The sequence below is a fragment of the Kitasatospora sp. NPDC089509 genome, assembly GCF_044749365.1.
GTDB lineage: Bacteria > Actinomycetota > Actinomycetes > Streptomycetales > Streptomycetaceae > Kitasatospora.
This window is the reverse complement of the sequence record NZ_JBIVHS010000008.1, coordinates 56,647-171,989: the sequence shown is the minus strand read 5'-3', so window position 1 is coordinate 171,989 and position 115,343 is coordinate 56,647. Positions and strand designations below refer to the sequence as shown.

The 115,343-nt window shown below is 73.0% G+C and carries 77 protein-coding genes, 1 tRNA gene and 2 pseudogenes (2 of these 80 only partly in view); 42 read left to right on the top strand and 38 right to left on the bottom strand.

What is annotated here, in order from left to right:
* Window positions 1-1,746 carry the 5' portion of an excinuclease ABC subunit UvrA gene (gene uvrA / locus ACIP4P_RS19435; protein WP_350511691.1) on the bottom strand. 1,170 nt of this gene lie to the left of the window's left edge, so the window shows 1,746 of its 2,916 coding nt (coding positions 1-1,746); its start codon is at window positions 1,744-1,746; its stop codon lies off the left edge, out of view.
* A gap of 269 nt (window positions 1,747-2,015) precedes the next feature.
* On the opposite strand from uvrA, the gene ACIP4P_RS19430 reads away from it, so the two are divergent.
* Window positions 2,016-2,723 carry a maleylpyruvate isomerase family mycothiol-dependent enzyme gene (locus tag ACIP4P_RS19430; RefSeq protein ID WP_400920018.1) on the top strand — a complete coding sequence of 236 codons (708 nt, stop codon included), beginning with the start codon at window positions 2,016-2,018 and terminating at the stop codon, window positions 2,721-2,723.
* A 45-nt stretch (window positions 2,724-2,768) separates the two neighbouring features.
* Complete coding sequence (locus ACIP4P_RS19425; protein ID WP_350511693.1) at window positions 2,769-3,422, top strand: MBL fold metallo-hydrolase; 654 nt, start codon at window positions 2,769-2,771, stop codon at window positions 3,420-3,422.
* A gap of 60 nt (window positions 3,423-3,482) precedes the next feature.
* Here the strand turns inward: ACIP4P_RS19425 and ACIP4P_RS19420 are convergent, their stop codons facing one another.
* The 4 genes from ACIP4P_RS19420 to zapE form a co-directional block, all read right to left on the bottom strand.
* Window positions 3,483-4,466 (bottom strand): TerC family protein, encoded by a 984-nt coding sequence (locus ACIP4P_RS19420; RefSeq protein WP_350511694.1) that lies wholly within the window; start codon window positions 4,464-4,466, stop codon window positions 3,483-3,485.
* Between the two features lie 192 nt (window positions 4,467-4,658).
* Window positions 4,659-5,234, bottom strand: a complete 576-nt coding sequence (locus tag ACIP4P_RS19415) for a TerD family protein (RefSeq protein WP_400920015.1) — start codon at window positions 5,232-5,234, stop codon at window positions 4,659-4,661.
* Between the two features lie 247 nt (window positions 5,235-5,481).
* On the bottom strand, window positions 5,482-7,572 hold the full coding sequence (gene uvrB / locus ACIP4P_RS19410; RefSeq protein WP_400920013.1) for an excinuclease ABC subunit UvrB: 2,091 nt from the start codon (window positions 7,570-7,572) through the stop codon (window positions 5,482-5,484).
* A 78-nt stretch (window positions 7,573-7,650) separates the two neighbouring features.
* Complete coding sequence (gene zapE, locus ACIP4P_RS19405; RefSeq protein WP_400920296.1) at window positions 7,651-8,700, bottom strand: cell division protein ZapE; 1,050 nt, start codon at window positions 8,698-8,700, stop codon at window positions 7,651-7,653.
* A gap of 124 nt (window positions 8,701-8,824) precedes the next feature.
* Between zapE and ACIP4P_RS19400 the strand changes: the two genes are divergently transcribed.
* From ACIP4P_RS19400 to msrB, 4 genes are all read left to right on the top strand, one after another.
* Window positions 8,825-9,616, top strand: coding sequence for a pyrimidine reductase family protein (locus ACIP4P_RS19400; RefSeq protein ID WP_400920011.1), 792 nt, complete (start codon window positions 8,825-8,827; stop codon window positions 9,614-9,616).
* A gap of 51 nt (window positions 9,617-9,667) precedes the next feature.
* A complete protein-coding gene (locus tag ACIP4P_RS19395) occupies window positions 9,668-10,129 on the top strand; it encodes an indole-3-glycerol phosphate synthase (protein ID WP_350511700.1) in 462 nt (153 codons plus the stop codon).
* A gap of 153 nt (window positions 10,130-10,282) precedes the next feature.
* The gene (gene murC / locus ACIP4P_RS19390) at window positions 10,283-11,713 is read left to right on the top strand and encodes a UDP-N-acetylmuramate--L-alanine ligase (protein WP_400920008.1); all 1,431 of its coding nucleotides are present in this window, start codon (window positions 10,283-10,285) and stop codon (window positions 11,711-11,713) included.
* 28 nt (window positions 11,714-11,741) lie between these two features.
* A complete protein-coding gene (gene msrB, locus ACIP4P_RS19385; protein ID WP_400920006.1) occupies window positions 11,742-12,146 on the top strand; it encodes a peptide-methionine (R)-S-oxide reductase MsrB in 405 nt (134 codons plus the stop codon).
* Window positions 12,147-12,246: 100 nt separating this feature from the next.
* On the opposite strand, the gene ACIP4P_RS19380 is transcribed toward msrB, so the two are convergent.
* The 8 genes and pseudogenes from ACIP4P_RS19380 to ACIP4P_RS19345 form a co-directional block, all read right to left on the bottom strand.
* Window positions 12,247-13,440, bottom strand: coding sequence for a cytochrome P450 (locus ACIP4P_RS19380; protein ID WP_350511703.1), 1,194 nt, complete (start codon window positions 13,438-13,440; stop codon window positions 12,247-12,249).
* A complete protein-coding gene (locus ACIP4P_RS19375; protein WP_400920004.1) occupies window positions 13,437-14,072 on the bottom strand; it encodes a GTP-binding protein in 636 nt (211 codons plus the stop codon). The genes ACIP4P_RS19380 and ACIP4P_RS19375 overlap by 4 nt, the downstream gene beginning before the upstream one ends.
* Window positions 14,050-14,412 carry a DUF742 domain-containing protein gene (locus ACIP4P_RS19370; RefSeq protein WP_350511704.1) on the bottom strand — a complete coding sequence of 121 codons (363 nt, stop codon included), beginning with the start codon at window positions 14,410-14,412 and terminating at the stop codon, window positions 14,050-14,052. Before ACIP4P_RS19370 ends, ACIP4P_RS19375 begins: the two co-directional genes overlap by 23 nt.
* 77 nt (window positions 14,413-14,489) lie before the next feature.
* Window positions 14,490-14,912: pseudogene (locus ACIP4P_RS19365) on the bottom strand (roadblock/LC7 domain-containing protein); the annotation flags it as partial.
* Window positions 14,909-16,696 (bottom strand): ATP-binding protein, encoded by a 1,788-nt coding sequence (locus ACIP4P_RS19360; RefSeq protein WP_400920002.1) that lies wholly within the window; start codon window positions 16,694-16,696, stop codon window positions 14,909-14,911. The pseudogene ACIP4P_RS19365 and the gene ACIP4P_RS19360, both read right to left, overlap by 4 nt.
* 152 nt (window positions 16,697-16,848) lie before the next feature.
* A complete protein-coding gene (locus ACIP4P_RS19355) occupies window positions 16,849-17,859 on the bottom strand; it encodes an MBL fold metallo-hydrolase (protein WP_350511706.1) in 1,011 nt (336 codons plus the stop codon).
* 121 nt (window positions 17,860-17,980) lie between these two features.
* On the bottom strand, window positions 17,981-18,784 hold the full coding sequence (locus ACIP4P_RS19350) for a hypothetical protein (RefSeq protein ID WP_350511707.1): 804 nt from the start codon (window positions 18,782-18,784) through the stop codon (window positions 17,981-17,983).
* Window positions 18,785-18,900: 116 nt separating this feature from the next.
* Entirely contained in the window at window positions 18,901-19,842 is a 942-nt protein-coding gene (locus ACIP4P_RS19345) for a GNAT family N-acetyltransferase (RefSeq protein WP_400920294.1), read from the bottom strand.
* 250 nt (window positions 19,843-20,092) lie between these two features.
* Between ACIP4P_RS19345 and ACIP4P_RS19340 the strand changes: the two are divergent.
* The 3 genes and pseudogenes from ACIP4P_RS19340 to ACIP4P_RS19330 all read left to right on the top strand — a co-directional run bounded on the left by ACIP4P_RS19340 (window position 20,093) and on the right by ACIP4P_RS19330 (window position 23,306).
* Window positions 20,093-21,390: pseudogene (locus ACIP4P_RS19340) on the top strand (DUF692 family multinuclear iron-containing protein).
* Window positions 21,391-21,416: 26 nt separating this feature from the next.
* The gene (locus tag ACIP4P_RS19335) at window positions 21,417-22,454 is read left to right on the top strand and encodes a TIGR04222 domain-containing membrane protein (RefSeq protein ID WP_400919999.1); all 1,038 of its coding nucleotides are present in this window, start codon (window positions 21,417-21,419) and stop codon (window positions 22,452-22,454) included.
* Between the two features lie 69 nt (window positions 22,455-22,523).
* Window positions 22,524-23,306, top strand: a complete 783-nt coding sequence (locus ACIP4P_RS19330; RefSeq protein ID WP_400919997.1) for a TIGR04222 domain-containing membrane protein — start codon at window positions 22,524-22,526, stop codon at window positions 23,304-23,306.
* Between the two features lie 78 nt (window positions 23,307-23,384).
* On the opposite strand, the gene hemQ is transcribed toward ACIP4P_RS19330, so the two are convergent.
* The 3 genes from hemQ to ACIP4P_RS19315 are packed head-to-tail and all read right to left on the bottom strand — an operon-like array spanning window position 23,385 to window position 26,141.
* On the bottom strand, window positions 23,385-24,110 hold the full coding sequence (gene hemQ / locus ACIP4P_RS19325) for a hydrogen peroxide-dependent heme synthase (RefSeq protein WP_350511711.1): 726 nt from the start codon (window positions 24,108-24,110) through the stop codon (window positions 23,385-23,387).
* Complete coding sequence (gene hemG / locus ACIP4P_RS19320; RefSeq protein ID WP_400919994.1) at window positions 24,107-25,537, bottom strand: protoporphyrinogen oxidase; 1,431 nt, start codon at window positions 25,535-25,537, stop codon at window positions 24,107-24,109. The genes hemQ and hemG overlap by 4 nt, the downstream gene beginning before the upstream one ends.
* Window positions 25,538-25,571: 34 nt before the next feature.
* Window positions 25,572-26,141, bottom strand: coding sequence for a Uma2 family endonuclease (locus ACIP4P_RS19315; RefSeq protein WP_400919992.1), 570 nt, complete (start codon window positions 26,139-26,141; stop codon window positions 25,572-25,574).
* 44 nt (window positions 26,142-26,185) lie between these two features.
* Here ACIP4P_RS19315 and ACIP4P_RS19310 point away from each other — a divergent pair, with 44 nt between their 5' ends.
* Window positions 26,186-26,626 (top strand): DUF523 domain-containing protein, encoded by a 441-nt coding sequence (locus ACIP4P_RS19310; protein ID WP_350511714.1) that lies wholly within the window; start codon window positions 26,186-26,188, stop codon window positions 26,624-26,626.
* 117 nt (window positions 26,627-26,743) lie between these two features.
* Entirely contained in the window at window positions 26,744-27,733 is a 990-nt protein-coding gene (locus tag ACIP4P_RS19305) for a DUF4349 domain-containing protein (RefSeq protein ID WP_400919990.1), read from the top strand.
* Between the two features lie 54 nt (window positions 27,734-27,787).
* On the opposite strand, the gene hemE is transcribed toward ACIP4P_RS19305, so the two are convergent.
* Window positions 27,788-28,891, bottom strand: a complete 1,104-nt coding sequence (gene hemE / locus ACIP4P_RS19300) for a uroporphyrinogen decarboxylase (RefSeq protein ID WP_400919988.1) — start codon at window positions 28,889-28,891, stop codon at window positions 27,788-27,790.
* Between the two features lie 146 nt (window positions 28,892-29,037).
* On the opposite strand from hemE, the gene ACIP4P_RS19295 reads away from it, so the two are divergent.
* From ACIP4P_RS19295 to ACIP4P_RS19275, 5 genes are all read left to right on the top strand, one after another.
* Window positions 29,038-29,700, top strand: a complete 663-nt coding sequence (locus ACIP4P_RS19295) for a DUF3000 domain-containing protein (RefSeq protein ID WP_400919986.1) — start codon at window positions 29,038-29,040, stop codon at window positions 29,698-29,700.
* 319 nt (window positions 29,701-30,019) lie between these two features.
* A complete protein-coding gene (locus ACIP4P_RS19290) occupies window positions 30,020-30,736 on the top strand; it encodes a response regulator transcription factor (RefSeq protein WP_350511717.1) in 717 nt (238 codons plus the stop codon).
* Window positions 30,737-30,983: 247 nt separating this feature from the next.
* On the top strand, window positions 30,984-32,228 hold the full coding sequence (locus ACIP4P_RS19285) for an HRDC domain-containing protein (RefSeq protein WP_400919984.1): 1,245 nt from the start codon (window positions 30,984-30,986) through the stop codon (window positions 32,226-32,228).
* Window positions 32,229-32,477: 249 nt separating this feature from the next.
* Window positions 32,478-33,722 carry an acetyl-CoA C-acyltransferase gene (locus ACIP4P_RS19280; protein ID WP_350511719.1) on the top strand — a complete coding sequence of 415 codons (1,245 nt, stop codon included), beginning with the start codon at window positions 32,478-32,480 and terminating at the stop codon, window positions 33,720-33,722.
* A 2-nt stretch (window positions 33,723-33,724) separates the two neighbouring features.
* A complete protein-coding gene (locus tag ACIP4P_RS19275) occupies window positions 33,725-35,872 on the top strand; it encodes a 3-hydroxyacyl-CoA dehydrogenase NAD-binding domain-containing protein (RefSeq protein ID WP_400919981.1) in 2,148 nt (715 codons plus the stop codon).
* An 86-nt stretch (window positions 35,873-35,958) separates the two neighbouring features.
* Here ACIP4P_RS19275 and ACIP4P_RS19270 read toward each other — a convergent pair whose 3' ends face one another.
* The 3 genes from ACIP4P_RS19270 to ACIP4P_RS19260 form a co-directional block, all read right to left on the bottom strand.
* The gene (locus ACIP4P_RS19270; protein ID WP_350511721.1) at window positions 35,959-37,485 is read right to left on the bottom strand and encodes a glycosyltransferase family 39 protein; all 1,527 of its coding nucleotides are present in this window, start codon (window positions 37,483-37,485) and stop codon (window positions 35,959-35,961) included.
* Window positions 37,486-37,671: 186 nt separating this feature from the next.
* Window positions 37,672-39,576 carry a 1-deoxy-D-xylulose-5-phosphate synthase gene (dxs, locus tag ACIP4P_RS19265; RefSeq protein ID WP_400919978.1) on the bottom strand — a complete coding sequence of 635 codons (1,905 nt, stop codon included), beginning with the start codon at window positions 39,574-39,576 and terminating at the stop codon, window positions 37,672-37,674.
* A 269-nt stretch (window positions 39,577-39,845) separates the two neighbouring features.
* Window positions 39,846-41,024, bottom strand: coding sequence for an ROK family protein (locus ACIP4P_RS19260; RefSeq protein ID WP_400919976.1), 1,179 nt, complete (start codon window positions 41,022-41,024; stop codon window positions 39,846-39,848).
* Window positions 41,025-41,484: 460 nt separating this feature from the next.
* Here ACIP4P_RS19260 and ACIP4P_RS19255 point away from each other — a divergent pair, with 460 nt between their 5' ends.
* Window positions 41,485-43,188 carry a PQQ-binding-like beta-propeller repeat protein gene (locus ACIP4P_RS19255; RefSeq protein ID WP_400919974.1) on the top strand — a complete coding sequence of 568 codons (1,704 nt, stop codon included), beginning with the start codon at window positions 41,485-41,487 and terminating at the stop codon, window positions 43,186-43,188.
* A gap of 201 nt (window positions 43,189-43,389) precedes the next feature.
* Window positions 43,390-45,969 (top strand): aminopeptidase N, encoded by a 2,580-nt coding sequence (pepN, locus tag ACIP4P_RS19250; RefSeq protein WP_400919972.1) that lies wholly within the window; start codon window positions 43,390-43,392, stop codon window positions 45,967-45,969.
* Between the two features lie 98 nt (window positions 45,970-46,067).
* Here the strand turns inward: pepN and ACIP4P_RS19245 are convergent, their stop codons facing one another.
* From ACIP4P_RS19245 to ACIP4P_RS19230, 4 genes are all read right to left on the bottom strand, one after another.
* Window positions 46,068-46,292, bottom strand: a complete 225-nt coding sequence (locus ACIP4P_RS19245) for a hypothetical protein (RefSeq protein WP_350511726.1) — start codon at window positions 46,290-46,292, stop codon at window positions 46,068-46,070.
* 86 nt (window positions 46,293-46,378) lie between these two features.
* Window positions 46,379-48,490, bottom strand: coding sequence for a 4-alpha-glucanotransferase (gene malQ, locus ACIP4P_RS19240; RefSeq protein WP_400919970.1), 2,112 nt, complete (start codon window positions 48,488-48,490; stop codon window positions 46,379-46,381).
* 175 nt (window positions 48,491-48,665) lie between these two features.
* Window positions 48,666-49,070: a DUF6896 domain-containing protein gene (locus ACIP4P_RS19235; protein WP_400919968.1), complete on the bottom strand. Its 405-nt coding sequence runs from the start codon at window positions 49,068-49,070 to the stop codon at window positions 48,666-48,668.
* A 5-nt stretch (window positions 49,071-49,075) separates the two neighbouring features.
* Window positions 49,076-56,116, bottom strand: coding sequence for an RHS repeat-associated core domain-containing protein (locus ACIP4P_RS19230; RefSeq protein WP_400919965.1), 7,041 nt, complete (start codon window positions 56,114-56,116; stop codon window positions 49,076-49,078).
* 664 nt (window positions 56,117-56,780) lie between these two features.
* Here ACIP4P_RS19230 and ACIP4P_RS19225 point away from each other — a divergent pair.
* On the top strand, window positions 56,781-61,046 hold the full coding sequence (locus ACIP4P_RS19225) for a ricin-type beta-trefoil lectin domain protein (RefSeq protein WP_400920292.1): 4,266 nt from the start codon (window positions 56,781-56,783) through the stop codon (window positions 61,044-61,046).
* Window positions 61,047-61,238: 192 nt separating this feature from the next.
* Window positions 61,239-65,210, top strand: coding sequence for a beta-N-acetylglucosaminidase domain-containing protein (locus ACIP4P_RS19220; protein ID WP_400919962.1), 3,972 nt, complete (start codon window positions 61,239-61,241; stop codon window positions 65,208-65,210).
* A gap of 270 nt (window positions 65,211-65,480) precedes the next feature.
* On the opposite strand, the gene ACIP4P_RS19215 is transcribed toward ACIP4P_RS19220, so the two are convergent.
* Complete coding sequence (locus ACIP4P_RS19215) at window positions 65,481-66,125, bottom strand: HNH endonuclease (protein WP_350511731.1); 645 nt, start codon at window positions 66,123-66,125, stop codon at window positions 65,481-65,483.
* A 493-nt stretch (window positions 66,126-66,618) separates the two neighbouring features.
* Here ACIP4P_RS19215 and ACIP4P_RS19210 point away from each other — a divergent pair, with 493 nt between their 5' ends.
* Window positions 66,619-67,776, top strand: a complete 1,158-nt coding sequence (locus ACIP4P_RS19210) for a mechanosensitive ion channel family protein (protein ID WP_350511732.1) — start codon at window positions 66,619-66,621, stop codon at window positions 67,774-67,776.
* Window positions 67,777-67,857: 81 nt separating this feature from the next.
* Here the strand turns inward: ACIP4P_RS19210 and ACIP4P_RS19205 are convergent, their stop codons facing one another.
* Window positions 67,858-68,745, bottom strand: coding sequence for an LLM class flavin-dependent oxidoreductase (locus ACIP4P_RS19205; RefSeq protein WP_400919959.1), 888 nt, complete (start codon window positions 68,743-68,745; stop codon window positions 67,858-67,860).
* A 205-nt stretch (window positions 68,746-68,950) separates the two neighbouring features.
* Here ACIP4P_RS19205 and ACIP4P_RS19200 point away from each other — a divergent pair, with 205 nt between their 5' ends.
* The 8 genes from ACIP4P_RS19200 (at window position 68,951) to ACIP4P_RS19165 (ending at window position 78,377) form a co-directional block, all read left to right on the top strand.
* Window positions 68,951-70,141, top strand: coding sequence for an ROK family protein (locus ACIP4P_RS19200; RefSeq protein WP_400919957.1), 1,191 nt, complete (start codon window positions 68,951-68,953; stop codon window positions 70,139-70,141).
* A gap of 204 nt (window positions 70,142-70,345) precedes the next feature.
* The gene (locus tag ACIP4P_RS19195; protein WP_350511816.1) at window positions 70,346-71,692 is read left to right on the top strand and encodes an ABC transporter substrate-binding protein; all 1,347 of its coding nucleotides are present in this window, start codon (window positions 70,346-70,348) and stop codon (window positions 71,690-71,692) included.
* Between the two features lie 23 nt (window positions 71,693-71,715).
* A complete protein-coding gene (locus ACIP4P_RS19190) occupies window positions 71,716-72,714 on the top strand; it encodes a sugar ABC transporter permease (RefSeq protein ID WP_350511735.1) in 999 nt (332 codons plus the stop codon).
* A 21-nt stretch (window positions 72,715-72,735) separates the two neighbouring features.
* Window positions 72,736-73,653 (top strand): carbohydrate ABC transporter permease, encoded by a 918-nt coding sequence (locus ACIP4P_RS19185; RefSeq protein WP_400919955.1) that lies wholly within the window; start codon window positions 72,736-72,738, stop codon window positions 73,651-73,653.
* Complete coding sequence (locus ACIP4P_RS19180; RefSeq protein ID WP_400919953.1) at window positions 73,653-74,954, top strand: 6-phospho-beta-glucosidase; 1,302 nt, start codon at window positions 73,653-73,655, stop codon at window positions 74,952-74,954. The genes ACIP4P_RS19185 and ACIP4P_RS19180 overlap by 1 nt, the downstream gene beginning before the upstream one ends.
* Window positions 74,955-75,061: 107 nt before the next feature.
* Window positions 75,062-76,081: a BadF/BadG/BcrA/BcrD ATPase family protein gene (locus ACIP4P_RS19175; protein WP_350511738.1), complete on the top strand. Its 1,020-nt coding sequence runs from the start codon at window positions 75,062-75,064 to the stop codon at window positions 76,079-76,081.
* Between the two features lie 207 nt (window positions 76,082-76,288).
* Complete coding sequence (locus ACIP4P_RS19170) at window positions 76,289-76,885, top strand: hypothetical protein (protein WP_400919951.1); 597 nt, start codon at window positions 76,289-76,291, stop codon at window positions 76,883-76,885.
* Between the two features lie 382 nt (window positions 76,886-77,267).
* Window positions 77,268-78,377: a hypothetical protein gene (locus tag ACIP4P_RS19165; RefSeq protein WP_400919949.1), complete on the top strand. Its 1,110-nt coding sequence runs from the start codon at window positions 77,268-77,270 to the stop codon at window positions 78,375-78,377.
* Window positions 78,378-78,544: 167 nt separating this feature from the next.
* Here the strand turns inward: ACIP4P_RS19165 and ACIP4P_RS19160 are convergent, their stop codons facing one another.
* Together ACIP4P_RS19160 and ACIP4P_RS19155 are read right to left on the bottom strand one after the other, a co-directional pair.
* Window positions 78,545-79,201, bottom strand: a complete 657-nt coding sequence (locus ACIP4P_RS19160) for a response regulator (protein WP_400919947.1) — start codon at window positions 79,199-79,201, stop codon at window positions 78,545-78,547.
* Window positions 79,198-80,457: a sensor histidine kinase gene (locus ACIP4P_RS19155; protein ID WP_400919945.1), complete on the bottom strand. Its 1,260-nt coding sequence runs from the start codon at window positions 80,455-80,457 to the stop codon at window positions 79,198-79,200. Before ACIP4P_RS19155 ends, ACIP4P_RS19160 begins: the two co-directional genes overlap by 4 nt.
* 134 nt (window positions 80,458-80,591) lie before the next feature.
* Between ACIP4P_RS19155 and ACIP4P_RS19150 the strand changes: the two genes are divergently transcribed.
* Together ACIP4P_RS19150 and ACIP4P_RS19145 are read left to right on the top strand one after the other, a co-directional pair.
* Window positions 80,592-81,503, top strand: coding sequence for an ABC transporter ATP-binding protein (locus tag ACIP4P_RS19150; protein WP_400919943.1), 912 nt, complete (start codon window positions 80,592-80,594; stop codon window positions 81,501-81,503).
* On the top strand, window positions 81,500-82,363 hold the full coding sequence (locus ACIP4P_RS19145; protein ID WP_400919941.1) for an ABC transporter permease: 864 nt from the start codon (window positions 81,500-81,502) through the stop codon (window positions 82,361-82,363). The genes ACIP4P_RS19150 and ACIP4P_RS19145 overlap by 4 nt, the downstream gene beginning before the upstream one ends.
* A gap of 85 nt (window positions 82,364-82,448) precedes the next feature.
* On the opposite strand, the gene ACIP4P_RS19140 is transcribed toward ACIP4P_RS19145, so the two are convergent.
* Window positions 82,449-83,210 carry a tyrosine-protein phosphatase gene (locus ACIP4P_RS19140; protein ID WP_400919939.1) on the bottom strand — a complete coding sequence of 254 codons (762 nt, stop codon included), beginning with the start codon at window positions 83,208-83,210 and terminating at the stop codon, window positions 82,449-82,451.
* Window positions 83,211-83,382: 172 nt separating this feature from the next.
* On the opposite strand from ACIP4P_RS19140, the gene ACIP4P_RS19135 reads away from it, so the two are divergent.
* The 9 genes from ACIP4P_RS19135 (at window position 83,383) to ACIP4P_RS19095 (ending at window position 98,707) form a co-directional block, all read left to right on the top strand.
* Complete coding sequence (locus ACIP4P_RS19135) at window positions 83,383-84,153, top strand: GntR family transcriptional regulator (protein ID WP_400919937.1); 771 nt, start codon at window positions 83,383-83,385, stop codon at window positions 84,151-84,153.
* 87 nt (window positions 84,154-84,240) lie between these two features.
* Entirely contained in the window at window positions 84,241-85,356 is a 1,116-nt protein-coding gene (locus tag ACIP4P_RS19130; RefSeq protein WP_400919935.1) for a PucR family transcriptional regulator, read from the top strand.
* A 216-nt stretch (window positions 85,357-85,572) separates the two neighbouring features.
* A complete protein-coding gene (locus ACIP4P_RS19125) occupies window positions 85,573-86,361 on the top strand; it encodes a hypothetical protein (RefSeq protein WP_400919933.1) in 789 nt (262 codons plus the stop codon).
* 64 nt (window positions 86,362-86,425) lie between these two features.
* Window positions 86,426-88,447, top strand: a complete 2,022-nt coding sequence (locus ACIP4P_RS19120) for a flotillin family protein (RefSeq protein WP_400919931.1) — start codon at window positions 86,426-86,428, stop codon at window positions 88,445-88,447.
* 19 nt (window positions 88,448-88,466) lie between these two features.
* On the top strand, window positions 88,467-93,188 hold the full coding sequence (locus ACIP4P_RS19115) for a DNA repair ATPase (RefSeq protein ID WP_400919929.1): 4,722 nt from the start codon (window positions 88,467-88,469) through the stop codon (window positions 93,186-93,188).
* A 98-nt stretch (window positions 93,189-93,286) separates the two neighbouring features.
* Window positions 93,287-94,105, top strand: coding sequence for an ABC transporter ATP-binding protein (locus ACIP4P_RS19110; protein WP_400919927.1), 819 nt, complete (start codon window positions 93,287-93,289; stop codon window positions 94,103-94,105).
* Window positions 94,099-96,663 (top strand): FtsX-like permease family protein, encoded by a 2,565-nt coding sequence (locus tag ACIP4P_RS19105; RefSeq protein WP_400919925.1) that lies wholly within the window; start codon window positions 94,099-94,101, stop codon window positions 96,661-96,663. Before ACIP4P_RS19110 ends, ACIP4P_RS19105 begins: the two co-directional genes overlap by 7 nt.
* A 140-nt stretch (window positions 96,664-96,803) precedes the next feature.
* Window positions 96,804-97,658, top strand: a complete 855-nt coding sequence (locus ACIP4P_RS19100; protein ID WP_400919923.1) for a methyltransferase domain-containing protein — start codon at window positions 96,804-96,806, stop codon at window positions 97,656-97,658.
* A gap of 5 nt (window positions 97,659-97,663) precedes the next feature.
* The gene (locus tag ACIP4P_RS19095) at window positions 97,664-98,707 is read left to right on the top strand and encodes an aromatic ring-hydroxylating dioxygenase subunit alpha (RefSeq protein WP_400919921.1); all 1,044 of its coding nucleotides are present in this window, start codon (window positions 97,664-97,666) and stop codon (window positions 98,705-98,707) included.
* Window positions 98,708-98,827: 120 nt separating this feature from the next.
* Here the strand turns inward: ACIP4P_RS19095 and ACIP4P_RS19090 are convergent, their stop codons facing one another.
* From ACIP4P_RS19090 to ACIP4P_RS19055, 8 genes are all read right to left on the bottom strand, one after another.
* Window positions 98,828-100,489, bottom strand: coding sequence for a 4Fe-4S binding protein (locus ACIP4P_RS19090; RefSeq protein ID WP_400919919.1), 1,662 nt, complete (start codon window positions 100,487-100,489; stop codon window positions 98,828-98,830).
* Window positions 100,490-100,546: 57 nt separating this feature from the next.
* Window positions 100,547-101,461, bottom strand: a complete 915-nt coding sequence (locus tag ACIP4P_RS19085) for a diiron oxygenase (protein ID WP_400919917.1) — start codon at window positions 101,459-101,461, stop codon at window positions 100,547-100,549.
* Window positions 101,462-101,661: 200 nt separating this feature from the next.
* The gene (locus ACIP4P_RS19080) at window positions 101,662-102,711 is read right to left on the bottom strand and encodes an alpha/beta hydrolase (protein WP_400919916.1); all 1,050 of its coding nucleotides are present in this window, start codon (window positions 102,709-102,711) and stop codon (window positions 101,662-101,664) included.
* Between the two features lie 214 nt (window positions 102,712-102,925).
* Window positions 102,926-103,954: an RNA ligase family protein gene (locus ACIP4P_RS19075; RefSeq protein ID WP_400919914.1), complete on the bottom strand. Its 1,029-nt coding sequence runs from the start codon at window positions 103,952-103,954 to the stop codon at window positions 102,926-102,928.
* Window positions 103,955-104,119: 165 nt separating this feature from the next.
* Window positions 104,120-104,317: a hypothetical protein gene (locus ACIP4P_RS19070; protein ID WP_400919912.1), complete on the bottom strand. Its 198-nt coding sequence runs from the start codon at window positions 104,315-104,317 to the stop codon at window positions 104,120-104,122.
* Window positions 104,318-104,387: 70 nt separating this feature from the next.
* Entirely contained in the window at window positions 104,388-110,729 is a 6,342-nt protein-coding gene (locus tag ACIP4P_RS19065; RefSeq protein WP_400919910.1) for a DNRLRE domain-containing protein, read from the bottom strand.
* Between the two features lie 288 nt (window positions 110,730-111,017).
* Window positions 111,018-111,788 (bottom strand): response regulator, encoded by a 771-nt coding sequence (locus ACIP4P_RS19060; RefSeq protein WP_400919908.1) that lies wholly within the window; start codon window positions 111,786-111,788, stop codon window positions 111,018-111,020.
* On the bottom strand, window positions 111,785-113,008 hold the full coding sequence (locus ACIP4P_RS19055) for a sensor histidine kinase (protein ID WP_400919906.1): 1,224 nt from the start codon (window positions 113,006-113,008) through the stop codon (window positions 111,785-111,787). The genes ACIP4P_RS19060 and ACIP4P_RS19055 overlap by 4 nt, the downstream gene beginning before the upstream one ends.
* Window positions 113,009-113,152: 144 nt before the next feature.
* On the opposite strand from ACIP4P_RS19055, the gene ACIP4P_RS19050 reads away from it, so the two are divergent.
* Entirely contained in the window at window positions 113,153-114,304 is a 1,152-nt protein-coding gene (locus ACIP4P_RS19050) for a serine hydrolase domain-containing protein (RefSeq protein WP_400919904.1), read from the top strand.
* A gap of 77 nt (window positions 114,305-114,381) precedes the next feature.
* On the opposite strand, the gene ACIP4P_RS19045 is transcribed toward ACIP4P_RS19050, so the two are convergent.
* A tRNA-Leu gene (locus ACIP4P_RS19045) sits at window positions 114,382-114,465 on the bottom strand.
* 215 nt (window positions 114,466-114,680) lie between these two features.
* On the opposite strand from ACIP4P_RS19045, the gene ACIP4P_RS19040 reads away from it, so the two are divergent.
* Window positions 114,681-115,343: the 5' portion of a LysR family transcriptional regulator gene (locus ACIP4P_RS19040; RefSeq protein ID WP_400919902.1), read on the top strand. Its footprint extends 234 nt past the window's final position; the window shows 663 of its 897 coding nt (coding positions 1-663); the start codon lies at window positions 114,681-114,683; its stop codon lies off the right edge, out of view.

Sequence of the window (115,343 nt, the reverse complement as noted above, 5' to 3'; positions counted from 1 at the left end):
CAGCGAACCGGAGTGCACCACCTTGCCGCCGTGCTCGCCGGCGCCCGGGCCGATGTCCACCACCCAGTCCGCGGTCTTGATGGTGTCCTCGTCGTGCTCGACCACGATCAGGGTGTTGCCGATGTCGCGCAGCCGCACCAGCGTCTCGATCAGCCGGTGGTTGTCCCGCTGGTGCAGGCCGATGGACGGCTCGTCCAGCACGTACAGCACGCCGACCAGGCCGGAACCGATCTGGGTGGCCAGCCGGATGCGCTGGGCCTCGCCGCCGGAGAGGGTGCCGGCCGCGCGGTCCAGCGAGAGGTAGTCCAGGCCGACGTCGACCAGGAAGCGCAGCCGCTCGTTGACCTCCTTGAGGACCCGCTCGGCGATCTGCTTGTCCCGGTCGTTGAGCTTCATCGCGCCCAGGAACTCGGCGCAGTCGCTGATCGACATCGACGAGACGTCGGCGATCGACTTCTCCTCGACGGTGACCGCGAGCACCACCGGCTTGAGCCGGGTGCCCTGGCAGGTCGGGCAGGGCACCTCGCGCATGTAGCCCTCGAAGCGCTCCCGGCTGCTGTCGCTCTCCGCCTCGGTGTGCCGACGCTGGATGAACGGGACGGCGCCCTCGAAGCCGGTGCTGTACGAGCGCTCGCGGCCGAAGCGGTTGCGGTAGCGGACCTCGACCTGGTGCTTGTGCCCGTACAGCAGCGCCTTCTTGGCGCGGGCCGGCAGCCCGGCCCAGGGGATGTCGGTGCGGAAGCCCAGCTCCTGGGCGAGCGCGTCGATCAGCCGCTGGAAGTAGTCCTTGGCGTGCCCGGCGGACCACGGGTGGATCGCGCCCTCGTCCAGCGAGCGCTCCTGGTCCGGCACGACCAGCTCCGGGTCGACCTCCATCCGGTTGCCCAGGCCCGAGCAGTCCGGGCAGGCGCCGAACGGCGAGTTGAAGGAGAACGAGCGGGGCTCCAGCTCCTCGAACGACACGTCGTCGTACGGGCAGTAGAGGTGCTCGGAGTACATCCGCTCGCGCTCCGGGTCGTCCTCCGGGAGGTCGACGAAGTCGAGCACGACCATGCCGCCGGACAGCCGCAGGGCCGTCTCCACCGAGTCGGTGAGCCGCCGCTTGGCGCTCTCCTTGACGGTCAGGCGGTCGATGACCACCTCGACGGTGTGCTTCTCCTGCTTCTTGAGCTTCGGCGGCTCGGCGAGCTGGATCGTCTCGCCGTCCACCCGGGCGCGGGAGTAGCCCTTGGACTGGAGGTCGGCGAAGAGGTCGACGAACTCGCCCTTGCGCTCGCGCACCACCGGGCTGAGCACCTGGAACCGGGTGCCCTCGGCGAGCTCCAGCACCTTGTCGACGATCGCCTGCGGCGACTGCTTGGCGATCGGGCGCCCGCAGTGCGGGCAGTGCGGCTTGCCGATCCGGGCGAACAGCAGGCGCAGGTAGTCGTAGACCTCGGTGATGGTGCCGACGGTCGAACGGGGGTTGCGGTTGGTGGACTTCTGGTCGATCGAGACGGCCGGGGAGAGGCCTTCGATGAAGTCCACATCGGGCTTGTCCATCTGGCCCAGGAACTGGCGGGCGTACGAGGACAACGACTCGACGTAGCGGCGCTGGCCCTCGGCGAAGATCGTGTCGAAGGCGAGCGAGGACTTGCCGGAGCCGGAGAGGCCCGTGAAGACGATGAGGGAGTCGCGGGGCAGGTCGAGCGAGACGTTCTTGAGATTGTGCTCGCGAGCACCGCGGACGATGAGGCGGTCGGCCACTGCTTCTGGCGCCTTTCTCCGGGGCAGGACGGCTTGCGGTGAGTTCGGGTTGCTTCTTCCAGGATGCGGCAGCCAGCCTATAGCTCAGACGTTCGAATCTCGACTCTGTCCAGCGGAGACCACCCGAACGAGTGAGGACCGCCCCCGGGCCGTGCGTACCCGGACCGAAAACCCCCTGCTCAGGGGCCCGATTCGGCGATAGCGTCGGCTGGTCAACGAGCGAGGCCCGCTCCGGGCAACGCCCCGATCCGTCACAGAAGGCAGATTCGATGACCGACCCGCAGTCCGCCGCCGCCTCCTGGCTGAACCAGGTCGAGGAGGCCACCGCACGCCTACTGACCGCCGTCGCCGGGCTCGCACCCGAGGACGTCGCCCGGCCCTCCGCCCTCCCCGGCTGGACCCGCGGCCACGTGCTGGCCCACCTCGCCCGCAACGCCGACTCCCTGGTCAACCTGCTCAACGGCCTCCCGCAGTACGCCAGCAACGAGGTCCGCGACGCCGACATCGAGCGCGACGCGCCCCGCCCGCTCGACGTCCACCTCGCCGACCTGCGCGACTCCCACGCGCGTTTCGCCGCCGCGGCCGCCGCGACGACGGCCGAATACTGGGGCACCGAGGTCAAGCACCGCTCCGGCTACCTCTTCCCGGCCCACGAGATCCCGATGAAGCGCCTGCTGGAGGTCGAGTACCACCACGTCGACCTCGCCGGCGGCTACACCCCGGCGCGCTGGCCGGAGGAGTTCGCCGTCACCGAGTTCCACAAGCTCGCGACGAAGCTGCACGGCGCCGAGCTGCCCCGGGTCGAGCTGACCGCCGAGGACACCGACGACACCGGCGTGATCGGCTCCGGCCCGGACCCGCTCGCCGTCCGGGGCCCGGTCCGCGCCCTGCTCGCCTGGCTCTCCGGCCGCTCGACCGGCGCCGACCTGCACCGCACCCCCGACACCGCCCTCCCCCGGCTTCCCCCCATGGGCTGAGGGCGCGAGGATGATCCCAGAACCCCGACGACGAGGAGCGGACGGATGACGTACCACGGAGCGGTCAAGGTCGGCGGGCCGCCGGACGTGCGCGAGCTGGCCCACCTGATCATCACCAAGGTGGCCGTGGGCCCGTACGACAACAACGCCTACCTGCTGCGCTGCCGGGCCACCGACGAGCAGCTGCTGATCGACGCGGCCGCCGACGCCCCGGTGCTGCTGGAGACCGTCGGGGACGACCTGGCCACGGTGGTCACCACCCACCGGCACCAGGACCACTGGGGGGCGCTGGCCGAGGTGGTGGCCACCACCGGAGCCCGGACGGCCGCCGGTGAGCACGACGCCGAGGGCATCGAGGTGCCCACCGAGCTGACGCTCGCGGACGGCGACACGCTGCGGGTCGGCGAGGTCGAGCTGACCGTCCGGCACCTGGTCGGACACACCCCCGGCGCGATCGTGCTGGTCTACGACGACCCGCAGGGCCACCAGCACGTCTTCACCGGCGACTGCCTCTTCCCGGGCGGCGTCGGCAACACCTGGGGCGACCCGGAGGCCTTCCGGACCCTCTTCCGGGACGTCAACGAGAAGATCTTCGACGTGCTGCCCGACGAGGCCTGGGTCTACCCCGGCCACGGCAGCGACACCACCCTCGGCGCGGAGCGCCCGCACCTCGACGAGTGGCGCGAGCGCGGCTGGTGACGGCCGCGACAACGCGAAGGGCCCCGCGACCCTTGCGGTCGCGGGGCCCCTTCGCGGGCGTCAGGCGTCGAGCTTCTGCGACTCCCGGAGTTCGCGCTGCTCGGCCTTCTTCGAGGCCATCAGGCTGGTCACGGTCGTCACGGCCAGCACCACCACGATGAAGCCGAGCGAGAACGGGATGCCGATCTCCGGGACGTGCGCGCCGGCCTCGTGGGCGGCGTGCAGCACCAGCTTCACGCCGATGAAGCCGAGGATCACCGACAGGCCGTAGCTCAGGTGGACCAGCTTCTTCAGCAGGCCGCCGATCAGGAAGTACAGCTGGCGCAGGCCCATCAGGGCGAAGGCGTTGGCGGTGAAGACGATGTACGGGTCCTGGGTGAGGCCGAAGATCGCCGGGATCGAGTCCAGGGCGAACAGCACGTCCGTGGTGCCGATCGCCAGCATCACGATCAGCATCGGGGTGATCAGCCGGCGGCCGTTCTCCACGATGAACAGCTTGGTGCCGTGGTAGGTGTCGGTCGACGGGAAGCGCCGGGTGATCGACTTGAGCAGGCGGTTCTCCTCGAACTCCTCCTCTTCCTCGTCGGCCCGGGCCTCCTTGATCAGCTTCCAGGCCGTCCAGATCAGGAAGGCGCCGAAGATGAAGAACACCCAGGAGAACTGGGTGACCAGCGCGGCACCGCCGGCGATGAACACCGCCCGGAGCACCAGCGCGATGATCACGCCGAACATCAGCACGCGCTGCTGGTAGATCCGGGGCACCGCGAACTTGCCCATGATCAGGATGAACACGAAGAGGTTGTCGACACTGAGCGACTTCTCGGTGATGTAGCCGGCGAAGAACTCACCCGCCGGCCGGGCGCCGGAGTGCCACCAGAGGAACCCGCCGAAGAGCAGCGCCAGGACGATCCAGACGACCGTCCAGATCCCGGCCTCCTTGATCGAGACCTCGTGCGGCTTGCGCCCTCCGATGAAGAAGTCCGCCACGATCAGTGCGATCAGCACACCGATCGTGGTGGCCCACATGGTTACGGAAACGTCCACTACTGCTCCTCCGGCAGGTAGGCGAGACAGTCATCGTCACTGCCGGAGGTCTCTTCCGCCCGTCGGGCCAGCGCCCCGGGGTGCCACGACGGGCACCCGTGATGACGGGGTCGGCTGTCGAGGAATACTCCCCTCCGCTGCCATCGAGAGTAACAGGGAAGGCAAAGGAAGGTAAAGAAGGTAAAGGACTGGTCAGAGGAACGGCTCGATGGCCGGCAGCAGGTCCTGGAAGGTCCGCCCCTTGGCCGGGGCGCCGATCGCCTGCATCTCCCAGCCGCCGTTGCCGTCCCGCACCACCTTGGCCATGATCTGCCCGGTGTGCGGCCCGCCGCCGGCCAGCTCGTACCGGGCCAGCTCCACCCCGGTGGCCTCGTCCACCAGCCGGCAGTGCGCCTGCCGCACCTCGGCGAAGGTCTGCCCGGTGTACGAGCTGACCGTGAACACCACCTGGGTGATGTGCGGCGGCACGTGCAGCAGGTCGACCAGGATCGCCTCGTCGTCCGCCTCGCCCGAGCCGCCCTCCAGGTTGTCCCCGGTGTGCCGGACCGAGCCGTCGGTGGACTCCAGGTGCTGGAAGAACACCACGTCGGACGGGGTGCGCTCGGCGTACAGCAGCGCCGAGGCGTCCAGGTCGATCTTCCGGGTCCGGCTGCCGAACAGACCCCGCTTGGGGGCGGCCTGCCAGCCCAGCCCCATCCGGACCAGGGTCAGGGCGCCGCCCCCCTTCTGGAGGCTGACCCGCTGCCCCTTGGCCAGGTTCACCGACACGACGTTGTCCTCTCTGCCGGCCGCGCGGTCGCTGCCGCACGGCTCCACGGTGGAACACCCCGTCGCCGTCCCCCGGCTGAGGCCCCCTCTGCTGACGGCCCGCAACCCCGTCCCGAGGGCACGATGCCGCAGGCCAGCCTAGGGCCTGCGGCACCCGCGACTCCTCCGAGTTACCCGGTTTGTGGCAAGGCTGAGACACCGCCGGACTTGACCGGTGTCGAACCGGCCAAGCCAGACGCCCCGGCGGTCAGGCCACACCGGCCTCGCGCATCTGGCGCAGCTCCTTCTTCAACTCCTTCACCTCGTCGCGCAGCCGGGCCGCCACCTCGAACTGGAGGTCGGCGGCGGCCGTGTGCATCCGGTCCGTCATCTCCTGGATCAGCTCGGCCAGCTCGGCGGCCGGCAGCGACTTGGCGGGCTTGCGCTCCGCGCCCAGGCTCGGCACCGGGGCCTTGGCCTTGCCGGAACCGCGGTACCCCGTGGAGAGCAGTTCGTCGGTGTCCACGTCCTCGCGGGCGAGGGTGTCCAGGATGTCGCCGATCTTCTTCCGCAGCGGCTGCGGGTCGATCCCGTGCTCCTGGTTGTAGGCCTGCTGGACGGCCCGGCGGCGGTTGGTCTCGTCGATCGCCTTCTCCATCGACGGGGTGATCCGGTCCGCGTACATGTGCACCTGGCCGGAGACGTTGCGGGCGGCACGGCCGATCGTCTGGATCAGGGAGGTGCCGGAGCGCAGGAAGCCCTCCTTGTCCGCGTCCAGGATCGCCACCAGCGACACCTCGGGCAGGTCCAGGCCCTCGCGCAGCAGGTTGATGCCGACCAGCACGTCGTACCGGCCCGCCCGCAGCTCGCGCAGCAGCTCCACCCGGCGCAGGGTGTCCACGTCGCTGTGCAGGTACCGGACCCGGATGTCCAGGCCCAGCATGTAGTCGGTGAGGTCCTCGGCCATCTTCTTGGTCAGCGTGGTGACCAGGACCCGCTCGTCCCGCTCGACCCGCTTGCGGACCTCGTGCACCAGGTCGTCGATCTGGCCCTCGGTCGGCTTGACGATCACCTCGGGGTCGATCAGACCGGTCGGGCGGATGATCTGCTCGACCTGCCCGTCGCCGCGCGACAGCTCGTACGGGCCCGGCGTCGCCGACAGGTACACCGTCTGACCGATCCGCCCCAGGAACTCCTCCCACTTCAGCGGGCGGTTGTCCATCGCGGAGGGCAGCCGGAAGCCGTGCTCGACCAGCGTCCGCTTGCGCGAGGCGTCGCCCTCGTACATCGCGCCGATCTGCGGCACGGTGACGTGCGACTCGTCGATGACCAGGAGGAAGTCCTCCGGGAAGTAGTCCAGCAGGGTGTTCGGCGGGGAACCGGGCTCGCGGCCGTCGAAGTGCATCGAGTAGTTCTCGACGCCGGAGCAGGTGCCGATCTGGCGCAGCATCTCGATGTCGTAGGTGGTGCGCATGCGCAGCCGCTGGGCCTCCAGCAGCTTGCCCTGCTTCTCCTGCTTGGCGAGCGTCTGCTCCAGCTCCTGCTCGATGCCGGTGATCGCCCGCTCCATGCGCTCGGGGCCGGCCACGTAGTGCGAGGCGGGGAAGACGTAGATCTGCTCGTCCTGGCTGATGATCTCGCCGGTGAGCGGGTGCAGGGTGTACAGCGACTCGATCTCGTCGCCGAACATCTCGATCCGGACCGCGAGCTCCTCGTAGACCGGGAAGATCTCGATGGTGTCGCCGCGGACCCGGAAGGTGCCGCGGGTGAAGGCCACGTCGTTGCGGGCGTACTGGATGTCGACGAAGCGGCGCAGCAGGACGTCGCGGTCGATCTCCTGGCCCACCTTGAGCGGGACCATCCGGTCCACGTACTCCTGCGGGGTGCCGAGGCCGTAGATGCAGGACACCGAGGCGACCACGATCACGTCGCGGCGGGTGAGCAGCGAGTTGGTCGCCGAGTGCCGCAGCCGCTCGACCTCCTCGTTGATCGAGGAGTCCTTCTCGATGTAGGTGTCCGTCTGCGGGACGTAGGCCTCCGGCTGGTAGTAGTCGTAGTACGAGACGAAGTACTCGACCGCGTTGTTGGGCAGCAGCTCGCGGAACTCGTTCGCCAGCTGGGCGGCCAGCGTCTTGTTCGGCGCCATCACCAGGGTGGGGCGCTGCAGCTTCTCGATCATCCAGGCCGTGGTGGCCGACTTGCCGGTACCGGTGGCACCGAGCAGCACGACGTCCTTCTCCCCCGCCCTGATCCGCCGCTCCAACTCGGCGATCGCCGCCGGCTGGTCGCCGTTCGGCTGGAAGGGACTGACGACCTCGAAGGGCGCCACGGACCGCTCAATACTCGTGATGGGACGCACGACTCCACCGTACGGCCCCGCACTGACAACCGGTGCCGCTCCGGTCCCCCGGGGGCGGGCCCCGCCCCCGGGCGGCGGTCAGGCCGGCTTCGCGCTGTCGCGGGCGAGTGCGACCAGGCGGGAGACGGCGCGCAGGTACTTCTTGCGGTAGCCGCCGCGCAGCATGTCCTCCGGGAAGACCTGGTCGAAGGGCAGGCCGGAGGAGGTGATGGGCAGCTCGCGGTCGTACATCCGGTCGGCCAGGACGACCAGGCGCAGCGCGGTGGACTGGTCGTCGACCTGGCGCACGCCGCGCAGGCAGACCGCCGTGACGTCGTCCAGCAGGGCGCCGTAGCGGCTGGGGTGGACGGCGGAGAGGTGGGCGAGCAGGGCGTCGAAGTCGTCCAGCGAGGCGCCGGGGGTGCGGGCGGCGACGGCCTCGACGACGTCGTCGGCGTACGGCGGCGGGGCGTCCGGCAGGCCGCGGTGGCGGTAGTCCTGGCCGTCGATCCGCATCGGGCGGAAGTGCGCGGACAGGCCCTGGATCTCGCGCAGGAAGTCGGCGGCGGCGAAGCGGCCCTCGCCGAGCTTCTCCGGCAGGGTGTTCGAGGTGGCGCACAGCTTGACGCCGTTCTCGACCAGCCGGCCGAGCAGGGTGGAGACCAGCACGGTGTCGCCCGGGTCGTCCAGTTCGAACTCGTCGATGCACAGCAGGGTGTGCCCGGAGAGGGTCCGGACGGCCTGCTGGAAGCCGAGCGCGCCGACCAGGTTGGTCAGCTCGACGAAGGTGCCGAAGGCCTTGGGGCCGGGGGCGGAGTGCCAGAGCGAGGCGAGCAGGTGGGTCTTGCCGACGCCGTAGCCGCCGTCGAGGTAGACCCCGGCCGGGCCGGTGGGCGCGGGGGCGGAGCGGCGGAACCAGCTGCGCTTGGGCGCGGAACCGTTTCCTCCCCCGAGCGTGGCCGCGAACTGCTCCAGGACCTGGACGGCCTCGTACTGGCTCGGCTGGGTCTGGTCCGGGATGTACGTCCCGAAGCTCACGTCGGCGAAGCGGGGCGGCGGGACCATCTCGGCGACCAGCCGCTCGGCGGGCACGACGGGGCGGCGTTCGGTGAGCGCGATCGGGGCGCCGGCCGGGCTCGCGGCGGCTATCGGGTCGGTCGCGGTGGCGGGGCGGGAGGCTGCGGGCACGGTAGTAGAGGGTACGCCTGGTCCCGGCCCCCTCCGAAACGCCTCCGGACCTCCTCCGGAGCGGCTCCGGTGGAAGACTGATCCCATGCAACAGTTGATCAGCCCGCTGGACGCCCCGGTCGCCGATCCGTCCGACCTGGAATCGCTCGCCGCCGTCTACGCGTACCCCGACCAGGTGAATCGGGGGCGTGCCTGGCTGCGCGCCAACATGGTGGCCGGGCTCGACGGCGGGGCGAAGCTCGACGGGCTGTCCGAGGGGCTGTCCGGCGACGCCGACAAGCGGATCTTCGGTGTGCTGCGGGCGCTGTCGGACGTGGTGCTGGTGGGCGCCGAGACGGTCCGGGCGGAGGGCTACCGGCCGGCCCGGGCCCGCCGGGAGTTCGCGGCCGCGCGGGCGGCGGCGGGGCAGGCGCCGGCCCCGGCGATCGCGATCGTGAGCCGCTCGCTGAACCTCGACCTGACCGCGCCGCTGTTCACGGAACCGCTGGTCAGGACGGTGGTGATCACCGTGGCGGACGCCCCCGAGGAGCGCCGCCGGGAGGTCGCCGGGGTGGCCGACCTGGTGCTCGCGGGGCGCGGCTCGGTGGATCTGCGGGCGGCCGTGGCGGCCCTGGTGGAGCGGGGCTGGACCCGGCTGCTGTCCGAGGGCGGGCCCCGTCTGCTGGGTCAGCTGGCGGCGGCCGGCCTGCTGGACGAGCTGTGCCTGTCGCTGGCTCCGCTGATCGCCGGGGGCGACGCGCCGCGCATAGTCCACGATGCGGAAATGCCTGACGTGCAGCGGATGCGGCTGGTCTCATTGATCGAGCAGAAAGGATTCCTCTTCACCCGCTACCTGCGTCACCTGGGTTCGGATGACCCCGTGACCCCCCGATCGTGATCCCGTTATGCGATGCCGGGGCCCGGGGGCCGGCCACTGGAAGGGACTCACGTGTTCAAGACGGTACTGATGATCGAAAAGGCGCTCTCGGACGCGGACGTGGAGCTGGTCACCACGCTCCACAGCGACGAGAAGGTGTCCTTCGTCGTCCTGATGCAGCCGCGCGGCAAGCAGGACGAACTGCTGCGGGCGCTCGACGACGTCGCCCTCGGCCACCTCGACAAGGTGGTGCACGAGCACGACGAGTCCGGGGGCGGCCCGACCGTGGCCGGCGAATCGCTGGAGCACAGCCTGCGCCACCTGCGCCGGGCCGGGGCCGAGGCGGTCGGCGAGCTGGTCGAGGAGAAGCCGCTGGACCGGCTGCGCGAGGTGGTCCGGCAGCAGGAGGCGGACGAGGTGGTGGTGCTCACCTCCCCGCACTTCGTGGAGGAGTTCTTCCACCGCGACTGGGCCTCCCAGGCCCGCCACAAGGTGGGGGTGCCGGTGCTGAGGCTGTTCGCCAGCGACTCGTAGCACCCCGGCTCCGCGCGCCGGTGGTGCAGAATCGTCCTTGCGGTCCGTCCGCGAGGACGATTCGCGCGTCTCGTGCGCGTCGCGCCCCGCGCAGGCCCCGTGCCTCGCCGGACCCACCTGCCCAGCCAGCCATCGCCCGTACGGAGCCACGCCTTGAACGACGCCGCGCACGACCTGCACGCCCCGCACTTCATCGGCATCGGCGGCGCCGGGATGTCCGGCCTGGCGAAGATCCTCGCAGTGCGCGGTGCCAGCGTCTCCGGCAGCGACTCCAAGGAGTCCGAGACCGTCCTCGCGCTGCGCGCCCTCGGCGCGACCGTGCACGTCGGCCACGCGGCCGAGCACGTGCCGGACGGCGCCAGCAGCATCGTGGTCTCCAGCGCGATCCGCGCCGACAACCCGGAGCTGGTCGCCGCCCACGAGCGCGGCATCCCGGTGGTGCACCGCTCCGACGCGCTGGCCGCGCTGATGGGCGGCCGCCGGGCGCTGGCGGTGGCCGGCACCCACGGCAAGACCACCACCACCAGCATGCTCGCCGTCGCCCTCGGCGAGCTCGGCCTGGAGCCGTCCTACGCGATCGGCGGCGACCTCGACGCGCCCGGCTCCAACGCCCACCACGGCAGCGGCGAGATCTTCGTCGCCGAGGCCGACGAGAGCGACCGCAGCTTCCACAAGTACGCGCCCGAGGTGGCGATCGTGCTCAACGTGGAGCTGGACCACCACGCCAACTACGCCTCGATCGACGAGATCTACGAGTCCTTCGAGACCTTCGTCGGCCGGATCACCCCCGGCGGCACCCTGGTGATCTCCGCCGACCACGACGGCGCCCGCGAGCTGACCGCCCGGGTGGCCGGGCGCGAGGGCCTCCGCGTGGTCACCGTCGGTGCCGCCGAGGACGCCGACCTGCGCGTCCTCTCCGTCGTCGCCCACGGCATGACCAGCGAGGTCACCGTCCTGCTGGACGGCGCCGAGCTGACCTTCACCGTCTCGGTGCCCGGTCGGCACTACGCCCACAACGCGGTGGCCGCGCTGGCCGCCGGCGTCGCGCTGGGCGTCCCCGCCGCCGACCTGGCCAAGGCGCTCGGCGCCTACACCGGCGTGCGCCGCCGCCTCCAGCTCAAGGGCGAGGCGGCCGGCGTCCAGGTAATCGACTCCTACGCCCACCACCCGACCGAGATGACCGCCGACCTGGAGGCCATCCGCGAGGGCCTGGAGGGCGAGGGCCGGGTGCTGGTGGTCTTCCAGCCGCACCTGTTCAGCCGCACCCAGCAGCTCGCCGAGGAGATGGGCGCGGCCCTGGCGCTGGCCGACGCCTCGGTGGTGCTGGACATCTACCCGGCCCGCGAGGACCCGATCCCCGGCGTCACCAGCGAGCTGATCATCGACGCCGCCCGCCGGGCCGGCGCCGACGTCACCCCCGAGCACGACTTCGCCGCCGCCCCCGCCCTGCTGGCCGGCCTGACCCGCCCGGGCGACCTGCTGCTCACCATGGGTGCCGGCGACGTCACCAACCTGGGGCCCGCCATCCTGGACAAGTTGCGGGGAAGCCTGGAGCACCTCGCGAACGTTGCCTCCAACGTCTGACCTACGTACGCCGCGAGCGGGAGTCGTGATGAGCTACGAGATCGAGAAGACCGAGGCCGAGTGGCGCGCCCAGCTCAGCCCCGAGGAGTACCACGTGCTCCGCGAGGCCGGCACCGAGCGCCCCTTCGTCGGCGAGTACACCGACACCAAGACGGTCGGCGTGTACGGCTGCCGGGCCTGCGGGGCGGAACTGTTCAGCTCCGAGACCAAGTTCGACAGCCACTGCGGCTGGCCCTCGTACTACGCGCCGCTGGCCCAGGACCGGGTCGAGTACATCGAGGACACCTCGCTCGGGATGCGCCGGGTCGAGGTGCGCTGTGCCAAGTGCGGCGGGCACCTGGGGCACGTCTTCGAGGGCGAGGGCTACGGGACGCCGACCGACCAGCGCTACTGCATCAACAGCATCTCGCTGACGCTGCGGCCGGCCGAGTAGGCCCGTAGGACCTGGCAGGACCTGAGCGCGAAGGCCCGGACGGTCGCCGTCCGGGCCTTCCGGCTGTCCGGTTGTCCGACCGCCGGGCGCGGTCCGGCCGCTATCCGGCGAGCGGGGCGAAGCGGACCGGCAGGTGCACCAGGGCGCGGTGGAAGGGGCCCGGGCGCCAGAGCAGGTCCTCCGCCGGGGTGGCGAGTTCGAGGTCGCTGAGCCGACTGGTCAGCTGCTCGATGGCGGTGATCGCGATCAGCAGGGCCGGGTCCCGGGCCGGGCAGGCGTGCGGGCCGGCCGCCCAGGCCAGGTGGGCGCTCTCGCCGCTGCGCAGCTCGTTGCCGTCGGTGGGCGGCGCGGCCTGGGAGTTGGCGGCCGCGTACGAGACCAGCACCAGCGAGCCGGCCTTGATCTCGCGGCCGTGGAAGGTGATGTCGTACCGCGGGTAGTGGGCCGAGAGGTTGGCCAACGGCGGCTCGTGCCACAGCACTTCGTCGATCGCCTGGTACGCGGTCATCGCGCCGCCGAACAGCGAGCCGGCGTAGCGGGCGTCGGTGAGCAGGCGCAGCAGGGCGTTGCCGATCAGGTTGGTGGTCGGCTCGTGCCCAGCGATCATGGTGAGGGTGATCTGCCGGATCACCTCGTCGTCGTCCAGCCCGACCGGGTGGGTGACGAACCAGGAGGCGAGGTCGTGCCGGGGGCGCGCGCGGCGCTCGGCGACCATCGCGGTGACCACCGCGACGAGCTTGCCGTACGCGGCGCCGGCCCGGGCGGTGGACTCGATCAGCCCGGTGATCGCCGCCACCACCTCGGCGTGCTCCTCCTCGGGCACGCCGAACCAAGTGGTGAGCACGAAGGCGGGCAGCTGGCGGGCGTACTCGGCGATCAGGTCGGCGTGCCCGACCGCCGCGAAGCGGTCGATCAGCTGGTGGGCGGCCGTGGCGACCTGGCGCTGGAGGCGGTGCGGCTCGAACAGGGCCAGACCGTCGGTGATCACCGCGCGGTAGCGGGCGTGCGTCGGGCCGTCGCTGAACAGCGCGGTCGGACGGTAGCCGAGCACCGGCAGCAGCGGGGAGTCCGGCGGGACGGTCGCCTGCCAGGCCCGGGAGTCCTTGGAGAAGGTGTCGCTGTCGCGCAGCAGGTCCAGGGCGGCCTGGTAGTCGGTGACCAGCAGCGCCTCGACGCCGGGGGCGATCTCCACCGGGGCGACCGCGCCGTGCCGGCGCAGCCGCTCGTACACCAGCTGCGGGTCGGCGGCGAAGACCGGGCCGTGGATGGGGGTCGGTCGGGTTTCGGTGGTCACTGTCCCTCGTGGGTGTCGAGGCCGACGGGCAGGGTGTCCAGGACGTGCTCGGCCAGCGCGATCAGCGCGTCGAGGCTGCTCCCGCGCTCGCGCGCGTCGCACAGCAGCAGCGGGGTGGCGGAGTGCAGGTCCAGGTGGGCGCGCAGCACCTCGGGCGGGTGGTCCGGCGAGCCCGGGAAGCGGTTGACGGCGACGGCGTACGGCAGGCCCTGCTCCTCGACCATGTCCATGATCTCGAAGGAGTCGGCCAGCCGGCGGGTGTCGGCCAGCACCAGGGCGCCCAGGGCGCCGCGGGCGATGTCCTGCCAGAGCGGGAAGAAGCGGCGCTGGCCGGGGGTGCCGAACATGTAGAGCACCGTGTTGCCGGGCAGGGTGAGCCGGCCGAAGTCCACCGCGACGGTGGTGGTGGACTTCTCGGGCAGGTCGGCCAGGTCGTCCACCGGGCGCCCGGTCTCGGTCATCGCCTCCTCGGTGTGCAGGGTGGCGATCTCGGACAGGGTGCGGATGAGCGTGGTCTTGCCGACCCCGAACGGGCCGGCGACCACCAGTTTCATCAGCGTTTGGTCCCGGTCGGGGAGGTAGCCCACCCGGTTCGGCCCCCCGGCCCGGTCAGCGGAGCGCACGGAGTCCAACGAGGAGCCTCTCGACGATGGAGCGGTCGGTCTGCTGGGCGCGCGGGATCGGCGCGCGGGCGTGCAGGCAGCCCGCCTCGACCAGGTCGGCGGCCAGGAAGACCGTGGCGCTGACCGGCAGGCGCAGGTGCGCGGCGGCCTCCACCACGGTCAGCGCGCCGGGGCGCAGCAGTTCCCAGAGCCTACGGTGTTCGGGTTCGAGGTCGCTCGGCGGTTCGGCCCGGTCGGCCCGGTCCGCGAACAGGACGGTGAGCCGCTCGAAGCCCTCGGTGCCGGGGCGGCTGCGGCCGCCGGTGGCGAGGTAGGCGGGCACCATCCGCCTGCGGGGGACGGCGTTCATGAGCCCGAGGCACCTGATTCCGCGGCGGCCGCTCCCTCGGTGGCCGGTGCCGCGGCTGGGGATCCCGCGGTGGCCGGTGCCACGGCCCCCTGCTGCCGGGAGGGGCTCGCCAGCGCGCGGCCGAGGGCGGCCACCTGGAGCTGCATCTGGTAGGCCACGTTGCCGAGTTGGGCGTCCGGGGCGGCGAACACGGCGAGCGAGGTGTTCTCCCCGGCGGGGACGACGATGGCGTAGCCGAGGTCGGACTCCACCACGGTCTGGGCCAGCCGCGGCCGCTCGTTGTCGGTGAAGGCGGTGGTGAAGGCCCGGGCGGCGGCGTGCACCGTGGCGGTCATCGCGGCGGTCCGCTCGGCGGAGGCCCGGCCGAGGCCCTCGGAGGCCCCCTCGACGAGGCCGTCACCGGTGGCGACCACCGCGTGCAGCACCCCCGGCAGCTCCAGCAGCGGGTTCAGCACCCAGGAGATCTCGTCGGTCGCGGTCGGGCTGGGCGAGCTGCTCACTGCTCGGCTCCTTCTAAGGTCGGTCCGGTGGTGTGGTCGCCGGTGGCGGGGGCGTCGCCGGGGCTGGTGGTGCGGTCGGGCAGGTCGGGCAGGTCGGCCCGGGCGGCGGCCCGGCCGGAGCCGGTGCCCTGCTGCAGCGCCTGCCAGCGGGCGGCGGCCTGCTCGGGGCTGCGCAGGTACGGCGCGGGCTGCTCCCCGGGGCTGCTCGCCCGCCCCGGCTCCTCGGCGGTGAGCGGACGGCGGCGGCGCCGGCTGGGCAGGCCGCTGCCGTCCCGGTCCGGAGCGGCGTCCGGAGCGGTGTCCGGGGTCGCGCCCGGGGCGACGTCCGGGGTCGCGGCCGAAGCGGCTTCGGCGGCGGGCTCGGGCACCGGGTCCGGCACCACGTGGATGGTCGGCGCCGGGTGCGGGCCGGGCTGGTGGTGGCGGTCGGCGAGCACCGGCCCGTCCTGCTCGTCGGCGTCGCGCATCGGCGGGACGGCCGCGACCGCGGGCGCCTGCGCCGGGCCGCTGCCGGCCCGCAGCGGCAGCGGGGTGAGCACCGACAGCTGCTGCTCGTCGTCCACCGTCGTCACCAGCGCGGCCGGGATGCGCAGGATGGTCCGCATGCCGCCGTACGGCGAGGGCTCGATGTGGCAGGTGAAGCCGTACTGGCGGACCAGCTTGCCGACCACCGCGAAGCCGGTCTTGGGCGGGTTGCCCAGTTCGGTGAGCAGCAGGTCCGACGGGCCGGCCAGCAGTCGGCGGGCCCGGCGCAGCTGGTCCTCGTCCATGCCGATGCCGCTGTCGTCGACGATCACCAGCGCGCCGCGGCCGCCCTGCTGCACGGTGACCGGGACGTCGGTCTCCGGGTGGGAGTACGCGGTGGCGTTGGCGAGCAGCTCGGCGATCGCGATGGCGATCGGCTCGGCGGCCCGGGCGACCACGGCCAGCCGCTGTTCCCGCAGGTGGTTGGCGACCTTGATCCGGGCGTAGCCGGGCACCCGGGAGAGCGCGCCGACCACCACCTCGGCGAGCGGGGAGTCGGTCCGGGCCAGGCCCGGCCAGGCCTCGCAGAGCACCGCGACGGTCTGGATCCGGCGCAGCGCGACCTCGTTGCGGAAGTCGAGCTCCAGCAGCCGGGGGTCGTCGTTCTCGTGCTGGAGCTGCTGGACCAGGCTCTGGATCTGGTACAGCAGGGTCTGGATCCGGGAGGTGGCGCCGCGCATGGCGGCCCGGGCGGCGGCGTCGACGCGCTCGCGCTCGTCGGCGAGGGCCGCGGTGGTGGCGTCCAGGACGGACTGCAGCGCCCGGACCGCCTCGACCCCGACGGTCTGCGCGTCCAGCGGGCCGACCTGCGGGGCGTTGGCGTGGGTGAGCCGGACGGCGGTGGCGGCGACGCGTTCCTGGGCGAGGTGGCGGATCTCGGCGAGCAGTGCGGCGGCGCGCCGGTCGGCGGCGGCGAGTCGGGCCTCGGCCTCCTCGGCCCGGGTGTTCGCCTCCCCGACGCCGGCGTTCGCCTCCTTGGCCCGGGCGTTGGCGGCGGCACCGCGCTGGTCGGCGGACCGGGCGTGCTCCTCGGCCCGCCGGGCCTGCTCGGCGGAGTTCCGTACGGCCTCCTGGGCCTCGTGCAACTGGCGGGCGGCGCGGGCGAGTTTGGCCTCCGCGGCACGGGCCTGCTGCTCGCCGTGGCCGAGCGCGGCCTCGGCGGCCACCGCCCGGCCGACGGCCGCGGCCCGGCTGCGGGAGAGCACGACCGTGGCCGCGGCGGCGACCAGCGCCAGGGCGATCAGCGCGATCAGCGTCATCGGGGTCCTCAGGTGTCCTTGCTGCTCGGTCTGGGGCGTCGCCCGGTGTCCGTCCGGGGCGCGCCCGGTGTCCGCACCCGGCGGTCTCCGGGCCCGTCTCCGTCAACGGCCGCGGGGCCGGGCCGGGTTCGCGTCCGGGCGGCGGGCCGGCGTCAGTTCCGGCCGGCGCGCGGGCGCGGGATGCGGGCGGCGTCCTCGGCCAGTTCGCGGGCCACCAGGGCGACCTGGCCCATGGCGTCCAGGATGCCGGGGAGCGCGGAGCCGTCCAGGTGCCGGTACTCGGCCCCGACGGTGATCACCAGCCGCTCGGGCAGGCCGAGTTCGGGGTGGCGCTGCTCGGCGATCACCCGCCGGGCGGCGTCCAGCGCGGGGATCCCGGCGGCGTGCAGGGCGTGGGCGCGCTCGCGGACGTACGCCAGGTAGCCGATGTGCTCCTGGACGCCGTCGCGGTCGAGCACCGGGCCGTGGCCGGGGACGAAGATCTCGGCGCCGGTGGCGAGCGCCCGCTCGCAGGCGCCGATGACGTTCTCCAGCGGGCCGGCCCAGTGCGAGGGGTGGTCGCCGGGCTGCTCGGGGGTCGAGGAGAAGATCACGTCGCCGGTGAACACCGCGCGCTGGTGCGGGAGGTGGACCATCAGGTCACCGCCGGTGTGGGCGGCGGGCAGGCTGGTGATCTGCACCGGGTAGCGGCCGACCTTCAGCTCCAGCTCACCGGTGAAGACGGTGTCCGGGTGCACCGGCTCGGTGGTGGACCAGTCGAAGCGGCCGAAGTGCTCGCGGAGGTAGCCGCCGAGCGGGGAGTCCGGGTCGCTGTCGGTGAGCAGGGCGTGCTGCTGCTGGGGGGTGGGCTCCCAGTGGATGTGCTCCAGCGCCTCGCGGGTGGCTATCACCTCGGCGTCCGGGAGCACCCCGGCGCCCCACAGGTGGTCGCCGTTGGCATGGGTGACGACCACCCGGTCGACGTCGACCCCGGTCGGCAGCAGGCGCCGGCTGGCGGCCAGGAACTCGCCGGCCAGCGAGGGGTCGTACGGGGTGTCGATCCAGAGCGCGGTGGTCTCCGAGGCCAGCAGGCCGCAGTTGGCCAGGCCCCAGCCCCGCTTCGGGGGGAGCCACACATACAGGTCCTCGGCAATCGCGCTCACGTTCGCCCGGTTGATCGTCATGCGCGCGATTATGCCCATGATGTGTCAGGGATGGGGCAAAACCTGTACGAACGGCTGGAGTTCATGCCCCGGTCTCTCCCGCACTGTCCGGTTTCGCACCGCATGGTCGAGACCAATTGTCTCACTGCTCGGGACGACTGATGGACACCTCACCGCGGAACCCGGACGGGACGTCGGACCGCGGCGCGGGGAGGACCCGGCAGACCTCGACCGTGACGTCCACCGTGTCCAGCCCGATCACCCGCCCCTCCACCGCGACGAATCCTTTCTCCCCCGAGCGGAACAGCGCCGCCAGCGGCGAGCTCCGGTTCGCCGAGGTCAGCGCCTCCACCGCCATCGCCGAGCCGAAGGCGAACACCCCGCACAGCACGACGCAGGGCGCGTGCCGGGGCGTACGGGTGACGAAGATGAAGCCGTGGTCGCGGATCAGCTCCCCGGCCGGGTTGTACAGCGCCTCGAAGGTCATGCCGCCCCAGCGGGCCCGGGCCTCCTCGGGGAACTCGACCGCGAAGTCCGGGAACACCGCGTCCAGCACCCCGCCGGAGTAGGAGTTGACGCCCGGACCGCCGATCGAGAAGGTCGGCATCCGCGGGTCCTGCGCGCCCGCCACCACCAGTTCGATCGTCGCCTTCCGGTTGACCTTCCGCAGCAGGTCGGTCAGCTCCGCTATCGCCCTGGCCTCGGCCATCGGCACGAACAGCACGTTCTTCGGCCCGCGGCTGGTCAGCTGACAGCCGTCCGAGGTGAAGGCGAACTCCGCCACCTCCAGGCTCGGGATGACGATCTGCACCCGCCCGTACGGCGCCAGCAGCGCCCGCAGGAAGCCGTAGCGCAGGAACAGCCTGGTACGGGCGAGGGAGCGGGCCGCGAGGAAGCCGATCACGGCCGGAACGGATGCGATCAGCACCTGGAGCAGGATCTCCATATGATCCCCCCGGAGGAAGACTCGACCACGAACTGTGCGCTCTGGTCATGTCCCCGCCCGTGGCCGAAATTACCCCCTTCGGCGGCCACTTGACGTCACGGCCGTCGCACCGGGGGTCACGCCAGGCGCTTGATCCCCTTGCGCTCCCCCGCGCATCGCTCGTACCCCAGCCACGCGTTGATCGCCAGCATCGGCGCATTGGTGGTGTCGTTGCTGGTGTACGCGCGCCGGCACCCCGCCTCCGCCGCCAGCCGCAGCGACTCCCGCTTGGCCAGCTTCGTCAGACCACGGCCGCGGAAGTCCCGTCGGCAGGCGGTGAACGCGGACCAGTAGCGGTCCACCCCGTCGGTCTGCGCCAGGCTGAGCGCGGCCGGTTCGCCGTCCACCACGGCCACCACGGTCAGCGCCCGGTCCAGGTCCGGCCGCTCCCAGGTGCTCCGGAGCCAGTCCTCGTACTCCAGGGCGTCCATCGGCACCTCACCGGGCTCGTCCCGAGAGGCGTCCGCGTCGACCAGGAACAGGGGCTGCGGGTCGTCCGCCCAGTCGGTCGCCGGACGCAGCTCGACGCCGGCCGGGCGCTCCGGTGCCTGCGGCAGCGGCAGCGTCAGGTCCCGTGCACTGAAATGCGCGGCACGCCCCTGCTCGTAGCCCCGAGCGGCGGCGAAGGCCAGTGCGGCGGGCTCCTCGTCCAGCCAGGAGTGCAACTCGGCCACCCCGAGGGCGATCAGGTGCCGTTCGGCCGCGGCCAGCAACGCCGTGCCCGCGCCGCGCCGCCGGAACTCCGGCAGCACGCTGCCGTTGGCGTAGCCGACGCCGGCGGTCGTCGTCCCCGTCACCACCCCGCAGCGCACCCCGCCGACCACCCGGCCGTCCAGTTCGGCGACGAAGGTGCGGAAGTGCTCGTCGGAACCCGGCCGGGCGTTCAGCCAGAGCACGACCTCGGCGCTCATCACCAGGTGCTCGCGCCCGGCGCGGTGGGCGGCCGCCACCGCCTCGGCGTCCTCGGGGCGGAAGTCACGGATCGTCAAGGAAGTCTCGGTCATGGATTCGCACGCTATCCGCGCCCTCCGTCCGACGCCTCCGATTTTCGCCCCGCCGCGGCGGCCACCTGCGCGGACGGCCGCGCCCCGGGACCGAAGCCCCTCTTCACCGGGGCGGCAAGCTCAAATAATGCTCTGAGAAGACCGGGTGAGGCTTGGCAGCCACCCCACCCGGGGACATCCTCAGCAACACGGCCGCGCAGTCCTGGCGACGACGCCCGCACCGCCCGACGGCCTCCCCACCCAGCCCTCCGAAGGGGGCGAACCGATGACCTCCCCCGCCCCGCACCTGCCCGGCTCCGCCACCACCGACCGCCCCGCCGGCACGGGCTCCGCGCCCCGGCTCGGCGTCGGCCTCGGCTGGCGCAGCGAGATCGACACCGTGGTCGAGCGCCAACCCGGCCTGGACTGGGTCGAGGTGGTCGCCGAGAACATCTGCGCCGACCACCTGCCCGCCTCGCTCACCGTGCTGCGCGAACGCGGCGTCACCGTCGTCCCGCACGGCGTCGGCCTCGGCCTCGGCGGCGCCGACCGGCCCGACCCCGACCGGCTCGGCCGGCTCGCCGGGACGGCCCTGGCGCTCGGCTCCCCGCTGGTCACCGAGCACCTGGCCTTCGTCCGGGCCGGCGGCCTGGAGGCCGGCCACCTGCTGCCCGTCCCGCGCACCCGGGACTCGCTGCGGGTGATCGCGGAGAACATCCGGATCGCCCGGGACCAGCTCCCGGTGCCGCTCGCCCTGGAGAACATCGCCGCCCAACTCGCCTGGCCGGACGACGAGTTCACCGAGGGCGAGTTCCTCGCCGAACTGGTCGACCGGACCGGCGTCCGACTGTTGATCGACGTCGCCAACCTGCACACCAACCGGGTCAACCTCGGCACCGACCCGGCCGCCGAACTCGACCGCCTGCCACTGGAGGCACTCGCCTACGTGCACGTCGCCGGCGGTGCCCTGGTCGACGGCGTGTGGCACGACACCCACGCCCACCCCGTCACCGCACCGGTGCTGGAGGTGCTGGCCGAACTCTGCGCGCGGGTCGAACCGCCCGGCGTCCTGCTGGAACGGGACGCCGCCTTCCCGCCGCCCTCCGAACTGGCCGGTGAACTGGACGCCATCCGCAGGGTGCTGGAGGGGAGCACCCCGCGATGCCGGACCTGACCGCCGCCCGGGAGCGCCTGGCCCGGCGCCAGGCGGAGCTGCTGGCCGCCCTGGTGGCCGGCGGACCCGTCCCGCCCGGCTTCGACCCGGACCAGGTCCGCGCCCAGTCCACCGGCCTCGCCGCCAAACGGCGCGACACCACCGCGAAGACCGCCCCCGACCTGCCCCGCCTGCTCGGCGCGCAGTACGGGCCGCTCTTCCTGGAGTACGCCCGCACCCACCCGCAGACCGGCGGCTACCGCGCCGACGCCCGGGCCTTCGCCGAGTGGGTGCTCACCGACGGCGGCCCGCCCGCCGCCGACCACCGCCGCGCCCTGGAGCAGTGGCTCCAGCCGGATTCCGAACCGGTGCGGGTGCGACGACCGCCCGGCCCGCTCACCCGGCTCCGCCGGGCCCTGCGCGGCCACTGATCCGACGCCTTATCGGGGGACCGCCCATGTGGCACAACAGCTACTTCCTGATCCCGGCCGTCCTGCTGTTCGCGGCCGCCCTGTACGCCGCCCGGACCCGGCAGCGGGTCCGGCACGTCCCGGACCCGCAGGGCCTGCCCGGCCGCGGCCTGCCGCTGCTGGACACCGCCTTCCTGGCCGGCGGGCCCGGCCGGGTCTTCGACACCGCGCTGGTCCGGATGCACCTCTCCGAGCAGGCCGTGATCAGCCGCGCCGGCCTGGTCACCCTCACCGGCGCCCGGCCGTACGACGCCGTCGACCAGGCCGTCCAGGACGCCGTCGGCAGGACCGGCAGCCGTGAACTCGCCCCGCTGCGCCGCACGGTGATGCGCTCCGCCGCCGTGCAGGAGATCGGCGACCGGCTCGCCGACCGCGGCCTGATGCGCCGCCCCGAACTGCTGCGCCGGGCGCTGATCGCCCGTCGACTGCTCTGGCTCGCGCTGCTCGACGTCGTGCTCTTCGCCGGGATCGCCCTGCTGCTCGACGGCAACGACGCCCTCTACGACCGCCCCGACCTCCGGTACCCGGCCCTCCTGCTGCTCGTCGGCGCCGTCGCCCTCGCCATCGGTGCCCGGGCCGACGGCCGGATCACCCCGGCCGGGCAGCGCCAGCTCGCCCTGATGCAGGGCAGCACCCCGTGGCAGCCGAGCCACGGCATCTCGCCCAAGCTCGCGGGCGGCGCGATGCTGGGCGCCCTCGCGCTCGGCGGGTTGGCCGCCGCCGGGCTCGGGAACCCGGAGCTGGAGGCGGCCATGGTGGCCGCGACCGTCCAGGAGGAGGCGATCCGGCAGGCCTCCGGGGGCGGCTGGTCCTCGTCGTTCTTCTCCTCCTCCTCGTCCTCCTCGTCGTCCTCCTCGTCCTCGTCCTCGTCGAGCTGCGGCTCCTCCTGGTCGAGTTGCGGCTCCTCGCACCACCACTCCTCGTGCGGCTCCTCGCACTCCAGCAGCTGCGGTTCGCACTCCGGCTGCGGGTCCTCCTCGTCCAGCTGCGGGTCGAGTTGCGGGAGCAGCTGCGGTGGCTCCTGACGTCACAGTTCGGTATCGCGCTCCGGGAAGCCGTTCCGCACGGCCCGGCCCCAGGCATAGAACAAGCCCATGTGGTTGCTGTTCCTGATACCGGCCTGCGTCGCGGCAGTGCTCTCCTGCCTCCGGCTGGTGCGGATGACCGCCACCGCCGACGCCCTCGCCGACCAGGACCGGTCGCGCCCGCCGGAGGCCGTCGGGATCGGGCTCTACGAGACCGCGTACCTGGCCGGCGGCCCGGACCGGGTGGTGGAGCTGGCCCTCGTCCTGATGGCCGGCCGCGGCCGCCTCCACCTGGCCCACACCGGCTGGACCACCGTGGTCGACCCCAAGGGCCGCAGCCGCCTGGAACGCGCGATCATCGCCACCGTCGGCCCGGACGGCCAGTGCCGCACCGACGAACTGCGCCGGGCGATGGGCGAGCACCCCACCGTGCTGGAGATCGGAGCCCGGCTCTCGCTGGCCGGCCTGGCCACCCCGGCACTGATCCAGCGCAACACCGTGGTGGTGGTCCGCCAGGTCCGGCACGCGATGCTGCTGACCGTGGTGCTGCTCGCCGCCGCGATCTCGCTCAGCGGCTTCACCGGCGGCGACACCCTCGCCCCGCTCGCCTGGTTCTCCCTGCCCCTGATCCTGACCTCGGGCACCCTGCTGATGGCCCGGGTCGACGTCTACCCGTACACCCGCTGGGCCTCCCCCATCGGGCAGGAGGTGCTGCGCGAGGTCCGCCCGACCCGCCAGCGCGGCCTCGCCGACGACGAGGAGCGCGAACTCCTCACCGCCGTCGCCATGAACGGCCCCGCCGTCCTCCCCGACCCCCGCCTCCGCGCCGCCCTCCGCCCCCACCGGACCTAACGGCCCCAGCGGACCCGACGGACACCCCGGAAACGGCACGGGGCCCGCCGAAGCGGGCCCCGTGCACTGCGTCGCGGGTCAGACCAGGCCGTTCAGCAGCTCGCTCACCGGCTTGCGGCGGCCGGTGTAGAACGGCACCTCCTCGCGGACGTGCAGCCGGGCCCGGGAGGGGCGCAGGTCGCGCATCAGGTCGACGATGCGGTGCAGTTCGTCCGCCTCGAAGGCGAGCAGCCACTCGTAGTCGCCGAGCGCGAACGAGGCGACCGTGTTGGCCCGCACGTCCGGGTAGCCACGGGCCATCTGCCCGTGCTCGGCGAGCATCGCGCGCCGCTCGGCGTCCGGCAGCAGGTACCACTCGTAGGAGCGGACGAACGGGTAGACGCAGACGTAGTCGCGCGGGCGCTCGTCGGCCAGGAAGGCCGGGATGTGCGACTTGTTGAACTCGGCCGGGCGGTGCAGGGCCATGTTCGACCAGACCGGCTCCAGCTGGCGGCCGAGGCCGGTGCGGCGGAAGCGGTTGTACGCCTCCTGGAGGTCGTCCGAGTCCTCGGCGTGCCACCAGATCATGAGGTCGGCGTCCGCGCGCAGCCCGGACACGTCGTACGTGCCGCGGACGGTCACGTCCTTGGCGTCGAGCTGGGCGAACAGCTCGTCCACCTCGGCGGCCAGGGCGGTGCGGTCCTCGGGCAGGGCGCCCTTGAGCTTGAACACCGACCACATGGTGTAGCGGATGACCTGGTTCAGGTCGCGCGCCTTCTTCTTCTCGGGCCGCTGCTCGGGCTCCCGCTCAACGCTCTCAGTCATGCGCCCATTGTCCTCTCCGTGGAACCGTCCCCGGTCGCCGGGGTCAACAGATTGTCGATGGCCGCCACCGCGGCGGCCGCCGAGCCGATGCAGGCCGGGATCCCCACCCCGTCGTACGCGGCGCCGCACAGCGCCAGCCCGCCCACCGCCCGCGCCGCCGCCCGCACCCGGGCCACCCGGTCGGCGTGGCCCACCGGGTACTGCGGCAGGCCGGCCGTGAAGCGCGACACGAAGGTGTCGTACGGCCGGGCGGTCAGTCCGATCGCCTCCGCCAGGTCCGCCAGCGAGCGGGCCACCAGCTCCTCGTCCGGCAGCTCCAGCGCCTGCTCCTCGCGGTGGCGGCCGAGCGAGGTGCGCAGCAGGAAGGCGTCCGGCGCGGAGCGCGCCAGCCAGCCCCACTTGTTGGAGGAGAAGGTCGAGGCCTTGATCCGGCGGCCGTCCACCGGCGGCACCAGGAAGCCGCTGCCGCCGGGCGCCTCGGCCAGGTCGGCGCGGCGGAACGCCAGGGTCACCAGCGCCATGCCCGCGTACTCGACGGAGTCCAGTTCGACGGCGGCCGCCGGGGCGTCCGCGCGCAGCAGCCGGGCCGCGGCCGGTGCCGGGACGGCCAGCACCACGGCGTCCGCGGTCAGCACCTCGCCGCCGGCCATCACCCGCCAGCCCTCGGGGGTGCGGCGCAGTTCGTCGACCGGGGTGTCGGTGCGCAGGTCCACGCCCGCCTCGACGCAGGCCTTGGCGACCGCCTCCGGCAGGGTGCCGAGGCCGCCGCGCAGGCCGCTGAACACCGGGGTGCCGACCACCTGCGGCCGGGATGCCAACGCGTGCACCCCGGCGACCAGCGAGCCGCCGCCCTGAGCGATCGGCAGCAGCTGCGGTACGGCGGCGCGCAGCGAGATCTCCTCGGCGCGGCCCGCGTAGACGCCGCCCAGCAGCGGCTCGACCAGCCGGTCCACCACCTCCTGGCCCAGCCGGTCGGCGACGTAGCGGCCGATCGCGACGTCCGCCCCGACCTCGGTGGGCCGCTCGTGCCGGGCCCGCTCCAGCCCCTCGGCGCTCAGCACCCCGGAGGCGGCCAGCGCCTCCAGGTCACCCGGGACGCCCATCACCTGCCCGCCGGGCAGCGGCCGCAGCGCGCCCCTGGTCCAGATCGCCGCCTTCGCGGTGGTCGGCGGCTCCAGCTCCGTGCCCAGCCCGACGGCCCGCGCCAGCTCCACCGCCTCCGGCCGCCGCGCCAGCACCGACTCGGCCCCGAGGTCCACCCGGACCCCGCCGACCTCGCCGCCCCACAGCTTCCCGCCGACCCGCCCGGACGCCTCCAGCACCGTCACCCGCGCCCGCGCGGGCCCCCCGGCCGCCCCGCTCAGGAAGGCGGCCGCAGCCAGCCCCGCGATCCCACCACCGACGACGACGACCTGTGCTTCCGACATGCCCCGCAGTCTCGCAGGTCTTTACACCGAAGCCTCAATCCGCTGCACGCGCCAGGTCGATGGAGATCGGAAACGGCACCGGCCGCTCCAGCACGCCGCGGAAGATCCCGACGGGGGCGTACGAGGAGGTCGCCTGCTCCAGCTCGTAGACGTGCGCCACTGGAGCACCGTCCTCCTCGTCCACGATCCAGTAGTGCGGGATCCCGGCCTCGGCGTACTTGTGGAACTTCACCCCGCGGTCACGGCACTCCGACTCCGGTGAGACCACCTCGACCACGAGCACCACCTCGCGCGGGCGGTACCCGGTGCAGGATGGATCATCAGTCACCGCGGACACCAGCACGTCCGGTTCCAGGCGGTTCCACTCGTCCAGCGTGACCGACCTCCGGGTCTGGGCAAGGACCCCGTCCGGGGCGAGCTCGGCCAGGGCCGACGTCAGCCGTGTCGCGAGCCCGTTGTGCCGGGGGTGCTGAGGCGCCAGTCGGAAGACCAGGGCGCCGTGCAGCAGTTCGGTGTGCGGCGGTGCCTGCGGCAGGTGATCGAGGTCGTCGGCGAACCAGCCCTCGGCGCGCGGCGGGTACATCCAGTCCGGCAGCTCGTCCATGACCCCAAAGTAGTGGGTGCGCCACGCTTCGTAGACTCGCTCCCATGGAACCGATCGTGGTGAGTGCCTGTCTCGCGGGGATCCCCTGCCGGTACGACGGGCGGGCGAAGACCTCCGCCGACGCCGTGCGGCTGGTCGAGGAGGGGCGGGCCGTGGTGGTGTGCCCGGAGGGGGCGGGCGGGCTGCCGACGCCGCGGGCGGCGGCGGAGATCGTGGGCGGGGACGGCGCGGACGTGCTGGACGGGCGGGCGCGGGTGGTGGACGCGACCGGGGCGGACCGCACCGAGGAGTTCGTGACCGGGGCGCGGGCGGCGTTGGCGGCGGCCGAGGCGGCGGGGGCGCGGCGGGCGGTGCTGATGGCGCGCAGTCCGTCCTGCGGGTGCGGGCAGCTGTACGACGGGACGTTCTCCGGGGAGCTGCGGCCCGGGGACGGGGTGACGGCGGCGCTGCTGCGGCGGGCGGGGATCGAGGTGCGCGCCGGGTAGGTCGTGTCCGTCCCGCCACCGAGCTGTGATGGACCCGCGATCCACCGGGCGGGTCCTTCGGGCAGGCTCTTGCGTCCAATGGCGAGAACCGTCAACGGACTTGGGGAGGGCCCGGGAATGGGAAGACAGGCGAGAGCCGGCGCACTGGGGGCGGCGGTGGCCGCGGCGGTGCTGCTGGTGGGGGGCTGCAGTGCGAGCAGCAGCGGGGACTCGGGGCGGAGCGACTCGGCCGGGGTGCCGGCGAAGGCGGCGGGACCGGGGGCGCCTCCGCCGGCGAACGGGAGCGCGAACGGGGCCGCGAGCGCCCAGCCGTCCGGCGCCCCGGCGGCGGCCGGGGTCACTCCGGCCGCCGACACCCGGCTGATCTCGTACACCGCGCAGCTCGCCCTGCGCGCCAAGGACGTCGGGCAACTCCTCACGAAGGCGCGGGAGTTGACCACCGCCTCGGGCGGCTACGTGGACGGTGAGGCGGTCGGCGGCGGTGGTGCGGACGAGGTCGGGCAGCTGACGCTGAAGATCCCCTCGGCCGCCTACCAGCAGACCGTGGACCAGCTGGCGGCGCTGGGCGAGGTGGTGTCCCGGAAGAGCCAGGCGGACGATCTGACCCAACAGGTCGCGGACGTGGCGAGCCGGGTGCAGACCCAGCAGGCGAGCGTGGACCGGGTGCGGGCGCTGATGCAGCAGGCCAAGTCGTTGAGCGACATCACCTCGTTGGAGAGCGAGTTGAGCCGCCGGGAGGCGGATCTGGAGTCGCTGCAGAAGCAGCAGAAGGAGCTGTCCGCCCGGACGTCGTACTCGACCGTCACCCTGGACGTCCGCCACGAGGTCGCGGCCCCGACTCCGACGCCGGCGCCGAAGGCCGAGGAGAAGGGCTTCGGTGACTCGGTCGGTTCGGCGCTCGGCGGCGGCTGGCACGTGCTGGTGACGATCGTCTCCGCACTGGTGGTGGCGCTGGCCGCGGCGGCGCCGTTCCTGCTGGTCCTGGCGGTCCCGGGGGCGCTGCTGTTCCGCTACTGGCGCCGCACCCGGCCCCGGCCCTTCACTTCCAAGGAGAACGAGGAGAACCAGGAGAACGAGCAGGCAGGGCCCACCGGGCCGACGGGCTGACCCGCGTCGATGGCGGGCCCCCGGAAGCCGGACGGGCCCGCCACCACGGCGGCGTCAGCGCGCGCTGGCCTCGTGCACGAAGGCGACCAGACGGCTGAGCGCGTCCGGGTCCATCGACGGCATCACGCCGTGGCCGAGGTTGAAGATGTGGCCGCTGCTGCCGAGCGCCTGGGCGGCGTGCAGCACCTCACGGGCCTTGGTCTCGACGACCTTGGTGGGCGCGAACAGCACCGCCGGGTCGAGGTTGCCCTGGAGGCCCTTGCCGGGGCCGACCCGCTCGGCGGCGACGTTCAGCGGCACCCGCCAGTCGACGCCGACGATGTCCGCGCCGGCCTGGCCCATCAGGCCGAGCAGCTCACCGGTGCCGACGCCGAAGTGGATCCGCGGCACCCCGTAGGAGGCGACGGCGTCGAAGACCTTGGCGCTGGACGGCATGACCGAGCGGCGGTAGTCGTCCGGCGCGAGCGCGCCGACCCAGGAGTCGAACAACTGGATCGCGGAGGCGCCGGCCTCGATCTGCACCTTCAGGAAGGCGGAGGTGATGTCGGCGAGCCGGTCCAGCAGGGCGGCCCACAGCTCGGGCTGCCCGTACATCATGGCCTTGGTGTTCTCGTGGTTCTTGGACGGCCCGCCCTCGATCAGGTAGCTGGCGAGCGTGTACGGCGCGCCCGCGAAGCCGATCAGCGGGGTGCCGCCGAGCTCGTCGACCAGCAGGCCGACGGCCTCGGTGACGTAGGGGACGTCGTCGGGCTCCAGCGGGCGCAGCCGCTTGAGGTCCTCGAAGGTGCGGATCGGGTCGGCGATGACCGGGCCGATGCCGGGCTTGATGTCCACGTCGATGCCGACGGCCTTGAGCGGGACCACGATGTCGCTGAAGAAGATCGCCGCGTCCACCTTGTGCCGGCGCACCGGCTGCAGGGTGATCTCCTTGACCAGCTCGGGCCGCATGCAGGAGTCCAGCATGGGGACGCCCTCGCGGACCTTCAGGTACTCGGGCAGCGAGCGACCGGCCTGGCGCATGAACCAGACCGGGGTGTGCGGCACCGGCTCGTGCCGACAGGCGCGCAGGAACGCGGAGTCGTACGCGGCGCCGCGGCGCGCGGGGGTGGTCCGGCCGTCGAGGGTGGCCGCCGTCTGGTCTGCCGTAGTCTCGCTCACGGGTCAAATCTTCGCACGCGCCCGGGGGCGCCCTTCCCGGGCGGTCTCGTCGGTTCCTCCAAGATCTGGCCGGGTTTGCCGTTCCGGCACGCCGCTCGGACGGAAGTTGCGGCGATAACCCGGGTTTTCGACCTAGTCTTCGGGTCATGGCAGCGGTCGGCGGGCACCCCACGCAGGGTGGCGGAACAGGTGGCGGAACGGGTCGGGAGGGGGCGCCGAGCGAGTTCCGGGCCGCCGTGGAGGCCCTCGACGGGGCGCGGCTGCGGCCCGAGGTCCAGCTCTCCCCCGCGCCGGCCCCGCGCCGGCTCGCCCCGTACGCGTTCGCGCTGACCGCCACCGTGGAGGTGGACGGCGACGAGCTGGCCGACGGCCGGCTGGTGCTGCTGCACGACCCGGCCGGGCAGGAGTCCTGGAACGGGGAGTTCCGGGTGGTCACCATGACCCGGGCCGAGCTGGAGCCGGAGATGGCCGGCGACCCGCTGCTCTCCGAGGTCGGCTGGGCCTGGCTGCTGGACGCGCTGCAGGCGCACGGCGCCGGGTACGCGGAGCCCTCCGGCACGGTGACCCGCTGCATGTCGCAGTACTTCGGCGGCCTGGCGGACCGCCCGTCCTCGACCGAGATCGAGATCCGGGCCTCCTGGACGCCGGCCGACGGCCGGTTCGAGCGGCACCTGGCGGCCTGGGGGGACCTGCTCTGCATCAGCGCCGGGCTGCCGCCGGCCACCCCGGCCCCGCCGACCCCGGCCGAGGTCACGTCACTCGGTGGGGTGGTCCCGATGCCCGCCCGGCGACGCCCCCGGTCGCACTGACGGGTGGCGTCCGGGCCGGACGGCACCTCCCGCCCCGATGCCACCCCCAGGGCTGACGGAGTGTGACTTCGGCCCTGCTCTGCGTCAATTAACCGGTCAGATCCGACCGATCTGCGACGAATCTGATCGATTTTGTACGAATTCCGGGCATGTCCCATCAGTCATATGCGCGATTTGTCCGTATTGTTACTCACTAGATCGTGATCTTTCGCTAAAGCCGGGCACGGTAGCTGCCGAAGCAGACTGTGACCCTTTCCGAACGCGGAACACTCCGACCGCCCCCTCGGGGTTCCGTCCGCCACTCCCCGCAGGAGGCCTGGTGTCGGTCCTTCTTGAGCACCCCGCAAACGTGGTCGCCTACCGCCCGACCAAGCCCACCGCCATGGTGGTCATCGCCGATCCCCGCGTCCGAAACACCGTCACCCGCCACCTGTGGGCGCTCGGCGTCCGCGACGTGATCGAGGTGTCCTCGATCGCCGAGGCCCGTCCCCGGGTCTCCACCCCGCGTGACATCTGCGTCGCCGACGTCCACCTGCCGGACGGCTCCGGGCTGACCATCCTCGCCGAGACCCGCGCCGCGGGCTGGCCCAACGGCCTGGCCCTGTCGGCCGCCGACGACATCGGCGCCGTCCGCAGCGCGCTGGCCGGCGGCGTCAAGGGTTACGTGGTCACCGGCACCCGCACCAACGTCGCGATGCCCGGCCGCCCGGGCCTGCCGCTCGGTGCCGCCGGACTGGCCGGCCGGATGCGCCGCCCCGGGATGCCGGGCATGCCGGGCGCCGCCGGTGCGCCGGGCGCCCCCGGGGCCCCCGGTGCGCCGGGCCCGCAGCAGACCGCCTACCGCGAGCTGTCCGGCCGCGAGGTCGAGGTGCTGCGACTGGTCGCCGAGGGCCAGTCGAACAAGGCGATCGGCGTGGCGATGGGCCTGTCGGCACTGACCGTGAAGAGCCACCTGGCCCGGATCGCCCGCAAGCTCGGCACCGGCGACCGCGCCGGGATGGTCGCGGTCGCGCTGCGCACCGGCATCATCCACTGAGCCGGTCGGCCCGGGCCGCTGCGGCGGCACAGGAGGAACGTTCCTTCTGAGCCGCCGCAGCGACGTGCTGCGGCGAGCGGGCGATCCCACCCCGAGCGTTCCTTCTGCGAGCGGGCGAATCCCCCGCCCCGAGAGGGAGCGCCGACCGTCGGCACCGGGTCACAGCGGCCCGGAGGCGAGCGGGCGATCAACAGTCTGACCAGTCCGACAACACTCCCAGTTCCGGTGACCGTCGTACCCTTGGTGAGTGACCGACGCCGTAGCAGCCATCCCAGAAGAAGCAGCCCCGGTCCCGCTCCTCGAACCGAAGGAGGGGATCCCACCCGTCGTGGCGGACGAGCAGGCGCTGGCCGCAACGGTCGCCGCCTTCGCCGCGGGCACCGGACCGGTCGCCGTCGACGCCGAGCGGGCCTCCGGCTACCGCTACGGACAACGGGCGTACCTCATCCAGCTGCGCCGTTCGGGCGCGGGCTCCGCCCTGATCGACCCGATCGCCTGCCCGGACCTGAGCGGGCTGGGCGCCGCCATCGCGGACGCCGAATGGGTGGTGCACGCCGCCACCCAGGACCTGCCCTGCCTGGCCGAGGTCGGCATGAGACCGGCCCGCCTGTTCGACACCGAGCTGGCCGGGCGGATCGCCGGCTTCGCCCGGGTAGGCCTCGGACCGATGACCGAGAACGTGCTCGGGCTGAGCCTGGCCAAGGAGCACTCGGCGGTCGACTGGTCCACCCGTCCGTTGCCCGAGCCCTGGCTGCGCTACGCGGCTCTGGACGTCGAGGTGCTGGTCGAGCTGCGTGACGCACTCGAACGGGAGCTGGACGCCCAGGGCAAGCTCGACTGGGCCCTGGAGGAGTTCGCCTCGATCGCGGCCGCGCCCCGCCCGGCCCCGCGCACCGACCCGTGGCGGCGCACCTCGCAGCTGCACAAGGTCCGCCGGCGCCGCCAGCTGGCCGTGGTGCGCGAACTGTGGCTGGCCCGTGACCGGATGGCGCAGGAGCGCGACGTCTCCCCCGGCCGGGTGCTCTCGGACGCCGCGATCGTCAACGCCGCGCTGGCCATGCCGCTGAACATCGCCGCCCTGCAGGCCGTGCAGGGCTTCGGCCCGCGACTGCACCGGCGTCAGCTGGACCAGTGGCTGGCGGCCGTGCAGCGCGGCCGGGAGGTCCCGGAGAACCAGCTGCCGCCGGCCGCGGCGCCGCACGACGGACCGCCGCCGCCGCGGGCCTGGGCCGAGAAGGACCCGGTCGCGGCCGCCCGGCTCTCCGGCGCCCGGGCCGCGGTCAGTGAGCTGGCCGAGCGCCACCACCTCCCGGCCGAGAACCTGATCACCCCGGACCTGGTGCGCCGGGTCTCCTGGGAGCCGCCGGCCGAGCCGGGCACCGACGGCGTGGCCGCCGCGCTGCGCCGACTCGGCGCCCGGCAGTGGCAGGTCGACCTGGTGGCGCCCGCGGTGGCCGCCGCCTTCGTCACCGCCGCGACCGCCCAGGACTGAGCAGGTCCCGACCCACGGCTCCGAAAAGGGGATGTCGTCCGCCCGGACGGCATCCCCTTCGGCGTCCCCGGGAAGCCTTGCTGGTCGGAGGCGCCACCGGACGTGTCGCGGGACACATGGTCAGAACCCTCCGAGGGGCCTGGGCAGGTTGGTTACCGACCGGTAGCATGGCGGTGACGCGGCGCCGCTCGGGTTCTTCCGGCGGCAGCCTGCCCACTTCAAATGTTGGTCCCTGGGAGGAGAGCCCCCGTGCCTCGTACCGCGAGGGACGTCGTCTTCGTCGATGGCGTCCGCACCCCGTTCGGCAAGGCCGGCCCGAAGGGCATCTACCACGAGACGCGCGCCGACGACCTCGTCGTCAAGTGCATCCGGGAGCTCGTGCGCCGTAACCCGAACCTGCCCGTCGAGCGCATCGACGAGGTCGCCATCGCGGCCACCACGCAGATCGGCGACCAGGGTCTGACCATCGGGCGCACCGCCGCCCTGCTGTCCGGCCTGCCGAAGTCCGTCCCCGGTTACGCGATCGACCGCATGTGCGCCGGTGCCCTGACCGCCGTGACCACCACCGCCGGCGGCATCGCCTTCGGCGCGTACGACGTGGTCGTGGCCGGCGGTGTCGAGCACATGGGCCGCCACCCGATGGGCGAGGGCGTGGACCCGAACCCGCGCTTCGTCTCCGAGAAGCTGGTCGACGAGTCCGCCCTGTTCATGGGCATGACCGCGGAGAACCTGCACGACCGCTTCCCGCACATCACCAAGGAGCGCTGCGACGCCTTCGCCGTGCGCTCCCAGGAGAAGGCCGCCAAGGCGTACGCCAACGGCGACATCCAGCCCGACCTGGTGCCGATCACGATCCGCAACACCAACCCCGAGGTCGGCGAGACCGGCTGGGGCCTGGCCACCGTGGACGAGCCGATGCGCCCGGGCACCACGATGGAGTCGCTGGCCGGTCTGAAGACCCCGTTCCGTCCGCACGGCAACATCACCGCGGGCAACTCGGCCGGTCTGAACGACGGTGCCACCGCCTCGCTGCTGGCCGCCGAGGACGTCGCCGAGGAGCTCGGCCTCCCGGTCAAGATGCGCCTGGTCTCCTTCGCCTTCGCGGGCGTCGAGCCCGAGGTCATGGGCATCGGCCCGGTGCCGGCCACCGAGAAGGCGCTGGCCAAGGCCGGTCTGACCATCGACGACATCCAGGCCTTCGAGGTCAACGAGGCCTTCGCCGTCCAGGTGCTGTCCTTCCTGGACCACTACGGCATCGCGGACGACGACGAGCGGGTCAACCCGTTCGGCGGCGCGATCGCGTTCGGTCACCCGCTGGCCTCCTCGGGCGTGCGCCTGATGAACCAGCTGGCCCGCCGCTTCGAGCAGCGCCCGGACGTCCGCTACGGCCTCACCACGATGTGCATCGGCTTCGGCATGGGCGGCACCATCATCTGGGAGAACCCGCACTGGAGCGGAGCGGAAGAGTCTGCCGAGTTCGAGGGTGGTAAGTGATCATGACGAGCACCACTGAGCTGCTCCAGCACGGCGCCGAGCTGTTCCCGGGCGAGGTCGTCACGACCGCGCACGTGCGCCACCTGGACCTGCCGCTGCAGGCCGGCAAGCTGGCCCTGATCACCCTGGACAACGGCTTCGACCACACCAAGCCGACCACCTTCGGCCCGGGCTCGCTGCTCAAGCTGTCCGAGGCGCTGGACCAGGTCGAGGCCGAGGCCGCCGAGGGCACGATCGTCGGCGCCGCGATCACCGGCAAGCCGTTCATCTTCGCGGTCGGCGCCGACCTCAAGGGCGTCGAGCTGCTCAAGCAGCACGCGGACGCGCTGGCCATCGGCAAGGGCGGCCACGAGGTCTTCAAGCGGATCGCCGCGCTGCCCGTCCCGACCTTCGCCTTCTACAACGGCGCGGCCATGGGCGGCGGCGTCGAGGTCGGCCTGCACTGCGACTACCGCACGGTGTCCGCGGGCGTCCCGGCCTTCTCGCTGCCCGAGGTCTTCCTCGGTCTGGTCCCCGGCTGGGGCGGCTGCACCATCCTGCCGAACCTGATCGGTGCCGGTAAGGCCGTCAAGGTCATCGTCGAGAACTCGATGAACCAGAACAAGCAGCTCAAGGGCAAGGACGTGTTCGAGCTGGGGATCGCCGACGCGATCTTCGAGCCGGCCGACTTCCTGGAGCAGTCGCTGCTGTGGGCCGCCAAGGTCCTCAAGGGTGACGTCGCCGTCGAGCGCGAGGCGATCGACCGCGGCAAGGCCTGGGACGACGCCGTCCTCTGGGGCCGCATGGTCGCCGACGCCAAGGTGCACGGCGCCGCTCCGGCCGCCTACCGGGCGCTGGACATCATCGCCGCCGTCAAGGACGCCGACCTCGCCGACAAGGCCAGCCTGCAGGCCGGCTTCGACGCCGAGGACGCGGCCCTGGCCGACCTCATCATGGGCGGCGAGCTGCGCAGCGGCATCTACGCCTTCAACCTGGTGCAGCGTCGGGCCAAGCGTCCGTTCGGTGCCCCGGACAAGTCGCTGGCCCGCCCGGTCTCCAAGGTCGGCGTCGTCGGTGCCGGTCTGATGGCCTCGCAGCTGGCGCTGCTGTTCGCCCGCCGACTGGAGGTGCCGGTGGTCCTCACCGACATCGACCAGGAGCGCGTCGACAAGGGCGTCGGCTACGTCCACGCCGAGATCGACAAGCTGCTCGGCAAGGGCCGGATCGGCCAGGACAAGGCCAACCGTCTCAAGGGCCTGGTCAGCGGCTCGCTGGACAAGGCCGCCGCCTTCGGCGACGCGGACTTCGTCATCGAGGCCGTGTTCGAGGAGATGGGCGTCAAGCAGACCGTCTTCGCGGACCTGGAGAAGGTGGTCTCGCCGACCTGCGTGCTGGCGACCAACACCTCCTCGCTGTCGGTCACCGAGATGGCCTCGAAGCTGCAGCACCCCGAGCGGGTCGTCGGCTTCCACTTCTTCAACCCGGTCGCGATCCTGCCGCTGCTGGAGATCGTCCGCGGCGAGCAGACCGACGACGCCTCGCTGGCCACCGCCTTCGCGGTGTCGAAGAAGCTGAAGAAGACCTCGGTCCTGTGCAAGGACCGCCCGGCGTTCGTGGTGAACCGGATCCTGACCCGCTTCATGGGCGAGATCCAGAACATCATCGACGAGGGCACCCCGATCGCCGAGGTCGAGAAGGCCGTCGAGCCGCTCGGCCTGCCGATGTCCCCGATCGTGCTGCTGGAGCTGGTCGGTCCGGCCATCGCCCTGCACGTCTCGGAGACCCTGGCCGGCGCCTTCCCGGAGCGGTTCACCGTCTCCGAGAACCTCGGCAAGGTGGTCAAGGCCGGCAAGCGCGGCTTCTACACCTGGGTGGACGGCCAGCAGGTCCTCGACCCCGAGGTGCTGGAGCTGCTGTCCTTCGGCGACTCGGTGCTCACCCAGGAGCAGGTCCGCGCCCGCGCCCTGGACGCCGTGGCGCAGGAGATCGGCCTGATGCTGGAGGAGGGTGTCGTCGGCGAGGCCCAGGACATCGACCTCTGCATGATCACCGGTGCCGGCTGGCCCTTCCACCTGGGCGGGATCACCCCGTACCTGGACCGTGAGGGCGTCTCGGAGCGGGTGAACGGCAAGAAGTTCCTCGCCCCCGGCGTGGCCTCGGTGCCCGCGTAAGGCGTAGCAGCACGAAGGAGCCCCGGTGACCACTCGGTCACCGGGGCTCCTTCGTACGGGCGGGGTGGCTGCGGCCGTCGCCGCCGTCAGTGCTTGAGGCGGTACACCACGGTGTCGCCGATGACGCCGATCATCTCGTAGTGGGTGTCCAGCAGGTTCTCGATCCGGGGCACCAGCAGCGGCTGGTACGGGGCGACGCCGGAGTCGTCCACGAAGATCTCAGGCAGGCCGTTGGCGAGCTCCTTGTCGAAGGTCTGCCAGGCGTTGTTGACGCTGAACTGCTCGCCGACGTTGGCGCTGCCGTCCTTGCCGCCGCTGTAGTTGGTGAGGAAGCCGGCGGTCAGGTAGCGGCTGGCCGGCTTGCGGTCGGCCAGCCAGTACAGCTCGGGGTGCATGCCCCAGACCAGCATGGTGTCCTTGGGGGTGGTCTGGGCGGCGACCGCGGTGGCGACCTCGGTGTTGCGGCTCATCTGCTCCCCCGGCCAGGCCAGCGCCAGGCCCCAGAACACGGTGGCGGCGACCGTGGTGTACACCAGGACGGGCTTCCAGCGGACCGCCGAGGTGGCGACCGCGCCGGTGCCCAGCAGCACCAGCGGGGGGATCAGCTGCAGGTAGTAGTGGCCGAAGAAGTGGAAGCCGACGCTGACCGCGACGACCGAGGAGAGCAGCCACACCCACAGGTCGGTGGTCGAGCCGTGCTCCTCGCCGGCCACCGGCAGCGGGCGGTGACGGTACTTGAACCAGATCCGGCGGCCGACCGGGTACAGGAAGCCGAGGCCCGCCGCGGCCAGGATGCCGAGGTTGCCGAAGGCCCGGCCGAGCATCTGCAGCCAGGCGCCGCCGAACGAGGCGTAGTCGCCGCTGCCGGTGACCACCCAGAAGAGGAAGCCCTTGGGCTTGGTCAGGATGACCGCGACCAGCGCTATCGGGACGGCGAAGCCGAAGCCGATCTTGAACAGCGCGGGCGGCCAGCGCACCCCCCGGCGGCGGGCGTCCTGCAGCAGCATCCAGAGCACCGGCAGCAGCACCGCCCCGCCGGTCTGCTTGGTCAGCGAGCAGAGCGCGACCGCGATGCCCGCGGCCAGCCAGCGGCGGCGTTCGGCGTACCGGAAGGCGGCCACCATCGCGGGCAGCATGAAGACCTCGAAGGTCGCCGCCTGGGTGTCCTCCGGGGACAGCCCGATGGAGACCAGCAGGTAGAGCAGTCCGGCGCCGGCCCCGGCCCGGTTGCCCCAGCGGCCGCGGGCGATCGAGGCCAGCAGGATCGCGGTGACCAGGTGGGCGACCACGGCGAGGGTGCGCAGCGGCCACAGCGAGGCGGAGCCGAAGACGGCGAAGCAGGCCTGGTAGAGCCAGGGGAGCAACGGCGGCTTGCGGTCCACCACGGTGTCGTAGAGGACGCCGCCGTCCGCGAGCATCCGGGCCTGGGTGGCCAGGAAGCCCTCGTCCGGGCTCCAGACGGGCCGGGCGAAGGACGGGATGTGGGTGACCACCGCGACCAGCGTCAGCAGCGGCACCAGCCTCGTCCAGTACCCCTGGCGGATGTGGGTACGGGCACGCGCGGGCAGGCGGTCGGCCAGTCCGGCGAGGCGGAGGCGGGTGGGGGTGGGCACGGTTGACAACCTACCGGGCGGAATCGGCGCGGACGGCGCCGGTCCCGCCATTCAGTGCGATTGTCGGCTTGTCCCCTGGCCAACTGTTACGGACTCACGACAATCGGTCGTCGGTGCCGGTGGTGCCACCGGCAGCGGCGGTACGGGACGGCGGTCGGCCGCCGTCCCGTACCGCCGACCGCCGACTCAGGCCTCGACCGGCGTCGCGTCCAGCTTGGCGACCAGGGCGGTCACCTTCCGGGCGATGTCGGGGGCGTTCAGACCGATCTCGGCCAGGATCTCGTTCCGGCTGGCGTGGTCCAGGAACTCCTGCGGGATGCCGAAGTCGCGCACCGGCAGGTCCACCTCGGCGTCGCGCAGCGCCTGCGCCACGGCCGCGCCGACGCCGCCCACCCGGCCGTTGTCCTCGATCGTGACGACCACCCGGTGCTCGGCCGCCAGGCCCGGCAGGGCCTCGTCGACCGGCTTGACCCAGCGCGGGTCCACCACGGTGGCGGTGACGCCCTCGGCGGCCAGCAGGTCGGCGACCTCCAGGCTGGTGGGGGCCATCGCGCCGACCGAGACGATCAGCACGTCGGCGCGGTGGGCGCCGGAGGGCTCCCCGGCGGCGCGCAGCACGTCCATGCCGCCGACCCGGCCGACCGCCGGGACGGCCGGACCGACCGAGCCCTTGGAGTAGCGGACCACCGTCGGGGCGTCCTTCACCAGGACGGCCTCGCGCAGCTGGGCGCGGACCTGGTCGGCGTCGCGCGGGGCGGCCAGCCGCAGGCCGGGGACGACCTGGAGGATCGACATGTCCCACATGCCGTTGTGCGAGGCGCCGTCCGTCCCGGTGACCCCGGCCCGGTCGAGCACGAAGGTGACGCCCAGCTTGTGCAGGGCGACGTCCATCAGGACCTGGTCGAAGGCCCGGTTGAGGAAGGTCGCGTAGACCGCGAACACCGGGTGCAGGCCGTTGGTGGCCAGGCCGGCGGCGCTGGTGACGGCGTGCTGCTCGGCGATGCCGACGTCGAAGATGCGGTCCGGGAACTCCTTGGCGAACGGGGCCAGGCCGACCGGGTGGAGCATCGCGGCGGTGATCGCGACGATGTCCTCGCGCTCGTGGCCGAGCGCCACCATCTCCTCGCCGAAGACCGAGGTCCAGTCCTTGCCCGAGTTCTTGACCGGCAGGCCGGTGTCCGGGTGGATCACGCCGACGGCGTGGAAGCGGTCCTCGTCGTTGTTCTCGGCGGCGTGGTAGCCGCGGCCCTTCTCGGTGAGGCAGTGCACGATCACCGGGCCGCCGAAGCCGCGCGCCTTGGTCAGCGCGGACTCCAGGGCGGTCTGGTCGTGGCCGTCGATCGGGCCGATGTACTTGAGGCCGAGGTCCTCGAACATGCCCTGCGGGGCGATGAAGTCCTTGAGGCCCTTCTTGGCGCCGTGCAGCGTCTCGAACAGCTGCTGGCCGACCACCGGGGTGCGCTGGAGGGCGTCCTTGCCCCAGGACAGGAAGCGCTCGTAGCCCTGGGTGGTGCGCAGGGTGGCGAGGTGGTTGGCCAGGCCGCCGATGGTCGGCGAGTAGGAGCGCTCGTTGTCGTTGACGACGATGACGACCGGCAGGTCCTTGGCGTCCGCGATGTTGTTGAGCGCCTCCCAGGCCATGCCGCCGGTGAGCGCGCCGTCGCCGATGACGGCGACGACCGGGTCCGACTTGCCCTGGATCTTGTTCGCCTTGGCCAGGCCGTCGGCGTACGAGAGGACCGTGGAGGCGTGCGAGTTCTCGATCACGTCGTGCTCGGACTCGGTGCGCGAGGGGTAGCCGGACAGGCCGCCGCTCATCTTCAGCCGGGAGAAGTCCTGGCGGCCGGTGAGCAGCTTGTGGACGTAGCTCTGGTGGCCGGTGTCGAAGAGGATGCGGTCGCGCGGCGAGTCGAAGACCCGGTGCAGCGCGATGGTGAGCTCCACGACGCCGAGGTTGGGGCCGAGGTGGCCGCCCGTCTTGGAGACCTCGGTCACCAGGAAGGTCCGGATCTCCTGGGCCAGTGCGGCCAGCTGTCCGGGCGTGAGCCGGTCGAGATCGCGCGGTCCCCGAATGCGGGTCAGCAGGGCCACCCGTTCCTCCTCGTTCAGTGTTCGCGGACCACGGACGGTCCGACCGGCGTCGCTGCCCGGTCCGGCGGCGGGCCGGTGGTCACGGCCGGTGCCGACCGGTCGAGTCTAATGTCCGCTTGGCGGACACCGAGCGGCACGCCCGGTGCCGCCGACCGGTTACCGCCATTCCCGGAGGTCGGTCGGGGAATGGCGGTCAATCCTCGTTGACGTACGGACGTTCGGTCCCGGGTGCGGCCGCACCGCGGACCGCACTGCGGGCCGGGCCCCGGTCAGGGCCGGCCGAGGGCCCCAGACTCACCCATCTCGCTCATCACCAGGGCCAGTGCGCCGAGCACCTCGGCGCGGCCGCCCAGGGTGCCGGGGACCACCGAGAGCTGGCGGGCGGCGCTGGGGATCGCGTAGCGGGCCACCGAGTCGCGGATCGGGGAGAGCACCAGCTCACCGGCCTCGGCGAGGTCCCCGCCGAGGATCACCCGGCGGGGGTTGAGCAGGTTGCACAGGGTCGCCACGCCCGTACCGATCTGGCGGCCGGCGTCGGCGATCACCCGGCGGCAGCCCAGGTCGCCCTGCTGGGCCAGCTCGACCACCCGGGGCAGGGTGAGGTCCGGGCCGAGGGTGGAGCTGAGCAGCGACAGCAGGTAGCGGGAGCCGACGAAGGTCTCCAGGCAGCCGCGGTTGCCGCAGCGGCAGACCGGGCCGGCCTCGTCCAGGGTGATGTGCCCGATCTCACCCGCGGTGCCGCCCGGGCCGCGGTAGATCTGGCCGTTCACCACCAGGCCGGCGCCGACCCCGCTGGCGACCTTGATGTACGCGAGGTCGCTCAGCCCGCGGCCGGCGCCCCAGACCAGCTCGCCGAGCGCGCCCAGGTTGGCGTCGTTGTCCACGTGCACCGGCATGCCGAGCCGCTCCGCCAGCTCCCGGCCCGGGGCGATGCCCGTCCAGCCGGGCAGGATCGCGGTCGAGCCGAGCGCGCCGGTCTCCACGTCGATCGGGCCGGGCACGCCGAGGCCGACCCCGATCACCTTCTCCGGGCGGAAGCCGGCCTGCTCCAGCAGCCGCTCGACCATCGCCTCGGCCCGGTCGAAGCCCTGCGCGGCGGAGACGTCCACGTCGATCGGGGCGCTCTCCTCGGCCAGCACCCGGTGCGCGAGGTTGCCGACGGCCACCCGGAGGTGGGTGTGGCCGAAGTCGATGCCCACCACGATGCCGGCGTCGCCGCTGAGCGAGACGCTGCGGGCGCGGCGGCCGCCGGAGGAGGTGTCGGCGACCACGACGGTGCCGCTCTCCTTCAACTCCCGCACGATGTTGGAGACGGTGGCCGCGGACAGGCCGGTGCCCCGGGCGATCTCGGCCTGGGTGAGCGAACCGGCCATCCGTACGGCCCGGAGCACGCGCTCCAGGTTCGCCCGGTGCAGGGACGACTGCGAGCCCGGTGTGTCCGTCGACATGATCCACCCTCCCAGGGGCGGGGAACCCTCCGCCGGGCTTCCCCTTCAACTCCTGAAGCCTAAGGCTCGGGGGCGGGCCGGGGATCCGTGCTGCGCGGGGCCGTGCTCCGGGGCGGGTGCGGGACGGCCGGGGGCGGGCGGACCCCGGGCGACCGTGGCGGTGGGGTGCCGGGGCGGTGAAGGTGTTGCGTGGTCGGGGGTGCCGGGGGCCGGGGTGGGCGGTCCTGGCAACGGCCGAAAACCACCCGCCACTAGCATGGTGCCGAATCTCACCCGTCCCACCGGACCGTGGACGGTACCGGGCAGGGGGACGGATCCAGACATGACGGGGAATCAGATGGCAGGGGATCACCCTACGCCGGGGGCAGGCGAAGCATCGGGCAGCGGCCCGCAGGAGAAGCGGGGCGTCTCGTTCGGGCGTCCGGCGGGCGGGGTTGACCCGGCCGCCGTCGCCGACCAGATGACACAGCTCGACGGTTCGGCGGTCCCGGGGCAGGCCGGGCCGGTGGGCCCGCCGCCGATGAGCCCGCCGCCGCCCGCCCAGCCGCCGGCACCGCCGGCCCAGCCGCCCGCCCAGCCGCCGGTCGGCGGCGACTACGCGGCGTACGCGCCGACCGCGGCCGGCTTCCCCAGCCAGGCCCCGCCGCCGCCCGGTGCGCCGGTCGGCCCGTACGACCCGGTACCCGGGGGCGGCTACCCCGCGCCGGACGCCCAGGGCTACAACACCGGCGGGTACAACTACCAGCAGCAGCCCGGGTACTACCCGGGTGCGCCGGTGCCGGTGCCGCCCAAGCAGCGCAACCCGGTGATGCTCTGGGGCGGGATCATCGGCGGCGTGCTGGCGATCGCCATCGTGATCGGGCTGGTCGTCCTGCTCAAGCCGTCCCCGAAGCCCGCCCCGAGCCCGGGCCCCGGCCCGGTGGCGAACTCCAGCGGCTCCACGAGCGTCGGCGGCGACAACGGCGGGAACAACGTCGCCCCGACCCCGGACGGCAACAACTCCAAGGCCACCTTCAACGTCGCCTGGAGCGCCACGACGTCGGGCAACACGGACCCCGGCAACCAGCTGCTCGGCATCTGGGGCACCGACAAGTACGCCGTGCGCGTCGACGGTGACGGCATCAAGGCCTACAACCTGGTCGACGGCAAGCAGGCCTGGAACATCCCGGTGCCGTCCGGCAGCAAGGAGGTGTGCAGCGCCTCGTACACCTCCAACTCCAAGAACATCGCCGCCGTCGCCTTCAACACCGGTGACTACGACTGCTCCACCGTCGGCGCGATCGACCTCAGCCAGGGCAAGCTGCTGTGGACCGTCAAGGCCACCGCCGACCGGCTGTCCCAGCCGACCCTGAGCGTCACCGACAACGTCGTCGTGGTCGGCGGCAACGCGGTGGCCGGGCTGAACGTCTCCAACGGCCAGCCGGCCTGGCAGTACCAGCCGCGCGACAAGGACTGCACGATGCGCGCCCGCGCCGCGGGCAGCCAGATCGCGATCAGCGACCGCTGCTACATGACCAGCGGCCCGAAGTCGCAGCTGGTCATCGTGAACGCCGACTCCGGCAAGCCGGTGAGCACGCCGATCACCCTGACCGGCACCATCGAGCAGGTCGACTCGGTCATCCAGGACAAGCCGCTGGTGCTGCTGATCACCAACGGCCCGAACGGCGACTACGTCCTGCCGTTCGACAAGGACAACAAGCCGGGCACCCAGATGTCCGTCAAGGAGCCCGGCTCGGACAGCCTGCGCCTGTCCGGCCAGGACACCGCGCAGACCAAGAACGTGGTGAGCGGCTCCACCCTGTACGTCCAGGTCAACCCGACCAAGCCGGCCATCAACGCCTACGACCTGAACACCGGCAAGCGCCTGTGGTCGGCCAGCCCGGGCACGGACAGCGGCTCCGACATCCGGATCGTCACCGGCACCGACAAGGACGGCAAGGTCCGGGCCGTGGTGTCCCAGGGCTACAACAAGCCGGCCCGGCTGGTGACGCTCTCGCCGACCGACGGCTCGATGACCGACATCGGCACCCTGGCGAACCCGAACGGCAAGTACGACCTGGAGACCAGCACCTCGGCGTACTTCATCTCGGACGACGGCAACGCGGTGTACGCGTTCCGCCGCTACACCAGCACCGACGGTCCGCTGACCAAGTGGCGGAAGTGACGCGGTAGCGCGGTGCCGGCAGTGACGCGGTAGCGCGGTGCCGGCCCGACCGTGAGGTCGGGAGGCCGACGGGGGCGGGGCGGGTACGGACCGATCGGTCCGGGCCCGCCCCGCCTTCGATTACCGGGTCGGATACCGGGTCGGAGCACCGGTCGGGCATGCGAGGATTCGATTCATCAGCCTGACGAAGGAGTGCAGCGAGTGCCCGGCACCAACCTGACCCGCGAAGAGGCCCGCACCCGGGCCGAACTCATCCGGGTGGACGCGTACGACATCGAGCTCGACCTCGGCTCGGCCCGCGAGGGTGGCACCTACCGGTCCACGACCGTGGTCCGGTTCACCGCCACCACCCCCGGCGCCGACAGCTTCATCGACCTCGTCGCCCCGAGCGTCGAGTCGATCACCCTCAACGGCACCGAACTCGACCCCGCGAGCTTCGCCGACAGCCGCATCCCGCTCCCCGGCCTGGCGGCCGAGAACGAACTGCGGGTGGTCGCCGAGTGCTCCTACACCAACACCGGTGAGGGCCTGCACCGGTTCGTCGACCCGGTCGACGGCGAGACCTACCTGTACACCCAGTTCGAGGTGCCGGACGCCCGGCAGGTCTTCGCGAACTTCGAACAGCCCGACCTGAAGGCCACGTTCGCGTTCACCGTGACCGCCCCCGCCGGCTGGGTCGTGGTCTCCAACTCGCCCACCCCCGAGCCGGTCGGCGAAGGCCCCACCCGGGTCTGGAAGTTCGAGCCCACCGGCCGGATCTCCAGCTACATCACCGCGCTGGTGGCCGGCCCGTACGTGGGGGTCTTCGACACCTACGAGAACGGCGAGCAGCGCGTGCCGCTGGCCGTCTACTGCCGCCCCTCGCTGCGCGAGTTCCTGGACGCCGAGGCGATCTTCGAGGTCACCAAGCTGGGCTTCGACTACTTCCAGGAGAAGTTCGACTACCCGTACCCGTTCGCCAAGTACGACCAGCTCTTCGTCCCGGAGTTCAACGCCGGCGCGATGGAGAACGCGGGCGCCGTCACCCTGCGCGACCAGTACGTGTTCCGCTCCAAGGTCACCGACGCCGCGTACGAGTCGCGCGCCGCGACCATCCTGCACGAGCTGGCCCACATGTGGTTCGGCGACCTCGTCACCATGGAGTGGTGGAACGACCTCTGGCTGAACGAGTCCTTCGCGACCTTCGCCGAGGCCGTCTGCCAGGCCGAGGCCCCCGGCTCCAAGTGGCCGCACTCCTGGACCACCTTCGCCAACCAGATGAAGACCTGGGCCTACCGGCAGGACCAACTGCCGTCCACCCACCCGATCATGGCGGAGATCAACGACCTGGAGGACGTCCAGGTCAACTTCGACGGCATCACCTACGCCAAGGGCGCCTCGGTGCTCAAGCAGCTGGTGGCGTACGTCGGCCAGGACGCCTTCTTCGAGGGCGTGCGGGCCTACTTCAAGCGCCACGCCTGGGGCAACACCCGGCTCAGCGACCTGCTCGGCGCCCTGGAGGAGGCCAGCGGCCGCGACCTCAAGGCCTGGTCCAAGGCCTGGCTGGAGACGGCCGGCATCAACGTGCTGCGGCCGTCGATCGTGCTGAACACGGACGGTGAGATCGAGTCCTTCGCCGTACTGCAGGACGCCCCCGCACTGCCGGCCGGCGCCAAGGGCGAGGCCGTGCTGCGCCCGCACCGCATCGCCATCGGCCTGTACGAGCTGGTGGACGGCTCGCTGGTGCGGACCGACCGGATCGAGCTGGACGTCGACGGCCCGCGCACCGAGGTGCCGGAGCTGGTCGGACGGCACCGGCCTGCCGTCGTGCTGCTCAACGACGACGACCTGACGTACACCAAGATCCGCCTGGACGAGGACTCGATGGCCGTGGTCACCGAGCACCTCGGCGGCTTCACCGACTCGCTGCCGCGCGCGCTCTGCTGGGCCTCCGCCTGGGACATGACCCGGGACGGCGAGCTGGCCGCCCGCGACTACCTGGCGCTGGCGCTGTCCGGCCTCGGCCGGGAGAGCGACATCGGCGTGGTGCAGTCCGTGCAGCGCCAGGTCAAGCTGGCCCTGGACGCCTACGCCGACCCGGACTGGAGCGAGGAGGGCCTCGGCCGCTGGGCCGCCGCCGCCGAGGAGTTCCTGCGCGCCGCCGAGCCCGGCAGCGACCACCAGCTGGCCTGGGCCCGGGCCCTCGCCTCGGTCGCCCGTACGGACGGCCAGCTGGGCCTGCTGGCCGGGCTGCTCGACGGCTCGGTGGAGCTCAAGGGCCTGGCCGTGGACACCGAGCTGCGCTGGGCGCTGCTGCACCGGCTGTCCGCCACCGGCCGGGCCGACGAGGCCGCCGTCCTCGCGGAGCTGGAGCGGGACAACACCGCGGCCGGCCAGGAGCACGCGGCCACCTGCCGCGCCGCCCGTCCGACCGCGGAGGCGAAGGCCGCGGTCTGGGCCGCGGTGGTGGAGTCGGACAACCTGACCAACTATGTGCAGGAGGCCATGATCGCCGGCTTCCAGCAGTCGGACCAGCGGGAGCTGCTGGCGCCGTACGCGGAGAAGTACTTCGCCGTGGTCAAGAGCGTCTGGGAGGACCGCAGCCACGAGATCGCGCAGCAGATCATCGTCGGGCTGTACCCGGCGCTGCAGGTCTCCGAGGCGACGCTGACGGCGACCGACGCCTGGCTGGCCTCGGCCGAGCCGGCACCGTCGCTGCGGCGCCAGGTGATCGAGTCGCGGGCCGGCATCGAGCGGGCGCTCAAGGCGCAGGCCGTCGACCGGGCGGCCGGGGCGCGCTGACCGCTGACCGCTGACCGCTCACGGGTAATGCCCGAAGGGGCGCCGGACGGATCGTCCGGCGCCCCTTCGGCGTTGTGCGTGTCCTGGAGTGGACGCGGTTACTTCTTCTTCTTGCCGTACGGCAGACCGGCGAGGGCCGCGATGATCGCGAACGCCACGAGCGGGATCAGCACGTACAGGCCGATGGTCTGGCCGACGCTCAGGCCGGGACCCGGGTCGTCGCCGTCATCCCTGGTGAGGGCCATGGCGGGCGACGACAGCAGCATCATCAGCGTGACCGTTGCGGAGACCGCGCCGGCTCGCAAAGCGTTCCTCTTGTCCACGTTTCCAACTTACCCGCCACTTATGGGACGGCGCGCGTCGGGGTGGGGGTGCGGGTTCCGCTTCGGTCAGTCGGCCACGTCTTCGGTCAGTCGGCCACGTCGAGGAGCCGGGCGAGCAGGCGGGCGGCGGGGGTGACGGCGAGGCGGTCCAGGGTGACCGGGGTGCCCGCGCCGTCCGCGACCGGCAGGCGCCAGTTCGGGTACTGGTCCCAGGTGCCGGGCAGGTTCTGCGGGCGCGGGTCGCCGACCAGGTCCGGCAGCCAGACGCCGACCAGCTCGGCCGGGGTGCCGTGGAGGAAGCGGTAGAGGGCGGGCATGGAGAGGGGCTCGCCGGGGGCGAGCAGGCCGAGGGTCTCCAGCTCGGCCCGCCAAGCGGCCAGCTCGGCGGCGGCCTCCTGCTGCTCCTCCGGGAGCGGGCGGGCCAGCAGGCCGAGCCGGTGGCGCAGCTCGACGTGCTCGCCGGAGAGCCGGGCGGCGGTGCTCGGCAGGTCATGGGTGGTGAGGGTGGCCAGGCAGCCCGGGCGCCAGCGGTCGGGGGGCAGGATGCCGCCCTCCGCCTGCCAGTCCCGTTCGAACCAGAGGACGGAGGTGCCGAGGATGCCGCGGGCCGCGAGCTCCTCGCGCACCCCCGGCTCGACCGTGCCCAGGTCCTCGCCGATCACGGCCGTGCCCGCCCGGTGCGCCTCCAGCGCGAGGACGCCGAGCATCGCCTCGGCGTCGTAGCGGACGTACGCGCCCTCGGTGGGCGGGTGGCCGTTCGGGACCCACCAGAGGCGGAAGAGGCCCATCACGTGGTCGATTCGGATCGCGCCGGCGTGCCGGGCGGCGGCCCGCAGGAGCTCCGCGTACGGGGCGTAGCCGACCTTCGCCAGGGCGTCCGGGCGCCAGGGCGGCAGGCCCCAGTCCTGGCCGTGGGCGTTGAAGGCGTCCGGCGGGGCACCGGTCGAGATGCCGCCGGCCAGCACGTCCTGGAGCGCCCAGGCGTCCGCGCCGTCCGGGTGGACGCCGACGGCCAGGTCGTGGATCAGGCCGACCGGCATGCCGGCGTCGCGGGCGGCGCGCTGGGCGGCGGCGAGCTGCTGGTCGAGCTGCCAGGCGAGCCAGCGGTGGAACTCGACGCCCTCCTGGAGTTCTTTCTCCGCCTGGTCGATGTGTGGGCCGTTCGGGTGACGCAGGCCCTTCGGCCAGTGGTGCCAGTCGGCGCCGTGCACCTCGGCGATCGCGTTCCAGAGGGCGTGGCGGCGCAGCCACTCCCCCTCGCGGCGCCGGTACGCCTCGTACGCGGCCTGGCGGCCGGGGCCGCGCGGGACCTCGTGGAGGAGCTGGAGGGCCTCGCGCTTGAGCGTCCAGACGGCGTCCCGGTCGACCAGGCCGTCGTGGGCGAGCACCTCCTCGCGCAGCCGGGTCGCGCGGTGGGTCAGCTCGTCGGCCTGCCGGCGCTGGTCGGCGGTGAGGTAGGCGTACTCGGGGACCGCCTCGATCCGCAGGTGCACCGGGTCGGCGAAGCGGCGGGAGGACGGGCGGTAGGGGGACGGGTCGGAGGGGGTGCCGGGGAGCGCCTGGTGCAGCGGGTTGATCTGCACGAAGCCGGCGCCGAGTTCGGCACCCGCCCACTGGGCCAGGTCCGCGAGGTCGCCGAGGTCACCCATGCCCCAGGAGCGGTCGGACAGGACGGAGTACAGCTGGGCGAGGAAACCCCAGCTGCGGCCGGGGAGTTGGGGGAGCTTCTCGGGGGCGACGACGAGCGGGGCCCGTTGCCGCCGGTCGCCGCACTCCGCCGTGAGGGTGTGCCGGCCGAGCGGGAGGTCGGCGGGCAGCCAGTGCGAGTGGCCCCGGGGCAGCTCCCAACTGCCGCCGTCCTCCAGCTCGATGTGCAGCCGGGCGTCGGCGGGAACGTCCAGCGCAGTGCGGCGGCCCTGCCGGGTGACGACGCACGGCGGCAGCAACCGGCCCTGCTGCTCGACCCGGTGACGCTCCAGCGCCTCCCGCACCTCCTCCGGCGTACCCGCCGCCACCCCCAGCGCCGCCAGCACGGCCACCAGCGTCCGCGCCCCCACCGTCTGCCCGCCCGCCCCGGGATACCGGGTGTCCACCCCGTACGCCTGCGCCAGCGCCAGCAGTTCGGCGGGTGGCGGCGGCGCGTCCTGCGCGGGGACCTTCAGCCCGTCGGCTCCGTCACTGTCGTGGTAAGCGGCCACTCGCGGCTCCTGCGATGTCTCGGCAACGCCCGGGTAGGACCCCCAAGTCCTACCCGGGTGACGAGGTGATGACGCTGTGCGACACGACGACACCCTGAGCCAACCGAGTCAAGCCGACAAACCCTATCAGGCGCTCGGCCGGAAAATTCGCCGCCGATCCGCCGGAACCATAGGCTCACGAGAGCCGGAACCAATGGCGATCCACTTTACTCAAAATCCCCTCTGAAACTAGCTCCAGACAAGATTCCTGGATATCCCCCTGAGAAATCTCACTCGATCCAGCCAAACTGCGAATGAATATGATCACTCGCCATGCATCGAACTTCACTGCACCATCATTCGCAAAGTCGAACTCCACTACACGACCGTCGAAGGAAATCAATCGACACCCATTGCCATGAGCTTCGTATGTGCGTCCACTTGCGGTCCGACCATGCTTAGGCAACTCCCCTGACCAAACAAGGCCTCGCATGTCACCGGGATTTCGAATCTTCGGACTAATCGACAGGACATCCTCTCCTGCCGCTTTCAACTCCAACAGGAATCGCGAGACAAATCCTCGCGAAGAAGTCTCCATCATCTCGACTACCTCCTCCCCCGCCGGCCACCTTGACTACTGGGGAAATCCCTCCCCACTTCCACAGCACGCCAAATCACTTCATCCAAGCTCTTGTACCCCCACGCGAGAACCCCTTCCTCAGAGAGCACCTCATAGCGGACATCAACACCGGCTTCCTTGGCAGCCTTAACACGATGATGGCCGTCTATGACGTAGGTCCGACCGTATTGCTGGTGAACCTGGATCGGATCCCAGTCCTTCGGGTAGGACCCCTCCTCTCGCATGGTGGCCGCATATGAGTCGACCCTTTCCCGAGACTCTGGTGTGGTAAGGGCTTCCGTGCGCTCGAGCTCGTGCGGGCTGATGGTGTCGCAGTTGTGGGCCAGGACCGGCGTAGCGCCCGCGAGCACATAGTACGTGTGGAGCAGGCTGACGGTGAGGTTGTGGGTGGTGACGGCGTAGGGGTAGTTGCGGACGGACTGGATGGTGACGGTGGTGCCGTCGGGCTGGCGGAGCTGTTCGCCGGGGGTGAGATCACCAGCGTCGACCCACTGCTTGCGGGTCTCGCTCCAGTAGGGGTGGTGGTGGGTGGAGGTGATCTTCAACTGGCCGGCGGCCGGGGGGCCGCGGGGGCTGGCGTCCTCGCTGAAGGTGAGGTCGGTGAAGTCCTTGTCGTCGGGGGTGGTGATGGTGGCGGTGACGGTTTCGGGACGGGTTTCACCGGTCTGCGGGTCGGTTGCCATGACGACGTCGCCGTCGTGCACGTCACCGATGGCCTTCGAGGTGCCGTCCGCCATCAGCACCAGGGTTGCCGCCGGGAAGCTGTTGCACTTCTCAGGACTCGGCGATGCGTCTGCCTCAGCCTTGCTTGGCTTGGCTTCGGTCCCTGCCGCGTCGCCTGCTGTTTCCTTTGCTGCTTTTTCTTCGGCTGCCTTGGCTGCCGCTGCTTCGGCTGCGCGGGCTTCGGAGGCGGCTGTCTTGGCGGTGACGTAGGCGGCTTCGGCTTCCCTCGCCGCGCGTTCGCCGCCCCTGATCGCGTCGTAGACCCTGGTGATCTCCTTGTAGATCTTCAAAGCCTGGATGCCGACCTTGATGGCCTTGAAGATCTTGCCCCAGGGCAGGGTGTTGAGGGCGGTGTTGATGCAGGCCATCACGTCGCCCTTGGTGAAGCAGTCGCGGGCGTCGTTGAAGCCGATCAGATCGCCGACGATGTCGACCACCTTGTGCACGAGTTCATCGCGCTTGCGCTTGTTCTCGTTGACGGCCTTGTTCGCGTCGTCAGCGGCGGCCTTCGCCTTCTGCACCTCCGGCGTGGGCGCCGGCTCGGGCTTGAACGGGCGCTTGGGAGCCACCTGGTCGATGTCGGTGACATTGCCGTGGGAGTCCCCGTACCAGCCGGTGCACTCGGTTTCCTGGTTGCAGTCGACGCGCAGGCCGTTGGCGTCGGACTTGTTGATCGGGCTGTTGTTGGCGTACGCGTAGGCGTTCCACTGCTGGGGATCGCCGGGGTCCGTGATCGGGTCGGGGCTGATGAAGCGGCCCGTGCCGGGGTCGTACTCGCGGGCGCCGAGCAGGGTGAAGCCGGTGGACTTCTCCTTGGTGCCGCCGACGAAGCCCTTGTCGCCGGCCCAGACACCGGCCGCGGGCTGGGTACCGCGGTCGTTGCCGAAGGGGTCGGTGGGACGGCGGACGTGGGCGAGGGTTCCTGCGTCGAACTGGACGCCGTTGGTGCCGTGCGGGTCCGCGCTCTGGTAAGCGAGCGTGGACGAACCGCTGCTGGTGGTGCGGGTGATGGAGAGGCCGTCGGAGGCCGCGTAGCTACGGACGTCGGTGACCACGCCGCTATTGGTGTCCAGGGTGATCTGGTCCGCGCCGAGGTTGAGCGTGGTCTTGCCGAGGTCACGGCGGATCAGCTGGTTGCCCGACACGTCGTACAGGTAGCTGGTGGCGCCGTTCTCGCCGGTGCCGGTGATCTGGTCGAGCTTGCCCAGGGCGTTCCAGGTCAGCGTCCTGGTGCCCGGCGTGTCGGTGATCGCGGTGGTGTTGCCGGCCGCGTCGTAGGTGTACGAGGTCACCGCGGTGCCGGCCGGACCGGTCCGGGTGGACTTCATCAGCGCGTGCGGGCCGCCCGTGCCGCCGCCCGTCTTCGGGTCGCCGGACGGGGTGTTGGGGCCGGTGCCGAAGGTCTGGGTGGTGGTGACGTCCTTGTCGGCGTTGCCGGTGACGTCCTTCTGGACCAGCTTGGTGCGGTTGCCGATGAGGTCGTACTCGTACTGCTGCCAGTACGGGGCCGGACCGCCTACGCTCGGCGCGCCGCCGATGGACGGGCCGTCGGAGTTGGTGCAGGCGCCGATGCCGGGCACGCTCGGCTGCGGCTTGGTGCTCTGGGTCCCCGTGTCGGTCCAGGCCTGGGTGAGGCGGCCGAGGTAATCGTGGGTGAAGCACTGCAGGTCGGCGACTTCGCCGTCCTGGGCGTTGCGGGCCGAGGTGACCTGGCCCAGCGGGTTGTAGGTGAAGTCGACCGAGTCGACGTGGGCGGTGGTGGCGGTCTGCTTGTCGAGGATCGAGCGCATGACCCGACCGGTGGCGTCGTCGATCACCATCGTGGCGACGACCTGAGTGCCGGCGCCGCCGACGGTGGTGCGGTACGGCCGACCGTAGGGGTCGTAGCGGACGTCGGCCATGTACGTGGTCGACGGGTCGAAGCCGAAGGCGCTACTCAGTCCGACCAGTTGTCCACCGGTGTCGATGGTGAAGTTGAGCGTCTCACGGCCGAGGTTCGCCGCCGGGACGCCCGGCATCACCGTGCTCGCGAGGCGGCCGGCCGCGTCGTAGGTGTTGTCGCTCTGGTAGACCCCGGCGAGCTTGCCCTCGGTGGCCGGGATGGTGGTCTTGCTGCCCTTCTCGCGGTAGCCGACGTCGTAGCCCGTGATCTCGGACCGGTAGGCGGATCCGCTTGCCCCGCCGACGTACCGGGTCGAGGAGGTCGGCTTCCCCAGGGCCAGGCTGTCGTACGTCCAGTCGGCGACCTGCTTGCCCGGGTCGACCGCCGTTCCCTCGTAGGCCGCGACGGTGCGGCCGAGCAGGTCGGTGACGGTGGTCGCGCTCTTGCCGCGCGAGTCCGTGGCGGTGGTCAGATTCTTGCTGTCGTCGTACGAGGTGGTCCCGGTGCCCGAGTCGGGGTCGGTGGTCTTCACCGGCCGACCGAGCAGGTCGTACTCATAGGACCAGGTGTTGCCTGCCGCGTCCTTGCGCCAGAGCTCCTTGCCCTCCGGCGAGTAGCCGTAGGTGGTCTCGTCGTATGCGCCGGTCGGGGTGTTGGACTTGTACTGGCGCAGCGCGACGGTGTTGCCGCGGGCGTCCTTGACGGTCGCCGAGGCGTAGCCGCCGGCCGGCGGGGTGACGCGGACCTCGTCGGCGCCGACGAAGTCGGTGTGGGTGCGCCACTGCTCAATGCCGTAGGACTGGAAGATCGAGTCGACGGTGCGGCCCATGCCGTCGAACTTCTGGACGGTCTGAGCAGGGATCTTGCTGTCCGGCTGTACCCCGCCGTTGGGGAGGAAGAGTTGGCCGCCGGGTTGGGCCTGGTCGTTGTAGTAGGCGGCGCTGGTCTTGGTCTGCCAGCCGTGCGAGTCGAACAGCGCGTCGGTGATCATGCGGCCGGTGGCACCCGAAGGGGTGCTGGCCTGGGTCTGCCGAACGCGGCCGAGACCGTCGTAGATGGTGAAGCTGGAGGTGTAGGTCTTCAGGTCACCCATGAGCGCTTGGCTGAGCACCTGGGACGGCGCGTTGGTGCCGTTGACCGAGTACGAGATCTTGCGGTTGGGACGGTTCGGGTTCTTGGCCCGGTCGTTGCCGGGGCTCCAAGCGGCCACGGCGCGGCCGAGGGAGTCGAAGTCCTGCTCGCTGATCCGGCCGTTCTCGTCCTTGATCTTGAGCGGCGAGCCGCGGCCGACGTCCAGGGTGCTGACCGTCTGCCAGCCCATCGGGTTGGTGTGGGTGACCTGTGTCGGCAGCTGGCCGGTGGCCGGGGAGTAGGCGGTCCTGGTCTCGGCGCCGGTCTGGTGGGTGGCGTCGGTGCGGGTCGGGTCGACCGTACTGGTGACGCGGCCGTAGGCGTCGAAGGTGGCCCGACCGGTCGTCCGGTAGACCGGCCGCCCGTTGCCGTCGTAGCGCTCCAGGACCTCGGTCGAGGACTGCTCCGACATGGCACCGGCCTTGCCGAGCGGCAGGCCGTCGAAGTACGCCCGGGTGTCGGCGACCGTGTTGTCCTTGGTCGGGGTCTGCCCGCAGGCGCCCCTGAGGACCAGAGTGTGCGAGGCCAGCTGGGTCGGCGCGCCTCCGGGGCCGGTGGCGTACTCGAAGGAGGTGCAGAGCAGTTGTTCGGGGTGGGCGAGGTCGCCGTTGTCGTAGACCGTCAGCGGACGGGCGAAGGGCGTCGAGTCGTAGGTGGTGGAGCGCTCGCGGGTGCGCCAGCCGTTGGCCAGCTTCTCCCGGTTGGTCACCTTGAGGGAGTTGACCGCCCGGGCGGTGATCGCGGGCATCCCGCCGGACTGGGCACGGGTGGCGGTGATCGGCCCGATCCACGGGTCGGAGACCGTGGTGGCGAGGAGTTCGCCGTTCTCACCGTTGTACTCGGCGGAGTCGCGGATGTAGCCGGCCAGGACGTTCTCGTCCTTGATGCTGCCGCCGTTGACGTCCTTGACGCTCACCTGGCGGGTGGACCCGTTGGCGAGGACGTCGCCGTCCATGCCGCGCAGGAAGGTGGCCACCGACTTGGTGCGTGGTGCCTCGACGTCGCTGCCACTACCGGTGAGGGTGGTGACCGTCGCGTAGCCGCGGAACTGGTCCCAGGTGCGGGCCTTGGGGTTGGGCATCTCGGAGTCGTTGCGGTGCCAGGCGGCGCCGCCGCCGTAGACGTAGGTGGTGACGACCACGGGGTTGCCGCCCGCGACCTTGTCCTCCTGGGTCACGGACTGCACGAGGATCTTGTTGAACCAGTCGTTGACCGGGTCCGGGTCGCTCTGTCCGGGCAGGTACCACTTGACCGGCATGCAGGCCTTCGTGTTGCCGTCCTCGGACGCCGGCATCGTGCCACCGGGCTCCCGGGAGCACTCCGCCGGAGCGTAGACCACGTTGATCAGGCCGCCGGTCTCGGTGGTGATCGTCTGGATGCGCGGGCGGTTGTACGGCTCGATCGAGGCCGAGGTGCCGTCCGGGCGGACGATCCTGCCCTTGACCCGGTTGGCGATCTGCAGGGGCTGGAAGGAGACCGCCGGCAGGGTGATCGGCGTACGCCCGTTGCTGCCGGTGCGCTGGACCGAGTCGAGCCACAGCGACGGGGAGGTGCCGTCACCCGGGTCCTGGAAGGACTGGTTGAGGGCGAAGGAGTCGACCGGGCGGTACGAACTGCCGGTCCAGACCTCGGTGTCGATCTTCGTGAGCCGCTTGGTGGTCCAGAAGGTGGGCGAGGAGACCGTGCAGTCGCCGGTCGCGTCGCAGCTCTGGTCGATCGGGGTGTCCGGCCAGCGCTTGGCGTTGTCCTTGGTGCGCTGGGACGGGTCGCAGGTGAAGGTGCTGTCCGGCAGGCAGCGCTCCGCAGTGCGGAACCAGACCTGGGCGGCCGGGTTGGCCTTGCCCTTGGCCGCGATCTGGTCGGGCAGGCGCTGACCGTAGCCGACCCAGGTCGGGTAACTGGCGCGCTGGTACTGGGTCCGGGGGCCGTTGCCGTTGTTCTGGCCGCCGCCCTGGACGTAGTAGTTCTGCTCCTGCTCGTACCGGTAGGTGATCAGGTTCTGGTGCGGGTCGACGACGTAGTCCAGCGACCACTGCCAGCCCATCTGGTTCCAGGTCTTGGTGGCCGGGGAACCGTCCTTGAGGCACGGGTCCTGACCGCCGGGCCAGTAGATCGGCACCGTGGAGACCGAGTTGCTGGCCTGGTCACTGCCGTCGCCGCCGGGCAGGTGGTTGGCACCGAAGTAGTACTGGGTGCCGTCGCTGGTGGTGATCCGCCAGGCCTCGCCGTTCCAGGCGCCGTTGCTCTGACCGGTCAGCCGCTCGACCTTGGTGCCGTCCTCACCCTGGAGGTGCCACTCGCAGGACTTGTCGTCCTTGACCAGCTGGCCCGCGTGGCCCGCGAGCGAGAGCTGGAGCAGGTCGCCACCCCAGCACTGGTCACCGGAGCCTTCGACCCCCGCGTCCTTGCAGCTCTTGTAGCCGCGGACGATGGACCCCGGGTGCCACTCCCAGCCGTCGCCGATCCAGGACGACTGGGCGTTGGTGGAGGCGGTCTTGCCGTCCACCGCGGAGGAGTCGTAGCCGAGCGAGACGGCGGGCGCCGCACCGGCCAGCGCAGAGGGCAGCTCGACGGTGTAGCCGTAGGTGAAGTTGCCCGCGTTGGCGCCGGCCTGCCAGGAGGCGGACGGGGTGATCGGCGAGGCGGTGAAGTCACCGCCGCTGCCCTTGGCCTCCGCCTCGACGGCGAGCGCGACGCTCGCGGAGGAGCCGGCTGCCGGGCTGTCGAACGCCCCGGCGGAGAAGGACTTGGCGGCGGAGGGCTTGGCGGCGGCCGGCTGCGGAACGTCGACCTCGACCGTCAGCCGGCCGGTGGCCCCGTCACGCTGGGACCGGACCGGGGTGCGGGTCGTGCAGCCGGCGGCGCCGGGGGTGGTCAGCGCACACCCGGGCAGCTGGACGATCCTGGCGCGGGAGCCCCAGTCGGCGCCCGCGTTCTTCCCCCAGGCCTGGATGTCGATCCCGATCTGCACCCGGTCGGCCCGACCGCCCTCGCCGGTGTCGGTGAGGGCGAGCAGAGCGCCGTTGACACCCGCCGCCTTGGTCCGGCCCTGATCGGCCAGGTCGACCTGGAGGGTGGGCGCGGTGGCGGGGGCGTCGTTCGCCGGAGCCGACGATGCGGACTTGGCGGCGGTCCCGGCACCCGCGACGGGCGCGATCCAGACCGGCAGCGAGCCCGCCTGGACCGGCGGGGAGGGCAGGGCGGTCGGCGACGCATCGGCGGCCGCCGGTGCCATGGCGGCCTTCCCGGCGACCGCAGCGCCGCCGAGCACGGCGGTCGCTCTCCCCGATGGTGGAACGGAGTCGGCTGGTGGCGACCACTTCTTGCCCGGGTCGGGCGTGTGCCCCGCGGGCTTGCCGTTCGTGCCCTTCACCGGATGAACGTCGGGCACCGGCGTGTTCGGTGGCACCCAGACCTCGGGCGGAGTGGCGGCCTTTGCGACCGCTTGAACCGACGGGAGCGTGACCACCGACATGCACACAGCCAGAGCGGCGGCCGTGGCCAACCGGGAACTGCGTGTTCGGGTGAACAGACGAAAGCGACGGGACACCTGACTCCCCCACAGATTGCCAAGCCTTTAAGCGGACCGACCCCAACGGCCCAAGCCCCCGGCACATTAGGCGCACACGACCGACTCAAGGTAGAGAAAGCTTAAAATCTCATCGCGTGACGAGGGTCACACGGCGAGCAATGTGGAATCAGTCCGACAACTCGGACGACCTGTCGACAAAATGCTTTGACGGTGGAGCAACCGTGAAGGCAGCGTGCGGCTGACCTCTGCTCACACCTTCCTCTACGACGGGTTCTTCATGTCGAGGCCACAACCTCTCTCTTCTGCAATTCGCCGACGGACAGCGAGAAAACGGATATTCGGCGCCACCCTGCTTCCGCTCGCCTGCACCGCCGCACTTTCCCTCGGCGCAGGCCTGTTGGCCGTGCCGACCGTCGCGGCCGCGGCCCCGGCCGACCGCAACCACGGCCCCGCCGACCCCTCCTGGCCGGTGACGCCGACCCAGCCCGCCAAGAACGGGTCCGACCCCCGGGCCGCTCAGGTCTCCGCGATCCGTGCGGCCCAGGCGACGGCGAGGAGCACCGGAAAGCCCGTCGTCGTCGATGCGTTGACCACGGGCAGCAGCCGGACCACCGCCAACCCGGACGGCACCGTGGCCACCGACTCCACCCCGGTGGTGGAGCGGGTCAAGAACGCCGAGGGCAGCTGGCGACCGGTGGACGCGACGCTCCGGGCCAACCCGGACGGGACGCTCGCCCCAGCCGCCGTCCCTTCCTCGCTGACCTTCTCCGGCGGTGGCAGCGGCCCGCTGGCGACCATGGCGACGGCCGACGGCCGGAAGCTGTCGGTCAAGGCGCCCTTCGACCTGCCGAAACCCGAACTCAGCGGCGACAGCGCGCTCTACCGCTCCGTCCTGCCGGACGTCGACCTGGAACTGAGCGCCACTCCCGCCGGCGGCTGGCGCCAGGTCCTGATCGTGCGCAGCGCCAAGGCGGCGGCCGACCCGAAGATCAAGAAGCTGCACCTCGACACCGCCACCGACGGCCTGACCGTCAAGGCGGACGCCAACGGCAGCCTGACGGCCGAGGACGCATCGGGCAAGGCCCGCTTCACCGCGCCCGTGCCGGTCATGTGGGACTCCACGACGGCCGCCACCGCACCCGTCACGGCAGCCCAGCCCAAGGCCCAGAGCAAGCTCGCGGCCGCTCCCCCGGTCGGCGACACACCGGCGGTAGCCGGATCCAGCAGCAAGGCGCCCGGCCCCGACGCGAGGACCGCGCCGATCGCCGCCACCGTCAGCGGCGGCGGCATCGACCTGGTGCCGGACGCTTCGGTGCTCGGGCAGGGCACCGGCCCCTGGTACATCGACCCGGGCTGGAACCCCAGCGTCGACAACGGCAACCAGGCCTGGGCCCAGGTGCAGTCGGCCTACCCCGACAACCCCGAGTACAACGGCACCCAGTACGGCCAGGACAAGCCGGCCGCGGGTTACTGCGGCTACATCGACAGCAACCACCGCTGCGAGAAGGAGGGCAAGGAGCGGGCCTACTTCCAGGTCGGTCTGAACTCGGCCTTCTGGGACTCGACGGTGTTGGGCGCCAAGCTCTACGCCACCGTCGCGGCCTCGTCCAGCCCGTCGACCTCCACGCCGATGGGCCTCTACTCGACCGGCTCGGGCACCAGCAATCCGATCAACCAGTGGACCACCTGGAACGCCCAGCCCTGCAAGGAACTCGGGAAATGCGCCAAGGTCCTGACCAACTGGATCAAGGGCGAGGGCGGCGTCGAGTACGACGTCACCGGTCAGATGGGCCAGGCCGCGCGCGAGCACTGGGGCGGCTGGACATTCCTGTTCACGCCCGACGACGAGGGCAACAAGTACTTCCGTCAGCGGTTCGCCAACAACCCGCACATCGTCGTCACCTATGACTTCGCGCCCCACATCGGCAGCCCCGGCGCCAGCCCCACCCCGGGCTTCGCCCGTGACGCGGCCTTCGACCGGTGCCAGACCCCCGGCACCGCGCACCCCTGGGACAACCCGGGCTGGATCGGCGTCAACACCGACGTGACCCTGAGCGCCGACACCTGGTCACCGACCGGCGAGCAGCTCTGGACCACCTTCAAGATCTGGGACGACGACGACAACGGCTCGTCGAAGACCTACGAGACCGACTGGGCCGCCAGTTCGGGCCGTCGGAACGTGAGCGTCGGCTCGCTGATCGACGGCCACCAGTACGGCTGGCTCGCCCACACCGGCGACGGTACGCTCGACAGCGACAACTCCCAGATGTGCTTCCTGCGCATCGACCGCACCCCGCCGACCGCCCGGATCACCTCGACCGACTTCCCGGAGTCCGGCACCCTGGGCGGGCACCCCAAGTCGGTCGGCCAGGAGGGTGTCTTCACCCTGACCGGCACCGACCCGGCCCCTGCCACCGGCGGCCGTTCATCCGGCCTGGCCTGCGCCCGCTGGACCACGGACCCGATCCAGGCCGCGGCCACCGGGTGGAACTGCAACGACGGCGGCAACGTCGTGAAGATGGACGGCGACGGCAGCTTCCAGCTGAAGTACACCCCCTGGCACTGGGGGACCAACTTCCTGTACCTGCAGACCCAGGACAACGCCGGCAACATGTCGCAGCCGGTCGCCTACACCTACTTCGTGCCGAGCAACCCGGCCGCCGGCGACCCGGTCATGGGTGACGTCGACGGCGACCGCAAGGCGGACGTCCTACTGCCGGACGGCACCGGCTCCCTGCGACTGGTCGGCGCCAACGCCGACCCGTACGCGGCCCCGAACACCAAGCCGGCCTCGGCGCCGGGGGCTGCCGACAACCAGGACTGGAGCACCGTCCAGACCACCCACCGGGGCTCGTTCACCGAGCGGAACGTCGACGACCTGATCGCTCACGCGCCCGGCGCCGCCGAGTTGTACCTCTACGCCAACGACGACATCGCCGCCCACCTCGACGGTCAGGCGCCCGTCTCCCTCGCCAAGTCCAGCCGCTGCGTGCTCCCTGACGGGAGTCCGGTCACGTGCTCGGACTACGGCAACGGCGGGGACTGGGCCTCGGTGACCCAGATCGCGGCCTTCGGCTCCCCTACGGGAGACACTCCGAAGAATCCGGGCACGGTCACGGCCGGCCTGCCGCGTTCGTCCCTGCTCTACGTCGAGAAGAGCCGGCTCTGGCTCGCGCTGTCGTCGAGCGTCGGCAAGCTCGACGGTCCGAACATACTGCTCTCCCAGAGCCAGGCCTGGGACTCCTACGACCTGATCACCCCCGGCCCGACCAAGGGCACCAACATCCCGACCGTCTGGGGCCGTTCGAAGTGGGACGGCACCATCCACGCCTACCAGTTGGCGAAGGGCAGCACCCAGGGCACCTTCGACGCCTCCGCGTTCACCGAGCCCACCAAGGGCTGGCTGGCCAACGGCGTGGACGCCAAGCTGTACCCGAAGGTCGGCTCCAACGGCGACGTCACCGGTGACGGCGTCCCGGACCTCTGGGCCGTCGACACCAACAATCAACTGGTGGCCTGGGCCGGTATCGGCACCAAGGCACCCGACGTCAACAGCGGCCCGACGGTGACCGGCCTGGAGACGAAGCCGGTCGTGCTCGGCAACCTCAACCGCCCGATCGGCAACTGGCTGGCCGCGCCCGACGGCGGCAACACCGTCAAGGACGGCCAGAAGAGGACCGACGGCACCGCCTCGGGCGTGAGCTGGGTCGGCGACACCGTGGACGGTCGGGCCACCACTGTGGGCGCCTTCAGCCCCGACGCCGGATCGAACATCACGATGTCCCGCCCGGTAGTGGACTCCCGGAAGAGCTTCACGGTCTCCACCTGGGCCAAAGCCGGCCCGAAGGGCGGCATCATCGCCAGCCAGGACACCGTTCACAGCAGCAACTTCATCCTGTACGCCGACGGCAGGACCGGCCTCTGGACCCTCGCCCTCTCCTACGCCGACGACGACAACTGGTCATACGACTACACGTCCACCGTGAACGCCGGCGCCAACTTCCGGCCCGGCGTGTGGACCCGGCTGTCCGCGTCCTACAACGCGGACACCGGGGCGATGTCGCTGTACGTGGACGGTGTCCTCGCCGCGACCGGTGTCCACCGGGCGAGCACCAGCCCGCCGTCCGCCGGACCGTTCGAGCTGGGCCGGTACAAGTACCAGTCCAAGCAGAGCGAGAGCTTCGACGGGAGCATCGGCAGCACCGCCGTCTACCCGTTCGCCGTGGCGCCCAGCGCGCCGTCGGCGACCAGCGTCATCCGCTCGCACGTCGACACCAACAAGTGCCTGGACCTCAACGGCGCCGTAGCCGGCAACGGCACCGCGATCCAGCTCTACGACTGCAACGGGAGCACCGCCCAGCAGATCTCGCTGGGCAACGACGGGACCGTCCGGGTCCTGAACGGGTGCATGGCGCCGGTGAACTCCGGTACCGACAACGGCACGCAGTTGGAGTACCGAACCTGTGACGGCACCGCCGCGCAGAAGTGGATCCCGCTGGCGAACGACGCGCTGTACCACCCGGCCTCGGGGCGCTGCCTGGACCTGCCGGGCTGGCAGACGAACAACGGCAACCGGCTGCAGCTGTGGGACTGCCACTTCCGGGGGTCCCAGCAGTGGACCGTCCCGAACCTGCGGACGGCCGCGCCACCCGCTCCGCCGCGCTCCTGACGTCCGCGTCCTGAGCACGTGCCAGGGCCCGTCCCGCCACCCGGCGGGGCGGGCCCTTCGTGCGCTCCGACGCACGGTCGGAACAGAGGACGAACCAGGCAAAACCGGCATCGCTGTCCGTCACGTTGACACCGGTTCAGGGAGCTGGTGGGGTTGCGACCGTTGTGGTCCAGGCCTGGCGAGGAGGCCCCTGTGCAAGCCCGTGTGTCCGTTGCGGCCGGGCGGCGGCTGCGACAGCAGTTGGAGCAGAGTCCGGCACTGCGTGAAGTGCTGCACCACCCGGCGGCGCTGGCGGCGCGGCGGGCCACCGCCCGGACCTGCCGTCAGCTCGTGCCGCGGGCGGCGGACCGGCTGATCGCCGATCTCAAGGGGACGGAGCCGCTGTTGGCGTCGGTGCGGGCGGAGCGGGGACCCGGGCGGCCGGGGCGGCCGGGGCGGCGGGCGGTGCGGATCGCGGCCGGGGTGGTGACCGCGGCGGTGGTCGGCGGGCTGCTGGCCGGGCCGCTGCCCTCGACGGCGTACGCGGCGGTGCCCGGGTCGGACGTGGTGAGCAGCGCTCCGCAGACGCCGTTGGGCAGCGTGACGAACCCCCAGGTGTTCCCGCACCCGCAGGAGCAGACCGTCGCCGGGCGGGCGGTCACCGTGCCCGCCGCCGTGACGCTGGTGACCGCGCCCAAGGCGGACCGGGGCGCGGTGGACGCCGTCCGCGACGTGCTGACGATCGCCGGGGCCACCGCGGTGACCTCGCAGCCGGACGGTGGGACACCGGCCGCCGGCTCGCTGGTGGTGTACGTCGGCGGGCCCGCCGAGGGCGCCGAGGGCGAGACGGACCGGACACTGCGCCAGTTGACCGCCGCGGCCGGCGGCAAGGACGGCTCCGCGCCGTCGACCGCGGGCATGCCGCCCGGCGGCTACGTGCTGTCCGTCGGCCAACTGCCCGCCCAGGGCGGCGGGACGTACGGCGCGGTGGTGCTGGCGGGCGCGGACGCGGCCGGCACCTTCTACGCCGCGCAGAGCCTGCGCCAGCTGCTCGCCGCCGTACCGGCCGGTCAGGGCCAGGGGCCGGGCGCGGCCGGGCTCGGGCTGCCCGGGATCACCCTGCGGGACTGGCCCAGCGGGGCGCCGGTGCGCGGCACCGCGGAGGCGTTCTACGGCACCCCGTGGACCGCCCAGCAGCGGCTCGACCAGGTGGACTTCCTGGGCCGCTCCAAGCAGAACTTCTACCTCTACGCCCCGGGTGACGACCCGTTCCGGCTCAGCCGCTGGCGCGACGCCTACCCCGTCCCCCAGCAGTCCGAGCTGCGCGAGCTCGGCGACCGGGCCCGGCAGAACCACGTCACCCTCGGCTACGCGATCGACCCCGGGCAGTCGCTCTGCTTCAGCTCCGGCAAGGACGTCGACGCGCTGGTCGCCAAGCTGGACGGGCTGCGCAAGCTCGGCTTCACCGCGTTCCAGCTGCAGTTCCTGGACGTCAGCTACGACGAGTGGCACTGCGGCGACGACCGGGACGAGTACGGCACCGGCCCGGCCGCGGCCGCCAAGGCGCAGGCCGAGCTGGCCAAGAAGGTGCAGGACCGGCTGATCGCGGAGAACCCGGGCCTGGCGCCGCTGTCGGTCGTCCCGACCGAGTACCACAAGCAGGGCACGACGCCGTACCGCAAGGCGCTGGCCGACGCGCTGCCGGCCGGGGTGCAGGTGGCCTGGAGCGGCGGCGGGGTGATCCCGGAGAAGATCACCGGCGCCGAGACCTCGGACACCGGCAGCCTGTACGGGCACCCGCTGGTCACCATGGACAACTACCCGGTCAACGACGCCAGCCCGGACCGGCTGTTCCTCGGCGCCTACACCGGCCGCGAGCCCGAGGTGGCGACCCGCTCGGCGGTGCTGCTGACCGGCGCCATGCAGCAGCCGGTGGCCTCCCGGATAGCGCTCGCCACCGCCGGCGACTTCGCCTGGAACCCGACCGGCTACAAGCCCGACGACTCCTGGAACGCGGCGGTGCGCTCGCTGGCCGGGCCGACCGGCTCCGCCGCCACCCCCGCCGGGTCGGCGCTGTCCGCCGTCACCGCGCTGGCCGGCAACAGCACCTCCTCGCCGCTGGCCAAGCAGGAGTCCGGCTACCTCCAGCCGCTGCTGGACCAGTTCTGGGCCAACGCCGAACCGACCTCCGGCGCGGCGCCGGACCTGACCAAACTGATCGCGGCCGCCGCCCCGCTGCGGGACGCCTTCACCGCGATGGCGGGCGCCCAGCAGACCCTGGCCGGCACCGACGCCACCGCCCAGCTGGCCGCCGAGGCCGGCCCCTGGCTCGGCCCGCTGCGCGACTACGGGCTGGCCGGGCAGGCCGCACTGGACATGCTGCTCGCCCAGCACGGCGGCGACGGCGCGGCGGCCTGGAAGGCCCGGGTGCAGCTCAACCGGCTGCGCGCCCAGCTCGCCCAGGCCCCGGCGACCATCGGCGCGGGCGTGCTCGGCCCGTTCCTGGACCGGGCCGTGCGGGCCGCCGACAACTGGTCCGGCGTGGTCAGCGGCGGGGTCACCCCCACCACCTCGATGGGCACCGCCCACGACCACCTGCCCGCGCTGATGACCGACGGCCAGGCCGACACCTTCTACTGGAGCTCCACTCCCCCGCAGCCCGGCGACTCGGTCGGCGTGGACCTCGGCGCCGGCCGGCCGATCAGCGGCGTCACCGTGCTGATGGGCGGCTGGGGCGACGGGCCGGACGCCCGGACCGCCGTCGACGACTACATCCGGGACGGCGTGCTGGAGTACAGCACCGGCGAGGGCGGCTGGAAGCAGCTCGCCGTGGTGAAGAACCAGAAGACGGTCGGCGCCCAGCTGCCGCCTGGCACCGTGGTGCGGGCGGTGCGGCTGCGGGCCACCGCGGCGCAGAAGACCGCCGTCGCGGTGCGCGAGTTCACCGTCACCGCCCCGGACGAGTCCCCGGCCAGCGTCTCCGGCGGGCCCGCCGCGCTGCCCGGTTCCTCGCCCGCCGCCGTCCTGGACGGCAACCCGGACACCGCGTACCGGGCCGCCAAGCCGCCCACCGCGCAGGACGCGCCGCTCGTGGTCGAGCTCGGCGCCGCCCGCCCGCTGGACCGGCTGACCGTGCTCACCGACCCCAACGTGCACGCCACCGCCACCGTCGCGGTGCGCCGCTCCGACGGCGGCTGGACCGACATCGGCACCGTGCAGCCCGGCTACAACGAGCTGCCGGCCGGCGGGCTGCCCGCCGACGCGTTCCGGCTGACCTGGAAGCCCGGCGGCGACCCGCCGGTCGTCAACCAGGTGATCCCCTGGTACGCGGACGCCCCGGCGGCCCGGATGAACCTCGCCGACCCGGCCCTGGACGTGGTCACCGGCGCCGCCGCGCCCGCGAAGACCCAGGCCACCGTGGAGGCCGGCCGCCCGGAGGGGACCACCGGCGACCTGCGGGTCGACGTGCCGCCCGCCGCCAAGGGACTGACCGTGACCCCGGCCGGCCCGGTGACGGTGCCGCGCGGCGGCCGGGTCGGCGTGCCGCTGCTGGTCGCCGCGGCGGCGGGAACGCCGTCCGGGACGTACCAGGTGCCGGTGTCGTACGTGGCCGGCGGCACCACCGTCAAGCAGGTGCTGCAGGTGCACGTGGTGCCGCCCACCGGCGGGCCGGACCTGGCGATCGGCGCGCAGGCGTCGTCCTCGGGCGACGAGACGCCGAACTTCCCGGCCGCGGCGATCGCCGACGGCGACCCGAAGACCCGCTGGTCCTCGCCGGCCAAGGACGACGCCTGGGTGCAGCTGCAATTGCCGCAGGCCACCCACCTGGGCGCGGCGGTGCTGCACTGGCAGTCCGCGTACGCCTCGGCGTACCGGATCCAGGTCTCGGCGGACGGCAGCACCTGGACGGACGCCGCGACGGTGGACAACGGCAAGGGCGGGGACGAGACGGTGCGCTTCGACGCGCCGAACGCCCGGTACCTGCGGATGCAGGGCGTGGCGCGGGCCACCAAGTTCGGCTACTCGCTGTACGGCATCGAGCTGTACGCCGTCACCCCGCCGGCCGTCCCGGGCACCCCGCCCACCCCGGGCACCCCGGGCACCCCGGGCACCCCGCCGCAGCAGCCGGCCAACCCGGCCGGCCAGCCGGGGGCACCGGCGACTCCGCCGGCCACCAAGCCGTAGGGGGCTCCCAAAAGCCGGTGAGCCGTAACCCGGAGGCGAACCGGCTCCCAAGAGCCGGTGAGCCGAAGGGGCGCGCCGGTGTCGAAAGGGAGAAGCGAGGGAGCGACGAAGGAGCGAGGGAGCGCCGACCGTCGGCACCGGATCAGAAGCGCCCCGGAGGCGAACCGGCTCCAGAAAAGCGGCGGGCCGCCGGGCTCCCCTTCGTGGGGGGGCGCGGCGGCCCATGAGGCGCGTACCGACGTGTGACGGGCGGGCCCTGTGGTGCTGTGGTCAGGCGGAGAGCGGTTCGGGCTGCTCGCCGCGGCGGACGGGGGCGGCGTGGGCGACGTGCGCCCGGCCGATCGGGACCGAATGGGTCGGCTCGGTATGGTCGTGGTGCTCGTACTCGCCCCACTGTGGGGCGCGCAACTGGTCACCACCGCCGTACGGCTCCAGGTAGGGCCGCCAGCGCGGGTCCTTGATCCCGGTGCCGATGATCCGCCAGGCGAGGCCGCTGGGCGGTGCGGGCGGGCGCTTCATCCGCCAGCCGAGTTCGGTCAGGTGGCGGTCGGCCTTGGTGTGGTTGCAGCGGCGGCAGGCCGCCACCACGTTGTCCCACCGGTGCTGGCCGCCCCGGCTGCGCGGGATGACGTGGTCGACGCTGGTGGCGGCGGCCCCGCAGTAGACGCAGCGGCCGTGGTCGCGGGCGAACAGCGCCCGGCGGGTGAGCGGGACGGGCCCGCAGAACGGGACCCGCACGAAGCGGGTCAGTCGGACGACGGACGGCGCCGGAAGGGCGCTGGTGGCGCTGTGCAGAGTGACTCCCGTGTCCTCCAGGCTGACCGCCTTGTGGTTGAGGACCAGGATGAGTGCGCGGCGCATCGATACGACGCCGAGTGGCTCGTAGGACGCGTTGAGGACCAGGACATGCGGCACGGATGCCTCCTTGGACGCCTGCGGCGCGTGGCTCGCGCCGGGACGAGCGGTTGGATCGCGCAACGAGTGCGTGATCTCCCCCAGTGTCGCCTTACGCCTTCGTACGGCGCCACCACTCCTGTGTAACGGACCTGACGCGAACTTCGGGTGTGGTCTCGGTCATACCCGGTATGCCCTGGGGAGGGTCCGGTTGCACGCGGGCCCCGGCCCGGCCGGGGCGGTGGTCCGGGCGGGATCGGGGCTCGGCCGGTCGGCGCAGCGCCGTGGGCCGTACGGCGCAGGGGCTGCGGCCGTTCGGGGGAGGTGGGGCCGGTGGTGCGGGGGTGGCGCCCCGGGGGAGCGCACCGGGGCGTTGACGGGGCGTCCGGGGTGTCCCGCACGCCGGTCGGCGGGTCCGGGCCGGTGTTCGGCGCCGGATAGGCTAGCGCGCACGGTCCGCGGGCCGCTTGCGCGGCACGGACCGGTCACGTCCCCAGCAAGGAAGGTCCCGCTCGTGTTCCGCTCCGGCGCCACCGGTCCGACCGACGCGTCCTCGACGCTCACCCACCCGACGCCGGCCCCCTCCCCCACCGCGCCGGACCTGCCACAGCTGCGCATCCCCACCAGCGCGCAGGAGGTCACCGACACCACCAAGCAGGCGGCCAGCTGGTTCGACACCCACTGGCAGAACTGGCTGACGCACGGCCTGCAGATCATCCTGATCATCCTGCTGGCGCTGGTGCTGCGGACCGTGGTGAACAAGCTGATCACCCAGCTGATAACCCGGATGGCCCGCAGTCACGACCACCGGGAGGAGAGCCGGCTGGGCGGCCTGCTGGCCAACCACGGGGTGGTGAACCCGGAGCGGCGCCAGCAGCGCTCGGAGGCGATCGGCTCGGTGCTGCGCAGCATGGCCTCCTTCACCATCCTGGGCACGGCGGCCCTGATGGTGCTCTCCGCGCTCGGGATGAACCTGGCACCGCTGCTGGCGAGCGCCGGTGTGGCCGGTGTGGCGATCGGTTTCGGCGCCCGCAACCTGGTGACGGACTTCCTCTCCGGGGTCTTCATGATCATGGAGGACCAGTACGGCGTCGGCGACGACATCGACACCGGGGTGGCCAGCGGCACGGTGCTGGAGGTCGGCCTGCGGGTCACCAAGCTGCGCGGGGCCAACGGCGAGATCTGGTACATCCGCAACGGCGAGGTGAAGCGGATCGCCAACATGAGCCAGGGCTGGGCGACCGCCTCGGTGGACGTGCAGGTCGGGTACAAGGAGGACCTCCAGCGGGTCGAGGACCTGATCCAGGAGACCGCCGAGGGGCTCTCCAAGGAGGCGCCGTACGACGAGCTGGTCTGGGCGCCGGTGTCGATCCTGGGCGTGGAGTCGGTGGCGGCGGACTCGGTGATGGTGCGGATCGAGGCCCGGACGGCTCCGGGCAAGGCACCGACGGTCTCCCGGGCCCTGCGCCAGCGGCTCAAGACGGCCTTCGACCTGGCCGGGATCAAGGTCAAGGAGGAGGCCGCGGCGGTGGCCACCGGGGTGTCGATCACCTCGGTCGACCCCTCGCCGCCGTCCGCGCTGTCGGACCCGACCTCGCCGCGCTACCGGGCGGCGGAGCCGATCCCGGTGCCGAAGCCGCCGATGGACGACCCGGCGCTGCAGAAGCCGTAACGGTTCTTCGGCGTCCCGGCGCTGCGAAGCCCCGCTCCCACTCCGGTGGGGGCGGGGCTTCGTGCTGCGGGGCCAGTCCGGTCAGCCCAGCTGGGCGAGACCCTCGGCGGCGATCCGCTCGAAGACGGCGAGGTCGGCGGCGAAGACCGAGTCCGGGATCGGCCAGTGGAGCACCAGCTCGGTGATGCCCGCCTCCCGGTGGGCGCCGGCCCAGTCGACGAAGGCGTCCAGCGACTGCAGCGGCTTCTCCTGGGTGGAGCCGTGCAGCAGCAGCTTCTCCAGCGTCGCGACGTCGCGGCCGGTGGCCTCGCAGGCGGCGGTCAGCTGGTCGATCTGCCGCGCGATCACGGCGGGGGCCTGGTCCGCCGGCATCGCCGCGGGGCCCTTCGGGTCGCCGTAGGTCACCCAGCCCTGCCCGTACTCGGCGGTGAGCCGGAATCCGCGTGGGCCGGTCGCGGCCACGTAGAACGGCACCCGGGGGGTCTGGAGGCAGCCGGGGATGTTCCGTGCCTCGACCGCGGAGTAGTAGGTGCCCTCGCGGGTGGTGGCGTCGTTGGTCAGCAGCTCGTCCAGCAGGGGCAGGAACTCGCCGAAGCGGTCCGCGCGCTCCTTGGGCGACCACGCCTGCTGCCCCAGCGCCGTCGCGTCGAAGCCGATCCCGCCGGCCCCGATCCCCAGGGTGACCCGCCCGCCGGACACGTCGTCCAGCGCGATCAGGTCCTTGGCGAGGGTCACCGGGTGCCGGAAGTTTGGCGAGGTCACCAGCGTGCCCAGCCGCATCCGTTCGGTCGCGCAGGCCGCCGCCGTCAGGGTCGGGACCGCGCCGAACCAGGGCCCGTCCCGGAAGGACTGCCAGGACAGGTGGTCACAGGTGTACGCGGCGTGGAACCCGAGCTCCTCGGCCCGCCGCCAGATCTTCTGGCCCTCACTCCACCGGTGGATGGGGAGGATCATCGCACTCAGACGCATGCCCCCGACCCTAGGGAGTGTCGTCGCCGAACGACAGGGCCTCCCGGGCCCGGTCTCGGGGGTCTCGCGGAGCGGTAACGCTTCGGCATCCTCCGGGGCACCGGCCATTGACACCCCGCTGACGCGGACCGTACGGTCCTGTCCAAGCGACTGGAAAGTTTCCTAACAGTTCCGGTCCACCAGCCGAAAGGGGAGGATTCCGGGCATGACCAAGAGCACCGCCAAGGCTCCCCTCGCCGGCACCCCCAGCCTGCTGCGCGCCATCAACGACCGCGCCGCCCTCGAACTGCTGCTGGAGAACGGCCCGCTCTCCCGCACCCAGATCGGCTCCCTGACCGGGCTGTCCAAGCCCACCGCCTCGCAGCTGCTGTCCCGGCTGGAGGTCGCCGGGCTGGTGCTGCCGGTCGGCACCACCGAGGGCGGGCCCGGCCCCAACGCGCAGCTGTACCAGGTGAATCCGGCCGCCGGGTACGTCGCCGGACTGGACGTCACCAACAGCGGGATCCGGGTCGCCGTCGCCGACATCACCGGCAGCACGCTGGCCGAGCACAGCGTGTCCACCAGAGGCGTCCCGGCCGCCGAGACCGTGCCGAGAGTGGCCGCCGCCGTCGCCGAGGCGGTGCGCGCCGCCGGGCTGCCCGCGGGCTGCCTGCGCACCGTGGCGATCGGCGTCGGCGGCGCCCCCGACCCGGTCACCGGCAAGCTGCGCTACGCCTCCCACCTGCCCGGCTGGCACTCCCCGCGGCTGGTCGAGGAGTTGACCGCGGCGATCGGCGCGCCGGTGTCGATCGAGAACGACGTGAACCTGGCCGCGGTCGCCGAGCAGGCCTCCGGCGCGGCGGCCGGCTTCGAGGACTTCGTGCTGCTCTGGGCCGGGGCCGGCGTCGGCGCGGCGGTCGTGCTCGCCGGGCGGCTACACCGCGGCTTCACCGGCGGCGCCGGCGAGGTCGGCTACATGCCGGTCCCCGGCTCGCCGGTCCAGTGGGACGCCCGGCGCCGCAAGTTCGGCGGGTTCCAGGACCAGGTCGGCGCACCCGCCGTACGGATCCTGGCCCGCGAGCACGGGCTCGGCGCGCCCAGCGCGGAGGAGTCGATCGCCAAGGCCCTGGAGACCCCGGGCGCCGGCGACACCTTCCTGTCCGAACTGGCCGGACGGCTCGCCGTCGGGCTGTCCGTGATCGTCGCCGTGGTCGACCCCCGGCTGGTGGTCCTCTCCGGCGCGGTGCCGAGTGCGGGCGGCGAACGCCTGCGCGCGCTCGTCGAGGACGAACTGGCCCGGGTCTGCCTCGCCCGTCCGGAGATCCGCAGCAGTGCCCTGCCCGGCTCGCCGGTCCTGATCGGCGCCCTGCAACGCGCCCTCTCGGACGCCCGTGAGGCGGTCTTCTCCACCCACTGAGCCGCCCACCGATCCGCCCGCCCAACCACCTGCCGAACCACCTGCCGATCCACCCCGCCGATCCACCCGCAGCACGACCCGATCGACCCACGGATCGACCCACAGACGCTCCCCCTGCACCCACCTCTCCCCCAACCCCCTACGCGGGACCCGAGGCAACGACGCCTGCCCGCGCACCCCCAGGAGGACCTCGAAGTGCACGCCATCACCTCCCGCAGAGGCCGCCGCACCATCGCCGCCGTCGCCGGCAGCGCCGTCCTGGCCCTGCTCGCCTCCGCCTGCACCGGTTCCAGCGAGTCGGGCGGCAGCGACGACTCCGCCAGCGGCAAGGACGTCACCATCACCTTCTGGCACGGCTGGAGCCAGGACAACGAGGTGAAGGCGATCAACGACACCATCGCCGCCTTCGAGAAGGCCCACCCCAACATCCACGTCAAGCCGGTCGGCAACGTCGCGGACGACAAGGTCAACCAGGCCCTGCGGGCCGGCGGCGACGGCGCCCCGGACGTGGTGTCCTCCTTCACCACCAACAACGTCGGCATGTTCTGCTCGACCAAGGCCTTCATCGACCTCAAGCCCCAGCTGCAGAAGAGCGGCATCGACCCGGCCAAGACCTTCCCGGCCGCGATGCTCAACTACACCCAGTTCCAGGGCAACCAGTGCTCGCTGCCGCTGCTCGGCGACGCGTACGGGCTGTACTACAACAAGAAGGCCTTCGCCGCCGCCGGCATCACCGCCCCGCCGAAGACCTTCAGCGAGTTCGCCGACGACGCCAAGAAGCTCACCGTCGCCGACGGCGACTCGTACAAGCAGCTCGGCTTCATGCCGCTGTACCACGGCTACGAGTCCACCACCGAGCACTTCCTCGGCCAGTACGGCGCCACCTACTTCGACGCCGACGGCAAGTCGAACCTCGCCGCCGACCCGAAGGTCGCCGCGATGCTCGACTGGCAGAAGGGCATGGTCGACCAGCTCGGCGGCTACGCCAAGCTGGACAAGTACCGGGCCACCTTCGGCGAGGAGTTCAGCGCCAAGAACCCCTTCCACACCGGCCAGGTCGCGATGGCCATCGACGGCGAGTGGCGCACCGCCTCGCTCGCCGAGAGCAAGCCCGACTTCGACTGGGCCACCGCGCCCTTCCCGGTGCCGGACGACCAGGCCGCCACCTACGGCCGCGGCTACCAGACCGGCACCATCGTCGGCATCGCCAGCACCAGCAAGAAGCAGGCCGCGGCCTGGGAGTTCGTCAAGTTCCTGACCACCGACACCGACGCGGTGGTGAACTTCGCCAACGCGATCCACAACGTGCCCAGCACCTTCGACGCGCTCAACTCGCCGAAGCTGGTCAGCGACCCGAACTTCAAGACCTTCCTGGACGTCGCCAAGAACCCCAACTCGGGCACCACCCCGGCCAGCGTCAACGGCGGCGGCTACATCGTCTCGCTGCAGAACCTCGGCTACGACTACGAGTCCGGCAAGCAGACCGACCTCAAGGCCGGACTCGCCGCGACCGCCAAGCAGATCGACACCGACATCGCCCAGGCGAAGTAGCGGGAACGGTCCACGGAGCTCCCATGTCACTCGCGTTCGGCACCCGCAAGGACGCCGGGACGACCGACCCGGCGGCGCCCTCCACGCAGCACCTGCTGCGCCGGAAGCGCCGCCGGGAGGCGGCCCGCACCCTCGCCTTCCTCTCCCCCTGGCTCATCGGGTTCAGCGTCTTCTTCGTCTACCCGCTGATCTCCACCGCCTACTTCTCCTTCACCCAGTACAACGGCTTCGGCGCGCCGACCTTCAACGGCCTGAAGAACTGGGACTACGTCTTCAACCACCTGCCGACCTTCTGGCAGGGCCTGCGCAACACCCTGTGGCTGGTGCTGGTGATGGTGACCCTGCGGGTCGCCTTCGGCCTCGGCATCGGGCTGCTGATCACCAAGGTCAAGACCGGCGCGGGCTTCTTCCGCACCGTCTTCTACCTGCCGTACCTGGCCCCGCCGGTGGCCGCCACCGTCGCCTTCGCCTTCCTGCTCAACCCGGGCACCGGCCCGCTCAACCACCTGCTCGGCGAGCTCGGCCTGCCGCAGCCCGGCTGGTTCGCCGACCCGAACTGGTCCAAGCCCGCGCTCACCCTGCTCGCCATGTGGGGCATCGGCGACCTGATGGTCATCTTCATGGCCTCGCTGCTGGACGTCCCCAAGGAGCAGTACGAGGCGGCCGAACTGGACGGCGCCGGAGCGTTCCAGCGGTTCCGGTACGTCACGCTGCCGAACATCTCCCCGATCATCATGTTCGCGGTGGTCACCGGGGTCATCCAGACCATGCAGTACTACACCCAGGCGTACGTCGCCGGGAAGGTCGCCAGCGGCATCGCCGGCAATTCCGGGCAGCAGTTCGAGCCCGGGTTCCCGCAGGGCTCCACCTGGACCCTGCCGCAGATGGTCTACAACCTCGGCTTCCAGCGCTTCAACTACGGCGCGGCCTGCGTCGTCGCCCTGGTGCTGTTCGCCATCTCGATGGCCGTCACCTCGCTCCTGCTCCGCCGCCGGTCCGGCTTCATGGCGAGCGACGACTAGCGGACGGATGAGGACTCCGACATGACTCTCAGCTCCACCCCCACGCCCACGATCAGGCCTGGTGAGCCGCCGGTCCGCACCGCCACCGGCACCGCCGCCGCCCGGGTCGCCCGGCGCCGCGCCCTGCTCAACTGGGTCGCCGTGCACTCGCTGGCGATCGCCGCCGCGCTGTTCTTCCTGCTGCCCTTCGTCTTCGTCTTCCTGACCTCAGTGATGAACGACCAGCAGGCGCTCACCACCGACTACTGGCCGACCTCCTGGAACTGGGGCAACTACACCCAGGTGTGGGACACCCCCGGCTTCCTCACCTGGTGGCGCAACACCCTGGTGTACGCCGGCGCCGGCACCCTGCTCACCATCGTCTCCAGCCTGCCGGTCGCCTACGCGCTCGCCAAGTTCCGCTTCCGCGGCCGCAACCTGGCGCTGATGGCGGTCATCGCGATGATGATGCTGCCCCCGCAGGTCACCGTCATCCCGATGTACCTGTTCTGGGCCAAGCAGCTGGGCATGGACGGCTCGCTGTGGCCGCTGATCATCCCGATGGCCTTCGGCGACGCGTTCTCGATCTTCCTGCTGCGCCAGTTCCTGATGACCATCCCCAAGGAGTACATCGAGGCCGCCCGGATCGACGGCTGCGGCGACCTGCGCACCCTGCTGCGCGTCGTCCTGCCGATGGCCAAGCCGGCCATCGCCGCCGTCGCCCTGTTCCAGTTCTTCTACTGCTGGAACGACTACTTCGGCCCGCAGATCTACGCCAGCAACAACCACGATGCCTGGACGCTGAGTTACGGCCTGGAGTCGTTCAAGGCCGCCCACCACACCAACTGGAACCTCACCATGGCCGCCACCCTGCTGGTGATGGCCCCGGTGATCATCCTCTTCTTCTTCGCACAGAAGGCCTTCATCGAAGGCGTGACACTGACAGGGGTCAAGGGCTGATGTCCGCTGTTGTTTCCGGTCTCAAGCTGGCCATCGTCGGCGGCGGTTCGACGTACACCCCGGAGCTGATCGACGGCTTCGCCCGGCTGCGCGACACCCTGCCGATCGGCGAACTGGTGCTGATCGACCCGGCCGCCGAGCGGCTGGAGCTGATCGGCGGCCTCGCCCGGCGGATCTTCGCCAAGCAGGGGCACCCGGCCGCGGTGACCACCACCACCGACCTGGTGGCGGGCGTCGCCGACGCCGACGCCGTGCTGCTCCAACTGCGGGTCGGCGGCCAGGCCGCGCGCAACCAGGACGAGACCTGGCCGCTGGAGTGCGGCTGCGTCGGCCAGGAGACCACCGGCGCCGGCGGGCTCGCCAAGGCGCTGCGCACCGTCCCGGTGGTGCTGGACATCGCCGAACAGGTCCGCCGCACCAACCCGGACGCCTGGATCGTCGACTTCACCAACCCGGTCGGCATCGTCACCCGGGCCCTGCAGACCGCCGGCCACAAGGCCGTCGGGCTGTGCAACGTCGCGATCGGCTTCCAGCGCAAGTTCGCGGCCCACCTCGGGGTCGACCCGGAGCTGGTGCGACTCGACCACGTCGGGCTCAACCACCTGACCTGGGAACGCGGGGTGACCCTGCTGGACGCGCCCGGCGCCACCGGCGGACGGGAGGTGCTGCCGGAACTGCTCGCCTCGCACGGCAAGGAGATCGCCGACGACCTCCACCTGCCGCAGGCCTTCGTGCAGCGGCTCGGCGTGGTGCCCTCGTACTACCTGCGGTACTTCTACCAGCACGACGCGGTGGTCGAGGAGCTCAAGGTCCAGGGCTCGCGGGCCGCCCAGGTCGCCGAGATCGAGCGCCAGCTGCTGGAGCTGTACGCCGACCCCACCCTGGACACCAAGCCCGAGCTGCTGGGCAAGCGCGGCGGGGCCTTCTACTCGGAGGCCGCCGTCCAGCTGATCGCCTCCCTGCTCGGGACCGACGGCCGGACCACCGTCCAGGTGGTCAACACCCGCAACGACGGGGTGCTGCCCTTCCTGCCGGACGACGCCGTCATCGAGGTGCCCGCCGAGGTCGACGCCGCCGGCGTGCGGCCGCTGCCGCAGCAGCCGGTCGAGCCGCTGTTCGCCGGCCTGATCGCCGCCGTCACCTCGTACGAGCACCTCGCGCTCGACGCCGCCCTGCGCGGCGGACGCGACCGGGTCTTCGACGCCCTGCTCGCCCACCCGCTGGTCGGCCAGCTCGACACCGCCGACCGGCTCACCGACCGGCTGCTCGCCCACAACCGCGAGCACCTCGCCTGGGCCTGAGCGCCCACCGCGCCGGACCCCCGCCCGAGCGGGGGTCCGGCGGCGAGGAGACACCGATCACCCCGGCCGGGGCTACGGCCGGGCCACGTACGAGCCGCGGGGACCTGATGACCCACCAGCCCGAACCACTCCTGCCCGGCGTCCTCGCCATCGACGCGGGCAACTCCAAGACCGACGTCGCCCTGATCGGCGCCGACGGCACCGTCCTCGGCACCGCCCGCGGCGGCGGCTTCGCACCCCAGCGGATCGGCGGCGCCGCCGCCGTGGCCGGCCTCGCCCCGCTGGTCGAACAGGCCGCCGCGGCCGCCGGCCACCCCGGCTGGACCGGGGTGCTCACCGACCACGTCAGCGCCTGCCTGGCCAACGCCGACCTCCCGGTGGAGGAGGAGGCGCTGCGCACCGCCCTCGAATCGCACCCGTGGGGCGTCAGCAACACCGTCGTCAACGACACCTTCGGCCTGCTGCGGGCCGGCACCGACGGGCCGCGCGGGGTCGCGGTGGTCTGCGGCGCCGGCATCAACTGCGTCGGACTGCTGCCCGACGGGCGCACCGCCCGCTTCCCGGCGCTCGGCGAACTCACCGGCGACTGGGGCGGCGGCTCCGGGCTCGCCATCACCAGCATGTGGCACGCCGTGCGCGCCGAGGACGGCCGGGGCGGGCCGACCCGGCTCGCCCGGGCCATCGCCGAACACTTCGGGCTGCCCAGCGCCGGGGCGGTCGCCGAGGCCGTCCACCTCGGGCACCTGCCGAACACCCGGCTGCACGAGATCGTCCGGGTGCTGTTCGCGGCCGCGAACCAGGGGGACGCGACCGCCCTGGAGCTGATCGACCGGCAGGCCGACGAGATCGTCCGGCTCGCCGTGGTCGCGCTCGGCCGGCTGGACCTGCTGGACGCGCCGACCCCGGTGGTGCTCGGCGGCGGGGTGCTCGCCTCCCGGCAGCCGCTGCTGCTCGACAACGTGACGGCGCGGCTGGCGAAGGCCGCCCCGCTGGCCGAACCGCGGGTGGTCGTCGCACCGCCGGTGCTGGGCGCGGCGCTGCTCGGGCTCGACCACCTGGGCGTGGACGCCGTGGTGCAGGCCCGGGTGCGCGAGGCGTACGAGGCGCAGCGGCCGGTCGCGGTCTGACGCCCCGGTTCCGGACCGCTCCCGGCTCCGGACCGCTCCCGGCTCCGGACCGCCCCTGGTTCCGGACCGCCTCCGACTCCGGACCACTCCCCGAGACCTCCCGCCCCCGCCGGATCCGCACATCCGGCGGGGGCGGGAACCGTTGTGCGCCCGGCGGACGTGTACCCGGGTGCCGACCACCAGTGCAACCCGGGGGAGACTTGTGCCATGGCCGTGCCCCGTATCCTCCTCGCCGCCGTCCTGCTGACCGGAACGGCCGCCGCCGCACTCACCGGCTGCACCCCGGCGGACTCCCGCCCGACGGTGGCCGCCGCCTCCTCGGCCGCGGCCCTCGCCGACGAGGGCGCGGACGACCCGCTGCTGGACGACGACGACTTCGTCGACGACGACGGGACCTACCCCGCGGCCGGCACCATCGCCGCCCCGGAGTCGCCCACCCCGGAGTGCACCGCGCCGGAACCGCTCCCCGGCCACCAGGTGATGATCGTGGTCTCGGCCGGCCCCGCCGAACTCACCGCCCAGCCCGCCCGGCACAGTTGCACCCCGCCGCACTACGAGGCCACCGGCACGCCCGTCCACTACGCCTTCGCCGCCGCCGGGGTCGACGCCACCCTGGTCGACCGGCCGAACGCGGATCCGGCCAAGCCCGTCCAGCTGGACGAACTGGTCACCCACCTCAACGACTGCCTCGCGGAACGCGATCCGGCCGACCCGTACGCCTGCTTCGGCAACGCCTACGACGTGGTGCTGGACTCGCACGGGAGGATCATCCGGATCGCGGAGATCTCGGAGCCGGCGGCCTGAGCGGGCGGCCGATGGCCCCGGGGGGCGGCCGAGCGGCCCGACATACGGTGTAGAAGCCGCTTTCAACTGTTGAGGTTCCGCTTCGCTACGCGCATCAACGGCCCGTCAGCTGCGGGTTTTTGACTTTCGATACGTTATCCGGGGCCGCTCTTGGGGCGGGTCTTACTCGTGGCCTCGTTGACCCGGTTTCAGCCGCGGTGCTTTGCTTCCGGCTCGACGGTGAAACCGGTCCCCCATCCCCGCTTCCCTGACCGTTCATGACGAGCGGTCGGTGAAGCTCGGCTTGCCGTCGTCGTTTTCTCCGCGTTTCTCCATGTTCGTCCCCCACGGTGTCGCCGCGCCCCACCCGGTGCGCGGTCGGCATGAGAGAGGAACCCTCACGATGGGCATGTCCCCCACCTCCCGCCGGGCGCGAGTCCGGGCCCTGACCGGGCTGAGCGCGCTGGCACTGGCCGCCACCGGGTTCGCCGCCGCCCCGTCCGCCCAGGCGGTCCAGCCGGGCAGCGAGTTCGCCGGGAACTCCCACCCGTACCGGCACGGCACCGTCCCCACCCGGGAAGGCGCCGAGCACGCCAACGCCGCCTCCACGGCCGCGACCCGCACCAGCAACCTGAAGTACGGCGGCGCCGTCGACGGCATCGGCGTCACCACCGGCGCACCGAAGGTCTACGTGGTGATCTGGGGCTCCCAGTGGGGCACCGCGGGCACCGACGCCAACGGCTACACCACGCTGTCCGGCGACCCGTCCGGCGAGGCCGTCCGGGCGCAGCAGCTGTACAAGGGCCTCGGCACCAACAACGAGACCTGGTCCGGCGTCATGACCCAGTACTGCGAGGGCGTCGCCAAGGGCGCCACCAGCTGCGGCTCCACCACCGCGCACGTCGGCTACCCGACCGGCGGCGCGTTGGCCGGGGTCTGGGTGGACACCTCGGCCGCCGCCCCGGCCCAGGCCACCGGCAACCAGATCGCCAACGAGGCGATCAAGGCCGCCGGGCACTTCGGCAACACCACCGCGGCCGCCAACCGCAACGTCCAGTACGTGGTGCTCTCCCCGACCGGGACCCACCCGGACGGCTTCAACACCACCGGCGGCAACTTCTGCGCCTGGCACGACTGGAACGGCGACACCACGCTGAGCGGCGGCGCGGCCAGCTCGCCGTACGGCGACGTGGCGTTCAGCAACGACCCGTACGTGACCGACATGGGCTCCTCCTGCGGCCAGAACTACGTCAACAGCGGCACCGCGGGTCTGCTGGACGGCGTGACCATGGTGTTCGGCCACGAGTACGCGGAGACCGTCACCGACCAGAACCCGGCCGGCGGTTGGACCGACTCGACCGGCGCCGAGAACGCCGACAAGTGCGCCTGGAAGGGCGTCGGCGGCACCGGCGGCTCGCAGAACGTGGCCTTCGCGACCGGCTCGTTCGCGATGCAGGGCACCTGGTCGAACGCGGTCAGCGGATGCCAGATCTCGCACGCGATCGTTCCCTGAGCGGCGTGGGGCGGTTGAGGGGCTGAACGATCCGGCGGATCCGAGGGGACAGAGGGGTCTCGTGCCCCGAGGATCCGGTGCGGGAACAGGCGCCGGGGCGGGCTGTGCGGGCCCGCCCCGGCGCTTCGCGCTGTCCCGCTCCGGCACTTCGCGCTGTCCCGGGTTCCTCAGGACGGGGCGACCAGGCCGAACCCGTAGGCGTGGATGACCAGGTGGACCCGGTCGCGGGCGTCCAGCTTGGTGAACAGCCGGGCCACGTGCGCCTTGGCGGTGGCCACGCTGATGGTGAGCTGCTCGGCGATCTCGGCGTTGGACAGGCCGCGGCCGACCAGGGTGAGCACCTCGCGCTCGCGCTCGGTGATGCCCTCGGCGGACCTGCGCGGCCGGGCGGCGGCGTCCGGCCGGGCGGCGAACTCGCCGATCAGCCGGCGGGTGATGCCGGGGGCGAGCAGGGCGTCCCCGGCGGCGACCACCCGGACGCCGTCCAGGATGGTCTCCAGGGCGAGGTCCTTGACCAGGAAGCCGCTCGCCCCGGCGCGCAGCGCGCCGTACACGTAGTCGTCGTCGTCGAAGGTGGTGAGGACGAGCACGTGGGTGGGCAGGTCCGGGTCGGCGAGGATCCGGCGGGTCGCCTCGATGCCGTCCATGCCGGGCATCCGGATGTCCATCACGGCGACGTCCGGGCGCAGCCGGGTGACCAGGTCGACGGCCTCGGCGCCGTTGCCTGCCTCGCCGACCACCTCCAGGTCGGGGGCGTCGGCGATGAGCACCCGCAGACCGGTGCGGATGAGCGGCTGGTCGTCGACCAGGACGACGCGGATCACGGTCCCACCTCCAGGGGGGTCTGGTCGGCCGGCGCGGCGGTTTCCGCGACGGCCGGTGCGGTCGGTGCCGCATCCTGTGCCGCATCCGGTGACGCCGGGATCGGCAGCAGGGCGGCGACCCGGAAGCCGCCACCCGGGCGCGGGCCGGCGCTGAACTCGCCGTGCAGCAGGGCGACCCGCTCGCGCATCCCGGCCAGGCCGTAGCCGGTGCCGGGGGTGGCGTTCGGAGTACCGGCGCCCAGGTCCACGACGGTGACGGCGAGTCGCTCGGCACCGTACTCGACGGTGACGCGGCAGTCGCGGGTGCCGGAGTGCTTGACCACGTTGGTGACGGACTCCTGGACGATCCGGTAGGCGGCGAGGTCCACCTCGGCCGGCAGCGGCCGGACCTCGCCGCCGCGGGTCAGCGCGACCCGCACCCCGGCACCGGCCGTCCGCTCCACCAGCCGGTCCAACTCCTCGACCCCGGGCGCGACTTCGAGCGGGGCGGACTCCCCCTCGCCCTGCCGCAGCGCGCCGAGCATCCGGCGCAGCCCGGCCAGGGTCTCCCGGCTGGTGGCCTCGATGGCGTCCAGCGCGTTGCGGGTCTCGGCGGGCTGGGTGGCCATGACCCGGCTGCCCATGCCCGCCTGGATCGCGATGATGCCGATGTTGTGCGCCACCATGTCGTGCAACTCGCGGGCGATGCGCAGCCGTTCGGCGGTGACCGCCTGCTCGGCGGCGCGGCCGTGCAGGGCCTCGGCGTGGGCCCGGCCCTGGCGGACGGTGTTGCCGATCAGCCAGGCGATCAGCACGGTGGCGGCGAGGCCCAGGTAGGCGTACGGGCTCACCGGGTAGCCGTTGACGGCGCCCCAGGCGTACAGGGTGGCGAGCACGGCCAGCGGCATCGCCACCGCGAGCGTGGAGAGCAGCCGGGAGCGGGTGGCCACGCAGTGGCCGACCACCGCCTCGGCGATCAGGAACTGCACCGGCGCGGTGGCCGGTTGGGTCCACATCCCGAGCGAGAAGACGCCGCCCGCGAGCGCCACCGCGACGGCCGCCAGCGGCAGCCGGACCAGCAGGAAGGCGACCAGGGTGGTGACCAGGGCGGTGACCACCAGGGGCATGTCCTCGGTGTTGCCCTGGTAGTCGAGGAGGTGGTGCAACTCGTTCACGCGGGTGAAGAACCGGAACACCACGATGGCCGTCCAGAACGCCGCCACCCACACGCCCGCGGGCAGGCGCCTGAGCAGGGGCGGGCGGGGTTCGGTGATCATGACGCGATGGTAGCGGCGGCCGGTCGGACGGAGCATCGGCCCGCGGGCGTAATCCCGGGGGCGGGGGTGGCGGCCCCCGGTTGTGGCCCGGCGCCCGATGCCCGCGCACGGCCCCGACCGGCACCGTTGTCCCCGTGATCGAGATCGAGCGACTGACCAAGCGGTACGGCGCCACCACGGCCGTCGACCAGTTGACCTGCACCGTCCGGCCGGGCACCGTCACCGGCTTCCTCGGCCCCAACGGCGCCGGCAAGTCCACCACCCTGCGGATGATCCTGGGCCTCAACACCCCCACCGAGGGCGGCGTCACCGTCGACGGGGTGCCCTTCGCCGGCCGGCCGCGCGGCCTGCGGCACGTCGGCGCCCTGCTGGACGCGGGCGACGTGCACGGCGGGCGCAGCGCCCGGGCCCATCTGTCGGCGCTGGCCCGGAGCAACCGGATCCCGCTCTCCCGGGTGGACGAGGTGCTCGCCGAGGTCGGCCTCGGCAAGGCCGCCGGGCGGCGGATCGGCGGCTACTCGCTGGGCATGAAGCAGCGCCTCGGCATCGCCGGCGCCCTGCTCGGCGACCCGCCCGTACTGCTCTTCGACGAACCGCTGAACGGGCTCGACCCGGAGGGCGTGCTCTGGGTCCGCGGACTGTTCCGCCGCCTCGCCGACGAGGGACGGACGGTCTTCGTCTCCAGCCACATGATGGCCGAGATGGAGCACACCGCCGACCGGCTGATCGTGATCGGCCGCGGCCGGCTGATCGCCGACGAGAGCCTGGCCGCCTTCTCGGCCCGGCACGCGGAGTCGGCAGTGGCCGTACGGACACCCGAACTGGCTCCTCTGGCCGAGGTGTTGCGGGGCGAGGGCGCCGAAGTCGAGGTGGTCGAGCCGCAGTTCGGCGTCGTCACCGGGCTGCCTGCCGCACGGATCGGCGAACTCGCCCTGCGGCACGGCGTGGTGCTGCACGAGCTGGCCACCCGGACCTCCTCCCTGGAGTCCGCGTTCATGTCCCTGACCGCCGACAGCGTCGAGTACGCGGCTGGAGAAGCCCGATGAGCACCATGACCCTGGTCCGCCCCGAGGCCGCCCGGGCGGCCGTCGAACCGGCGCCCCGGTTCACCGACCTGCTGGCCGCCGAGTGGATCAAACTGCGCTCGCTGCGCTCGACCTACTGGGTGCTGGCACTGGCCTCGCTGGTGGCGATCGCCGTCAACATCAACGCCGTGCACAGCGACCTGACGTACATCGACCATCCGCCCGCGCGGCTGCCCGGCTTCCCGCCGTTCCGGTACGACCCGCTGTACCACGGCCTCAGCGACATCGCCTGCTACCTGACGGCGATCGCGGCCGGCAGCCTCGGGGCGATCACCGTGTTCGGCGAGTACACCACCGGCCTGATCCGCACCACCTTCGCCGCGGTGCCCGACCGGCGCGGGGTGATCGCCGCCAAGGTGCTGCTGATCGGCGGGATCACCGCGCTGGCCGGAGCCGTGGTGTCGGCGGTGTCCTTCTTCGCCACCAACGCGATGCTGGCCTCCCGGCACGTCGGGCTCTCCATCACCGAGGGGGTCAGCCTGCGGGCCGTCCTGGCCTACGCGGCGATCGTGCCGGTCTGCGCGCTGATCGGGATGGCCCTGGGCGCGCTGCTGCGGCACGCCACCGCCTCGATCGTGTCCCTGGTGCTGCTGTTCTTCATCCTGCCGCTGATGTTCGGCGGCGACCGCTACCGCTGGCTGCACGAGATCGGCAGCCACCTGCCGCTGTCCACCGTCGGCCGGCTCACCTACAACCCCGATTCCTCGACCACCACGAGCAAGTGGGCGCCGAGCGTGCTGGACTCCTGGATCACCATGGGGGTGTGGGCGGCCGTCGCGGTCGCGGTGACGGTGGTCGTGGTCCGCCGCCGGGACGTCTGAGGCCCACCGGGGCGGACGCCCGGCCCTGCCGTCGGGGCCCGAACCGGGATGGGCTCAGTCCCGGGAACCAGCCGGGGCGCGCCGCTCAGGCGGCCGGGACGGCGGCCTTGGCGCGGAAGGCGCCGAGGGTGGTGGCGGGGACGCCGCAGGTGGGGAGGAAGGCGGCGGCGCCGCCGTGGCGGGTGCGGATGTGGGTGAGGAAGACGGACATGGCCTCGCCGGGGGCCTGGAGCAGCGGGGCGGGGATGGTGAGCCGGCGGCCGTCGGAGTCGGTGACGCGGGTTTCGCCCTGGTCGTTGAGGGCGGTGCGGTGGCGTTCGGCGAGGTTGGCGAAGATCTGCGGGAGGGCGTCGGCGGTGCGGGCGTAGTCGGCCACGATGGCCTCGGTGGGGACGCCGAGCAGGTCGAGCAGCAGGGCGGTGAGCAGGCCGGTGCGGTCCTTGCCGGCGGCGCAGTGGAGCAGGACGGCGCCGGGGCGGGCGGCGGCCGCCACGGCGGCGGCGACGGCCTCGGGGGCGGATTCGGCCAGCAGCAGGTAGAACTCGCCGAGGTCGGCGGCGGTGGTCATGGTCGCCATGTGGGCGGTGAGGGCGTCGGTGGCCGGGTTCACCGGGGCGGCGACCACGGCTATCCCGGCGGCCTCGGCGGCGGCCCAGTCGGTGGGCCGGGTCTCACGGGGGTCGCGCAGGTCGACGACGGTGCGGATGTCGCAGGCGCGCAGCTGGGCGACGACGGCCTCGTCGGCGGCCGGGTAGGGCTGGGCGGAGCGGTACAGCACGCCGGGGCGGATCCGCAGGCCCTCGGGGTCGCTGAGGACGGCGGCGTCGCGGAAGTTGACCAGGGACATGGGGAGGCCTTTCGGGTGGAGCCGCACGCGGGGCGAGCAGGACGTCCAGTAGGACATCTAGACGTCTAGATGTCCAATCCCCCGCCGGGATCGGGACGCCCTTCCATCCCACCGCCCTCGGCCCGCCACGGCGAGCCGGAGAAGCGGCCGTCCGGTTCGTAGGATCGGGTGCGTGGCAACGAACCCCCCGGGCACTCCCCCGAACGTCCCGCTGTACCGGCGGCTGGCCCGGCAGCTCCAGGAGCGGATCGACGCCGGCGGCTACCCGGCGGGCGCCCGGCTGCCGAGCGAGCCGGAGCTGAGCGCCGAGTTCGGCGTGAACCGGCTCACCGTGCGGCAGGCGGTCGCCGAGCTGGAGCGGGCGGCGGCGGTGGAGATCCGCCGGGGCGTGGGCACCTTCGTGCGCCCGCCCGCCGTCCGGGTCTCGATCGCGGTGGACCCGCGCAGTCAGCGCTTCGACCTCGGCAGCGTGCACACCGCGCTGCCGGAGGGCGGGCGGGGCGACGGCGAGTTCGTGGTGGCCGCCCCACCGGTGACCGGCTCGGCGGAGGACGAGGAGGCGGCCCGCCAGCTCGACCGGGCGCCGGACGAGCTGTTCCGGCTGGACTCGGTGCTCCGGCTCGGCGGGCGGGCCCGGGCGGCGTGCAGCTACTGGGTGCCGTTCGGCCCGCTGCCCCCCGAGCTGGTGCGGCCCGGCCACGCCGGGAACCTGGTGCGGGAGCTGGCCCGGGCGGGCGGGGTGGAGCTGGAGTACGACTGGCGGGCCTTCGGCGCGATCGGCGCGGACCTGGCGGACGCCGAACTGCTGGGCGTCCCGCCGGGCACCCCGCTGCTGGTCCGCGAGGGGGTCAGCTGCACCCCGGACGGCAGCCCGGCGCTGTACGTCCGGCGGCGGATCGACGGCAGCAGCGCGCGCTTCGTCCTGAACTTCCGCGAGCGGTAGCGCGCGCCGCGCGCAAGGCCCCGGTCGTCAGGATCCTGATAAGGTTCACCGCCGAAATTCCAGGCCGCACGGGGGACGTAGGACACGGTGAACGAGACGGACGAGTGCGACATACCCACTGAACTGGCGGAGGCGTACCTCACCCTGCTCGCCGACGTCTCCCGCACCGGGCGCCTGCTGCGCCGGGACGAGCTGGAGGCGCTGCGCCGGCTCGGTGAACAGTGCGCCGAGGCCGGTTACGGGCTGCGCGAGGTGGTCTCGCACTGCCTGACCGCGGCCCGGCGGGCCTGGCAGACGCTGCCCGGGGCGACCGCCGCCGGCAGCGTCGGCGAGCTGCGCCGGATGGGCGACGCGGTGCTGGCCGCCACCGACGCCGCGCTGGCCGCGCTGGGCGAGGGGCACGAGCGCTCGCAGCGCCTGGCGGTCCGTCACGAGGAGGCGGCCAGGCGGGAGTTCATCGACGACCTGCTGCACGGCCGCGCCGACCTCGGCCTGCTGGCGGAGCGCGCGGAGCGGTTCGGACTGCGCCTGGCGGGCGCGTACACGGTGGCGGTCGCGGTGGGCGACGAGCCGTTCGCCGACGTCCATCCGCTGGTGCACCGGGTGGAGCGGGAGCTGGCCGGGCGGTTCGGCGAGCGGGACGTCCTGCTGGCCAGCAAGGACGGCCGGCTGGTGTGCATCGCACCGGACTCCGAGCGCGCCGTGCTGGAGGCCTTCGCCGACCTGACGCTGCGCCCCGGCCCCGGCTACCGCCCGGTGCTGCGGGTGTCCACCGGGCGCCGGCACTCGGGGGCGAGCGGGGTGCTGCGCAGCTACGACGAGGCGCTGGACGCGCTGGACTACGCCCAGCGGCTGGGCCTGTCGGCCCGCCAGCTGAAGGCCGAGGAACTGCTGGTGTTCCCGGTGCTGATGCGCGACCGGGCGGCGATGGCGGACCTGGTGCGCAGCGTGCTGGGCCCGTTGACGGAGGCGCGCGGCGGGGCCCGTCCGCTGCTGGACACCATCGCGGTGCAGGCCGAGGCGGCGTACGTGAACGCGGAGGCGGCCCGCCGGCTGGGGCTGAGCGTGCGCACCCTGGGCTACCGGCTGGAGCGGATCAAGGCGCTCACGGGCTACGACCCGGCGGACGCCCTGCAGCGCTTCACCCTGGAGACCGCGGCCATGGGCGCGCGGCTGCTGAACTGGCCCGAGCAGCCGCTGTAGGACCCGCCCCGGCGGGCTGCCCCGACGGGCCGAAACCCCGGGTGACCTGCCCGGGGCCGTCCTGTTGCCCGGCTGTTGCAGTGTCACCGCGGACGTGCGTACCAGGGTGTCAAAAGGCCGTAAAGATTGCCGGATCCTGGCAATGTGCGGAGCCCGCCCGCGCTGCCATGATCTCCCCGGCGCCGATGTCCGGTGCCGTGGGAAAGGCGGGGGAGCATGGCCGGGACGGGGGACTTCTTCGCGGCCGCGCTGGCCTTTCCGACGGCGCTGTTCAGTTTCGCGCTGGTGGTGGTCGTCGGGTACTGGCTGCTGATGCTGATCGGCGGCCTGGGGTTCGACGCCGTGCACGGGGGGCACGGCGTCGGACACCACCTGGGTGCCGGACACGCCGGGCATGTGGGCCCGGTGGGTCACGTCGGACACGGTGTCGGGGGGCACGGTGTCGGGGGGAGCGTGGCCCACGGGGCGTCCGGCGCGGGGAGCGCCCACGGCGCCCCGGACGGTGCCCACGGTGTCCAGGGGGGACACACGGGACACGGCACCGGCCACCACGGGGGCGTGCTGGACGCGCTGGGGCTGGGCGGGGTACCCGCGACGGTGGCGGTCTCGCTGCTGGTCGCGCTCGCCTGGTTCGTCAGCCTGGCCGGCACCGTCCTCACCACGGGGGCACCGGCGCGCGGCGGCGTGTTCGCCGTCGCGCTGGTCGCCGCCTGGGCGGGCACCCGACTGCTCGTCCGGCCGCTGCGGCGGCTGTTCCCGGAGGACCGGCCGATCACCCGGGGGGACTTCGTCGGCCGGGTCTGCGTGATCCGCACCGGCCGGGTGACGGCCGACTTCGGGCAGGCCGAGGTGACCGCCGAGGACGGCTCCACCGCGACCGTGCAGGTCCGCACGCCGGAGCCCGAACCGGCCCTGACGGCCGGCCGCACCGCGCTGATCTACGACTACGACGCGGACGGCGAGCACTTCCTGGTCGCGCCGTTCGACCCGCCGGCCAGTCCCTGACGGCTCGTCAATTCCCCCTTCCGTCAACCACTTCGCACCACCATTTCCGTCAAAGGACTCCGTGATGGACACCATCGCCGTGGGTTTCGGCGTGCTCGTCGCCGTCGTGCTGCTCATCCTGCTCGCCGTACTGCTGTTCGTGGGCCGCCTGTTCCAGAAGGTCGAGCAGGGCAAGGCACTGATCGTCTCCCGGACCAAGAAGGTGGACGTCACCTTCACCGGGGCGATCGTCCTGCCGATCCTGCACAAGGCCGAGTTGATGGACATCACGGCGAAGACCGTGGAGATCCACCGGGCCGGCCGGGACGGCCTGATCTGCCGGGACAACATCCGGGCGGACATCCGGATCTCCTTCTTCGTCCGGGTGAACAAGACCGTCGAGGACGTCGTCAAGGTGGCGCAGTCGATCGGCACCGCCCGGGCCAGCGACCCGCAGGCGATCCAGGACTTCTTCGCCGCCAAGTTCGCCGAGGCGCTCAAGACCGTCGGCAAGCAGCTGGACTTCACCGATCTGTACACCCACCGGCACGAGTTCCGGGACCAGATCATCGCGGTCATCGGCACCGACCTCAACGGCTACACCCTTGAGGACGCGGCCATCGACCACCTGGAACAGACCCCGATGAGCCAGCTGGACGCCGACAACATCCTGGACGCCCAGGGCATCCGCAAGATCACCGAGCTGACCGCGATCGAGCACGTGCGCACCAACGAGTACCAGCGCACCGAGGAGAAGGAGATCACCCGGCAGAACGTGGACGCCCGGGAGACCGTCCTGGAGCTCCAACGCCGCCAGGCCGACGCCGAGATCCGCCAGCGCCGCGAGATCGAGACCCTGCGGGCCAAGGAGGACGCGGTGATCGCCCGGGTGCAGGAGGAGGAGCGGCTCACCGCCCAGACCGCCTTCCTGCGCACCGAGGAGCTGCTCGGGGTGCAGCGGGAGAACCAGGCCCGCGAGGTCGCGGTGGCCCAGAAGAACCGCGAACGGGTGATCGCGGTGGAGAACGAGCGGATCGAGAAGGACCGGCTGCTGGAGGTCGTCGGCCGCGAGCGGGAGACCGAACTCGCCGTGATGGCCAAGCAGAAGGAGGTCGAGTCGCGCCGCCGGGAGGTCGCCGACGTGGTCCGCGAGCGGGTCGCGGTGGACCGCACCGTCGCCGAGCAGGAGGAGGCCGTCAAGACCCTGCGGGCCACCGAGGAGGCCGAGCGGACCCGCAAGGCGGTCGTCATCCAGGCCGAGGCGGAGGCGCAGGAGAAGCTGGTCAAGGACATCAAGGCCGCCGAGGCCGCCGAGCAGGCCGCCGCGCACAAGGCCCGCGAGTCGCTGGTACTGGCCGAGGCCCGGCAGCAGGCCGCCGAGCTGGACGCGGCCGCCAAGGTCAAGCTCGCCGAGGGCGTCCGGGCGGAGGCCGCCGCCGAGGGGCTGGCCCGGGTGCAGGTGCGGGAGCAGGAGGCCGCGGCGGTGGAGAAGGTCGGCCGGGCCGAGGCCGCGGTGCAGACCGAGAAGGCCAAGGCGGCCGCGCTGGAGGTCGGCGCCAAGCTGAAGGCGGAGGCCGAGGGCCTGACCGAGAAGGCCGCGGCGATGGCCAAGCTGGACGAGGCCTCCCGCGGGCACGAGGAGTACCGGCTGCGACTGGCCGCCGAGAAGGACGTCCGGCTCGCCGCCCTGGAGGCCCAGCGGCAGATCGCCGAGGCGCAGGCCGCGCTGGTCGCGACCGGGCTGGAGAAGGCGAAGATCGACATCGTCGGCGGGGACTCGGTGTTCTTCGACAAGCTGGTGCAGTCGGTGACGGCCGGCAAGAGCGTGGACGCCTTCGTCGGCCACTCGCAGACCGCTCAGACCCTGGCCGGGCCCTGGCTGGACGGGCGGGCCGACTTCACCGCGGACCTCACCCGGGTGCTGTCCTCGGTGTCCACCGCGGACGTGCAGAACCTGACGGTGTCCGCGCTGCTGCTGAAGCTGATCGGCGGCGGTGGCGAGCAGGCCGGACAGCTGCGGCAACTGCTGGAGTCCGCGAAGAAGTTGGGGATCGCGGAGACCCCGATCGGGGCGCTGACCGGCGCCGCCGTCAATGGCTCGAAGTGACCTGCTGAGGAACGTGACCGTGGAAGCCCTCGACGACACCCGGCTCGACGCCGGCAGCTACGAGGTCCTGCGCGACCGGCTCGCCCGGGCCGCCGCCGAACTCGCCGACCGCGCGCGGGCGTTGAACGCCCGCCGGGTCGAGGAGTTCGGCGGCGGGGAGCTCCGGCTGACCGGCACCGGGCGACTCACCACCGAACGGTCCTGCCTGCCGCAGGACCTCACCGCCGTCGGCGGGCAGCTGCTGCTCGGCACCCGACCGGTCGAAGTCGTGGCCGGGGCCGAGGAGTTCGGCGACCTGCTCAGCCTGCACCGGGCCGATGACCTCGCCCCCGTCTCCCCCGCCTCCCCCGCCGACGGCCCGCTGCTGGCCGACCCCCGACTGCGCCAGGACCTCGCCGAGCTGCGCCGCTACTTCCGCGACGCCCGGCTGGAACGGCTGCGCCCGGTCGGCGGCCGACTGCTCGCGGTCTTCCGCACCGGCCCGGCCGCCACCGACGTCCGGGTGCTGCGCTGGCGCCTGGACGACGACCGGGTCGCCTACCAGGACGGGCGCGGCGAACGCGACCACACCCCCGCCGACGGCCAACAGCTCGACTGGACGCCGCTCACCCGGGACGACCAGCTGCCCGCCGCCCCCGGCGCCGCCCCGCGCGCCGACCTCGCCGGGGAGGTCCACCTCGGCGTGGACGGCGGCCGACTCACCCTCACCACGCCCGACGGCCGCGAACTGCACCGCGAGCCGCTCACCGAGGCCCTGCAGACCCTCGCCGACGCCCAGGTCGCCCACGCCCGGCTCGGCACCCTGCTGCTGGTGCGGGTGCGCCCGTACCAGGAGGAGACCGTCCGGCACCTGGTGCTCCACCTGCCCACCGGCAGGGTCACCCGGATCGACGCGCTCGGCCAGGCCTGCCTGCGACTGCCCGCCGACCAGGGCGTGGCCTTCCCCGGCGGCTGCCACCTCGCCGACGGCACCGTGCGCGTCTTCGACCAGCCGGTGGACGGCCTCGCCTACGAGCGCACCGTGCACTCGCCCAACGGCGAGGACGTGCTGTACGAGTTCCGCTCCGCCACCGACGGCCGGGCACTGCTCCAGCCGTACAACTCCGTCCGCCAGGAGGCCGCCGCCCCGCTCGCCTGCCAGGGCTACGCCCTGCTCGACGACGGCACCCTGATCGCCCTGCGCCCGGCCGAGGACGGCCCGACCCGACTGCACCCCGTCCAGCTCTGGCAGAGCCCGTTCACCAGCGACCGGTACGCCGCCGAACAGCCGCCCGGCACCGGCCCGTTGGCCCGGATCGGGAACGCCGACCTGGTCCGCGGCCTGGCCGACTGCCTCGCCCTGGCCCGACTGGCCGCCGCCGGCGCCGACACCCGGGCCGGCCACCGGGCCGTGCTCGCCGCCTGCACCCGCACCACCGACCGGCACCACTGGCTCGGTCAGGACGGCCTCGGCGACCTCGCCGCACCGCTCGCCGAGATCCGCGACACCGCGCGGCAGGTGATCGCCGAGTACCAGGCGATCGCCGAGCTCACCGCGCACGCCGCGGCCCGCACCGAGGAGACCGCCGAGCACGTCGAGGGCCTGCTGCGCACCGCGCGCGGGGAGACCCTCGCCGACGCCGCCGAGTGGGTGGACCGGCTGGCCGCGCTGCGCCGGGCCCAGGGCCGGGTCGAGGCGCTGCGCGACCTGCCCCGGGCCGACCCGCCGCGGATCGACGCACTCGCCGAGCACCTCGCCGAGGGGCTGGCGCAGGCCGCCGACCGGGCGGTCGTCCAGCTCGCCGAGCCCGCGGCCTTCGAACCGCACCGGCGCCGGGCCGCCGAACTCGCCGAGCACTGCGCGGCCATCACCACCGCCGCCGAGGCCGAGCCGCTGTCCGCGCGGCTCACCGAGCAGAGCGAGGCGCTGCAGACCGTCTCGGAGCTGGTCGGCACCCTCGACCTGGCCGACGCCACCACCCGCACCGCGATCCTGGACCGGCTCGCCGACGTCCTCGGACTGCTCAACCGGGGCCGCTCCGCGCTGACCGTACGCCGCCGGGAGCTGCGCACCCGGGAGGCCGCCGCCGAGTTCGCGGCCGAGACCGCGCTGCTCGCCCAGGCCGTCACCGCCGCGCTGGCCGCCGCCGACACCCCGGAGGCCTGCGACGACCGGCTCGGCCGACTGCTGCTGCGGATCGAACAGCTGGAGACCCGCTTCGCCGACGCCGACCCGGCGCTCGGCGAACAGCTCACCGAACGCCGCACCGAGATCCACGACGCGCTCACCGCCCGCCGCCAGCACCTGCTGGAGGAACGGGCCGGCCGCGCCGACCGGCTGGCCGCCTCCGCCGAACGCATCCTGGACACCCTGCACCGGCGACTCGCCGCCCTCGGCACCGCCGCCGAGATCGACGCCGCCCTGGCCGCCGACCCGACCGCCGTCAAACTCCGGGACCTCGCCGGGAAGTTGACCGAGCTCGGCGACCGGGTCCGGGCCGAGGAGCTGACCGGACGGCTGCGCGCCGCCCGCGGCCGGGCGCACCGGGCCCTGCGCGACCGCGCCGAGCTGGCCGGGGACGGCCCCGGCACCCTGCGACTGGGCCGCCACCTGTTCGCGGTCACCACCCAGCGCCCGGAACTCACCCTGCTGCCCTGGCGCGGCCGCCCCGCCTTCACCCTCACCGGCACCGACTACCGCTCCCCCGTCACCGACCCGGCCTTCGCCGCCACCGAGCGGTACTGGTCCCGGCCGCTGCCCTCCGAGACGCCCACGCTCTACCGCGCCGAGTACCTGGCCGCCAGCCTGCTGCCGGCCGCCGCGCAGGAGGGGCCGGCCGACGGGGACGACCTGCTGGAGTACGTCCGCCGGGCCGTCGAACAGCGCCCGGACGAGGGCTACCAGCGCGGGGTGCACGACCACGACGCGGCGCTGCTGCTCCGCGCCCTGCTCGAACTCGACGCCGAGGCCGGGCTGTTGCGGCACCCGGCCGAGGCCCGGGCGGCGGCCCAGCTGTACTGGGCACACGGGACGGACCAGCGGCAGCGGCTGGTCTGGCACACCCGGGCCCGCTCGCTCGGCCTGGCCCGGCAGGCGTACGGGCCGGTGCCGGCCCTGACCGCGCTGGCGTCCGAACTGTCCTCGGCCGTAGCGGAGTTCATCCCCGGCGCCACCGGTGCCGGCGACTACCTGGTGGCCGAACTCGCCGTCGCCACACCGACCTTCGCCCACTCGGCGGGCGCGGCCACCCTGCTGGAGAAGTTCCGCGCGACCCCCGAGTCCGCCGGGCTGACCGAGGCGCTGGCCGCCCTGCCCGAGGAGCCCGAGCTGCTCCCGGTGCGCCGCCAACTGGCCGCCGCCTGGCTGGAGTCGGCCGCCGCCGGGGCCGACCCGGGCGACCGCGCCGAAGCCGCCGCCGTGCTGCTCTGCCCGGCCCTGCCGCGCCGCCCCGCCGAGGGCACCGTCGGCGTCCGGCTGACCGGACTGCTCGGCGACCACCCCCGGCTGAGCGGCGGCTCGATCGACCTGCGACTTGACGAACTCCTGCCCCGGGTCCGGGAGTTCGAGGCCGTCGAGGCCCCCGGACACCGCGCCTACCAGCGGCTGCGCGGCGAGCTGCTGGCCGCCGAGCACGCCCGGCTGCGGCTCGACCAGTACCGGCCCGCGTCGCTCAACGGCTTCGTCCGCAACCGGCTGATCGACCAGGTGTACCTGCCGCTGATCGGCGACAACCTCGCCAAGCAGCTCGGCACGGTGGACGCCGGCGGTCCGGTCGACCGCAGCGGCCTGCTGCTGCTGGTCTCCCCGCCCGGCTACGGCAAGACCAGCCTGGTCGAGTACCTCGCCGAACGGCTCGGCCTGCTGCTGGTCTCGGTCAGCGGCCCGGCACTCGGCCACCGGGTCACCTCGCTGGACCCGGCCGAGGCCCCCGACGCCACCGCCCGGCGCGAGCTGGAGAAGCTCGCCTTCGCGCTGCACGCGGGCGACAACGTGCTGCTCCACCTGGACGACGTGCAGCACACCTCGCCCGAGTTCCTGCAGCGCTTCATCCCGCTGTGCGACGCCCAGCGCCGGATCGACGGCGTCCACGACGGCGAGGCCCGCGAGTGGGACCTGCGCGGCAAGCGCTTCGCCGTGGTGATGGCCGCCAACCCGTACACCGAGTCCGGGCGGCTGTTCCGGCTGCCCGACATGCTCGCCAACCGCGCCGACGTGTGGAACCTCGGCGACGCCGTGGCCGGCCGCGAGGACCTCTTCGCGCTCAGCTTCGTCGAGAACGCCCTGCCCGCCCACCCCCAGCTGTCCGCGCTCGCCACCGCCGAACGCGCCGACCTGGACACCCTGCTCGCCCGCGCGAGCGGTACCCCCGGCGGGCAGCTCCGGGGCGCCTGGCCGGCCGCCGAGGTCGAGCGGATGACCGCCCTGCTGGCCGGGCTGCTCCATCTGCGCACCACCGTGCTGGCCGTCAACCGCGCTTACCTCGCCTCCGCCGCCCAGGACGACCGGGCCCGCACCGAGCCGCCGTTCCTGCTCCAGGGCTCCTACCGCAACATGGCCAAACTCGCCCAGCGCCTCGACCCGGCGCTCACCCGCCCGGAACTGGACGCCCTGCTCACCGACCACTACCGGGCCGAGGCCCAGCCGCTCGGCGCCGACGCCGAGGCCCAGCTGCTGAAACTGGCCGAGCTGCGCGGCACCCTGACCCCGGAGCAGGAGCGGCGCTGGGAGGAGCTGAAGCGCGGCCGTCGGGACCGGGGATGACCAGGGGGGTTCACGTCCGGGGGTGTAGCTGGCTACACCCCCGGAAGTGAACCCCCGGCCATTGAGCCACCCCCGTCCCGGACGATGGGATGGGGACCATGAACGCCACGGACTTCGCCGTTGAACTCCGCTCCGTCCGCCGGACCTACCGGCGCGGGCCCGAACCCGTCGTCGGCCTGGACGACGTGACCGTCGGTTTCCCCTTCGGCACCTTCACCGCCGTCATGGGCCCCTCCGGCTCGGGCAAGTCGACCCTGCTGCGCGCGGCCGCCGGCCTGGAGGAGATCGACGGCGGCGAGGTGCGGGTGGACGGCACCGTCCTCGGCGGGCTGCGCGACAAGGAGCTGACCGTCCTGCGCCGGGAGCGGATCGGCTTCGTCTTCCAGTCCTTCAACCTGCTGCCCGCGCTGACCGCGGCGCAGAACGTGGCGCTCCCGGCCAAGCTGTCCGGCCGCCGCCCCGCCCCGGCCGAGGTGACCGCCGCGCTGGCCGCCGTCGGACTGGCCGACCGGGCCGGGCACCGGCCGGGCGAACTGTCCGGCGGGCAGCAGCAGCGGGTCGCCATCGCCCGGGCGCTGCTCACCCGCCCGGCGGTGCTGCTCGCCGACGAGCCGACCGGCGCGCTGGACACCCGGAGCGGCCGGGAGGTGCTCGCCCTGCTGCGCGGGGCGGCCGACGACCCCGGCCGGGCCGTGGTCATGGTCACCCACGACCCGGTCGCCGCCTCCTTCGCCGACCGGGTGCTGTTCCTGCGCGACGGCCGGCTGGCCGGCTCGCTGGAGCGGCCCACCGCCGAGCAGGTCGCCGCCCGGATGACCGCCCTGGAGGCCCCGGCTCCGGCTGCCCGTCCGCTGGAGGCCGACGCGCCGGAAGCCACCGCGCCGGAGGCCGACGCGCCGGAGGCCCTGGCGTGCTGACCCTCGCCCTCGCCTCCGTCCGGCTCCGCTGGGCCTCCTTCGTCGGCAGCTTCGTCGCACTGGCCTGCGGCGTCGCCCTGCTGGCCACCTCGATCCTGGTCATCGCGGCCACCGCCGGCGTCCCCGACCAGGCCCGCCAGCGCTTCTCCGGGGCCCCGGTCCTGGTCACCGCAGACCTGAACGTGGACTTCACCCCCGCGACCGGCGGCGACGCCCAGCCGACCCCGGTGCCCGCCCAGCCCGGCCTGCCGGCCGCCCTGCTCACCGCGGTCGCCGCCACCGGTCCGACCGTCGCCGACCGCACCTTCTACGCCCAGCTCGCCGACGGCCCGCGCGGGCAGGTCGGCCGCGCCTGGTCCACCGCCGCGCTGGGCGGCTACCGGCTCACCGCCGGCACCGCCCCCGCCGCCGACGACCAGATCGTCATCGGCGGCGGCAGCCCGGAGCAGGTCGGCCGGACCGTCCGGTACGTCACCGCCGACGGCCCGCACACCGCGACCGTCTCCGGTGTCACCGAGCCGGAGGCCTTCGAGCACGCCGTCTTCTTCACCGACGCCCAGGCCGCCCGGTACTGCCCCGCCGTCGGCGTGCTGGCCGCCTTCGGCCCCGCCGACGCGGTCCGCCGGGCGGTCGCGGCGACCGGCGGCGCGGGCGTCGCCCGGGTGCTCACCGGCGCCGAGCGCGGCCAGGCCGACCCGCACCACATCGAGGTCGGCGCCCGGCTGGACGACGTGCAGACCCCGCTCGGGCTGTCCGCCGCGGTCTCCGGCGGCACCGCCGTGTTCGTGGTGGCCGGCACCTTCGCGCTGTCGATCGCCCAGCGCCGCCGCGAACTCGCGCTGCTGCGCCTGATCGGCGCCACCCGCCGGCAGCTGCGCGCCCTGGTCCACCGGGAGGCCCTGGTGGTCGGCGCGCTGGCCTCCGCCGCCGGGTGCGCGCTCGGCGCGGCCGGGGCGGCCCCGGCCGGCCGCTGGCTGGTCGACCGCGACCTGGTGCCGGCCGAGTTCACCGTCCCGGTCACCTGGTGGGGGCTGCTGGTCGCCGCCTCGATCGGGCTGGCCACCGCGATCGGCGGGGTGCTGCTCTCCTCGTTGAAGGCCGGGCGGATCAGCCCCGGTGAGGCGCTCGCGGAGGCGGACGTGGAGCGGCGCTCGCGCGGCGCGCTGGCCTTCCGCTGGGTGAGCGGCCTGCTGGTGCTGGGCGGCGCGATCGCTGCCCTGGTGCTGACCGCCCGCAGTTGGCCGGACGCCGCGGCCAACGTCGCCGACTCGCTGGCCCTGCTGCTGCCCGTCGTGGCGGGCTGCGTCCTGCTGGCGGCCGTGCTGGCCGGCCCGGCGATCCGGCTGCTGACCGGCCTGCCCGCGCTGGTGGCCCGGCTGCGCGGCCGGCCGGGCGACGAGGGCGGCGGCATCGTCTGGGCCACCGCCCGGCAGAGCTCGCTGACCGCCTTCCGGCGCACCGCGGCGACCACCACCCCGGTGGTGCTGGTGATCGCCTTCGCCGGGTGCCTGCTCGGCAGCATCGACACCATCAACCGGTCCCAGGTCAGCGAGGTCCGCCACCAGCTGTCCGCCGCCGACCTGGTGGTCACCCCGGCCGGGACGCCCGGGCTGAACCGGGCCGTGGTGGACCGGGTCCGCGCCGTCCCCGGGGTGCGGGCGCTGGTGATCACCCCGACCTCGCTGATGTCCGTCGACCCGACCGGCCAGGCCCTGGTGCCGCTGAGCGCCGCCGCGGCCGACCCGACGGCGCTGGCCGAGGTCGACCGCCTCCCGGTGGTGGCCGGCTCGCTCGCCGACCTCGGCCCCGGCTCGGCCGTACTCAGCCGCACCTGGCCCGGTTCGCCCCGGGTCGGCGGGACGGTCCCGGTCCGACTGGCCGACGGCACCCCGCGGGAGCTGCGGGTCGCCGCCCTGCTCGGCACCGGCGCCGAAACCGTCCAGGCCTGGGTGACCGACACCGACGCGGTCACCGGCGGCGTCGGCGGCCCGGCGCTGGCCACCCGGATCGACCTGCGGGTGCTGCCGGGCACCGACCCGCAGCGGGCCGCCGCCGCGCTGCACTCCGCGGTGGACGGGCTGGGCGCCCGGCTCGCCACCCCCGAGGAGATCTGGTCGGCCGCCACCGACAGCACCGAACAGGCCTCCTGGAACGCCCTGTTGATGATCCTCGGGCTGGCGATCGGCTACGCGGCCATCGCCCTCGCCAACTCGCTGGTGATGACCGTCAGCGACCGCCGCCAGGAGCTGTCGCTGCTCCGACTGGCCGGCGCCACCCGCGGCCAGGTGCTGCGCACCGTCGCCGTCGAGACCCTGATGTGCGTGGCGGCCGGCACCCTGCTGGGCCTGCTCGGCACGGCGATCAGCGTCGGCGGCTCCTGGGCCGCCCTGACCCGCCTGGTCGGCTCCACCCCCGCGATGCTGCCCTGGACGGTCCTGGGCGTGCTCGCCACCTGCTGCGCCGCCATCGCCCTGACGGCCGCGGTGCTCCCGGCGGCCCTCGCCCTCCGCGGCCGGGACGGCCGGGGCATCCTCCGCACCGCGGCGGGCGCGGCCTGATCCCCGGGGCGGGGGCTGGGCCGGGGGGCTTTCGCGGGCGGCTGATCATCCGGTCCGACGACCCGAGGAACCGCCCCGACGGCCCAACCACCCGGCGCCGCCGCCGGGTTCGCCCCCGGGCCACGCCTAGCCTGTCCGGCATGGGCGCTCAGGAGCTGGACCTCGCCGGGCTGCGCCGGGTGTACGGGCGGGCCGGGAGCCGTCGGTTCTACACCCTGGTGGCGCGCAACGCCCGGCACTGGGGGTGGACGGAACCGGGCCAGTCGAAGTGGCGGCTGTGGCGGGCCCAGCGGCAACTGGAGGACGTGCTGGGCCGCAAGCTCGCCCTGCCGACGGGCGCACGGGTGCTGGACGCGGGGTGCGGGGCCGGAGTGGTGGCGCGGGCGATGGCCACCCGGTTCGGACTGCTGGTCGACGGGGTAGACGTGCTGGACTTCCACCTCACCGAGGCCCGTCGGCTGAACGCCCGGGCCGCGCTGGTCGACCGGACCGCCTTCCGCTGGGGTGACTACCATCAACTCCCCTTCTCGGACGGTGAGTTCGACGGCGCGTACTCGATGGAGACGCTGGTCCACTCCTACGACCCGCCCCGGGCGCTGGCCGAATTCCACCGGGTGCTGCGCCCGGGCGGGCGGCTCGTCCTGCTCGGCCCGATGAGTGCCGGCCCGCTGGAGGAGCTGCCGCCGCGGACCCGGAGGGTGCTCGAACCGTACCTGGACGCCCATGTGTTCCCCGGCGCGCGGATCTACCACGCCCGCAACCTGTCGGACCTGCTCACCGCGGCCGGCTTCGAGGTCGAGGAGGCGCTCGACGCGACGCGGTACTACCAGCCGACCACGGAGGCGGTGCACGTGTACTTCCGGCTGCCCTGGGAGCTGGTGCGCCGCTTCGGCGATCCCGCGAAGTGGCTCAACCTCCGCAGCACGGTGGAGATGTACGCCGTGCGCGAGGCCGTCCGCTGGTACGTTCACACCGCCGTCAAGCCATCGAGGTGACCACCGTGCCCCACTCCGACGCGTACACCGACGCGCACTCCGCCCCGCTGCCGTACCCGACCGGCTGGTTCTGCGTCGGCCGCTCCCGCGACCTGCCGCCCGGCCGGGTCCGCACGGCCCGGCTGACGGGCGAGGACGTGGTGCTGTACCGGACGGCCCGGGGCTCGGTGCGCGCGATCGGGCCGCACTGCCCGCACCTGGGCGCGCACTTCGGCGCGGGCGGGCGGGTCCGGGGTGAGGAGCTGGTCTGCCCGTTCCACGGCTTCGCCTTCGCCCCGGACGGCTCCTGCACCGGCGCGCCGGACGGCACCCGGTTCCGCGGTGAGCTGGCCCGGCGCCGACTGGTCGAACGGGACGGCGCGTTGTTCGTCTGGCGGGGCGGGCCGGACGGTGCGCCGCCCGGCTGGGAGCTGCCGCCGGCCGTCGGGGTGCGGCCGCTCGCCTGGTGGCAGGGCGAGGTGGACTCGCACCCGCAGGAGGTGATGGAGAACAGCGTGGACTTCCGGCACACCTCGGTGCTGCACGGCCTGGACACCCGGGAGACCGCGCCGCCGGAGCAGGACGGCCCGCTGTTCACCGTCCACCAGCGCACCACCACCCGGTTCCCCGGTCTGGGCGCGGTGAGCCTGGAGCAGCCGGTGACGATGGCCGGGCTGGGGATGATGCGGGTGACCGCCGAACTGCCGGAGCTGGGCAGCGCGTTGCGGGTGTGGCTGCTGCCGACGCCGATCGGCCCCTGGCGCACGCTGGTGCGGGTCGCGGTGACCAGCACGGTGCCGGTGCCGGGGGTCGGGTCGGCGAAGGCCGTGGACCGGGCCGCCTCCTGGGTGGCCCTGCAGGCCGCGATGCGGATCATCAGGCAGGACCGGCCGGTGATCGCGCACAAGCGCTATCTGGCGCGGCCGCGACTGGTGCCCGGGGAGCGCTCGATCGGGCTGTTCCGGCGGTGGGCGCGGCAGTTCTATCCCGGTCAGGTCGACGTCGGGGGGTTCGACCTCGACGACGGCGCGGTCGAGGCGGCCGACGACGCCCGGACCGGGTCGGACTAGCCGGGCGCCGCGTGCACGGGAAGTCGTGTGCACGGGAAGTCGTGTGCACGGGAAGTCGTGTGCACGGGAAGTCGGACCGGCCGACTTCCCGTGCGTGCGCCGGACAGCGCTCACCAGCGCCTACCGCCGTCGGCCCGCCGCCAGCAGCTCCGCCACCGTCGCCAGCTTCACCCGGGGCCGGCCCTGCGCCGCGCCCCGCTCGCGCTCCGCCCGGTCCACCGCCCGCAGCTCCTTGAGCCCCACCGCGTCCGGCCGGCGCCGCCGCACCAGCCGCTCGAACTCCGCCCGCCCCGCCGAGGGTTCCGGCAGCGCCCCGGCGAGCGCGTCGTCCAGCAGCGCGTCCACCGTCTCCCGCGCGCAGGCGCGGTTGGCGCCGATCCCGCCGGACGGCCCGCGCTTGGCCCAGCCGACCACGTACGCACCGGGCAGCGGCCGTCCGGTGGCCGGGTCGACGACCCGTCCGCCGCGCCGGGCGACCGTCCCGGCCCGCTCGTCGAAGGGCAGTCCGGGCACCGGCACGCCGCGGTGCCCGATCGAGCGCACCACCAGCCCGGCGGCCAGCGTCTCGTACTCCCCCGTCCCCTCGGGCCGTCCGTCGCCGGCCGCCGGTGCGGTCCGCTCCACGGTCAGCCCGCAGACCCGGCCGTCCGCGCCGGTCAGCTCCACCGGCGCGGACAGGAAGCGCAGCACGATCCGCCGCCCCGGCCCGGGCTCGGCGGAGTCGTCCCGGCGCACCAGCGGCAGGCCGGCCAGCAGCCCGGCCCGGGAGTCCGGCGCGGCCGCCTCGATCGCCGCCCGCACCTGCGGGTGGTCCTCGACCACCAGCTCGACGCCCGGCAGTCGGCCGAGCGCCAGGAACTCCGTCCGGCTCCAGGCCGCCTGCTCCGGCCCGCGCCGGGCCAGCAGCACCACCTCCCGCACCCGGCTGCGGCGCAGCGCGGCCAGCGCGTGGTCGGCGATGTCGGTGGCGGCCAGCACCTCCGGGTCGGTGAGCAGGATGCGGGCGATGTCCACCGCGACGTTGCCGTTGCCGACCACCACCACCCGCTCGGCGGACAGCTCCACCGCGTCGGCGGGCACCGTCGGGTCGGCGTTGTACCAGCCGACGAAGGAGGTCGCGGGCAGGCTGCCCGGCAGGTCCTCGCCGGGCACGCCGAGCCGCCGGTCGGCGGCCGCGCCGACCGCGTACACCACGGCGTGGTGGTGGGCGGCGAGTTCCTCGTGGCTGACGTCGGTGCCGATCTCCAGGTTGAGGTGCATCCGCAGCCGCGGGTCGTGGAAGACGCTCGCGAAGCTCTCCGCGATCCGCTTGGTGGACTGGTGGTCGGGCGCGACGCCGTGCCGCAGCAGGCCGCCGGTGACCGGCAGCCGGTCGATCATGGTGAGCTCGGCGCCGGTGCAGCGCAGCAGTTCCTGCGCGGTGTACCCGGCGGAGGGCCCGGTGCCGACCACGGCGATCCGCAGCGGGCCGACCTCGTCCGGCAGGCTGCGCGGGAAGCTGGGCGCGCCCCAGGCGTGGTCGTTGGGGTGGTCGCGGTACCAGTCCCGGTTGAGGTCGCCGAAGACGACGTCCGGACCGCGCAGCCGGTCGACCGGGTACACCGCGTCGACCGGGCAGGCGTCCGCGCAGGCGCCGCAGTCGATGCACGCCTGCGGGTCGATGTAGAGCATGTCGGTGGTGCCGAACTCCGGCTCCTCCGGGGTCGGGTGGATGCAGTTGACCGGGCAGACGGACACGCACGAGGCGTCGTTGCAGCAGGTCCGGGTGATCGCGTAGGCCATGGCCGGGGGTGAGTCCTCGTCCTCGCTGGAGCTGGAGTGCTGTGGAATGACGGTCCGTCAGAGCATGTGCACGCGGCGGTAGATCGAAGCCGCGCGGCTGGTGATCAGGCCCGTCTCGGCGAGGAAGGCCATCAGGTGCCGGGAGCTGTTGCGCATCATCGCCTTGCGGTGGCCGTTGCCCCTCGCCTCGTCGAGTGCCCGCGCGACGTCGAGCCCGGCGGCCTTGTAGACGCCCGGGTGGACCATGCTGCTGACGATGACGTACGCGCCGATCGCGATGCCGGTGGCGGAGGTGCGGCGGCGGGCCGGGCCCGCGTGCCGGACCCGCTCGCGGATCTCCTGCCGGGCGAACTTCATGTGCCGCGACTCCTCGACCACGTGGATCCGGGAGGTGCCGCGGACGATCTCCAGGACGTTCTCGCCGCGCATCCAGTCGCGCTGCATGACGTCCAGCACCTCTTCGGCCACCAGGATGCCGCCGTAGGCGAGTTCACCCTTGGCGAGCGCCTTGAAGGCGCGTCCGGCCTGGGCGATCACCTTGTTGGGCCGGTAGGCGGGGACGCCCATCTTCTGGCAGGCGCGGGCGAACATGATCGAGTGCCGGCACTCGTCGGCGATCTCGGTCAGCGCGAACTGGAACTCCGCGTTGGCGGGGTTCTTGAGGTACTGGTCGCGTAGCACCATCTGCTGGAGGATCATCTCGAACCAGATGCCGGTGTTCATGATCGAGCAGACCTCGTGCCGGGTGAGGGTGACCCGCTGCTGCTCGGTCATCTCGTCCCACAGCCGGGTGCCGTAGAGCGTGCTCCACTCCGGGTTGAGGCCGTAGTGCCCGGCCGGGAGGGGGGCGTCCCAGTCGATCTCGGTCATCGGGTCATAGGAGAGGGTGGCGGCCGACTCCAGCAGCCGCTTGGAGACGTCGTCGTCGGCCGACGTGTGGCCGTGCGCCGCCGTGTGGTGGATGAGAGCCATGGCTGCCTCCGGGTGCCTGCCCCTGCGGGTTCCCGCTCACCCGCTTATTAGACGGACAGTACAATAAGACCCGGTTCCCGAGAACCCCCTGCGCAGCGGCGAAACGGCGGAGGGACGGCGCCCGCCCGGGCCCGCCCCTCCGCCGTACCGCCGTACCGCCGCACCCCTCGCGGCACGTACTGCCCTGTCGCCGCCGCCGCTCAGCAGCCGAGCGCCTTGCGCAGCGCCTCCGCCGCCTCCGCCGTCGCGTCCTCGAAGCGGTGGCCCACGCCGATGTAGTTGGCGTACCCGTGGATCAGGTCCGACTGCCGGCTCAGGTACACCTCCACCCCCGCCGCCTCCAACGCCTGCGCGTACGCCTCGCCCTCGTCCCGCAGCGGGTCGAAGCCCGCGGTGCTCAGGTACGTGGGCGGCAGCCCGGCCAGGTCGGCGGCGAGCAGCGGCGAGATCCGCGGGTCGGTGCGGTCCAGCGGCTCGGGCGCGTACCGGTCGGCGAACCAGTCCATGTTGTCGCTGGTCAGGAAGTAGGTCTCGGCGAACTGCTGGTACGAGCGGCGCTTGGTCGACAGGTCCGTGACCGGGTAGAGCAGCAGCTGGAACACCGGCACCGGGCCGCCCCGCCGGACGGCCTCCTGCACGGCGACGGCGGCCAGGTTGCCGCCCGCGCTGTCCCCGCCGACGGCGATCCGCTCCGGGTCGACGCCGAGGTCGACCGCCTTGGCGAAGGCGTAGTCCAGCGCCGCCTGCACGTCCTCCAGGCCCGCCGGGAAGGGGTGCTCGGGCGCCAGCCGGTACCCGACCGACAGCACCCGCACCCGGGCCCGCTGCGCCAGGAACCGGGCGACGTGGTCGTGGCTCTCCATGCTGCCGACCGCCCAGCCGCCGCCGTGCACGTAGACCAGCAGTCCGGAGGCCCCGCCCAGCCCGGCCGGGGTGTACAGCCGCGCCGGCGTCTCGCCCCGCTCCCGCGGGATCCCGAGCTCCCGCACGGCCACCGGTTCTATCCTCGGCCCGCCGACCAGGTGCCGGGCGTGCTCCATCTCGTCCCGGGACGGGCCCACCCCGCCCGGCATCACCATCGTCGCCTTGGACATCCGCTGGAACTTCAGGATCACCTGCGCGTCCAGCGCGAGGGTCTGCCCGTCCCGCACCTCCGGCTTGCCGGCGAAGGCCCGCCGCAGGCCGTGGGGCAGGGCGTACACGGCCCGGACGACGGCGGCCTGGATCCGGACGGGGAATGGAATCGACATCTTCTGCCTCCTGGGACCTCTGCCCGACCCCTCGGCTGGGGACCTGGACCGGGAGCCCATGATGGGCTCCCCCCAAGGGAGTTGGAAGCTTCCTCGACGCCGCCTGAAGCCGCCCTCGACCCGTTCCCAGCGGTTGGTGCACGGCGGCCCGCGGCCGGCCGCGGGCTCAACGGCCGTGCCGGCCGCGGGCTCAGTGGCTACGCCGGTCCCGGGCTCAACGGCCGCGCCGGTCCCGGGAGTCGAAGGCGACCAGGGCGCGCGCCCCGGGATCGAGGGCCCGGCGCAGTGCGGTGCGGACGGACTCCTCCAATCCGCCCAGGGCGTCCGCGAGTTCCTCCGCGATGTCGTGGGCGACCTCGGCCGCCACCGCCCCGGCGGGGGTGTGCGGGCCGAGCTTGCTGACCGCGGCCGCGGCGCGGGTGGGGGTCAGCAGCGCCGAGGCCTGGACCAGCAGCCAGCCGGGCACCCCGGCCGCCCCCTCCGGCGGGGGCAGGTAGGGGCGGGCACCGTCGTAGCGGTCGTCCTCGGCGAAGGCCTTCTGCTTGACCTTGACCACCGGCCGGGCGGCCCCGGTCCCGGTCTCGTGCCACTCGCCCGCGGGCTTGAGGACGTACCCCTCGGCGAGGTTGTCGGGCAGTTCCGGCAGTCCGAGCAGGGCCGGCACCCGGCTGGGGAAGGCGGCCGGGAGGTCCTGGAGGGTGTTCAGCGGGCCGTGGCCGAGCAGCGGGACGCAGGTGAGGCCGGCCGCCGCCGCGGCCGCGCGCAGTTCGCGGTCGGCGATCCACCGGCGCCCCTCGGTGGTCTCCACCGTGGCGTCGAACGGCAGCCAGCGCAGCCCGGGCGCGTACCAGACCCCGGTCTGCACCGGGTCGACCCCGGCCTCGGCGGGCACCCCGGGGTGCGGGTAGCGGCCGCCGGCCAGCTCGCCGTACACGGTGACGACGGCCCCCTCGCCCCGGGAGGCGCGCAGTGCCGCGGCCAAGTGCCCGGCCGCGACGGAGAGTTGCGGCCAGATCCGGCTCACGCCGAAGAAGGCGTCGAGCTCCTCGTCGCCGAGCAGATCGCGCCGCTTGGCGGCCCGGACCGCACCGCCGTCGCAGACCACCGCGAAGTGTGCGCCGTGCACCTTCTCCGCCGCCGTCCACTCCCGGCTGCCGGGCGCGCCGGGGCGGCCCCGCGCGGGGATCTTCGGATAGGGCCTCAGCTCGGAGCCGGGCGGGCCTTCGAACGTCGTCTCGGACACGAACAGGATCCTCGCCCGGGCGCCCGCCCGCTGGCAACGGGGATTCGGCGGCCGGGCGCGGAGCCGGCGCACAAGGGCCATGCGAAAGGGCCCCACCCGGTTCGCCCGGGTGGGGCCCGATTCCCGCACGGCCGCACTCACGCGGCCGCACTCACTGCGGCCGTCCTACCGCCGACTGCGCAGCAGCCTGGAGACGTAGGAGCCCCAGACCAGCGCGCCACCGACCAGCACGGCGCCGCCGAGCAGGCGCAGCACGGACCCGCCGCCGGAGCCGGCCGGCAGCAGGCCGAGCAGCACGAACGCCAGGGCGCAGAGCAGCAGGAGGCCGAGGGTCGCCAGTGCGGCCTTCGCGTAGCGGTTCACGACCACCCCAGCCTTCCGTGGAGATTCAGGAGATTCAAGAGACGGCAAAGACATGCTAGTTGTCCGGCCCTCACCAGCCCCATCCGCCCCGGTGCGCCCCGCCGCCGCGGAAGAAGCGCCAGCCGCGGAACACGCTGCCGCCGCCCACCCGCATGGTGACCGAGCCGACGATGGTGGCCCGGGCGTAGCCGCCCCAGCTGCGTTGCCCGCTGTACCCGTAGCGGTAGCCGACGGCCCCGCCGACCGCCCCGCCGAGCCAGGCGCAGCCCGCCGCGCCGGCGCCGCCGGTGGCGATGGTGCACACGCCCGCGACGCCGATGCCGACGCCCCAGGTGACGATGGTCTGCTTGTTCTCGTTCCAGGTCTTGCTGGCGAAGGACTTGGCCCGCTTCCAGCCGCAGCTCCAGCAGACCCGCCCGTCGAGGTCGAAGCGGTTCAGCGGGTCGGCGGAGACGTAGTCGTAGGCGTTGGCGTTGCCGCCGTAGACCGGGTCGACGGACAGGAAGCGGCCGGTGGCCCCGTTGTAGAGGCGCACGCCCATCAGCACCAGGCCACCGCCGGGGGTCTCGGCCGAGCGCAGCTTGGCGCCGGTCCAGCCGTACCGGACGGCGGGCTGGCCGGCTCGCGGCTGGCCGTACTCGTCGTAGTCCAGCACGGTCGGCGCGACCGAGGTGTCCAGCGGCAGCTGGAGCGTCACGTCGCCGTGCAGGTTGGCCAGTTGCAGGGTGACGGCGGTGCCGGAGACCAGTGCCGCCAGGTCACCGGAGGCGCCGGTCACGTTGCGCGAGGCGGTCGCGCCCTCGGCGATCCAGCGCGGGCTGTCGCCGTCCGAGCCGTAGTGGTTCGTCCGGCCGCCGGAGACCGTCCAGGCGCTGCCGGAGTTGGTCTCGGTGGTCCAGCCGCGCGGGCGCTGCGCCGCGTCCAGGGTCCAGGTGTAGCGGCTCGCGCCGGTGGTCTGCTGCTGGACCAGGTCGGTGTTGTAGTAGCCGACGGTGCTGCCCGGCAGGGCGGTGGTGCGGCCGAACGCGTCGTAGCCGTAGCCGGGGTCCACCAGCCGGTCGGCGCTGTCGTAGCCGCTGGTCCGGGTGGTCGCTCCGGTGGTCGAGCACTCCTGGCCGCGCGGCGCGGTGGCGGTGGCCAGGCCGGTGCGGTTGGTGTTGTTGTCGAAGCCGTAGCTGCGGGTGGTGCAGACGGCGTCGGTGGAGGTGTCGCGCACCTGGGTGAGGCGGCCGGCCCGGTCGTAGCCGTAGCTCTGGGCCGCGGTCACGCCGGGGGTGCCGGTGTGGGTGGCCCACTGGCCGTGGACGGTCTCGGTGATCGCGTCGTTGACCAGCACGGCGCCGTCGCTGCCGCGGGTGTGGGTGCGGGTGACGACGGTGCCGGTCGGGTCGATCCGGTCGGTGCTGGTGTAGCCGCCGGGCAGGCCCTGGCCGGTGACCTTGCCGTCCGCGTCGTAGCGGGCGGTGAAGGTGCCGGCGCCGGAGTCGGTCACCGAGGTGACCAGGCCGCGCGGTTCGACGGCGGTGTCGTAGCCGTAGGTGGTGGTGGACGGCGAGCTGTCGGTGACCTTGGTGGGCCGGTCCAGCGCGTCGTACTCGGTGGTGGTGGTCGCCCCGTCGGCGTCGGTGTAGGAGATCTGGCGGCCGAGCGCGTCGTACGCCTTGGTGATCGTCCCGCCGGTGGCCGAGGTCTGCTTGACGACCCTGCCGGTGGCCGGGTCGTAGCCGACGGTGGTGGCCGGGGCGGCCGGGCCGACGCCGCCGCTGACCGTGGTGGTCACCGGGCGGCCCGCGTCGTCGGAGCTGGTGACGGTGGTGCGGGTGACGCCGTTGGCCGTCTCGTCGGTCTGGACGGTCTGCCCGAACAGGCCGTACTGGACGGTCTTGACCGGCAGTTGGGCCGGGTTGCTCCCGCCGCCGGTGATCGCCCCGGCCGGGCCGGTGCGGCAGACCAGGTCGGCCCACTCCGGGCGCCCGGCGCAGGGGCCGGTGCCGGTGGCGGTCCAGTAGCCGGTCGTGGTGGTGCCGGCGTCGGCGCCGTTGGAGGCGGGCAGGGACTGGGAGGTGACCCGGCCCTGGCTGTCGTGGCCGGTGCCGGTGGTCAGGTTGAGGCCGCCGGCGTCCTGGACCTTCTTGATCGGGACGCCGAGCGCCCAGTCGTAGACCCTCTTGTCGGTGCGGGTCTCGGCGAAGACGTCCGGCCAGCCGCGCAGGGCGCCGCCGGTGACGGTGGTGGTGACCTGGTCCTTGACCTTGGCGGTGCCGTCGGTCGGGCGGCCCTCGTCGTAGCTCTTGACGGTGCGGGTGCGGGCGGTCACCTGGGTGCCGGCCTTGGCGACGGCGGTGGTGCCGCTGAGCGCGTCGGCGGCCAGGGTGACCCGGTGCAGCGGTCCCGCGGACTCGGTCTCGCGCTGCCCGTCCTCGCCGTAGGTGGTCACCGTGGAGAGCAGCTTGGCGCGCTCGCCCGGGGGGAGGGTGTCGATGCCGAGGTCGGCGAGCTGGGCCTTGGCCTCGTCGCTTCCGCCGAGGGCGAGTTCGCGGTTGGCGGCGGTCAGCGTGCGGACCGCGTTGCCCCACTTGTCGTACTCGGTGGTGGTGATCCGGTGCCCGGGGCCGGCCTGGTTGACCTGGTGGCCGGAGGCGTTCAGGTAGCCGATGGTGGCCCGGGTGTAGTCGCCCGGCTTGAGGTCGGTGCCCTTGTTGGAGGCGGGCACCTGGTCGGGCGGGAACACCGCGGTGGCGTCGGTGGGCAGGTCGCTCTGGCCCCAGCGGGCGCCGGCCGCGGCCGACAGGTCCTCGGGGGCGGCGGCGCCGGTCGTGGGCACGCCGTAGACGACGGTGGTGGTGGCGGTGCCGTTGACCTGGTCGGCGCTGCCCGGGGTGAGGGTGTCGCGGGTGACCTTGGTCAGCATGCCGGGCCCGGCGGCCGGGCTGCCGGCGACGTTGCCGTAGTCCAGGAAGGTCCCGGGCTTGCCGCCCTGCTGGACCCACTTGAGCATGCCGTCGGTGCCGGGCTGCCAGTGGTAGGAGTACTGGGTCTGGGTGCTCTGGCCCAGGCGCGGGTCCCAGGTCTGGATGAGCCGGCCCAGCTCGTCGTAGCGGTAGACGGCCACGTCGGTGGGGGTGGCGGCGCCGGCGCCGGGGGCGGTGGCCCACAGGCGGATGGTGCTGACCTGCCCGGCGAAGTCGCCGAACCTGCCGCTGTCGCTGGCGTCGGGCGCCGCGGTGGTGGTGTCGGCGTAGACGAACTGCAGGACGCGGCAGCCCTTGACGGTGATGTCCGCGGCGCAGGCCGAGGCGGTGACCGCGGAGGTCGGGGCGATCACGTACTTGGGCCGGGCCAGGGTCTTCCCGCCGACGACGGTCTTCTCCGAGACCACCGTGGTGGTGCTGTTGGCCAGGCCGTCGAGCAGGCTGGCGGTCACCGTCCAGGTGGCGGCGGCCGGGTCGACCTTGGCGAAGGTGGTGACGGTGCCCTCGGTGTCGGTGAGGGTGAAGTCACCGGCGGCGAAGGCGCCCTTGAGGGTCAGTTCCTCGCTGCCCGGCTCGGGCACCCAGCCGGTGCCGGCCGCGTTGGCGGTGAAGGAGACCGTGCCGTCCTCGGCGGTGACCACGTCCAGCGAGGTCGCGGAGGTCCTGCGGATCTCGGTGTACGCGGAGGAGGAGACCTCCGAGGAGACGCCGGAGCTCCAGTTCGGGCCGAAGATCGGCGCCTGGCCGTCCTTGTTCGCGGCGGCCTTCGGGTCGCGCGAGCTGCTGGTGCGGCCGACGGTCATGCCGAACAGCGAGACGTCGGTGGCCGAGACGGTGAGGTCACCGGTGAGCAGGTTGAGCTCGCCGGGGCCGATCTTCTGGGAGGCCGCGCCGCCCGCCTTGCGGTCGACGACGACCTTGACCGGCTCGGAGGAGACCGCCGCGCCGTTCGGGCCGGTGAAGTCGGCGCGGATCTGCACGGTGCCGTCGGGGGTGACGGTGCTGGTGGCGTTCCAGGTCAGCCCGGAGGTCCGGCCGCCGTTCAGCGCGACCGGCCAGGAGCCCAGCGCCGCACCGCCGTTGGTGATGTCCGCGGCCGGGATCGGGGTCCAGGCGTCGGCGTCCGAGCGGCGCCAGGAGAAGGCCGCCCGGTCGTACTTGGCACCGTCCGCCTCGGCCGTCAGCGGGACGCGGGCGGCGGTGCGGGTGCCGTCGTTGGGGGCGGTCACGCCGCCGGCCCCGACCTGGAAGGTGTAGGAGACGGCCTCGGACTTGTTCTCGGCCCGGTCCACGGCCCGCACCTGGAGGGTGTTGGTGCCCGCCTTGGCCGGGGTGACGGTCAGCTTGACCGGCGTGGTGGTGCCGCCGGTCGCGACCTTGGTCCAGTTCGCGCCGTCGAGCGTCCACTCCAGCGCGCTCTGGTCACCGGCCGGCGGGGTCACGGTGAACACGCCGCTCTGGCCCGCGCCCTTGACCCACTGGCCGGACGGGTAGTCGGTGGAGGCGATCGCGCCCGGCGCGGACGGCGCCGAGGTGTCGACCGTGAAGGACGCCCAGGGCGACCAGCCGAGGTTGTAGTGGGTGCCGTCGTACGGCGAGGTGCGGAACCGGTAGGTCCTCCCGTTGGCCAGCACCCCGGCCGGCACCTTCACCGAGGCGGGCGAGCCGCTCGGCACCCACGGCGACACCAGCACGTTGCCGACCTGGGCGTTGGTGGCGTCGTCGAAGATCTGGAAGGTGCCGTTGACCTTGTCGTTGTTGGGGTCGACGAAGGTGTCCCGGAGCGTCGGCGTGGTGGAGTTGACCCACCACGTCCCGGCCGCGTCCTTGTAGAACGGCGAGCCGGCCTGCTGGTCGGTGCCGGTGCGCGGGCGGTAGTTGTACGTGACCGTCAGCTTCGGCACGTTGCCGGCCGCGTTGGCGGAGTTGAACTGCTTCCAGTACTTGGTGTTCACCTCGTCCGGGGCGCGCAGACCCATGCTGGACAGGCTGTTCTTCGCCGAGGTCCAGGTCTGGACGAGGTTGGTGACGTCCGCGTTGACCCAGCCCGCGCCGCCGCAGGCGGCCCGGCCCTTGGTCTCGGTCGGGGTCGCCTGCTTGCTGTTCCAGGCGGGCTGGGACGTCCAGCGCGAGGAGGTGGACGGGCGGCCCGTGTCCCAGACCTCCCAGGCGTACGGCTGGCAGTCGGTGTTGCCGGAGTGGAAGTTCCACAGCGACAGCTTGGCGTTCAGCACCAGCGCGTCGGCGATCGGCGCGGTGTCCCAGGTGAGGAAGGAACGGGCCTCGCGCGAGCTGCCGTCGGCGTTCTTGGTGCCCGGGTTGCCCAGGTCGAGTTCGGTGTCGGCCGACCAGTCGACCGTCTCGCCCTTCTGGACGTAGGTGTCGAAGACGTTGCCCAGGCCGGTGGTCGACGGGTCGACCGTCACCGGGTACCTGGTGTGCGGATCGGCCAGGAAGGCCGCGTCCGGGGTGAACACCAGGTCGATGTCGTCGCCGCGCTGGACGACCTTCAGGTCGACCTTGGCCTTGCGGCTGCGGGCCCCGGCGACGTCGTCGACGGTGGAGTCCCACATCACCGGGGCGGGCAGCACCGCGCGCCGCTCGCCGGAGGCGGCGTCGGTGAACACCACGCCGCCGTCCGGCTGCGGCTCGGCCTTCAGGCCGGTGGCCCGCAGCGGCATGGTGTACGAGTAACCGGCCGCGCTGGGGCGCTGCTTGAGGACGGTGTACTGCTCGAAGCCGGTGCGGGTGGCCTCCACGACCAGGTCGGCGGCGCCGTCGCTGATCGCGTCCCGGTAGACCGCCCGGGTGCCGTCGATCGCGGGCGCGGGCAGGCCGCCCTGCCACTGGAGTTCGACCTGCTGCTCACCCCGGCCGAGGGTGACCAGGGTGCGGTCCTCGCCCTTCCCGGACTGGGACTCGGCGTAGGAGCGGGCCCGGGTGCCGCCGGAGCCGGCCAGCTTGAGGCCGTGGGGGTGGGCCTTGGGGGCGACCGAGCCGTCGGCGGCGGTCTGCAGCGCGAGGTCGACGTCGACCCAGTCGGCGGCGCTGCCGGGCTTGCCCTCGGTGGTGTTGCCCTCGGTGGTGTTGCCCTTGGTGGTGTTGCCGTCCCCGGTGGTGCCGGTGTCCTGAACACCGTCGCGGCGGAACCGGATCGGGCCCGCACTGAGTTCGGTGGTGAGCGAGCCGTCCTTGTTGACCCAGGTGGTGGAGGTCTCGGTCCGCTCGGAGAGCGCCTCGACCCGCTGACCCGAGAGGCGGGCCGCGACCCGGGCCGAGGGGAGGTCGGCGGCCGTGGTGGCGAAGGGCTTGGCGGCGTCGCCGCCCCGGCCCGGCTTCGGGGCCGCCGCGACGGCGTCCTCCGAACCCGCCAGGAGGGTGACCGCCACCGCCAGGGCGAGTGAGCCGCTCACCACCCTGGCCGGTATGTGTCCGTGCATGTCTGACTCCTTGTCGACAAGCCGTCATTGATGACAGCCAGCCCGTGGATCGTAAGGACGGACAAAGTCGACATATGACTCCAGATCAGATCAAGAGGTGGTCATGCAATGGCAATGGAAAGGCAATCTTGATCACCCCGTGACACAGCGATCATGAAATGCGCCGTTTGGATTGATTCGATCCGCATCGACATACGGAAGCGGGCCGCCCGACGCCGGACGGCCCGCCCGCCGAACTCGGTCAGCCACCGAACTCAACCGGCCACCGAACTCAGTCGGCCACCGGACTCAGCCGGCCACCCCCGGCACCACCAGGCCGGACTCGTACGCGATCACCACCGCGTGCGTCCGGTTGTGCGCGCCGAGCTTGGTCAGCACGTTCCCGACGTGCGTCTTCACCGTCTCCAGGCTCACCGTGAGCCACACCGCGATCTCCGGGTTGGAGAGGCCGGTGGCCATCAGCCGCAGCACCTCCTCCTCCCGCGAGGTCAGCGCCGCCCTCGGCAGCGCCTCGACCGAGCCCAGCGGACGGGCGGTGACCATCCGGCGCAGCGCCGCCGGGAACAGGATCGCCTCCCCCGCCACCACCACCCGCACCGCCTCGGCGATCTGCCGGACCGGCAGCCGCTTGAGCAGGAATCCGCTGGCCCCCGCACTGAGCGCGGCGGTGACGTAGCCGTCGTTCTCGAAGGTGGTGATCACCACGACCTTCGGCGGCCCCGCGGAGTCGGGGGCCTCGGCCGCCTCGGCGAGCAACTGCCGGGTGGCGTCGATCCCGTTGCGGCGCGGCATCCGGACGTCCATCAGCACCACGTCCGGCCGCAGCCGCCGCGCCTGCTCGACCGCCGCCACGCCGTCGCCGGCCTCGCCGACCACCTCGATCCCCGGCTGGACCCCGAGCAGCATGGCCAGGCCGCTGCGGGTCACCTCGTCGTCGTCCGCGATCAGCAGCCTGATCGGGGTGCCGGACGGAGCGCCGGACGGAGCGCCGGACGGGGTGGCAGCGGCGGTGTCGGCGGCGGTGTCGATCCGGGCGTCACGGACGTCGGGGCTGGTCATGTCGACGACCGTACCGGCAGCCGGACCGCCAGCCGCCAACGCTCGGGCCCGTCCGGGCCGGACTCGAACTCGCCGTGCAGCAGCCGCACCCGCTCCGCCAGCCCGGGCAGACCGCGCCCGGAGCTGGGGAAGCGCCCGGCAGCGCTCCCCGGGCCCGTCCGGTTGACGATCCGCAGCTCCACCGCGTCCGCCGCCACCGCCACCCGCAGGGCTATCGGGCCGCCCACCCCGTGCCGCAGCGCGTTCGTCAGCCCCTCCTGGAGGATCCGGTACGCCGCCCGGGAGGGCGTCCCCCGCAGCTGCGCCGGGTCACCCGTCAGCTCGGGCTCCACCACCGCGCCCGCGTGCCGCAGCCGCTCCAGCAGTTCGGGCAGGTCGGCCAAGGTCCGGGCCGGCGCGGTGCCCGGCTCCTCCTCGCGCAGCGCGCCCAGCACGTAGTCCAGGTCCTCCAGCGCGGCCCGGGTCGACTCCTCGATGCTGCGCATGGCGGCCCGCGCGGCCGCCGGGTCGGCGGAGAGCACCTCGCCCGCCACCGCGGCCTGGATCGTGGCCGCCGTCAGCGTGTGCCCTATCGAGTCGTGCAACTCGTGGGCCAGTCGGTTGCGTTCGGCCAGCAGCCGCTCCCGCTCGGCGGCCTGCGCCCGCCGCTCGGCCGTCGAGGGCCCCAGCAGCAGCGGCGCCGCCCACCGCAGCACGCCCGTCACCGCCGCGCACCCGGCCAGCGCCAGCAGCACGCAGCCGACCGCCACCGGCCAGCTCCACCCGCCGTCCGCCAGCCGCGCCGACCAGCCGAACAGGCTCAGCTGCGCCGAGCCGTCGAGCCAGCCCCCCGGCAGCGACACCCCCGCGATCAGCAGCACCCCGCTCACCAGTGCCCCCACCCAGCCCAGGCCCACGTGCAGCAGCAGCCAGGCCGGGGTGCGCCGCCGGTCCGCGCCGGCCCGTCCGGCGGCCGGGTCCGGCAGCGGCACCCCCAGCAGGCGACGGACAGCACCGACCAGCACCCGCCGGGTGGTGCGGGCCAGCCCGAGCGCACCGACCAGGACGGCCCAGACCAGGAGCGTCAGCACGAGCTGCACCGCGTACGGGGCGGTCCGCCAGAGCAGCGCGGGCGCCGCGGCGAGGGGCAGCAGCGGAAGGCTCGCCAACGCCCCGCCGTAGGCGAGCAGTGCACCGGTGTACGTGGAGCCGCGCAGCAGCGGCCGGATTCCCCTGATCATGTCCGTCAGTATGTCCGGCCAGGTCAGCGGGCACCTCCCTCGATCGGGGGAAGTGATTTTCCCGATTTCCAGCGATGTGCGGCCGGGGTTACGGAGCCCATCATCGGTCCACTGCCTTCGCAACGATTCCACGGGAGTTGACCCATGCGTGATCAGATCCGACCCGGCCGCCGTCCGGTCCGACACCGCGCCCTCGCGGCCGCGCTGGCCGTCGGGGCGCTGACGGCGGGCGTCGCCCTGGCCCCGCCCGCCGCGGCCGGCGCGGCCGCCGGGCCGGGCACCGTCCAGCAGGGCCTGGACGCCCTGGTGCGGGCCGACGGCCTGCCCGCCGCGCTGGCGAGCGTCCAGGACGGCAGGGGTCGCACCCGCGGCTACACGGCGGGCGTCGGGGACGTGGCCACCCGCGCCGGGGTCCCCCGGGACGGCCAGGTGCGGATCGGCAGCAACACCAAGACCTTCACCGCCGTGGTCGCCCTGCAGCTGGTCGGCGAGGGGAGGGTCGCCCTGGACGAACCGGTCGAGACCTACCTGCCGGGCATCGTCCGCGGCGAGGGGATCGACGGGCGCCGCATCACCGTCCGCCAGCTGCTCCAACACACCAGCGGGCTCCCCGACTACGAGGGCGACATCGAGGAATCCGCCATGCAGCAGCGCTACTTCGAACCCCGCGAGCTGCTGGACCTCGCCTTCCGGCACCAGGCCACCTCCGCGCCCGGCGCCGCCTTCCACTACAGCAGCACCAACTACGTCCTGGTCGGCCTGATCGTCCAGAAGGTCACCGGACGGCCCCTCCCCGAGGAGATCGACCGGCGGATCATCCAGCGCATCGGGCTGCGGCACACCTCCTTCCCCTCCGTCGGGGACCGCACCATCCGCGAGGCCCATCCGCACGGCTACCGCCGGGAGAAGCCCGACGGCCCGCTGATCGACACCACCGAGCTGGACCCGTCGGCGGGCTGGGCGGCCGGCCAGATGATCTCCACCAACTCCGACGTCAACCGCTTCTTCACCGCCCTCCTGGCCGGCCGTCTGCTCCCGGCCGCCCAGCTCGCCCAGATGCGCACCACCGTCCCCATCGGCGACACCGGCGCCGGCTACGGGCTGGGGATCATCAGCCGACCCCTGTCCTGCGGCGGCGTCTACTGGGGCCACGGCGGCGACATCCCCGGCTACGAGACCCGGGGCGGCGCCACCGACGACGGCCGCGCCGTCGACATAGCCGTGACGAGCGTCCCGGCGGACGAGGCCGTCACCCGGCGCCTCGAAGCGGTGGTGGACACGGCCCTCTGCCGCTAGGCCCTGTCCGGGGCCCGTCCGGTCCACGGGGACGACAAAACGGCCGGTCGATCCGAAGATCAACCGGCCGTTCGCTGTGCGCGAGGGGGGAGTTGAACCCCCACGCCCTTTCGGGCACTGGAACCTGAATCCAGCGCGTCTGCCTATTCCGCCACCCGCGCATCTGGGTGATGGGTTAACTATAGACCACCCCGAGGGGTGCCTCCGACCACCTCCGCCCGACGGGAGGAGGTCGCCCGTCGCGGGGCCCGGGGGCCGCCCCCCCGGTCGGCGTCCGTCGACCCCCGGTCGGCGTCCGTCGACTCGGGCAGCGGCGCCCGCCTGCGACGATGGGTCCGTCGACGCGTCGGGTCGACACGTCGAGCAGGGGGACCGGATGGAGCTACGGCAGCTGCGCTGCTTCGTCGCCGTGGCCGAGGAGCTGCACTTCGGCCGGGCCGCCGAGCGGCTGCTGCTCGGCCAGCCCGCGGTGAGCCAGCAGGTCCGTCGGCTGGAGCGGGAGTTGAAGGTCGAGCTGTTCGACCGCTCGCCCCGGTACGTCCGACTGACCCCGGCCGGGGAGCGCTTCCTGCCCGCCGCCCGGAACGTGCTGGCCGCCGAGGACGCCGCCCGCGCGCTGGCCGCCGACCTGGCCGAGCCGACCGCGTTCCGGCTCGGGACCATCACCGCGCTCGGTGAGCGGCTCGACCTGATCCTGGACACCTACCGGCGCCGGGCGCCCGGGGTGCACGTGGAACTCCAGGCGGTCCGGGTGCGGGAACGGCTGGCCCGGGTGTCGGACGGCCGCCTCGACGCCGCCTTCGTCCGCGGGGCGATCGCCGAGGACAGTCCCGATCTGCGCTTCCTGCCGGTCTGGGAGGACGAGCTGGTACTCGCGCTGCCCGCCCGGCACCCGCTCGCCGACCGGCCCGAGGTGGACCTCGCGGACCTCGCCGAGCTGCCCCTGCGGTTGACCGGGCGGGCCGAGCACCCGGCGCTGGTCGACCTGGTGACGGACGCCTGCGCACGGGCGGGCTTCCGGCCACTGCTCGGGCCGGCG

Excerpts from the sequence above, each read along its gene's own strand:
- ACIP4P_RS19430 (WP_400920018.1), top strand. The coding sequence starts at position 2,016 with ATGACCGACCCGCAGTCCGCCGCCGCCTCCTGGCTGAACCAGGTCGAG.
- ACIP4P_RS19425 (WP_350511693.1), top strand. The coding sequence starts at position 2,769 with ATGACGTACCACGGAGCGGTCAAGGTCGGCGGGCCGCCGGACGTGCGC.
- ACIP4P_RS19400 (WP_400920011.1), top strand. The coding sequence starts at position 8,825 with ATGCAACAGTTGATCAGCCCGCTGGACGCCCCGGTCGCCGATCCGTCC.
- msrB (WP_400920006.1), top strand. The coding sequence starts at position 11,742 with ATGAGCTACGAGATCGAGAAGACCGAGGCCGAGTGGCGCGCCCAGCTC.
- ACIP4P_RS19370 (WP_350511704.1), bottom strand. The coding sequence starts at position 14,412 with ATGAACGCCGTCCCCCGCAGGCGGATGGTGCCCGCCTACCTCGCCACC.
- ACIP4P_RS19360 (WP_400920002.1), bottom strand. The coding sequence starts at position 16,696 with ATGACGCTGATCGCGCTGATCGCCCTGGCGCTGGTCGCCGCCGCGGCC.
- ACIP4P_RS19355 (WP_350511706.1), bottom strand. The coding sequence starts at position 17,859 with ATGACGATCAACCGGGCGAACGTGAGCGCGATTGCCGAGGACCTGTAT.
- ACIP4P_RS19350 (WP_350511707.1), bottom strand. The coding sequence starts at position 18,784 with ATGGAGATCCTGCTCCAGGTGCTGATCGCATCCGTTCCGGCCGTGATC.
- ACIP4P_RS19335 (WP_400919999.1), top strand. The coding sequence starts at position 21,417 with ATGTGGCACAACAGCTACTTCCTGATCCCGGCCGTCCTGCTGTTCGCG.
- ACIP4P_RS19330 (WP_400919997.1), top strand. The coding sequence starts at position 22,524 with ATGTGGTTGCTGTTCCTGATACCGGCCTGCGTCGCGGCAGTGCTCTCC.
- hemQ (WP_350511711.1), bottom strand. The coding sequence starts at position 24,110 with ATGACTGAGAGCGTTGAGCGGGAGCCCGAGCAGCGGCCCGAGAAGAAG.
- hemG (WP_400919994.1), bottom strand. The coding sequence starts at position 25,537 with ATGTCGGAAGCACAGGTCGTCGTCGTCGGTGGTGGGATCGCGGGGCTG.
- ACIP4P_RS19315 (WP_400919992.1), bottom strand. The coding sequence starts at position 26,141 with ATGGACGAGCTGCCGGACTGGATGTACCCGCCGCGCGCCGAGGGCTGG.
- ACIP4P_RS19310 (WP_350511714.1), top strand. The coding sequence starts at position 26,186 with ATGGAACCGATCGTGGTGAGTGCCTGTCTCGCGGGGATCCCCTGCCGG.
- ACIP4P_RS19305 (WP_400919990.1), top strand. The coding sequence starts at position 26,744 with ATGGGAAGACAGGCGAGAGCCGGCGCACTGGGGGCGGCGGTGGCCGCG.
- ACIP4P_RS19295 (WP_400919986.1), top strand. The coding sequence starts at position 29,038 with ATGGCAGCGGTCGGCGGGCACCCCACGCAGGGTGGCGGAACAGGTGGC.
- ACIP4P_RS19275 (WP_400919981.1), top strand. The coding sequence starts at position 33,725 with ATGACGAGCACCACTGAGCTGCTCCAGCACGGCGCCGAGCTGTTCCCG.
- ACIP4P_RS19260 (WP_400919976.1), bottom strand. The coding sequence starts at position 41,024 with ATGTCGACGGACACACCGGGCTCGCAGTCGTCCCTGCACCGGGCGAAC.
- ACIP4P_RS19255 (WP_400919974.1), top strand. The coding sequence starts at position 41,485 with ATGACACAGCTCGACGGTTCGGCGGTCCCGGGGCAGGCCGGGCCGGTG.
- ACIP4P_RS19235 (WP_400919968.1), bottom strand. The coding sequence starts at position 49,070 with ATGATGGAGACTTCTTCGCGAGGATTTGTCTCGCGATTCCTGTTGGAG.
- ACIP4P_RS19205 (WP_400919959.1), bottom strand. The coding sequence starts at position 68,745 with ATGCGTCTGAGTGCGATGATCCTCCCCATCCACCGGTGGAGTGAGGGC.
- ACIP4P_RS19200 (WP_400919957.1), top strand. The coding sequence starts at position 68,951 with ATGACCAAGAGCACCGCCAAGGCTCCCCTCGCCGGCACCCCCAGCCTG.
- ACIP4P_RS19190 (WP_350511735.1), top strand. The coding sequence starts at position 71,716 with ATGTCACTCGCGTTCGGCACCCGCAAGGACGCCGGGACGACCGACCCG.
- ACIP4P_RS19185 (WP_400919955.1), top strand. The coding sequence starts at position 72,736 with ATGACTCTCAGCTCCACCCCCACGCCCACGATCAGGCCTGGTGAGCCG.
- ACIP4P_RS19180 (WP_400919953.1), top strand. The coding sequence starts at position 73,653 with ATGTCCGCTGTTGTTTCCGGTCTCAAGCTGGCCATCGTCGGCGGCGGT.
- ACIP4P_RS19175 (WP_350511738.1), top strand. The coding sequence starts at position 75,062 with ATGACCCACCAGCCCGAACCACTCCTGCCCGGCGTCCTCGCCATCGAC.
- ACIP4P_RS19170 (WP_400919951.1), top strand. The coding sequence starts at position 76,289 with ATGGCCGTGCCCCGTATCCTCCTCGCCGCCGTCCTGCTGACCGGAACG.
- ACIP4P_RS19165 (WP_400919949.1), top strand. The coding sequence starts at position 77,268 with ATGGGCATGTCCCCCACCTCCCGCCGGGCGCGAGTCCGGGCCCTGACC.
- ACIP4P_RS19155 (WP_400919945.1), bottom strand. The coding sequence starts at position 80,457 with ATGATCACCGAACCCCGCCCGCCCCTGCTCAGGCGCCTGCCCGCGGGC.
- ACIP4P_RS19145 (WP_400919941.1), top strand. The coding sequence starts at position 81,500 with ATGAGCACCATGACCCTGGTCCGCCCCGAGGCCGCCCGGGCGGCCGTC.
- ACIP4P_RS19140 (WP_400919939.1), bottom strand. The coding sequence starts at position 83,210 with ATGTCCCTGGTCAACTTCCGCGACGCCGCCGTCCTCAGCGACCCCGAG.
- ACIP4P_RS19125 (WP_400919933.1), top strand. The coding sequence starts at position 85,573 with ATGGCCGGGACGGGGGACTTCTTCGCGGCCGCGCTGGCCTTTCCGACG.
- ACIP4P_RS19120 (WP_400919931.1), top strand. The coding sequence starts at position 86,426 with ATGGACACCATCGCCGTGGGTTTCGGCGTGCTCGTCGCCGTCGTGCTG.
- ACIP4P_RS19110 (WP_400919927.1), top strand. The coding sequence starts at position 93,287 with ATGAACGCCACGGACTTCGCCGTTGAACTCCGCTCCGTCCGCCGGACC.
- ACIP4P_RS19100 (WP_400919923.1), top strand. The coding sequence starts at position 96,804 with ATGGGCGCTCAGGAGCTGGACCTCGCCGGGCTGCGCCGGGTGTACGGG.
- ACIP4P_RS19090 (WP_400919919.1), bottom strand. The coding sequence starts at position 100,489 with ATGGCCTACGCGATCACCCGGACCTGCTGCAACGACGCCTCGTGCGTG.
- ACIP4P_RS19085 (WP_400919917.1), bottom strand. The coding sequence starts at position 101,461 with ATGGCTCTCATCCACCACACGGCGGCGCACGGCCACACGTCGGCCGAC.
- ACIP4P_RS19080 (WP_400919916.1), bottom strand. The coding sequence starts at position 102,711 with ATGTCGATTCCATTCCCCGTCCGGATCCAGGCCGCCGTCGTCCGGGCC.
- ACIP4P_RS19065 (WP_400919910.1), bottom strand. The coding sequence starts at position 110,729 with ATGCACGGACACATACCGGCCAGGGTGGTGAGCGGCTCACTCGCCCTG.
- ACIP4P_RS19060 (WP_400919908.1), bottom strand. The coding sequence starts at position 111,788 with ATGACCAGCCCCGACGTCCGTGACGCCCGGATCGACACCGCCGCCGAC.
- ACIP4P_RS19055 (WP_400919906.1), bottom strand. The coding sequence starts at position 113,008 with ATGATCAGGGGAATCCGGCCGCTGCTGCGCGGCTCCACGTACACCGGT.
- ACIP4P_RS19050 (WP_400919904.1), top strand. The coding sequence starts at position 113,153 with ATGCGTGATCAGATCCGACCCGGCCGCCGTCCGGTCCGACACCGCGCC.